Origin of the sequence: Methanobacterium subterraneum (assembly GCF_002813695.1) — an archaeon.
In the GTDB taxonomy this organism is placed as follows: domain Archaea; phylum Methanobacteriota; class Methanobacteria; order Methanobacteriales; family Methanobacteriaceae; genus Methanobacterium; species Methanobacterium subterraneum.
Genome location: NZ_CP017768.1, coordinates 2,138,528 through 2,253,870 on the forward strand (window position 1 = coordinate 2,138,528; position 115,343 = coordinate 2,253,870).

The following is a 115,343-nucleotide window of genomic DNA, read 5'->3' on the forward strand; positions in this document are numbered from 1 at the left end:
AGGGTGGTTATTGGTGAAAACACTACCTTAATTGGTCCTGAAAACTTGTTAAGAGAAAATGGGGTGGAAGTTGAAATCATGGGGATGGGGGAATGCCGTGAACTTCTGGAACAGTACATTGAAGAAAATCCCAATGTATGGGGAGCAGAATTGGAAAGAGTGGGCTTTTCTACGGATTAAAACATCAGAAACTATAATGAATATGGATTAATTAGGATAAAACCCATGTGCCTGTATTTAAATATCATAGATATCAAGAAATGGATGGTTATAAAATTAGGAACTGGTCAAGATTAGGTCAAAAAGACTTGGAATTTAGGTCAAAAAGACTTGGAATAAAATCCCAAGTGAGATTTAGAAAAGTTATTAGAAATAATATCCCAAGTGAATTTACCTTTTATTGAAATCTTCCACAGAATGTGATAATGATCCATCTTTGAGGGTTATGGGCAGCGTTACTGAAAGAGATCCATTACCAAAACCATGACAAATCATGGTATGCCTCCCGGGTCCTCCGGCAACCATTAAAAGCACATCAGATGGGGAACGGGTTATATGGACATCCCCTCCTATTATCCATTCATCATCCAGTTTTCGACCACCACGATCACCTAAACTGGCAGGTAACACTGAGTTTTCATGAATATAATTTTTAACATCCACTTTTTCCCAGCCATCTGTGTGGATGGTTTTTGCGTGCTCAGGGCTCATGATCACCAGAAGTTCACCGGGTACGTGGCTATTGTTACAACCAGCAGTGGCTGCAGTGTGAACGATGGTGTCCAATAGGTCCTCAGCTTTTTGACTGCGATGATCATTAACATTATGGGGAGCTTCAGCAGCCATCACCGTGACGGTACTGGCCTCTTTTCTGCAGCCCATCTCTACTTGAAAAGGTTCCCATGGGCTTTCATCTTCATTTTCGGTGAAACAGTAACTATACTTAGCTGGAGAACCATGGGTGGCATGATCACCAATCCCGGGAACTGCCCCCGCAATGTTGATGAGACACAAGCGAAGAGAACGGCCAATAGTGGCACTGGCCATGTTACAGGGCCCTAAACATCCTGCACCTGAATTTAAACCTAATTCGTTTGATAATGGTCCGTTGATGATAGTGCAGATTGATATGGGGTGGGTGGTAGCGTTGACCCCTGCCAAGTTGAATTTATCCTGGTAAATGGCTTTGATGACATGTTCCATCACCGGCTGAAATCTGGGTTGGCAACCAGCCATCACCGAGTTAATGGCAATTTTTTCCGAGGTGGCCTGACCCATTTTTGGGGGTAAGACCGCTAGAACATCCCCTGGATCGTATTCACTGTAGTTTAGTAAACGATCTACCCTTTCTCTGGTGGGGGGGATAATGGGAAGGCCATCAGTCAGGCGTCGCTGGTAAAAATCAACACTGATCTTCTCTGGATCAGGGTCAATAAAGAATTCCATATCTGATTCACTGGCACTGCAGAGACGATCTCTCGTATCATCCTTTTTTTCCAGGATATCGTCAATTAAACAGCCACAGGCATTATTACTGATGGCTGGAGTGTTTTTTTTAGCCATATGATCATTTAACATTTTCAAGTACTTTAAACAGATAACTATTAAATCTATTTAAGCATTCTAATTATTTGGGACTGTAAAGTTATTGGGTGTTGATATTTTTTCCATGTTTAGCTGTCCATTTTTTCATTTTTTGGTTTAGGTAGCTGAGTATTCCTTTTATTGTTTTGTAAATTTTCTTTATTTGGTTGGGGTCTGTTTGTCTGTAGTAATTTTCTACTTTGTTGGATGTTCGTTGTATGAATGGGCTTCTCATGAAGTGTGTGAGTCTTTGAAAGTTTGGAAGTATCTTTTTAGTGAGGTATCGTTGTAAAACTTTTGGAATATCTTTGAATTTGTCCAGTAGTGTTTCTAGTCTGTTTATTGATGTTTCTTCGTTGTATGTGCGGAATATGTTTTTTATGTCGGTGAAATAAAGGCATAATGTTATTTTTTCACGTTTGGAGACATTTTTGGACTTTAATATTTTGTGTACACTGTTTCCTATCATTTTAAATAGGTGAAATATGCATAATTGGTGTTTCACACCAATTTTGTCCATTATTCTTTTGTATCTTCGGAAATGATCGGTTGTAATTGCTATCAGTGGTTGATTTTTTGTGGATTCTTCAATAAATCTTTTTATGGTTTCTGTAGTTCTTTTAGGAGCTATTTCTTCTGCTATTGGTATGTTGAGTATGGTGTCGTATAATGTTAAACGGTAGTGTCTTTTACCGTTAAGTCGAATATACTGCTCATCATACGCGTAGTAACCTGAATAAAGTGTTATTGTGTTGGTTATTCGTTTTTCAACTTCTATGGTTTGCCATTTTTTAATGGTTGTGTGTGATGGTGAGTTTCCAAAGAACGTTTGAAAGTCTTCCCCCAATTTACGCAGCGAACGATAGCCTGTTTGAATCAAAGACTCTAATTTATCACTGTAAATATTAACGTATCTGTGATGAGGTTTTATAACTGAATCTAAGCTTGTTGTGAACTTTTTACTGCAACTTTTACATTTATATCGTCGCAAATAAATTTTTTGAGGTCCTGAATCAGCCAATATGGGGTTTCTTTCATGATATTCCTGTTTAATCACATGATTTGAATTACAATTAGGACAAATTGGGTTTAAATATTCGAAATGATTGTTTGAAAGTAAATTCAGGTTTTTATTCACGTTTCGAGTGATTTCAGACCTTTGAAATCTTCGTGTTAAAACTTCATCAAATTTTGGTTTTTCCACAACAAAATCGAAAAGATTAAGTTGCATGGACGCAATACTAGAACTGAGAGTAGTTATAATTTCATTAGGCATGTTATTATATCTATTCTCACTTTATACTTAATTTTAACGGTTTATAACTGGAATTTGATTTAAATCTGAAGTTTTTTAAATTTTTGTGAAATTTGCTTCAACACCCAAAAACTTTACAGCCACAATTATTTAAACAATATCTTTAAGCAATCCATTAAATAATCCCTTTAATCAATCAATTTTTAAACCCGTTAGGGTATTTGTAGTAAATATAGAAATGATGGGACGATTTTACTTGCTTTATCATCCAATTCATCAATTGAAAGCCCAGCTACGGGGTGTTCAACCTCTAGAATTCTCAGATCTCCTAATCCATGTGATTTAGCCAGTTCCCGAGCAAAGGGAGTGAAATGATCCGAACAAATAGATATGGTTGGAATTCCTCTTTCCTCCAGACGGATGGCATCCAGAACCACCCAACTGGTGCAGGAACCACAATCGCCCAGGGCCAGAATAGCTAAATCTGCCGATGCTGCCATTTGAATCTGAAAATCTGTAGCTGGTGCTCCTGCTGGCTTATGAACCCACAGAAGTTCCCGGTTACCCAGTGACTCTGAAAGAACTCTCAGGATAATGTCTGCCCCGGGTTTAGTGTTGTCCACCATGGAAACCCTATCAAAGTCGTAGGGTAAAGGATTTAAAGCGATATTTTTTCCATTAAATTCGCCTAATGGATTAAGAACATCTTTTTCTGTGAGTTTCACCCTCAAAAACAGTTCCTCCAATTAATTTCTTCCGGATATCCATTTCATATTTATAAAGGACATATTGGTATTGGTGGGGTATTTTTTTATACTTAAAGAAGGTGCCCTTTAAAAAATATTAATATAAGGTTTTCATGCCTCTTTACGGAATCTTTTAATTATAAAATCCTTGTCCAGGGATAGCACAAATGAAGCAGCCCTTGGGCCCTGTTTTTTCCCAATTATGACCTTGTAAATTGCCTGGAATGCCTTCTGTGGTTTTAATCCCAATTCCTTTAGGATGAGATACATCTGGTCGTGGAGTTCCTGGGAATTGTAATCATTTTTCTCCAGCAGATCTGCCACTTGAAGCAGGAATACTTCCTGCATTTCGTTCAACTGGACTTCTGGTAATGTTTCCTGGACATTGAACTTCACAAATTCCGGGGCATACTTATCCAACCAGTTTTCCACATTTTCTAAACGTGACCCTAAACGGATCTTAGCATCCTCATCTAAGTCAGTGTATTCCATACCTTCCATATCTTCACTCAGTTGAGAGTTTCTTTTAAGAATCTGGAAGATCTTCTCCAGGTCGTCAGTTATCTGTCTGGCCACTGTAAGGAAACGATAGGATGTCTGGAAGGGTGCAGAATCGGCCATGTTGATCTGCGACACTTCATAGATTTTCTTGAGTTTCTCCATCTCCTTCTCTGAAGCTGCTTCCTCAATATCATAATAGATCCTCTCCACACGGTCATACTGGTCGATGAAGTCCAGGAAAGACATTCCCGGGTCAAAATCCTTATGTTTCAAGGGTTTGCTGCGGAACAAGAAATAATTCAGGGTCTCAGGTGTCCCTATCTCTAACCATTGTCCAGGGGTGAAGAAAACTCCCTTGGATTTGCTCATGGCATCTCCTTTAAGGGTGATCCACTCATAAGGAACGGGATAGGGTGCCCTGTAATTGAATATCTCCTTGGAAATAACTTTACTTACATCATAGGACCCGCCACTGGCCGCATGATCCTTTCCAAAGGGTTCACAGGTCACACCAAATATCTTCCAACGGGCAGCCCACTCCACACGCCAGGTGAGTTTTCCATTGCCAGATTTGATGTCCATTTCACCTTCATGACCGCACTGGCACCGGTAATATACGGTGTTACCCTGGTAGTTATAGGCAGTGGTGGTATTCACCCGGCCGCACTCGTTACAGATGGGGTTGTAGGGTAACCAGTCCTCAGCTAGGGGATGTTCCCGGTACTGGTTGAATATTTCCCTGATCTTAGGAGCTCTTTCTAGTGACTTTTTAATGTAATCATTGTAGATCCCATCCTGGTACATTTTAAACCCGGAATAGGTTTCCAAATCTATCCCGAATACAGGTAGGGTTTCCAGGAATGGTTTCTGGAAGTGTTCCACAAAGTTTTCGCAGCAACCCTCAGGGCAAGGGATCTGGGAGTAAGGAATTCCCAAGTACTTCTCGTAGGATTCAGGGAGGGGATAGGGTACTTTCCTCAGAGGATCGTGGTCATCGGCAATCCAGATGGTCTTAGAGTCTTCTCCAAGTTTTTGCAGAGATTTACCTACCGCATTAGCTATAAAAACGTCACAGGAATTCCCAATATGTATGGAGCCAGATATGGATGTTCCACTGGCTACGACGTGTTTTTCAACGTCCCAGTTAGTTAGATCAGATGCAATTCGTTCAGTCCAGTGTTTCAAGTAATTCACCTTCTTATAAAAATAAAAAAATCATGATGGTATATTATAAAATAAAAAGGAATGTAATGGGGATGAATTTTATTCGAAAACTTCAGTTGAAGCCTCATCCAGCCATTCATTCACGATTTTGATGGCACAGTAACTTCCGCACATGGTACATGTATCAGGATCTTCTGGTGGCCGTTCATCTCTGATTGCCCTGGCATCACCTGGACATATGGCTGCGTTGTACTGGGCTTCCCAGTTAAGTTTTTTACGGGCATTGGCCATTTCAAGATCCTTTTCCCCGTTGTGTATTCCCTTGGCCATGTCACCAACGTAGGCTCCGATCCGGCTGGCTATAACTCCCATCTTCACGTCTTCAGGTCCAGGGAGTGCCAGGTGCTCAGCAGGGGTAACGTAACATATGAAGTCTGCTCCCGCAGCAGCTGACTGGGATGCACCAATAGATGAAACTATGTGATCGTAGGCAGGGGCAATGTCAGTTACTATGGGTCCTAACATGTAGAATGGGGCTTCACGGCACAGTTTTTTCTGTATAACAACGTTAGCTTTTATCTCGTTTAGAGGGATGTGTCCAGGACCTTCCACAATGGTCTGCACTCCCACTTCCCTTGCCCGGTCTATTAATTCACCCAGGATAATGAGTTCCTGAACTCCGGCACGGTCAGTAGCATCTGCAATGGCTCCGGCTCTCATGGCGTTGGCCATGGACATCACAAAGTCGTATTCCTTTGCAATTTCAAGGATGTAATCGAAATTCTTATAGAGGGGGTTTTCAATTTCATTTTCCACCATCCAGGCAGATACTAGGGCTCCGCCACGGCTCACCAGTCCGCCTTCTCTTCCCTGTCTTTTTAGGCGCTTGAGGGTTTCCATGTTCACACTACAGTGAATAGCCATGAAGTCAATACCATCTTTGGCCTGTTTTTCAATGGCCTTGAACATCACATCTTCGTCCATGTAAATGGCAGCACCCTTTTCCCTGATGGTCTCAAAAGCTGCCTGGTATACAGGCACACTTCCTACTGGTATGTCAGATATCTTTAGAATTCTTTTACGGATCTCATCCAGGTCTCCACCCACAGATAGTTCCATTAAAGTGTCAGCGTTATTGGCCATTGCAACTCTGGCCTTTTCTTCTTCCATATCAAAGTCACATATGTCGGTTGAAGTTCCGATGGTGGCGTTAACTTTGGTTCTGAGTCCTGCCCCAATACCAACTGCTTTTACTTCCCTTCCTTTGTTACTGGGAATGGCAATGGTACCTTTGGCTACAGATTTTCTGATGAATTCAACGTCAACATTTTCATTTTCTGCGACGGATTTCATTTCGTCAGTTATTATCCCTTTTCGTGCGTCGTCCATTTGTGTCATAGAATCACCGTGTTAGGTTCAACTTTGTAAACGTACATTAGCTATGGGGATTCACAAATTACGAGAAGCCCCTAGCCATTGATTAATACTAATACTATTTTGATTTCTATATTTTACCCATAAAAATAGATATGGTTTTTATATCATAATCTGGGATCATTAAATTTTGAAAATTATTAGTTAATAATGAATCAGAATATGGAATGAAATCATCATTGTAAACGAAATCCTTAGTATTTGTGTTGTTATATTAATTCCCATTGAACCTATTCAAATTTTTTTATTCTTAATATGCTATAGAATTGATTGATTTTTTTTTATTGTAATCCCTATAGAATCTATTGAATACTATATAGTATGTTGGCATGATTTAAATGATTCATTTCTTCTCTTATGTTTCAGATAGTTAACATCCGGCCAATGGCCATATCCGGGGTTGGAACGTTAGTCTGACACCCTTCTGCTTCCACAATGAATGAAGATACAGCGGAAGCTAGCTTACCACAATATTCAAGAGATTCACCTTCCAAGTATGACTTCAGAAACCCTGCCCGGTACGAATCACCAGCACCAGTGGGATCAGTGGGGTAACGCTCCACAGCATCGATGTTGATCTTCTCATCTGCATAAATAACACTCCCATTCCTTCCTCTGGTTTCCACCACAATTGATGGACCATACTCCCTTAACTGGTCAATGTCCATATTGATGCTTTCCAGAATACGCCCAATTTCATGGTGATTTCCAAATAGAATATCACATATTTTGAGAACATTTAAAAGATCAGGGGATGAATACATGTGCAGGTCCTGCCCTGGATCGAAGGATATGATTTTACCCTCTTTTCTGGCGAATTCACCACACTTGCTGTTGAAGGTGGGATCTCCAGTTGCCAAATGTACTGCCTGAACATTACTAATGGCATCAGCAGGAACAGGAGCCTCTTTAAAACGGGTGGCAGCTCCCCAGTAAAAGTAAAATATCTGATCATGGTTTGAATCGGTTAAAACGAATGCAGTAGGTGTTTTATCCTCATCCACAATTATCATGTCTTCAATATTAATATTGAGATTTTCTAAATGATTTTGATATTCTGATCCTAAAAAATCGCCCCCCACTGCCGACACCAGGGAAGATTCGAGACCCAGTGAGGATGCAACCACAGCCACATTGGCAGCAGCACCCCCCTGGAAGGTGCGCATATTATTGATGGTAGTGGAAGAATTTGGTAATGGAAACTCGTTGACCTGAATTATATAATCAAGTGCAGTATGCCCAATGGCCAGTAAATCTCTTTTTTCACTCAATTAATCACCTGCCTTATTTCTATTTTCAGTTTATTTAACATTAACTATAACGCTATATTTTTAAAAATGAACTAATCTCTGCAACTTAAATCCATCCTAAAATCATTGATCTCCCCAAAAATAGATGATTTAAAAGATAATAAGCCTTTTTTATCCAAAATCATGATCAATTTCCTTTAAATAATTAAGATTCAGTTGATTTTCCTAAAACCCAGCTGAGGGATTATTTTCTGACCCTTGCCTTGTAAAAAATCGGAAAAATCTTCCAGTTCTGGGTTCTTAGCAGGGATGACCATACTGATTATGTGGCTGGTATCCTCAGCTAAAATATCAGAAACAGTGAAAGAATTGGATAAAGGTGACATGAAACTTCGGTTTATGAAGGTTAGAAAATCTTCATTATTACTAATCAGTTTAAGGGCGGTTTGAGGAGAACTGCACCAGTCAACAATTTCATAATCTACACGTAAATGATCTAAGGTGTTCCATGCCAGTCTTTGGGCAGAATGGATAACTTCCACGAACATTCTACCCTGAAGATCATGGATACTCATCAATTGTTCATCAGAAGGGGAGACTAATACCAGTTCATCCCGGGCTATGGGTACAAAATCCAGACCATGCATAAAGGCATGGACCGGATCATCCAAAAGTAGAATATCCACCAGATCCATCTCCGCCATCTTGAGGGCACTCAGATCATCAGTAGTATGGATTACTGCCTCCAGACCATAATGACGTGATAGAACATCCACTAAACCGGTGGAAATAGGCCCTCCGCATATAACTGGGGTGTCTCTTTCCTCTAATCGTTTTAAATATCGCTGATATTTTTTCAGGACCATTACACCCTGGGGGGTGAGGCCTGATCCGGCTCCAGTTGTTTCCACCAATTTAAATCCCATTTTTTCTTCAGCATCACGAATTCGCCTATTTAACACGGCATGTGATATCCCTAACCTTTTGGCAGCTGCTCTCTGGGACCATGTGCTGGTGATCTCCAGCAATGCATCGAAAAGACGGTAACTAAATGTTTCTCCATTCAGTGATAGATTTAAACGGGGATGAAACTTCATAATTTCTCCTTTGACCTTAACTTGGAAAAGTGGTAGTATTGATTTGTATAAGATTTGTATGAAATAGGACTTATATATATCAGATTGTATAGAAAATCATATTGTTTTACGATAATTAAAAAAAATATAATAATGGTGCTAATATTGAAACAATTGATTCTCAACGATGCTATAGAAGAAATAGTGGATAATGTACGCTCTGTTTCTGCAGAACTTGACCCTAAAAACATTAAAGACATGACCAGTCTTTTACAAACATCCCAACATGTTTTTGTCATGGGACTTGGTCGTTCTGGCTTAGTAGCCAGGGCTTTTGCCATGCGTCTCATGCACCTAGGAATTAGTGTATACGTGGTAGGAGAAACAACCACCCCTGCTTTGACCAGTGATGATTGTTTACTGGCGATTTCAGGTTCCGGTGAGACTTTCAGCATTATCAGCGCCGCGAATATTGCCCATAAAAGGGGGACCAAAATCATTGCGGTAACTTCTTATGTGGATTCCACCTTGGGTGAGATGGCGGATCTGGTGGTGCATATAAAGGGACGTACCAAAATTGATTCTGAAAAAAATTACATAACCCGGCAGATGAATGGAAAACACCAGTCCCTATCTCCTATGGGAACCCTTTTTGAAGTAACCAGCCTCATATTTTTGGACGGCCTCATAGCCCAGTTAATGGTTGAAATGGGAAAAACAGAAGAGGATATGAAGGCCAGGCACACGGTTATTGAATAGTCCGGGTATTGAATTAAATTAACTGATTTTTTTCCTTTTTTTATTATTTTCGTTACATATCATTCCCTATTAGTTAGATGATTTGATTTTCCTGACTTCCCTAATCAGAGTATGATACGATGGGGGTGAGTGTAAATGTTGAATCTTCCATCTCTAAGGAAACCTATTAGGGTAATGCCTGCTTCTTCACCTATTCTCAAACCTTCCACTGTAGGTGCAGCTTTGGTAACCATGATAGATATGCCTACATTGGCCAGTTTAACCACCCGATCCGGAGGTATACGTCCACTGCACACAATGAAACTTTCTGAAAAATCAATACCCGCTTTTAAGCCAGCTCCAATAACTTTATCCACCGCCACGTGGCGACTGACATCCTCACGGACAATGAACTGATCTTCACTAACCAGGGCAGCCACGTGTGTCCCTCCAGTTTTGGACCAAACTTCAGCTTTTTCAATTAGTAACTGGTATGAATCAATAATTTTATCTTTTTCAACCTTCAAATCAGAGATAACATGGGATAAGGGCTGGTCTTGATGCACCCACCCATCGTAACAGGAAAGATCATCGGTTTTAAAGTTATCATTTTCACTTAAACTGACTTTTATTGTATCTGAGTTTATGATGATTTCTTTCACATCACTCAGGGCATTGATGTATCTTTCATCCAGCAGGTAACCAATGGTGAAGTCTTCCAGGTCTTCGGGACTTAAATAAAATTTTCCCAAAAGTTTCCCATTAACCAGCAATTCCATTTTAGCATCAATGGCTACCAGGTCTTCAGTGGGCTGGGCTTTTTCTTTTACCTTGATTATGTTGGTTTTGCGGAACATTTTGTTCATATAATATCCCTTTCTTAACACTCTCTAAGGAAATTCCTTTAAATCCATCAATTCTTATATGACAAGGTTATATTATATATTTATAAAAATAAAATGGGCATGAATATTATCTGAAAACTTTCTTCACTTATACTAAACCTTCCAGGGACAATGCCCTGAAATCGTAGTCATTCCCTTAATCGGCTTAGAAACTTGAATTGGTAAAAAATTTACAATTTAACCACTGCAATGGCTGCAGCTTTAAATCCTATGAATACGTCTTTACCCAGATCTAGTTTTAATTCATCCCGGGCATACTGGGTTATGTCGGCAAATAAGCTCACTTTACCCAAATCTATATTTAAACGCACCACCTGATTTTTAAGTTCCATACGGGTAATGGTTCCTTTGAAAACGTTTCTTACACTGGATTTTTGTGGTTGTAGTGTTAGAAATATGTCTTCAGGATTGATTAAAATTAAAACTTTTTCTCCAACGCTAAAATTACCTCTAAGTGGTAAAATAACTCTTTTATCCCCAAAATAGATGTTAATGATTTTTTTTTCTTCATCTATTTCTGCGATCTCGCACTCTATTTCATTCACATCAGTGTGCATTTTTATTACACTATCTACTTTCCTGTATTCCCTTAATATGAGTTTACCTTTCTTGGTTAGCTCACTACCCCCACCTCCTCCTTTACCGCCCCTTTTGGTTAAAACTAGTAAATCATTCAAGTCATGTTCGAGGTTTTCAATGTATTTAAGGGCACTTCGGTAGGGTATATCTGCTTTTTGGGATGCCCTGGTAATTGAACCACACTCATCAATGAATTTTAAAAGATTGAATTTCTTCTTATCCAGTAATATGAGTTTTTCACCAACTTCTAACCTATATTCCGGTTCATCTTTAGATTTAGTCATTGAAACCCCCATTAATTCCTGATTTTGATTAAAGGTTATATTTTTTATATGCTGGATAATGATCATTACTTTATAATGTAGTCATTCATATTTTTTTGTTTGAACCAATTTAGTGACACTGGTCGTAAAATGGTTCCCTATTTGCAATGGCTTCTAAAAATAGTTTTTTGAGTTCTTCATCGGATTTACCCTGGCGCATTGGCTCTATAAAATCAACTAAATTATCGTTCCGGAGTAAACAAGGCTTTAACTTACCTTCAGGAGTTATACGTATTCTGGTGCAGTTTTTGCAGAACTGAGTATTGTCCATGGGCTTAACAATCTCGATCTCCCCGCCATCCACGAAGTACTTCTTCCGGTCCTGCATGAAACGCCTGGTTTTTACTTTATCAGCCCTATCTGCCAATTCAATTTCTAGATCATTCATTTCATAATGGTAATCATCAATAAAACCGTTATCTGGGCAATTATCAGTTTTTAAGAGTTCTATAAGTTGTAGTATGGCTCCTGTTTCCTTGCAGAAGTTGAACATGTCCCAGATTTCGTTGTGGTTAATTCCCTTCATCACTACCATGTTAAGTTTTACTGGGTAAAGGTCAGATTCAGTAGCACGGATTATGCCCTGTTTGGCCTTTTCAAGGTAGTCTTTTTTGGTAATGAACTGGTAAGTTTCAGGGTTTAGAGTGTCCAGGCTCACATTCACCCGATTAAGCCCAGCTTCCAATAAATCATCAGCATACTTATCTAAATAGGTACCATTGGTGGTTATGGAAACGTCTTTAAATCCTATTGATGATATTTTGGACACAATTTCCACTATATCATCACGAATCAATGGCTCCCCACCGGAAAGTCTGATCTTTTGAACTCCAATACCACGGGCGACCTGGGCAATACGATGTATTTCATCAGGGGTCATCTCGTATTTTTGAGGTAATATGCCGTCGTGGTGGCAGTAAAAACAGTTTACGTTGCAGCGGTTGGTTATGGATATTCGTAAGGATATTATGGGGCGCTGGTAAGTATCAGTGACTGTCATGAATTTGTTACCTGTTTGTTTTATTTATCGTGTTGTATTTGGAGTTCGATTTTTTTGGGTTCACCATGTTCTTTGATTTTAAGGGTGCTGATCATGCCCAGGAACGTGTTTTCAATGAATTTATTAACAAAAGGATTTAGGGGAACACGGTTTCCATTAACTTTAAGAATAACATCTTCCATTTGTTTCATGACACAGAGATCTTCTTTAGCCTCTCCTTTTACCATGGCCAGTGCCAGATCATGGCAGTTTTCATAGCCACAGTCACCACAGTTCATGTTTGGCAGTTTACCAAAACTCCTCTCTTCAACGAGATCTACCAGTTTCCCGGTTGATTCATCATCCAGTTCACGGACATCTACTTGGGCCAGACTGAAAGGATCATCCAGTGGGGAGGTGGATATTTTAGCATAGCTAGCAGGTTTATATCCTTCTAGCACGAGAAAATCCACTTCATCCAGCTGTTCTACGCTGTTTATTATCTTTTCAAGGCCCATGTCCTTATTTACGATGAAAAAGGTTTCTTCTCCTCCAGCCCCAACCACTATTTCCGCACCAGCTTCGCGGTGTTTCCAAGTGTCTTTCCCTTCCACGTCTAATTTAACATGAGTATGTTTCACAGTACCTACTTTATTCCCTCTTTTAACCAGTTCACTCACCAGTAAGGTGACCAGAGTGGTTTTTCCAGTGTTTTTGGTTCCTGCCACTGATACTATTTTCATGATTACACCTCAAAGTGTACATTGCTTTTACATTAGTACCCATTTTGTGATAATATTAATTACAGCTAATTACTTACCAACTCTCATATTATTTTCTACACTAACCTCTTAAAACCTCATTTAAAAACATTTAGGTAAATGAACATAATGAACCAATAGATGGAATTATGTATAATAACAGTGTTTGTGGTGATGAATTATAATCCTCATGATCTTATATAATTATATTAGATATTGCTTGGTGGGAAAGACAGATATAGTTGGGTAGAACACTAAAAATTCGTCAAAGAACCACAATTAGAATACTTCCATCTGGTAAGATTCAAGTGTTTTTAACATTTTTATCCTGATTATAAATGTCTGGAAATTTGGATTATCACCTTTTATTCCTTGGTCATAACAAATTCATATTAATATTATTTAACTTGGATATTTGGGTATTTTCAAAAAATTTAATTAATTTTAAGTTTATTAACGGCTAATTAAATTATAAAAACACCTTATTTGTTATTTGTTGAATTATTAGGGATGCTTCAGGTTGATTTCAACAACATATGTGGTGTGTTTAGTACACATCCATATATATTAATTTCTATATAATTTTTTGGGGAAATTATATATATTAACGCGGTTTAATGTGTTATCAACACACATGATGTCTTGCTCTTAAACCATGACTTAGATGAACGTTAATCAAAGATTTTCTACGTTTTTGGGCTGATAATGGGCACAATACTGATTGTAATTGAATTATAATTGTGCTGTTGATGTCTGTGCTGTTTTGAAGGTATAACCGATTCATAGAATATAAAGGAGGTTGATGTAATGGATACAACAGAAATTATTGAAGGTAAAGATATTTCTGTGGAGAGAACAGGCGAAGAGGAGCGAAAACTACTCTTTAAAGATGACCTTTGTGCTGCCTGTGGTCTCTGTGAAAAGATCTGTCCAGTGAACGCCATAGAGGTACAACCTACCGGTGCTATGGTACGAACAGAGCAAGATGTAAGCTCTCTAGACATTGATGAGAATAAGTGTGTTCTCTGTGGAATGTGCAGTTGCATTTGCCCATTCAACGCATTGGATATGGAAATAGGTGGAGAATCCATAAAAACAATGGATGCTTATCCTCAGTTAATGAAATCTGCAGAAATCCAGGACGATGCCTGTATATACTGCAAAGCATGTGAAACAGCATGCCCTGCAGAAGCCATCACCATTGACCGGAAACTCCCAGACCGATCAAAACTGGTAACCGGTGAAATTGAAATAGACAAAGAAACCTGTGTAGACTGTGGTATATGCGAAGAAATGTGTCCAGCCGATGCAATCACACTAGGCCACAAATTACCAACATCTGACGACCCAACAGTATCCTCAGACATAGAGGTTGACACAGATAAATGTGTTTACTGTCTGGTATGTAAGAAAGCCTGCCCAGTCGACGCCATAAAGGCAGTGTGTAGAATTTGTTCATACGGAGACTACGACATAAAAGCCGAAGACTCTGAAATAACTGGAAATTCCAACATCGACGATGAACTATGTGTGAACTGCGGATGGTGCCAGGATATCTGCCCAGTAGATGCAGCAACAGTAACCAAACCATTCGAAGGAACCCTGGAACTTAACCAGGATCTCTGCCAGGGATGTGAAACCTGTGTAATGGTCTGCCCCTGCAATGTTCTGTCATTCCCACAGTCAACCGACGGTGGTATGAAACCTGAAAAATTACACAAAGATGAAAAATACTGCATATACTGTGGAGCTTGTGAAAAATCATGCCCAGTGGACGCAATTCAGGTTACCAGAACCAGTATCAACAGCACACCAATAAAATCTAAATCATGGCAAAAAGCCTTCGATTCCGTGAAAAACTAATTGTGAGGTAAAAACATGGCAATAGGACTTAAAGTATACCCCGAACTTTGCCACGGATGTGGTAACTGTGTTATCGCCTGCCCAGTGAATGCTTCCAGGAGTCCTGAGATAGCCGGTGGAAAAGGACCAACCGATGATGTGGAAATCATCATGATCGTGGAAGACGGCGAAATACAGATCAAAAATGCAGACCTATGTGGTAAATGCGGAACCTGCGTGGAAAGCTGCCCCGTAGATGCAATAACACTGGAGGATTTATAATGAACGTTATATTAAACACCGGAAGGACCGTATGGCAGGGACAAGCCATTGAGTCTGGTAAGGACCTTCAGATGTACGTAGACGCTGCTGCCATCTGTCACATGAACCGTGAAATGATGGATCAGATTGGATTAGAAGAAGGAGACAACATCGAAGTAGTATCCAATTTTGGAGATGTTGTGGTTAAGGTAGTAGAAACCAGAGAAACCCTACCCCCAGGAATGGTCTACATTCCCATGGGTCCCTGGGCCAACCGGGTAATTGACCCTGATACAGACTCCACAGCCACACCCCGATTCAAAAACATACCAGTAGAAATCGCTCCAACTGCAGAAGAAGTACTGGATATGCCAACTTTGATGAAAGTCTACAAGAAATATAACTAAACCATCATAAACCAATAATAAGGAGGATTTTCCTTGGAACACATAATCAAAAATGGATTTGTTTACTGTCCACAAAACGGCGTTGATGGAGAAAAAATGGATATCTGCATCAAAGACGGAAAAATTGTGGAACAGGTAAGTTCAGATGCAAATGTGATAGATGCATCAGGCCAAATTGTAATGCCTGGTGGAATCGATCCTCACACTCACATTGCCGGTGCAAAGGTCAACGTAGGCCGAATGTACCGTCCTGAGGATAGTAAAAAAGATGTTGAAGCCGGACAATCTGGAGGAAGAGCAGGAAGTGGATTCTCAGTTCCATCAACCTTCATGACCGGTCAAAGATACGCACAAATGGGTTACACCACCGCAATGGAAGCAGCAATGCCACCATTACTAGCCAGACACACCCACGAAGAATTCCATGACACACCCATCATTGACCACGCAGCCTACCCATTATTCGGGAACAACTGGTTCGTAATGCAATACTTAAAAGACGGGGACATCGATGGATGTGCAGCCTACACCTCATGGCTCTTAAAAGCCACCAAAGGTTACACCATAAAAATCGTAAACCCTGGAGGAACCGAAGCCTGGGCTTGGGGAGGAAACGTACACGGAATACACGACCCAACACCATACTTCGACATCGAATCATTCGATATAATCAGAGGTCTGGCAGAAGTTAACGAAATGCTGGGACTACCCCACGCCATACACCTCCACTGTAACGACCTGGGGCACCCTGGAAACTTCGAAACCACCCTGGCATCATTTGACGTGCCAAAGGGAATCAAAGCCAACCCACAAACCGGAAGCCGTGACGCAGTACTCTACGCAACTCACGTGCAGTTCCACAGTTACGGAGGAACTAGCTGGAGAGATGTGGTATCTGAGGCGCCAACCATCGCTGACTACATCAACAAAAATGACCACATAGTATTCGATGTAGGGCAGGTCACCCTGGATGAAACTACCACCATGACCGCAGACGGGCCAATGGAATTCGATCTGCACAGCTTAAACGGTTTAAAATGGGCTAACTGTGATGTAGAACTTGAAACTGGTTCAGGACTTGTACCATTCATCTACGCAGCACGGGCACCAGTACCAGCCCTACAATGGGCTGTAGGTATGGAACTATTCCTGTTAACCAAAGATGCTGGAAAAGTCTGCCTAACCACTGACAGTCCAAACGCAGGACCATTCACCAGATACCCAAGAGTAATCAGCTGGTTAATGAGTAACAAAGCAAGAAAAGACCTCATTGATGGAGAACTCCACAAATGGGCTCAGAGGAAAAGTAGCGTAGCTACTCTTGACCGTGAATACAGCTTCCTGGAAATCGCACAGATAACCAGATCCACACCAGCCAAAGTCCTGGGTCTATCAGATACCAAAGGACACCTTGGAGTAGGAGCTGATGCTGACGTATCTATCTACAACTACAACCCAGAAACACAGGACCCATCTGTGGACTACCGTACACTGGAATCTGCAATGCAACACGCAGCATACACTTTGAAAGACGGTCAAATCGTGGTCAAAGACGGAACTGTGACCAACCCAACACTACGCGGACGTAGCTACTGGGTAGACACCAGTGTGGATGAAACCATCTACAACGAAGTAGTGGCCAACGTGGAAAAAACATTTAAACAGTACTACTCTGTAAACTTCGCAAACTACCCGGTGCAGGACGACTATCTGCCACACTCCGCTCCAATTAAGGGGGTGATGCAATGATCACATTGACACCAAAAGAACAGCCAGAAGTACCTATAGAAATTGATACAATAACCCCAGATTCATTAGCTGGTAAAACCATTGATGAAATCAAAAACATCCCTATTTTGCATGGTAACGGCCAAGTACCATTAGCTGACTTCTTCGAAGTGGAAGGAGAAGCAGGTGCCACAGCCGCTGAAACCAAAATCCTCATTGATGGTGATGTTTCCCAGACCAAACGCATAGGGCAGGGAATGACCGCCGGTGAAATTACCGTCAAAGGCAACGTCAACATGTATGTTGGTGCTGAGATGGAAGGTGGATTAATCACTGTGGAAGGAAATGCCAATGGATGGGCCGGACAGAACATGAGAGGCGGAGAACTGGAGATCCTGGGAGATGCAGGTGACTATGTAGGTGCATCATACAGGGGAGACTGGAGAGGTATGAGTGGGGGTAAAATCACCATCCACGGAAACGCCAAAAGTGAAATCGCTGAATACATGAACGGCGGTAAACTAATTGTCAAAGGTGACGTTAGTATCATGCCCGGAATCCATATGAACAACGGAGTCCTGATCATTGAAGGGAACGTCATAGCCCGAGCCGGAGGGGAGATGGCAGGCGGAACAATAGTGATCAAAGGAATAATCGACGAATTCCTGGCTGGCTTCGAATACCTTGGTGTTGAAAAGGACATCGAAGTTGAAGGGGAAGTCATACCCGGAGCATTCTACAAATTTAAAGGAGACTACGCAATCAAAGGAGCTAGTGGAATTATTTACGCTGCAGTAGCAGGTAATGCCCACATAGCTCCCTAGAATGGAGGGATAATTTTGGAACTCGTAAAAAACGTGGTGTGCCCCTTCTGTGGAACACTATGTGACGATATCATCTGTAAAGTGGAAGGCGACGAAATCGTCGGAACCATAAACGCCTGCCGGATCGGACACAGTAAATTTGTCCATGCCGAAGGTGCAATGCGCTGGAAACAACCCCAAGTAAGGGATGAAAACGGCGAACTCGTGGCAACAACCTACGAAGAAGCCATTGAAAGGGCTGCTCAAGTCCTGGCTAAATCAAAACGACCATTAATGTACGGCTGGAGCTGTACTGACTGTGACGCTCAGGCAGCAGGTATGGCACTAGCTGAAAATACCAAGGCTGTTGTGGACAACACCGCATCTGTATGCCACGGACCATCAGTACTTGCTCTGCAGGACGTAGGATACCCTATCTGTACTTTTGGAGAAGTTAAAAACCGTGCCGATGTGGTAGTATATTGGGGATGCAACCCCATGCACGCCCACCCCCGCCACCTCTCCCGGCATGTATTTGCCAGGGGATTCTTCAGAGAAAGGGGCCGATCCGACAGAAAATTAATCGTAGTGGACCCCCGAGAAAGTGATTCATCAAAACTGGCTGACATTCACATTCAGGTAGGGTACAACCAGGATTACGAACTACTGGATGCAATGAGAGCAGCCATGATGGGCCATGAAATCCTCTACGACGAAGTAGCAGGAGTACCCAGAGAAGACATTGAAGCAGTAGTGGAACTCCTTAAAAAAGCCCAGTTTGGTATTCTCTTCTTTGGAATGGGAATCACCCACAGCCGGGGAAAACACAGGAACATTGACACTGCCATTATGATGGTCCAGGACCTGAACAACTTTGGTAAATTCACTCTCATACCCATGAGGGGACACTACAATGTAACTGGATTTAACCAGGTTGCTACCTGGGAAAGCGGATACCCATACTGTATTGACTTTGCCACTGGAATACCAAGGTACAACCCTGGAGAAACAGGATCAAACGACCTACTCCAGAGCAAGGAAACCGATGCCATGATGGTTATCGCATCCGACCCTGGAGCACACTTCCCACAGAAGTCCCTGCGACGTATGGCTGAAATTCCAGTTATAGCCATTGAACCACACCGAACCCCAACCACTGAACTGGCTGATGTCATCCTACCTCCTGCTATTGTGGGAATGGAAACCGCTGGAACAGCCTATCGTATGGAAGGTGTACCCATCAGGATGAGGAAAGTGGTAAACTCAGATCTTCTCTCTGACCGGGAAATACTGGAAAAACTCATGGAACGGGTAATGGAAATAAAAACCGCATCTAAATAAGCCCACGTGGCTTATTTTTTTTATTTTTTCATTTTTTTTTACTGATGTTTGAAGTGGGTTAATTGCTCTAGTGTGCTTTTTTTATTAAACTGTATATCTCGGGAACTGTACATCTTTCAAGTTCTAAAAATAGAAACAGAATCTTTTATCAAGCCCAAAAAAATCCAAGAGGCTTAAAATTTTATCAATTCACATTCAACATCGGGATAAACTGGTTTAAAAAATCACCCAAAACCATAATATAAAAATTAAAAATATACACTCACCGGTGAATGAGTGTTGCATTTTGAAAAGTAGTTGAAATTCTAGTAATAATTTCTTTAAAACTTTTATTAATTTTTAAAGAGCTCACTTTCTTCGGCCTGATTTTCCTTGGCCGTTATATCTTCAGGAGTTAATTTAAATACTGAAGTTGTGTTGTTATCCATTGAAGATTTGTAATTTTCAATGAAACTAGCAGTCAATGGTTTTTTGTAGTAGTTTGGCAGGTACTTTTCCACCAGTTTCCAAAGAGCTGTGGCTGCTATGTCAAAATCAACAACTTTTTCTATTTTTCCAAAAAGCATGACGCTCATGTAAGAAGTATCAGCATGGCAGGGCATAGGATCAGTTACTGTTCCAATTTCTTCATAAACTGTGAAAGACACTGGTGGTTCTTCACAGAGGATGTCCACCTTTTTACCAGAACCCATTCCATGGAAAAAAATGTAACCTTCATACCACACGAAGTTCACTGGAACTGCGTAGGGGTAATCATCACCATTCATTGCGATCACACCGGTTCTACTCTCTTTTAGGAATTTTTCAATTTTTTCCTGGTCTTTACAATCTCTCTGTGAGTATTTAACTTTATTCATGTTTACACCTATTTTTTTTAGTAGTTGAGAATTAACGTTAGTTTTTTTAGTGGTCATGGGGCTGTTGGAACTTTATTTTTTTTAAAAAAATTTCACCTTTTTTTCTTCATCTTAACAAATGTTTCGTAGTATGGAGCGCCATTTCCACAATCACTTATTAAATCCGGTGTTAAGATGTTCACACATTTATTGTACTTATTCCACCCTCCCCTGTTGGTGAGAACATAGTCAGTTCTCAGGGTAGCGTTCTTTTCAGCTTTAACTAAAAGTTTTCCTTGCTGAGATTCTAACCAAATTTCTTCATTTTCTTCAATATTTCTTTCTTTTAGAATTTTAGGATGCACCTGTACTGATAAAACACCATTTTTGTGTTCATTTTCAGGTATCTCTGAGCCTATCCATTCTCGGGGGCTGACTGATAATAAACGAAGGTTAAATTCATCATTTTGTCTGAAATTTATGTTCAATGTCATGTTTCCATTTTTAATGTTCAGTTTTCCTGGGAATTCATATTTTCCTGATTCAGTTTTGAACTTGCCATCTGTAAATGGGGTAATTGGGGCTGAAGGGAATCTATGGGGCTTTCTTAGGAGTTCTTCCAAAGGTATTCCAGCATCGATTATAGGGTTTGCCAGTTTACTCAGCCAGTCACGTGGTGATCCACCCATTTCATCTTTAAAACCTAATTTTGTTGATAATTCTTGTAATATCCTTAACTCCGATCTAGATTCACCAAGAGGCTCAATCACAGGATTCAAGGGTGATATCCAGTTATGACCATAACTTCCCACCAGATCTTCATCTTCCAAAAAAGTGGTTGCAGGTAAAAAGAGGTTTGCTACATCTGCAGTGTCATTTAGGAAATGATCTACCATTATAACATCATCAACACTTTGAAACGCTTTTTTCACGAGGGATGAGTTTGCCAACATGGCCAATGGATTTCCTGCAGTGATGAAGATAAGTTTAATAGGCGGATCTTTCATTTGGAGAATAGATTTACCGGCGATGGGTATGGTAATTTTCCTTTGATTAGGTGCCTGGGCATCAAGGGCATACCGATGGTCAAAATATCCATATTCATCAAAACCATGGCTTACACCCCCACCACTTTTACCTATATTTCCAGTAATGGCTGCCAGTGCATCGATGAAACGGAAAGTTAGATGGCTTTGCTGGTAACGCTGCAATCCCCAACCTAAAATTATACTGCTGGGATTACCTGTTGCGTACCATCTTGTGATCTCATATAATTCATTTAAGGGAACATCAGTTATCTTGGAAAGTTCATTCAGGCTGTACTCATTCAAAAACTCAATGTAATCCTTGAAATATTTAGTATGGCTGGTTATGAATTCTTTATCGGAAGATCCATCTTTTAATAGTATTATTGCCATGGCCATTGCTAAAAATCCATCAGATCCTGGGGCAGGTTGTAGGTGCATGTCTGATCTTTTAGCTGTTTCGCTGGTGACGGGGTCAATTGTTACTAGCTTAGCACCTTTTTTTCGTGCTTGAAGAAGGATTTTCCACAAGTGAATATCAGTAACCGCTGGATTCCTTCCCCATATCAATATAACATTGCTGTTAAGGTGATCGGTAGGGTCGTGTGAAATTCTCACCCCCATATCCATTTCTTGACCTGCCTGACCTGTTCCTCCACAAATTGATCCGTAAAGGGTAGAGACACCACCTAACAGGTTAAAAAAACGGCGATTTATGATTCTGAGGGCAGTTCTGGCCCCATATCCTTGATAGTAAAGAATGGACTGGCTCCCGTAATTATTACAAGCATTTCTTATTTTGTCGGCAGTTACATCCAGGGCTTCATCCCAGCTTATCCTGATCCATTCTCCATCTTCCTTCTTCAGTGGGTGCAATATTCTTCTCTTACTGTAAAAACTTTTTTTTAAATAACTTCTGGTGTTTCCACAAATAAAACCACGCGTAATTTCATGTTCAGAGTTCCCTTGGAGTTTAGTTACCCTTCCATTTTCTACTTGTGCAATTATACTGCACGTTCCAGGACAGTCAGCTGTACATGTGGTTAAAACTTCCCTCATAATATCTATTCTCTTGTTATCTTCGAATTTTTAAATATTAATATTCAAATTTAATAATTCAATTTTTTTTAAAGATTTTTCCAAAAGAATCATTTTTTCTTTTTTTGTAATCTAAATATCCACGTTGCGCTTTGTAAGGTGAGATTATTTAAAAATATTAAAAAATAAAGATAAATCAGGTATTCAAAGGTTCATTCGCTTATATTTATGGCTGAAGAAGGACACAAGTCCTGGCACAGTTCACATAGAGTACATTCGGCTCCTGATCCAACAGCTATTCCATCATTTTCCAGCTTAAAAATGGACATCGGGCAGGAATCCACACATTCTGCACATTCTTTTCCATCACATTTTGTATGATCAATCTCTATTTTGGGCATTTTATTCCTCCACATTACTATTCGATTTTATTTCCCGGATAACTGAAGTAAGATAACTTGTTATTGCATTATTTATGGTCTTATTTTTAGATTCTACTACTTCAATTCCAATTTCCTGTAATTTTTGACGGGGTTCGTTACCAATTCTTCTGCAAAATATTACTTTACAATCTTTCAGGATTTCTAAACCTCTTTTCCAGCGATATTCATGATCGTAAATGGGGTTTTTATTTTTTTCCCTTAATTCTACAAATTCAAGACCACTTTTTCCCATCTGGAAGATGAGGAAGTGCTCGGCCTGTCCAAAGTGCTGGTCTACTTTTTCACCATCGCTAGAGGCAACTGCAATCTTCATTTAATCCTCCAGGGCATTGGTTTTTTTAACATTAATCCACTATGTTTCCCCTTATTTTTTTATTCACTTTATTCAGCCTCATCTTTCTATATATTTATCGTAATTGCTGTTTTGGGACATATTTCTAAACATTCCTTACACATTTTACAGTAAAGAGGGGATGTTACTTTTACACCATCATCTCTGGTGGTGAAAACATTACTGGGACATACATACGCACATTTAGAACACTTTGAACCAATGCAAAGTTTTTCATCCAATATGATATTGATCATGCCTTTTTATCCCTCTGTTAGGTTTCTTAGCCCATTATTTCCATTTAATCTATTCCATTTAATTTAATAATTCGTAACCCGTTTCATCATAATAATGCTGGATTATAGTGTTTGTTAACTGATCTAAAAGACTTAAACCACCTTTATAACCTAAAATACAGATTCTCTGAGCACCCACTCGATCAAATATAGGGAATCCTACTCTAAAGAGGGGTATATTTTCAGCAACAGCTATACGGCCTCCGTAAGAGTTTCCCATTAACAGATCTGCTCCTGTTTTTTTAACCTGTTGGTGCAGATCATAGAGATCCCCACCATTGACCACCACGGGGTCATGACTTGTTTTTGAGGTGATCTTGCTGATATCTTCCTGGAACTGGTTACTTTTAGTCCCGGTAGCAATAATGGATGGCTCCATACCCATTTCAACCACAAAACTAACCAAACCTGAGACCAGGTCAGGGTCTCCATAGATGGCTACTTTCCGTCCATGAGTATAGGTCTGTGAATCAACCATTCCATCCAACAATCTCCCACGATCGCGTTCCAGTATGGATGGGATGGTCTCAACATATTTAAGGGAGGAAAGAGTTTCAATGAACCTATCGGTGTTTTTCAGCCCCACTGGGAGGGATAATATGGTATGGGGTACACCAAATCTTTTGTTCAATAACTTTCCTCCCGAATCTGCATGTTTGGAGAGGGTTAAGGTAATTTTTGAATTAGCAGCCCGTCTGATTTCATCTAAAGTTGTTCCTCTGGAAGGTAAAAATTCTACAGAACCAGTAAGAGGTGCATTAAGTGACTCGGAAGTGTCAGTAAGGATAATGCTATTTAATTCCATTAATTTGATGATTTCTTTAACTTCTTCCACATCTGCAGGGGACAAATTCCCGGGGATAATGTTAATCACGTTATGTTTTTCTTCACTTTTAGGGGGTAAGGTGAGATTCCTTAGGAGTGAAACAATGGTTTTATCATAACCTTCCACATGAGAACCACTGTAACTGGGAGTGGAAATGGACACTATGGGCGGGAATTCCTCGCCCTGATTTTTGAGATAAGATTCACGGAATTTCTTTATTATTCCTTCAACATCATCGCCAATGGTTTCAGTAAGGCAACTGGAAGTAACGCCAATCAAAGCGGGATTGTACTGTATTTTAATGGTCTCCAATGCTTTTATAAGGTTTTTTTCACCACCATAAACTACTGTGCCTTCACTTAAAGAAGTTGATGACACGTTAATTGGTTCCCTGAAATGACGGCATAGCTGAAAGCGCATGTAAGTACTGCATCCTTGTGAACCATGAATGAGGGGCATGGCACCTTCAATACCCAGAAGTGCTTGAACTGCACCCATAGGCTGGCACATCGTGCAGGGATTAACCACTGCAAATTTTTTCTGATAAGGGGGTTCAGACTTTTTTTCACATCCAGATTCATCATGAAATGAATCGTTATTGTGGTTATCATGAGCCTTGTACAATCTCAGTCACCTCCTTTCTGGGTTTCTTCCCTATAGATTTGGCAGTTAAAATGTCAGGTTTAGCTGGTGGTTTAATTTGAGGGGAGTGATTCCATACTGGACTGGAAACTGCACGATCCACTTCACGGGCGAAGTTTAAAAACCCTTTAAAACCAGCAAAAGCGCTGATACGGTCATGATTGAAGTCACAAAAGGCAATTCTCATTTTCAGTGATAGGTACTTTTCTTTGGCTCCAGAAACCAGTAAATCGGGTTTATATTTGCCTAGGAGTCGGGCTAGTTCCATGGCATTGGCATCATCCACAACTAGTGTTCCATCCCGTACAGTTTCTTTGATACGTTGATAATCTTCAGGAAGGCCGTTCTGAGTTCCAGTCAGTAAAACTTCCATTCCCAGTTCCTCAAATGCACGTATAAGGGACCAGGCCTTATTACCACCCACGTATACTGCTACTTTTTTACCACTTAAACGTTGACGATATGGGGCAATAGACTCTTCCACAGTTTCTGTTTCTGTTTCAATAATTTTTTCAACTGTTTCTATCATTTGGGGGTCATTGAAAAATTTAGCAATGGCCATTAATGATGATGAGGTTTCTTCCACTCCGAAAAAGTTCACTCTTATCTGGGGAATGTTGTAGAGTTCTTCCATGGCATCTGCCAGGTAACGAGATGATTTTTGGCACTGTACCAGGTTTAACTGGGCTAAATTGGCCTGGGCTATTTCTTCAACTGTAGAATCTCCAGTTACCACAGCCTGTATGGAAACACCTATTTTTTCCAGAAGTGGTTTAATTGCCCAGAAATCTCCAGCAACATTGAATTCTCCCAGGATATTCAGGCAATGATCTGAGTTATGGTCTTTTACTTCCTTTCTGTTTACATTTCCTTTATTTTGAGGAGGTTCTGTTCCAATAAGATACTCAAGGAGGGCGTCACATGCCAGTTGATGGCCCAAAGATTTGTTAACACTCCGGAAACCTTCTGATTGAACAGGTATAACTCTTGAACCTGTGATTTTTCCTGCCTCACCGCAAACCCTTTTAAGATCATCTCCAATTAATCCTACCACACAAGTGGCATAGACGAAAATGGCAGCAGGCTCAAAAATCTGGTTCAACTCTATTATAGTCTCCAAAAGTTTTTTCTCCCCTCCAAATACAATATCTCTTTCTTGTAGATCAGTGGAGAACCCATTACGGTAAAGTTCACAACCAGAAGAACGGGTTCCCCGAATATCCCATGTACAGGAGGCACATCCCAGTGGGCCGTGTACCAAGTGAATGGCGTCAGTAATGGGCATTAAAACCACTCTGGCCCCACCATAGACGCAGGATCGTTGGGTGACCATTCCTGGAACGCTAGCCTCATTACAGGAAGGAATTGAATTTGTTCCATCTTTTTTAACACACATGTGTTTTTTACGAGATTTAAGAGTCTTTATAATCTCCGATGGAATTTCAGGAACCTTGATATTCATCTCAGATTCCTTCAAAACTTTAATATTCGTCAAATCATTGGATGAAATCTTTCCGTCCTCTGTTACATAATCCTGTTGGTTTGAGTTATTTTTATTTTGCATTAGATGACCATTAATTTGCATTTATCATTTCTAAGACATTTATCCTTTTTTTTAAAATTTAAAAAAATATAATGATTTTTCACTGTTGTAATTTCCAGTGTTCTTGGTCATAATATTTTTCAAACACGGTATTGGTTATCCTGTCTATCAGGTTTACTGAACCATTGTATCCAACAATAGGAATTCTATGATAACCTACTCGGTCATATACTGGATACCCAACTCTTATCAATGGAATATCTAGTTGTTTGGCAAATAATCTACCATCAGAGTGTCCAATCATTAAGTCCACAGAATCTTCCTCCAATCGAACTTCTAAAGCTCTCAGATCGCTTCCGATCATTACATCAACTGGTTCATCAGATTCTTTGGCCACTATTTCCATTTCGCTGATAAATTCTGGGTTTTCAACACCAGTACAAACCACTGAGGGGATCATACCCAGTTCACATACAAAACGGGCAATACCCGCACTTATGGCTGGGTCTCCGAATATGGCCACTTTTCTCCCGAAAAGATACCTTGATGAGAGATCAGCCATTGAATCAATTAACAGTCCTCTTTCATCTAGTATAGAATCAGGGACCTCTAAGCTGGTGAATTTCTTTAAATTCCGAATGAACTGGTCTGTATTCTGAACTCCTATGGGTATAGGACCCACTGCAGCCGGGATATTGTATTTTTTCTCCAGTGACTGTGCACCTGAACCTGCATATCCACACAATGATATTGTTCCCAGACTGTTTGAAGAATCAAATATTTCATCAACAGTGGTCCCTCCTTTGGGATAAAATGGTTTTGTTTCAGTTACGGAAGGTCGCAGTGGTGAATCAAATGGGTCCGAGATATCGGTAAGTACAATGCCTTCAACTCCCATTAAGCTTAAAATATGTTTTATTTCTCGGATATCTCCAGGGTTCACTATCCCGGGGATTATATTAATTTTTTCATTGGGATGGGTAGGATCTTCAGCTAAGTTATTGACTAAAGCTTTAATTGCATTATCATAACCTTTAAAATGGGTTTCAACAAAACTAGGGGTGCTTATGGGCACGATTTTTATTTTTTCTGCTTCTGTTGTCCCCATTTTTTGTTTCAGTTCTTCCCGGGCTATTTTTATGAAACCCTCCATGTCATCCCCAATAATTTCACTGGAACAGGTACTTATGGCACCTATCACGCTGGGTTTGAACCTGCTTGCCAGATTTATGATACCTGATATCAGGTTTTTCCTTCCTCCGAAGACAGCAGCGTCTTCGTGCAGTGATGTTACCGCAATTTCTGATGGTTCACGAAAATGGCGTGAGAATGAATACCGGACGAATGTGGAGCATCCTTGAGAACCGTGGACTAATGGAAGGCCATGTGTTATCCCTGAAATCGCATACATGGCCCCCATGGGCTGACAGGTAACCAGGGGATTGATCACCGCAGTTCGATCCCTTTTCATTACATTGACACAGCTCATTAGACGACCTCCTTTCCTGTTTTTTCTGAGCTTATTTTTTGTTCACTTGATACTCCTGATTCTGTTTTTAATTTTCCATCTTCTGGGGTTTCTTCAAATTCCAGCATATTCCACACTGGATTATAAATTGATGCGTATATATCTTGAGCCAGGTTGATGAATCCTTCAAACCCAATGTAAGGTCCATTTTCATAGGAATGGATTAATACACATGGTACTCCAAATTTATGGGCTATGTATTTCTCTTTTATTCCTGAGAGTATGATGTCTGGTTTGTAGACTTTGATGATTTCTTCCAGTTCCAGTGAGTTGGGATCGTCTAATATTACGGTTCCTTCACCCACACGTTCTTTGATCTTTTCATATCCATCTTCGTGTTCAAACATGGTTGAAACGGCAACAGTTTCCATTCCTAGGTGTTCTTTTAATGGTTCGGGAAGGTGCCAATTTTTAGGTCCTCCTGAAAAGACCCAGACTTTTTTGCCTTGAAGTTTTTCCTTGTAGAAATCTAATTTTGGCTGTATTTCTGCCATTTCCTGTTGGATTAACTTTTCAGCCTTTTCTTCAAGTCCAAAATGTTTAGCCACAGTCATCAGGTTCTCTGCACAGTATCTTGGTCCAAAAAAGTCCACTTTAATGTAGGGGATACCATATTTTTCTTCGATTAAGTCTGCAATGTAGGTGGCTGATCTCTGGCATCTCACCAGACTTAATTTAGCCTGGTGCATCCAACAAATTTCGTCATGACTGCAGTCCCCAGTGAATTTGGAGAGCAATTTAATTCCAATTTCGTCAAAATACTTCTCGAGGACCCATAAGTCTCCGTCGATGTTGTATTCGCCTATGAGGTTAATATCGTAGGGTGTTGTTTCAGGAGGTTCTTTGGTTCCAACTAATTTGTTGAAGAGGGTTAAGTTACCCACATGGTGCCCTTTAGACTGGGTAGGCCCTGAAAACCCTGGAGCATTGAAGGCAATTACGTCTTTTCCAATTTCTTCCGATAGTTCTTTGGCCACTGCATCCATATCATCCCCTATAAGTCCTGTGGTACATGTGGCGTAGGTGTATATAGCGTTGACGAATGGGAATTCTTTAGCAGCTTCCAGAATAGATTGTCTGAGTTTTTTCATCCCTCCGAAAACCACATCTGATTCTTTAAGATCAGTTCCCATGATGTATTTCAGGTTAAACTGGTCAATGGGAACTTTATCTCCATTGGGAAGATCCGGTGAAGTGGGATATCTTTTACTTCCGCAACCGTATGTGGTACATCCTACTGGGGAATGGACTACATGGATCACATCCTTTACAGCTCCGGTTATAACACCTTTAACTCCTGCAAATGCACATCCACGTTCTGTCATACATCCAGGGATGGTGGTTGTATTACATTTTGGGATTTCATCGGTTGGATCAGCTGAGTCTTTCACATAGGTATGTTTTTTTCTATCTGGAATTTCTTTATCCACTTCAAAAAGTTCATAGGGCATTTTTACTCTCCTAAAATGCTAAATTCTCCGTTATTTTTTTAATTGAATAATTTTATCTTATTATCTCCTGTTAAGCAATAATCTAATATGAACCTAAATCAGGGCTTTAGTCCCTCGTTCATTCGTTCTTACCCTCACTGCCTCATCTAAAGGGCATACAAATAATTTACCATCACCGTTTTGTCCGGTCTGGTTAACTCTCATAATGGCTTCAACAATTAAAGAAACATCTTCATCGGGTACAATTAGCGATATAAGTCGTTTAGGTATGTATCGCATGGTACCTTCCTCTTTTAGAAGGGTTTCGTTCTGTATGTCGAAGGATACCTCTCCAATTATTGCTTTTTGTTTTCCTCGTCCCATTACCCTCTGTGCGGTCATTGCCGGAAATCCAAGGGCGTTTAGAACGTCCTTAGTTTGAGTCATTTTGTTGGGGCGGATGATTGCGATTATTTCTTTCATTAAATGCACCGACTTTTATTTCCATAAATTAAGTTAAAGTTCACTACTGCGCGTTCGCACGGTGTAAGCTTCATCTACGGGGCTTACGAATATTTTACCGTCACCAAAACTCCCGGTGAATGCAGATTCATTTATTAATTCAACAATTTGGGGGGTGGCATCGTCTTCTGCAACCAGTAGAATCATGGTTTTGGGTAGTTCATCGTAGTAGATTTTATCCACCTGAATACCCTTCTGTTTTCCACGTCCAATGACATCCATTTTGGTTAAAGCCACATAACCAGCTTCGGATAATGAATCAACAACTTCTTCAGTTTTATCTGGACGTACAATTGCTCTAATCATTTTCATTTTCTTAATCACCATTAAATTATTGAATTTTAAATTCTATGATTATTTATTACCATTCCAACTTACTTCTGGGGTCTTTTTTAGTCTAATAGGCTTTTTAGTCTACTAGGCCATATTTCATAACCATTTCTTCCAGTTCTTCCATACTCATTGGATTGGGAATTACGAAATTTTTGTTTTCAATAATTTTCCTACCCAGTTCCTCGTACTCATGGGCCTGGTTACATTCTTCATCAAAGTCCACTACAGTTCTTTTGTTGAACTCTGCTTTCTGCACTATGTTGTCCCTGGGGACGAAATATATTAGTTGAGTTCCAATACGTTTACAGAATTCTTCCAGGAGTTCTTTTTCACCATCCACGTTTCGACTGTTACAGATTATTCCGCCTAGTCTTACTCCGCTTTGTTCTGCGTATTTTACCATACCTTTACACAGGTTGTTGGCGGCGTACAGTGCCATCATTTCTCCGGAGGCTACCACGTAGATTTCTTCTGCTTTCCCGTCTCTGATGGGCATTGCGAATCCTCCACACACAACATCCCCGAGAACATCGAAGAAAACAAAGTCATTGTCTTCATATACTTTCAACTGTTCCATTATGGTTATGGCAGTTATAACTCCCCTACCTGCACATCCAACACCAGGTTCAGGTCCTCCTGATTCAACACATTTTATTCCTTCGTAACCTACGGACATAATTTTGTCCAGGTCCATACAGGCTTCTTCTCCCTCTTCCCGGAGGGTGTCCATCATGGTTGTCTGCATTTTTCCCCCAAGGATCATTCTTGTACTATCCGCTTTGGGGTCACAGCCGTGTATCATCACTTTCTGATCGTGAAAGTGTGCCATGGCTGATGCTGTGTTTTGAGTCGTTGTTGACTTTCCAATTCCACCTTTACCGTATATAGCTATTTTTCTTACCATTTTGACCTCTCTTGTTTGGTTTTCCAATAAAGTTAAACCGGAAGAAGGAAACATACTTCCGATGACTTAGTGTTGGAAAACATATTATATAAATGTTGGGGTGGGAAGAAGTTTTTCTAAAAACTTTTTAGTAACAATCAGAAAAAGTAGTTGAATATTTACCCATTTTTTTAGGGGTACTAAATTTTTTCCAGGGGTCATTCAATAAATTAACATTATTTTAAGCGATTATTGATTTTACGGAATACAAGCCATTCTTTTCCCAATATCCATTACTTTGACATCTATGCCATAGATCCGTTTCATATTGTCAGTGGTTATCACATCTTCCGGTTTACCAATGGCCATGAATTTCTTCCCATCCATAAGTGCCACTTTATTGGCGGAAATAAAGGCATGATCCGGAAAATGGGAGGACATTATCACCGAAAGTCCATTGCTGGCCAACTGTTTTATAATATTAAGGGTTCTAATCTGATTACCAAAATCAAGGTGTGATGTGGGTTCATCCAGAATAAGAATACTCGGTTCCTGGGTCAAAACCCTGGCAATGAAAACCAGCTGCTGTTCACCCCCGCTTATCTCGGTGTAGGGTTTATCCTTCATATGCTCTATATTGAGAGATTTAAGGGATTTAAGAGCAATCTCATAGTCTTTTTCTGAGGGGGATTCAAACATATCCAAGTGGGGGGACCTACCCATTAACACCACATCCAGGACAGTAAATGGAAATGTGGAGTTATGAATCTGTGGGATGTAACCAATCTTCTTGGCCAGATCTGCACGGGAAAAAGAATTCATATCCTGGCCATCAATATTGATCTCTCCAGAATGGGGACTCATCAAACCGGTTAAACATTTGATCAGGGTAGTTTTACCGGTACCATTGGCACCTAAAATACAGAAAATATCTCCACTGGAAACACTAAAATTTATATCCTCAAAAATATTTTCGTTATTATCATAAGCAAATGAACAACCTTTTATCTCCATAATGGGCTTCATACCCATACCTCTTTACTTTTCCGGAGAAGATACAAAAAGAACGGAACTCCAATAAGTGCGGTGAGTATTCCTATTGGGATTTCAACTGTGGTGACTGTCCGGGTAACATCATCAATTAGCAGGAGGAAAAATGCGCCGGTAACCACACTGGCCGGCAGGAGAATTTTATGATCAGGCCCCACAATCATCCGGGTAACATGGGGTATAACCAGACCTATCCAACCAATAATTCCGCAGATACTAACTGATGAAGCGGTTACCACTGTACAGCATAAGATTATAATGGCCTGTAACTTTTTGGTATCCACCCCCATGGTCTGGGCTTCCTCTTCACCCATGGAAATAACGTTAATCCTCCAGCGGATAAGGAGAAGAATCACTATTCCTATGATCACCGGTATCCCCATCATGACCAGTTTTTCCAGGGTCACTGCTGAAAAACTCCCTAAAAGCCAGAAAACAATGGTGGGGAGTTGTTGGTAGGGGTCAGCAACGTATTTTGAAAGGGCAATCATGGCTCCGAAGAATGATTCAATGGCAATACCACATAAAATAAGGGTGAGAATGGAGGTTCCTTTAAAAGTCCGACTTATAAAGTAGGTGAGTCCCACTGCAAGTAAACCACCAAAAAAAGAGAAAACCTGGATTAAAATCGTCCCCAAGGAGAATAGTATGGCTAAAGCAGCAGCAAAACCGGCACCTGCAGAAACACCAAGTTTATCCGGTGCAACCAGTGGATTTTTAAATAATCCCTGGAAGGATGCTCCGGCAATGGACAAAGCGGCTCCCACTAACATGGCAGCCAGTATACGGGGTAATCTAACTTGGAATATTACCGTTTCCATTGATGGTGGGACTGTGGAGTTAATGGGTATTATCTTGGAAATCATGGTAATTACCACATCATAGGGTGCAATGGGGTACCTTCCAACTAAAAAGGAGAGAAAAAATAGGATAATTAGAGGTATGCACAGTATCATAGTTACGGATATGTTGTGGGCGGCGATATGCTCCTTGATTTTTGTTTTGAACATTCAGTATCACTCTGATATTTATTGTCCTGTTAAAATGCTTAGTTCTATCTTATTTTTTTTAATAGTACGGTAGTTATCATTGTAGTCCTTAATAATCAATGTATTCAAACTGGTTGATTCACAAGCATCACTTATCATGTTTTCAAGCCTGATGAAGTGATTATAGAGTTTAATTCTTCATCAGTCAGGTTATAATGGTAGAAATTGGAGTAAAATTCCCGGGTAATGCTCTTTAAGTCCATGTCACTGAATCGGTCGGGGTAGAGTACTTTGGCGGTCCAGGGAATTCCTAGAATGGTGTTAGCTCCGGGGGGGTTTTCAAACCAGTTAAATGGTGAATTCGGCACTAAATAAACCTGTTTATCCTTAACTGCTTTCACATTTTGCCAGAGGGGGTCTGAATAGATTTTCTGGTAGAATGTCTCATCACTGGCAATTATAACATCTGGATTCCATTTCAAGACCTGTTCAATGGAAACCCCAACACTACCCTTGGTTATGGGTACCTGGGCAACATTTATACCCCCACACATGTCTATGAGCTGGGTGTGGGAGGATCCAGAGGGGTTGGTCATAAGACCGGTACTGTCCCGGGAGTAATAAACACGTTTTTTCTCACCTTCAGGTATGGAAGCAGTTTTGCTTTTTACTTCACTTAGCATTTTCTGATGGAAGGACACCAGTTCACTGGCTTTTTTTGACTCACCCACTGTTTTTCCAACGAAATTTATTGACGAGTCAATGTTGGTTAGATTGTTATCTCCCTCCACATCCAGAAGGGGAATAACTCCCAACTTCTGTTGCATGTCATTCACATCCTCCACGGTAATTCCGTGGCCCACAAAAACCAGATCAGGGTTCATGGATATGAAACTTTCATAATTAGCATCTTTTTTACTGCCCCCTAATACTGGGAGTGTCTGATACTGGTGGGGCATGAACCTGTTTTGTGCTGCACTTCGATTAGAATCCCATCCAATTAGCTTATCAGGGGCCAGCATGTATATCTGAACCGTGGTTGAGTAAGAAAAAGATGCCACTCGACTAACATTGGTGGGAACTTGCACATTACGGCCCAGCATATCAGTGATCTGAGTCTGATTACCAGAACCCGTATTCAAAGTACTGGTATTCAAAGTTAGACCAACAACAGTGATTAACAATATCACTATAACTATCATTATTTTTTTATTCATAAAAACCTCTCAAACAGGATATTAAAGGTTATTTCTCCCCTTTAAGGCATAAAATTTTTAATTGAATTTTTGTTGTTCTTTGAAAACCTAATGGTGTACGCTGATTAAAATTTGACTAATTGATCATAGTATTCATTGATATGCATATATACTCATATCACTATCGTAAATAAAAATTTTCCTAAAAAAAAATCTTCAAAACTCTGGTACCATCAAAACTGGTTGGTAAAGGATAACACTCAATAAGGACTGTTTGGGTATAAATGGTAGTTATAGTTAGCTTTAGCTAAGATATGCATGGATTTTCCCTCTCATATTGGTAATAAATCCAATTAATGCTGTTAATAAATACTGTTATGTCAACATGCCGATAATCCTTTGGCACTAATGATTGGGGGTATTGATCATTTTAATCATTCTCATTGTTGGATGATACTTTTCACGCTCTAAATAATGATAAAAATCTTTATTTTCTATATTTTATCTATTATTTTTTTATCTATATACTTTAATAATTTAAAATTAACTAATATGATTGTTGGAGTGTTTTAAGTGTCCCACTGCCAACTTAATCAGATACGTATATATGTACATATCGTTAAAACTATTTCTGTCAGTTGACGACTTTCCAATCCAAATCATGGAATTAGTTTGAGTATTATATACTGAAAAAATGGGTCTATTAAATCATTATTTTCCATTCATTGGTTAAAAAGGAAGACAAATGTTAATGAGGGATTTTATATGAATATGGGTAAGTTAACGTTGGCCATTTTAATGAGTTTTATACTGATCGCATCAACGGCAGGATGTGCTTTTGCCGGTGCAAACATTGCTGTTTCTTTTAACACAGCATCCGCAGAGGTAGGTGAACAGATAAGCTTGACAGTTGCCATCACTAATACTGGTCCTGGTGATTTGAGCGATATAACTATTTCAGCACCTCTACCATCAGGTTTGAAGTTCATGAGCAGTGCCACTGGGACCACTAAAAATCTCTACGATGTAAGCACTGGGGTGTGGCAAGTGGATAACCTGAGAATGACTTCCAAGGACGGTGGGAAAAAAACATTAACCGTGACTGCTGAAGTTCTACCTGAAGCAGCTGGTAGAACACTCACTGCTAATGGGGCATTTTTAAGCGTCACTAATAGTTCTGGACAATTACCACTGAAATCTGCTCAATCCCAGATAAAGATTAAAAGCACCACTGTGGAAATTGAAAATGGGGAAAATAATACTGAAACAACAGGGAGTACTGTCACTAAAGTTCCAATCACTACTGTAAACCCATCAAAAACAAGTTTGGTTGTGGATAAACTTAAAGAGAACAATACCAGTGGCAACAATCCCCTGAATTTACCACAGCAAACCCCTCCAAAATCTTATGAAGTTTTCAATTCCACCAAAGACTCTGAAAACAATGACGTCCCCACGAGTACCTATGCTGTTGTTGCTCTAGTAGGGATCGGAGTTCTGATTGTTGTTGGATATTCACTGGGAAAAAAGAAGATAATATAATCCCTTTTTTCAATTTATTTATTAGATAATGGGTTTCTCAAAAATTCCTTATTTTTTTTAATTATTTCATTTTTTTGATTATTTCTCAAAATTAGCAATAAATCTTGATGATTACTGAAATTTAAGATAATGTTTCTAAAAAAAGAAAGTAAAAAAAAGAAAGTTGTGGAAATTATTTTTTTCTACTTAGGGTTATACCACTTCCAATACAGAGAATACCAAGAACTAGTCCAGCTAGGGGTATTCCAGTACTTTGCATAGGCACGGTTCCTGCTTGAACATTGGATGTAGTCTGAATACTGGTGGTAGTTGCTGCATTAATGGTATTAGATTTTTTTGATGCAGTAACCAGTAGAGATCCAATGTTGTTGATTAATCCTGGGTTGTAACTGCCTACAGTAACGGTGGGCAGTATGTTGTAAGCCCCAGTGCTTAGTATGTTCAGGTCAAGCCATAGGTAAGGGTCAACATTTGCTGCTACATCTCCAACGGTCCAGGTTATGGTTCTTGTTGTTTCATCGTAGTTCACTGTACCCTGGTCCACGTTTGCGCCTGAGTATTCTAGTCCTTCTGGGATCACGTAGGTGAATAATATATTACTGGCGTCTCCTGGTCCGTTGTTACCTAATTTGAAGGTATAGGTTACTTTGTCACCAATTTGGGGGTTGTTGATGGATGGAGTGATCTGCACGTAGACATCAGATTTGATGTTGTAGGTCTCAGATTGGATATTTCCCTGATTTCCAGCGGTATCAACTGCCATGAATTTCAAGGTGGTTGTGGTTGAAATAGGGATTGCTCCGTTGTATTGGGTACTGGCAGGTGTTGGATCAGAACCATTAGTAGTGTAGTAGATGGTTGCTGGTTCGTTGGCGGTTAAAGCCACATTTTGGGGAGTGTTGTAATTTCCACCAGTAGGGTTAGCAGTCACGGTCGGGGGAGTTGTGTCTGGAGTTGGTTCGGTAACCGTAATGTAATTACTTTTAACATCGCTAGCACTGCCCCCTGGGCCTGTTACTGTTAGTTTGACGGTGTAGGTGCCGGCAGTATTGAAAACCCAACTAGGATTCTGTTGGGTGCTGTCGGTTGTTCCGTCGTTGTTGAAGTCCCAGGCGTAGTTGGTGATGGTTCCGGTTGATGTGTCTGTGAATTGTACGTTGAGTGGTGTGTTCCCGTTTGTTGGGTTGGCATTGAAGCTAGCTACTGGTTGTACCGGTGGTTCTGTGGTTCCAGTCACGAAGTATCCAGAAACACCAGTGGCAGTTTGAGTTGCTTTATTTAACTTGTTAGTCCACTGTACACTACCAGTCACCTGACCTGATTCTGGTGTGGTTGAAAAACCATAGGCATTAAAAGCTGCTAATGTGCCCACAGGTAGATCCTGGAAAGTATATTGGATTTTTATAGCTCCATTATCTATTAAAGAAGCATAATTGGATCCAACCAGAATTCCGGAGTAGAGGTCAATTAGCATGATGTGGAATGTATTGGCACTATCGGTCATGTCCTGTTTTTCGAATATGGGATAATTAGACTGGTAATATGGTCTCCATATCTGTGAGTCGTAAAGGAAATCAGATTTGTAAAAAGTTTCATCCAGAGTTGATGGCTTGTAGGTAAGATCTCCTTGTTCTGGAACAAAACCTGATGCGGGTGTCCATGTGTAGCCACTGGCTTTGATTTGAACCTGGAAATTGTCGGGTATGGTTCCGTTAACTGCCAACATCAGAATACCATTATCCACACGGCCCTGTCCCCCGGTAGTGACTATATAGAATGTTCCGGACTGTTCTGATGTAGTTGTAATTTCTGCAGTAGTACTGCCAGAGATATTGTTTATTTTCAGTGAATTAAGCCCTCCTGAACCTTCACCACAAAAGTAGTCGTATGTTTCATTTCCATAAGTATCAATTCTAGCACCTTGGTCATTAGAAACCTCTAGGTTAGCGTAGTTGTTATCTGGCATCTCAGCAGCAACAACAGTTCCACATAAGATAAGAGTCAATAGACAACTAAGTGCCAGAAAAATATATCTTTTCAAATTGTATCACCTCCATTTTTTCTACAAAATTTCTTTCATAGATATGCATAAATTTGCATCTCATATATTTATAGTTTCATATTCATTGGAATTAATTGCTAATTACGTATTTTTTTAAATTTTTGCCAGTTATATAATTTAAAAAATTGAGAATTAGATTTAATAATATCTTAAAATACTTTAAATTGTTTTTTAAACTAATTTTTCAATTTTAAAATTTTTTTTAGCTGATATGCATCTTTAGTAATAATGGCTGTTTATAATATAATTTAATCTTTTTATTTCCCAATTATCCTTATCTTCTTGAAAAATTATCATAATGATTAATTTGCATCAAATCGGGTGAAATTTAGTTTATAGTAGTACTTGAGTAAATCAGTTAAAGCTATGTTTAGAATTTTTTAGAAAATCTTTAAGAATATGAAATGTATAAGTTATCATGTCGAAGTAGTGCAATTTAGGAGTTTTAATATAATGACAATATTCGTATGCATGGATGACACAGACAATTTAAACTCACGTGGGACTGGTAGGCTGGCTCGGGCTGTTGCAGCTGAACTGGCCAAAACTTATCCGGTTAGGGGAGTTACCAGACACCAGTTATACGTCCACCCGGACATTCCCTACACTTCCCACAATAGCTGTGGGGTTATTCACATTATTGCAGATGGTTACCAACATCTGGACGAAATTTTTGAAATAGCCCGGGAAGAGATGCTCAACGACTTCATTGAGGGCAGTGACCCTGGACTATCAGTGGCCAACCATGAACAGATAAAACCATCCCTGATTGCCTATGGAAAAGATGCACAGTCTACGGTCTTAACCCAGGAAAAAGCCCGCACCCTGGCCAAAAATTTAGGCATACGTTTAGAAGGGCTGGGAGGGACTGAAGATGGTGTGATTGGTTCCATGGCAGGATTGGGACTTGCATTAACCTCAAATGATGGTCGTTTTTTAAAGATCGGGACCATAAGGGAATTAGTTGGGCCACAAACTGCTCAGACCTTGCTGGATGCGGGGATTGATGATATTTACACCACAGATGGTCGGAGGGTGACCACTGGGATCATCTGGAATGATGAAAATAAATCAGTAAAACCATGCCCGGTAAAGGACCAAGTGATCCTTTTTGTGGAAGAAGTAGATGGGGAACTGAAGGCAGTTAAAAGAAATTAACATTTACCCTCATTTAAATCAATTCCTAACTTCCTTTATTATTTTTAATCACATCCACATTGATCTTACCCACTCAACTTAATGCCCTGATTTCATTAAACTCCTCAGGGATACACTGACACTACTTGATTCTATTAAAACAATAAAACTTCCTGTATTAAATCAATATACCATCATTAAAAACTATTTAATATTATAAAAACATTTAAAATAAAAAAAATTAGATTTCAGGTTTTAAACTTGGAAAACATTCACTGCTGAGGCTTTAAATTGTAACCATACCTTGGAACCTATGGTCAGCCCCATATCAGCAAAGGATTTTCGAGTCATAAAAACTGAGAAAACTTCACCCACATCAATTTTAAGATCCAGAATACCTCCAGAATCCTTTATTTCTTTTATTTCTCCATTAAATTCGTTAAGAGCGCTGGTTTCGACTTTTAATTGGGAAATGGTTATGTCTTCTGGTCTTATGCTCATGTAAACATCTCCTTCCAGTGATGCTGATGAATAAACATGTAAGGTTCCAGTATTGATCAAGGCCAGGCCCTCTTCCACCCTACGGGAACTTCCCTTCTTCACATTCTTCACCCCCACAAAATCAGCCACAAATCTACTTTTGGGTTTTCTGAAAACCTCTTCTGGCTTACCAATCTGGAATATCTTCTTATTAAGTATGGCAATTTCATCAGACAGGTGCTGACCCTGTATCAGGTTATGGGTGGCTATGATAATCGTGGTTTCCCCTTCATCCCGTAGGTTTTCCATGAAATTCTCAATTTTCTCAGTGGACTGGGGATCCAGGTTGGCAGTGGGTTCATCTAAAAGTAAAAGCTCAGGATCAGTAACTAGAGCCCTTGCCAGGGCCATTCTCTGAGTTTCACCCCCAGAAAGGGTGGATGCATACCGATCTTCATAACCAGAAAGACCCAATGATTCTAAAAGGTATTTAATTTTTTCCTGGTAAGAATCCTTGTTTTCCCCCCTGATCTTCAAACCATAACCTATGTTCTCATAAACAGTTCCCTTAAATACAATTGGTTTCTGGAAGACCATTCCAATCTTTCTTCTAACATCAATACGTTCCTTTTTTGTTTTAGGAATTTCCTGACCATTGAAGATAATCTTTCCAGAAGATGGGGTTTCAATAAGGTCAATTATACGTAAAAGGGTGGTTTTACCACACCCTGTGGGGCCGATAAGTCCCAGGGTACTCCCTTTTTCTAAATAAAGATTAATATCTTCTAATATATTTTTTCCGTCGTATTTTTTTGATAGATTTTGAATTTCCAGCAGATTCATTTTATTTCTCCTGGACGTAGTTTAGTACTAGATTTATGATTAGGGCCAGAATGAGCAGAATGATTCCTAGGGCTATGGATAGCTCTACGTTTCCTTTTGATGTTTCCAGAGACATGGTGGTGGTTATAACTCTGGTGTAGCCTCTTATGTTTCCTCCTATCATCATTGCCACTCCTACTTCAGATAGGGCCCTGCCAAATCCCAGGATAAGGGCTCCTAATAGGGCGTATTTGGCTTCGTGCATAATGGTTTGAATAGCCTGAAATTCGCTGGCCCCTAAAGATAATGACAGGTCCCTGATTTCATCTTTAACCCCACTTAATGCCAGGATTGTGAAACCAGCTATAATGGGAAGTACAAGTATGGTTTGGCCCATTATCATCCCTCCGGGCGTAAAAAGTAGGTGCAGGTCGCCTAATGGTCCCTGGTTGGATATTAACAGGAAAACCAGGAGGCCTACCAGAACAGTGGGCATGCTGTAAAGGGTCTGTATGATGTTAATCAGGGTTCTTTTCCCCCGAAACTTACGAAAGTGTATGTATCCTCCTACGGGAACTGCAATTAAAGCAGCGATAATCGTGGAGGTTAGGGAAATGTAGAGTGTTCGCAGGGTTATTTCAATAACTTCTGGATCCAGAGTTACCAGCAAGTGTATTGCTTCGAAAAATGCATTTATGATCTCGTTCACTTAACCACCAAAAAAAGAATCATATGGGGAATTAGATTCCCCCTAAATAAAAAACTAACTATTCAACAGTAGGGTTATTTGGTTGGTTCGGCTTGTCCGGCCAGTGGTATGAATAACTGTTGACCGTACTTTTCTTTACCGTACTCACCAACAATGTTTTGACCTTCGGTTGAAAGCACAAAGTCTACCCATTTCATTGATGCGTTGTAGTTAACATTGGAGAACTTCTCCGGGTTCACTGGTATCATGGAGTAAATGTTCAGCAGATCTTTACCCTGGGTAACGAATGGTACCAGAGTGATGTTACCTTTGTATGCCAGGTATGTGCCTGAATCGGATAAGGTGTAGGCTGTTTTCTCATTGGCCAGGTTTAATGTGTCTCCCATTCCTTTACCGGATTCAATGTACCATTTTTGCCCCTGTATGGTGGTGTTGTAGTCGGCACCGGTTTTATTCCAGATCTGAATTTCTCGGTTGTGGGTTCCTGAATTATCTCCACGGGACACGAATTTCACCTGATCCGGATTTGCTGAACCAGTGGTGTTGATTTGTTTGAATGCTTCTGTAGCGTTGGTTCCATTGATCTGGGCAGGGTCGCTTGCAGGTCCTACGATGTAGAAGTAGTTGTAGGCGAACACATTACGTTGGGTACCATAACTTTCATTTATGAACTTTTGTTCCTGAGTTTTGGAGTGAACCATTACCAAATCCACGTCACCTTTTTTACCATATTCCAGGGACTGCCCTGTACCTGCGGCAATAAACTGTACATCAATGTTGGGGTTCTGTTTTTCGAAAGCTGCTTCTAATACTGTTAACAGACCAGTATCTTCCAGACTGGTGGTGGTAGCAATCTTAAGGGTTTGTTTACCTCCGAATCCGCTGAAAGCAAGGCCTGCTACAGCAACAATTGCAATAACTATAACTGCTAGCAATGCTATTTTTGTATTTCTTTCCATTACAATCTCCTCTAATGATATGTATTAATTGGTATATTCGATCTGCATATATAACCATATCGAATTTTATGATAATCAAAGTTTCAAAATTCAGGCTTTAATAGCTCCATGGTAACAATTTTATCATAAAAGTTGATGAAATTTGATTTTAGACATTTTACTTAGTTAGTAGTAACAATATAATGATAATAGGGATAATACAGGGCTGAAAATTTGAAAATCAAAAAATATATTTCATGGTTTTAACAAATAATAACACGTTGAGAATAGATATTTTAAGGGGTAAAAACATGAAAATAAGCGCTAGAAATGGTATTAAAGGAAAAGTAGAGAAAGTAGAGGAAGGACCAATCACTGCCAATGTTAAAATAAAAATAGAGGCTCCAGATGAGATTACTGCGGTAATAACTAAAGAATCAGTGAAAGATCTTAACATTAAAGTTGGGGATGAAGTGGTGGCAATTATTAAAGCCACTGAAGTGATGATTGGCAAAGAATAACCAGTTGATTCAGGGTACACTTCGAACAATGATTCATCCATTTCTATTCTTTTTTTTAATATGTCATACACGATTAAAATTTTGACGTCTTCTATAGGCTTCTCTAGCACTTTTTGCTATAAAATCAGATATATTCCTAATTTTGGTCTCTGAAGATTTTTCATAAGACTTCAAGAACCAGTCAACCATTTCCAGCCTGAGGGATGTTAATGGTGGGGAGTTGGTAAGAAGAAAAAAACAGATCTCACCTAAATCTTCACGGGGATCTCCTATTTTGGTTTCCTCAAAATCCAAACCACAGATCTCAGAACCGGTCCAGATGAAATTGCGCAAATTACAGTCACCCTTCAAAAAACTACCCGTATTATCTTGAATTCCATGTAAAGAGGCTACCCAACATCCTAAGTCTTTCAAATATTTTTTAAATTCAATATCTATGCAGTGGTCACCATGACCATTTTGTTCTTCCAGTAAATGGGAAATGGTTACTCCTGGTACATATTCCAGCAAAAGGTAATCCTCTGAATCATCTGGTGAGGATCTGTACACTACCTTCGGAACCCTAACACCTTTAAACTCTAATCTTTTTAAATTAATAGCTTCAACAAATGAATTAGATTTTTTTGAATCTTTATTATATATTTTGAGGACATAAAAATTATTAGAAGCTGTTTTAACCTTGTAAGCCTGGTTTTTAAAACTTTTAAATTTTTCCAGAATTTTAAGGCACCCTTTTTGACAGTGAAAAGCCATTTTTTTCTCCAAGTTTAGGTGAGTTATTGTAGATTGGTCTTTCAGTTGGGGGGATGTTTAATTAAAGTAAGTCCATCGATTAGTTATTTAAAAAAATAGGGAATGAGGAGATAAAACTCCTCCAATTTGGTAATTTTATTTTCCTAACCGCTCTGATCCCCAGACTGCGGCAGCAATGCTGTCACGTGCCAGGTACAATATGGTTGCGGCAACAGCCACCATTAAAGCTCCTAAAATCCAGAATAATATTCCAGAATCTGAGGAAGCAGATTCGGTTCCAGGTACAGTAGTAGCAGTGCTGGCTGCTGGTATTGGTAAACCTGGAGCAATATTGGCTGCAGATGATCCCTGATCTTGTAGGGTGCTGGTGGATGTGAATCCGCCAATAAATCCAGATAACTGCTGTCCCAGGCTGCTTCCCTGCCCATTTCCACCAGGAATTACTGGGGTTGGTGTGGGGGTAGGTGTAGGGGTGGGTATCACGAAGTTTTTGATGAAATCTGCTGGATCTCCACCGGCAGCAACCATGTTGCTCAGATCACTCTGAGTTAGGGGTATGGTTCGGACCACGCTAAATGCGGTCTGAACTGTACTGTATAATGCTTTACCAGGGAAAGCCTGGTCAAGGTACCAGATAGCCCAGTACATGGTTTTGTAGTAGTTGCTGTTGCCTGGTTGTAACTGGTTGATAACCGCAGTGTTCAGGTCCAGGAGCATTGCTTCACCAGTGTTGGTTGCAGTATTCCATCGTACAAATATACCTGCCGCACTGTTTTCAGTGGAGTATCTAAGCCCAGTGGTGTAGTAGGTTCCCTGTGCAGCGGATAATCCCAGACTGTCAATTAGAACCTGTTCTTTGCAGTGTGCGGTTATTGCCAGGTAGGTGTAGATATCGTTTGCACTTAATGGTAAGTTGTTTTTGACGTAGTCGGCAATGATATAACCTTGGGTAAGTCCTGAACCAGGACAACCTCCGCTAATTGCTGATTTTAAGAAGGCGTAAGGCATTCCATAGGACCACTGGTTAGCCAAGCTCACCAGGTAATAATCCTGCTGCGCAGAGTCTGGTATACTGTATGTGTAGGCATTGTATACTGCTACAGATTTATCCCAACCTTCTGATCCTGATCCACCTGCCAGATTAGCCCCGCTGATGTCGAAAACATCATAGGAAACACCATTGTAAACCACAGGTAATACTTCCAGAGTTTGGGTATTCTCATTGTACTGAAGCAATACTGAATTCAGCTCCCCATTAGCACCTTTTTGAGTGAATAAGAACCATAAAGGTGTCCATATTCCTCTTTTGAGGCTGAACAGGTTATTTATAGTACTACCAGTCATGCTGATAATTCCATCTAAGGCTCCCAGTGTCCCCTGGTTGTCCAGAAGACTGTACCCTGCTGAGGTTATAACCAGTAGGTTGGAATCTCCGTTGTTGAATCCCAGTAATCCCTGGGCTATTTGGGCTGCTTGAGAACCGATAGCTTCCATTGTTGCGTAATTGTTACGGGGTAGAATGTTCTGGTATTGGTAGTTGTGGGCGTAGTTAGGGAGATTGTTGATGTATGCCTTGTCAAACCCATGTCCGGGGTTGAAGATCACGTTGGTCCTGGTAGGGTCATTGGGGTCCATTACCGCTGTACCCCACAGGTAATCGAAATCGGCTTTGTTGATGGTGGCTAGCTTATCCACGGTAACCAGTGAACCTGGATCAGTTTTCATCTTGGCAAAGAGCCAGGTCATGTATTTGAGCTCACTTAAACTGCCACTTACCACGTTTATACCGGTTTGTGCTTTGAACTGGTTTAACAGGTTGGTGTTGTGTTTCATTAGTGCCAGAATACCGGTTTTGGTGTCCATATTCCATATGATGTAGACGTTTTCGTTGGGATCACCATTATTGAGTGCTTGGTAGTTGTAAACCTGTGATGATCCGCTTCCAACCCATTTTAAAGGTACCACATCCAATATGGTCATGGGGATGTCATCGTCTCCAGCACCAGGACTAACCATTACATGGTAGGATTGCTGGCTGTTGGCCAGTGGGAAATTTTCATAAAAGCTCTTTGAGGATACATAACCTGTTAAGAGCCCTTCAGAAACTCCACTGGTACCTGCAACTTTCAGAAGATCACTGGGCGCTCCATTTGCCCACAAATTGGCAATGGCTGTTATATCAAATGCGTTGTTGCCCAGAGCGGCTTTTATGGTGTTCCAGTTGGATTCAGCCATGTTCTCTGCGATGTAAACTGTTGCGCCTGAAGTTAGTGTGCCATCAGAGTTAACCAGGAACCGTTTGGCTAAAAGTACGTTGTTTTCTTTGGTTACAAATGTATATTCCAGGGGGTCGTTAGGTTTGTTTAGTATTACCAAGTTTCCTTTACCATAGGTTACCTGCTGGTCTGGGTTTAGGGGTGCGGTGGTATCAACCACTGCTTGTTGTCCACCTTCGGTACTGTCACCGTTTAGTTCTGCTGCACCGGCATTGGTTATTACTAGTGTTCCATCGGCAGAAGTGAATCCTAATTGTGCGTCTGCAATTGCATTCTGCGTTGCCTCTTGTCCTAAGTTATAACTTTCATTTTCAGCAGCTGTTGCTGCTCCACAAATGGTCAAAGTGAATACAAATGCTAGCGTTAGTAATATAGCTGTGTTTTTCACTTTTTCACCTCCATTTAATTTTTGTTATGTAAAACAAGATTTAACGAATTATATATAAATACATATCGATAATATAAAATTTTGAATAAATCTTGTTTTGATCTTTTAATTTAAAATAAAGATCAAAAAATCAATTTTAACGAACTGTACTAAAATACAGTTCATTAATGAGAAGGGTTTATTATAATACAAACTGGATTTAAAGCCGAAAAACTTTATTAGAAGAAAATAATATTATTTTTTGGCAGTGATCCGCTGATTTAGAGTTTAATCCAAAATAAGAAAAAATACTTTCACGGTTAATTTTTTTCAGAATTATCTTTTTTATGATAAATTTTACCTGTTGGTTAAATTTGGATAAACTTAATTTAGAGGATTTTTTATAGTTCTTGTTATTTAAGTACTTGATAAAAATGGAATTTGGCGAAACTATTTTTTAAAGGAGCTAAAAAAAGAAAAAAAAGAAAGGAGGAAGAAAATAAATTTTGGAACACTGTAAATTATTTGATATTTTTTTTAAGGTTAATCCTCCAGAAGATCTGCCAATCTACTGGTCCATGCCTTGGATTTAACATTCTCCAGGTTCATGTTTTTCCTTTTGAGTGTAATGCCCTGTTGTGGGCAGGCTTTGGCACAGGCGCCGCAAAGGATGCAGAAACTGGGATTGATGGTTGATTTACCTTCCACAATGCTAATGGCGTTACAGGGACATACATCAGCACAGGCATGGCAGGATTCACCCTTACAGGTGAAATCATCCCGGAGGAAGATTTCTCCTTCAAAGGGCTTGGTAACTTCTGCAGCATCAACTGGGCACACTTCCTGACACCATCCACATTTTACGCAAGTGTCCTCATCCAGAATTATGTCTCCTTCAATTTCAGGATTGACGATTTCATCTCGCTCCATACAGGTGGTACAAACGATTTTAATGGCATTAACCGGACAGACACGCTTACATATACTACAGAAGATACACTTGGATTCATCAATATCAACTGAAGTGGCAATGGAGGGATTACTGGAGTTGATATCATTTCGATCCATGTTAATTGCATCAGCAGGACACATTTCCTCACATACTCCACAATGGATACATTTTTCCTGGTCAACTTCAGTTTCACCACGAACCAGTTCCTTCACCTCCGGCAGGGATCGGTGGAGGAAAATAGCATCCTGGGGACATGCAGTACTACATCTTCCACAGTAGATACAGGTTTCAGAATCGATGGAAGCATCATGAGTCCAGCGGGGATAATTAATCATATCTTTGGTGTTTGTCCCATCAATATCCAATTCTAAGGCATCAAAAGGGCATGATGATGCACATAAACCGCAAAGACAGCAACTGTTTTCATCGATAGTTATGAAATCTGTTTTGAGCAGCCCTCGGGCTATGGGGAGTATTGGTCCCAGTTTGATTGCAGTGGTGGGGCAGATATCTGAACATATCCCACATCCTACGCATTTTTCATTTTTATGGGTGAGGGAACGGTTTTCCTTTCCCTCCCTTACCACAAAGCTCATGTTATCATCCTTTGCTTATGGCCTGATTTGGGCAGTTCTGAATGCATAAATCACAGTCATCACAGTTTTCTGGAACTAAAACCAGTTCACCGTCAACTTCTTTAAGTGCACCCTGTTCACAGAGTTTTATACATAATCCTTCACCGGGACAGTCTTTAATTTGACCACATTTTTCCATGTCAATGACTACAACCATAAACTTCACTTCCCTTGCTTTACTATAATCAGATTAACGATATGTATATATAAACATATCGATTTTGTTTTGGATTATTGTGGGATTGGAATATTGGCAAAATTGAAAAATGGAATATAAATGTGGAAATAAATGAATAAAAAGGAATAAAAATAGTAAAAAATTAGAGTTTCGGATTATTTTCCCAATTTAAAATACTCTTAAAGTCCAGTTGGATTGGATACATGAAAGCTAAAAAATTTAAAGAAAATAAAGTTATTCATCCTTTGCTTCCAGGGTGCAGCACATACCATCGGGACATTCATGCTCCAGCTCCACCAGATGTTCTTTCAGTTTAGAAACATCAATAGTGCTTAAACCCTTGATCATTTCGCTATCGATTTCTATTTGGATGACTCCATCATTATTGTTAACAACTTTTCCTGGAATGTAACATCTTCCCAGGGATAATCTAACAGTATCGCCTGGTTTAACTTCTTCTTCAATGTAATGGCAGATTTCATCGCAGGTAGCACAAACATTTTTATTTTTTTTCATCACATCACCTATTCAATTATTTTTATATTGATCTTTTATAACATCAAATTTGTGTTGTTGGGGTTAGTGTATTACATCTTGATATAGATGGATGAACCTTCCCCCTATTAAATGAATTTCACCTATCAAAATGAACCTTCATCAATTAATGAGCCTTCCCTTTTAAAAGTTGGACTAAAAATTTCAGATAAAAACAATTGGAGAAATTATTTGGTAATGGATTTAATAATGGATAACTTGGTTTAATATGGTGAAAATTATAAAACACTATTAAATTCACCAATTAAAACTCTTCCATCTGTGATATGTCCATTAACATCTCCACTGCTTTGGCTTCAACAGATATCCCTGCTTCTTTAATGGCTGCTATTGGATTTAAGCCACCGGGTGCAACTATCCCCACATGATAACGATCTACCTTGGCATTGTAGACCAGTTCACTTGGTTTACCAACTTTTAAGATGGAAAAACCAGCTTCTTCTGCATCATCCAGGACATCCAATGTTTCTGGTCTGGCAACATATGGAATCTCTCTTAAACTAGCCAGTATTCTTCCACTCTTCTTTAGAGAATTATTCACTGAGGTCAATCCCTTGGATAGGTATATTTCGTGGGGATCCAGTGATGATCCATTGTAAGCAGTGAGTTCAATAAATCGAGGGGATTTGCCTCCAGTTTCCAGTATGCCACCGTATTGGGGTGTGGAGGCAATACCGTGCTTGGTGAGTATGCCGTCGATGGTAAGGCTGCAAACTGTGGCCAGGCCTTTTTTACCATCTGGTCCTGGGAGTATCTGGAAATATTTACTGGTACAGTACTCTGGGCGGGAGGCCATGACCTGATCAAAGATTTTAAGACCTTCATCCAAGTCTTCGTTTTTAAGGTAAGACACATTTACTATTACCTGTCCTTTAAGAGTTTCCGGGTCAAAATCAACATTGTTTATAAGATTCCATGCCTTGGAAAGGAGGAATTTAACCTTTTCACCCGGTTCAGAACTGGCCTTTTTTATAACATTTTTGGGGGTAGTTACAGGTTCCATTTCTGAGAATTCAACAATATTCTCGGCCATTTTAATGTCAACATCATAACCTGCTTCTTTAGCAGCACATAAAGGTGAAATACCACCAATTACCGCAATACCTACCATATCTTTATCCACGGGAATGCCTAGAACAGATTCACCAGGTTTACCAATCTTCAAAAGCCCGGACACACCTATCTTCTTGAGTTTCTCAAATAATTTACTGGCATCTTCACGGGCATTGGCTGGTATCAGTCTGAAATTGGCGGGAATATCTCCGTTACCCGAATCTGCTAATTCTAAAACTGAAGTCATTTCCCGGTCGGTAAAGGCTTCCAGGGGTGTCATGGAAGTCTTTTTATATGCAATGAGTTCGGTGAAAGTTCGGGGAACATAATCGGATATTTCCACCAGTCCTCCGAACTTGGGAACTACAGGGATCCCTGATTTAAGTAGCATACCATCTATGGTAGTGCCGCAGATGGTTTCCATCACCATAGGTTCATCCTCAGTTTGGGTGGTAGTTTTAACGTAGGGACTCACTGATAATCCCTTATTGAAGATGTTTTTAATGATATCCATTACTTCAGAATCATAACTGAAGGTGGAGGAGTTCACCACTACTTTTCCCAATCCGGTGGTGGGATTCAAGGTGGTTTGGTACATCATGTCCTCAAATTTAGCGAAAATAAAATCAACCTGATCATAAATAAGGCCTTTTTCGAGTTCTTTCACACCTTCGGGCGTTATACGTCTTCCAGCATAGCCTATTCGCTCTGTGAATCCTTTCTCATCTAAGATGCGCATATGGTAGCGTACTGCTCTTTCCCCAAGATCATATCCTTTCTTGCGGAGCTCTTCAGCTATGGTTTTTGCTCCTAAGACCTCGCTTCTGTCTGCCAGGATCCTCAGGATCTCCATCATCTTACGATCAGTTTCCTGTGGCATCGATTCACCATTCTCCCTAATTTTAATTTCAAGTAAACGTTTCCATTTTAAGGAAAATCAATTGACTTCTTTTATAAGAATTATAGTTTCCTTTATGAATAGTAGTAATTTAATCCAGTTATTAATTTAAGAATGTTAGTTCTAATTATTGGGATTGATTTTAAATACTTATGGTTAAAATCGGATGGGAAACTTCTAAATATCAATGTAAGTATGAGGAGAAAATAAAAGGAATAAAAGAAATAATGGGGGGGTTTTAGATCTGCAAGTATTTTTCCAGTTCGTACTGGAATACCTGGATCCGGTAGTCATCCCATTCTTTTCTTTTTAAAGCCATGAACTGGTTGTAGACATGGTCTCCCAGTGATGCTTTAACTACTTCATCCTTTTCCAGGGCGTGGTATGCTTCCCATAGGCTGGATGGGAGGGTGTCGATGCCCAGTGGTGCCAGTTCTTCTGGGCTTAATTCAAATACATCGATTTCAGTTGGTTCTCCAGGGTGGATCTTGTTGTCAATACCATCCATACCTGCTTCTAACATGGCTGCGAAGGCCAGGTAGGGGTTACAGGATGGGTCGGGGCATCTGAATTCCACACGGGTACCGTTGCCACGGGATGCAGGGATCCTGACCAGGGTGGATCTGTTTCTGAGTCCGTAGGCAATATACACTGGGGCTTCGTATCCCGGTACTAGTCGTTTGTAGGAGTTAACTGAAGGGGCCACAATGGCAGACAGAGCTTTGGAATGTTTGAGTAAACCTCCAGTGAAGTACAATGCTTCATCTGAAAGCTGGGTTTCGGTGTCAGCATCAAAAAACACGTTTTTACCATCTTTGAATAGGCTCTGGTGGCAGTGCATTCCGCTACCGTTCACTCCGAAGAATGGTTTGGGCATGAAGGTGACCATTGAACCAAGTTTGTCTGCTATTGCTTTGATTGCCTGTTTAAAGGTGATAACAGCATCAGCAGTTTTTAAAGCGTGGTCGAATTTGAAGTCGATTTCGTGCTGTCCGGGGCCGACTTCGTGGTGGCTTACTTCCACGTCGAAGTTCAGTTCTTCCAGTCCCAGGACCAGTTCCCTTCTCATGTCAGTTCCCTGGTCTACGGGTTCCACATCGAAATAAACACCCTCATCATGGGGGTATACGGTTCCTTCTTCATCAACATCCACTATAAAGAACTCTGGTTCAGGGCCCACGTTGTATTCGTAACCCATTTTTTGGGCTTTTTCCAGGGTCTTTTTCAGTATGTATCTTGGATCTCCTTCGAAGGGTGTTCCATCCGGCCAGTAGATGTCACATATGAACCGGCATACTCCCTTTTCTTCTGGTCTCCATGGTAGGGCTGAGAATGTGTCAGGGTCTGGTTTGATTACCAGGTCACTATCGTTAATGTCCACAAATCCTTCAACAGATGAACCGTCAAATAATAGTCCATCTTTGATAATGTCTTCAATGTCGTCTGGTTTTACCAGGGGAATAGCCATGTTTTTAGGAGTTCCGTGTATGTCCACGAATTGCATCCTAACGAATTTAGTCCCGCATCTTTCAATATCTTCAATTACTTTTCCAATTTTGTCTTGCAATTTTAGTAACCTCCGTGATCTTCACCGGAAGAATGTTTCCTTTTACTGGTATATAAATGTTTTTGGAAGGGGGTATTGATATTACGTTCATTAAAATTACAATTTTTAAGATATTTTCATCATGAAATAGGAAATAAATGAACTAAAATTTAAAAAAAATCTATGTTATCAAAAACGAACCACTGAAAATGATTCTTCCTTCATCAAATCAAACATTAATACACATGGGGCCATTATGGGACTTCCTTTACCTGTAATAATTTTCACAACTTCAAAGGCCTGAAGGCATCCCACGATGTTGGGTACCGGCCCAATGACTGGTGGAACCTCTTTAGAAAGATTTGATACTTGTTCAACGATTTCATCAGTTAATTCTTTCCCGTGTGATGGTAATTTAAATAAATCTTCATATTTAGGTGTGGAACGGTTGAAAACAGTAATCTGACCCATTGTGCCGTGTATGGCTCCGTGGACGAAGGGAATATCTAATTTTTCAGTGCATCTGCTGATTATTATACGGGTTAAAAGGTTGTCCAGGGCATCAACCACGATTTGACTGCCCTTTAATATTTCCAAAACGTTTTTATCAGTTAACTCCTCATTGAATACTTCAACCTCTACCGAAGGATTTAAAGATTCAAGTCTTTCTTTAGTTACATGTGTTTTTTGCATTCCCACACTTTCTAAACTGCTCATGAGCTGCCGGTTGATGTTGGAAATTTCAAAAACATCTTTATCAACGATTTTAAGTTTTCCAAATCCCATTCTGGCCAGCATCTCAGTGGTGGCTCCACCAATTCCCCCACAACCAACAACAGTAATCAGAGAGTTTAAAAGCTTGACCTGGTCCTCTTTAGTGATGATTCCCTTCTGCCGGTCTAATATTTCCCAGTAAGTTTCTTTATTGTATTCAGTGGCCATAAATACACCAGATTGCTCATAACCTTAATATAATCATTAATTATTTCCAGTTATATATTTTTAGTCTGGTGTTGTTTTATTTTAATGTTTTTGTAGTTCTGTGGGGATTATTTTTTTAAGAAGAGAATTAAAGTTAGTTGAATCCCCACAAAAAACTACAAAATATTAAATTCAATAAATTAATACTTGTTTCAATAAAAACGTTTACGCTCATATCCCCATATTAGTGCAAAGGTTTATGTGAGGTTAGTGCCATATTATAATGTATGAAATCCGAAAATTTAGTTCCAAAATTGTTTGTTCCAGATGAAGAAAAGGCCATGGATTTTTTACGACATGTGAGGTGGTCTAGTGGAGTTTATTGTCCGGTGTGCAAATCTTTTGAAGTTTATAATCGGGGTGTTCAGGGTAAATCACGGCGCTATTCTTGCAATAGTTGTGGATTGAATTTTAGTGACCTTACTGGAACGGTATTTGCCAATAAAAAGCTTCCTGTGGGTGAGATATTTTATATCATTATGAATTTGGATAAAAAAAGTGTTCAAAGGCTTTCAGATGAGTTAGGTCATAAGTGGGATAGTGTTTATCGTGTAGCGCATGAATTTAGAGAAAGTTTGATGGATAAATCCACGGATCCTGTTTTGAAGGGTGATGTGGAAATAGATGAGATGTATCAATCTGCAGGTGAAAAGGGTTTAAAAAAACTATCCAAGGACTAGAGGACTTAAATTAAGGGGAAGGGGAACTTGGAAAAAAGATAAACCGCCAATTATTACTGTAGTGGAAAGAGGAACGCGAAATACAATATTAATGGTAGAAAAGAATCTTTCTAAGGATTTAATTCGGGAAAAAATAGATAAGCATTGTAATGAACCTATAAGGTTATTTACTGATGATTATACTATATACTTTGGTTTAGAAGGCCATTCAAAGGTTAAAGAACATCACATAATCAAACATTCAGAAAAAGAATATGCTGATGGTGAAAATCACGTTAATAATTGTGAAAACAGACATTCGCTCTTAAGGCAATATTTAAGAATATTTAGAGGGGTTTCAAAGAAAAAACTGAATACTTATGTTAAATTCTTCCAATTTACTTTCAATAAAGGGGTAAATTGGTTTGGAAATGCAATCCAATTAATATTAAATAATTGCACTAATACCGGGAGATGAGCGAACGTTTAAAATAATTAATTACCAATTGGATTAATATTATTCAACAAATACCTTTTTAAAAGTTAAAATAAGTGCCGGGGGCGGGATTCGAACCCGCGACCTCGCGGTATCCCAGGAAAAAGTCAGAGCACTTGCTTAATACCCTATGAGCCGCGCGCTCTAACCAGCTGAGCCACCCCGGCATGGCTTATATGCTGTTCATTCTCATCTAATTTAAAGTTTTCTATAGCAGGAGTATTATAATTATCCATAACACTTTTCTTGGAAATTTTATTCAAAATATATGTGGTCATAAATGGTAAAACTTTTAGACATGATTACCAATGGTAAAGTATGTAGTTGTGAAATATTAGAGGTGTTGAAGGTGGATGAACATGTTATGGAGGCTCTTGGAAAGGCAAAAGTGATTATAAAGGGAGGTAAAGTGGTCGACATTGGAGAACCCCTGATTGATTACTGTCCTTTGTTCCATAAATACAGGGGAATAGAAAAACTCACTCCTCAAGTAATTAAAGAGAACATGGAGTTTCGTATTGATGATTTTGGTATGTGCACCGGTCAAAGGAAAATGAAGATGGCTGATTTCCTTTCCTTCGGTATATCAGAAACATTAGGCACATTGCTGGATGAAAAAGTCATCCAGTGTGCAGTGATAGTATGTGAAGGATGTGGCACAGTAATTGTGGAGGACCCAGAACTGGTGCAGGGAATAGGTGGCAGAATTTCTGGAATAATTAGCACCAGCCCCATAAATGAAGTAATCAATGTTGTGGGTAGTAATAAAGTACTAAACCCGGAAAATGCCCAAATTAATCAAGTTAAAGGGGTTATTAAAGCTATTAGGGATGGTTACACTAAAATTGGCGTGACTGTGGCTTCTGCAGAGGATGCGGGTAAGATTCGGGAAATTGAAAGTGAGAATAAAGATGTAGAAATATATATATTCACAGTTCACACCACTGGTCTTTCATTTAAGGATGCCGAATCCCTCTTTGAAGATGCGGATGTGATCACTGCCTGTGCATCACTGCAGTTAAGAAAAATTGCGGAAAAAAAGGATGTATTCTCTGTTGGAGCGTCAATACCTATTTACGCAGCCAGTGAGGATGGTGAAAAGTTCCTTAAAATGAGAATAGAAAAAATTGGTGGATTAAAGGATAAAAAAGATGCTAAAATTCCGAATCCTTTAATTTAAGGTTATGATAATCATTTATATGTCCATCAGGATTGGTGGTACGATTTATCACAGAATATTACAAGATAAAGAGATAATTAATTCAAGGAACAATTTCAGGATGTCATTGAATCATTCTCCGGAATCTGCCAGTGCACGGATCAGTGAGCTCTGGGTTATGAGCCCTACTAAATTACCATCTTCCACTACTGGGATTCTCTGGTAACCCTTATCAGCCATTATTCGGGTAATAACCATTATAGGAGTTTCTTTATCCACTACCTCTAGATTTTTGCTCATTAAATCCCCCACTTTCAGGCCGAGAGATTCTCCCCCTGCTAATAAAACATCTCGGTGGGTTATTATTCCCACCAACTGTTTTTCATCCACTACTGGCAGGCCTCCCACATTGCAGCGCATCATCTTCAGTTTGGCAGCCGCTACCAAGTCATTGGGGGAGGTAACATGCACTTCCTGAATCATGATATCCTGAGCATGCAGTTTTTTTATCATAATATTTAATTCAGAACTACTTCCTAATATAAACATGAGGGATGAAAAGTGACTCAGTTGTACCAGGCTGGCAAGGGCCAGATCACAGACGAAATACGAAAAGTAGCAGAATATGAAGGAATAGATGTTCAAAAACTCACACGTAGAGTTGCTAAAGGTCATGTGGTGATTCCTACCAATAAAAATAGGAACACCAAACCCTGTGGAGTGGGTAGAGGACTCCGTACCAAAATCAACGCCAATCTAGGATCTTCCCCTGAACTGGAAAATGTTCAGTTGGAGGTAAACAAGGCCAAAGTTGCAGTAGAATACGGTGCTGATGCACTGATGGATCTTTCCACCGGACCAAAATTCCGTGCAGTGCGCCAAGCAATAATGGAATCTACTGATCTTCCCATAGGTACTGTGCCCATATACCAAGCAGGAATCACGGCTTCCCAGGAAAAAGAAGCAGTGGTTAACATGGATGAAGATGACATGTTCCAGGCTATTGAAAACCAGGCCCGGGAAGGTGTGGACTTCATGACTGTGCACAGTGGCATCACCCTGGATACAGTGGAGAAAGTCAAAAGATCAGAAAGAATTATGGGAGTAGTAAGCCGTGGAGGGGCGTTTTTAACTGCATGGATACTCCATAACCAGGAAGAAAACCCATTATACAAAAATTATGATTACCTCCTGGAAATTGCCCGGGAACATGATATTACCATTTCATTAGGTGATGGCCTCCGACCCGGATGTCTGGCTGATGCTTCAGACATACCGCAAATTGGTGAGCTCCTTATACTGGGAGATCTGGTTAAACGTGCCAGAGAGGCCGATGTACAGGTCATGGTAGAAGGACCAGGACACGTACCCCTAAACCAGGTGGAAGCCAACATGCAAATCCAGAAAACAGTCTGTAAAGGTGCTCCTTTTTATGTTTTAGGGCCAATTGTAACTGATCTAGCACCAGGATATGATCACATAACATCTGCCATTGGTGGTGCTCTGGCAGCCCGTGCCGGTGCTGATTTCTTATGTTACGTAACCCCTGCTGAACACCTCTCCATACCTGGCCTTCAAGATGTGAAAGAAGGTGTTATAGCATCAAAAATAGCTGCACAAGCTGCTGATGTTGCCATTGGGCTTAAAAGTGCATGGGATAAGGAGATGGGAATGGCCAGAGCTAGGAAAAATTTCCAGTGGGAAAAACAGTACCAGCTTGCATTTGACCCTGAAAAGGCTAGAAAATGCAGGGAAAGAAAACCTACTCCTGAAAGTGATATGTGTACAATGTGCGGTGAGTTCTGTGCCTTGAGGATGGTGAAGGACAACCTATAACATTTAATAAAATATTATATTTTAGTGGTTTGGTCAGTTTATTAATACATCATGAAACATAATTAAAGATGGAATTACAATGAATTTGGGCCTGATCCAGATGGATAACTTTAATGATATCTAAAGGAGGAAATCAAATGTTAATGCAACATGTTGATGGTGAAAACAAAGGTAAAATAGTCCTTTTTGCTTTAAGTACTTGCGGCTGGTGTAAAAAGACCCGAATGCTTCTGGAAGATGTGGGAGCTGAATATGACTATGTCTATCTTGACCTCCTCCAAGGAGATGAAAAACAGGAAGTAATCCAACAAGTGGAAAAATGGAACCCCCAACTTTCATTCCCCACAATGGTGATAAATGATAAAGAAACCATTGTGGGATTCAATGAAGATAAAGTGAGGGAGATATTGGGATGAACCCTGAGGATATCACTGCAAATGATGTGAATACTTATTATGAAAAGTTAAAAGAAGATGCAAAGGCTTCTGGTTATCATCTGAATCCTGATGAATCATTCACCAAGGAACTTCTGGAAAGCATCCTCATAAATCAGGATCGTTATGGCTACGGAGCATGTCCCTGTCGACTGGCATCTGGAGTCAAAGAAGAAGACCTGGATATCATATGTCCCTGTGATTATCGTGATACTGACCTGGATGAATTCGGAGCATGTTACTGTGGGTTATACATCTCCAATGAAATACTCCAAGGTAAAAAAAAGTTAACTTCAATACCCGAAAGAAGACCAGGACCTGGAGAACGCAAATCAACCAAAAAAATCACTCAAAAAAGATCTTTAGGTTCTCTATATCTTCCAGTGTGGAGATGTAAGGTTTGTGGGTATTTGTGTGCTCGTGAAGAACCTCCTGAAATATGTCCCATATGTAAAGTGGAAAAAGAAAGGTTTGAAAGGTTCATTTAAGATAAATGTTTTTAATAAACATTTAATCACTATTTATTAATAATAAAATTCTGCGTTATCCCACAATTTTAGGGTATAGCTGTTAATAATCAATTTTACTACTTATTAACCATATTTATATAGTGGCCACTAAGGGAATATTTATTAATCTCCACTAATCATATGATCATGCAACTAAAATTAAGGTCACAAAAGTCAATAATGAAAATCATTACATAAACTCTATATAATAATTAAAATCCCCTTATCCAAATCAAAGGTGGAAGTGAAATGGACTATATGTTTGAACTCTACGAGCAAGTTAAAGATGATATGAAGTTTTTTATAGCCTCTGATGTGCGGGCTAAAATATTAATAAGTTTAAGAAGTGGATCCAAGAATCTGGCTGATTTACGTAAGGAAATCCATTTAAGTTCATCCACCATTCTACATGGGATGAATCAACTGGAACAGAAAAATTTCATTTTCCGAGAATCAGGAAACTACTCCCTATCCCAAACCGGAGAAGTGGTAGCCAACAAACTAATCGATGTAATGAGATCCTTCTACTCCCTAAACCTATGTGAAGGACTGTTCTTAAACCATGACATCAGCTGCATACCCCCAGAACTCTTCAAAGATATAGGTTGTCTGGAAAAATCATTCATTGTCAAATCCACCAGCACCAATATCATGAGACCACAAGAGGTTTTATCCGAATTCCAATCAAAGAGCAAAAATTTCAAACAATTAACATCAGTTTATAACCCCTCAAGCATTCAGATTTTCCTGGAAACCCTTGAAAAAGATGGAAACGTTCAGTTAATCATGACTGAAGGAATTATTGACAAACTGATTGAAAATGCAGGGAAAGACAAACTGGAAAAATGGATCAATGATGGTCAGTTACAGTTAATGAAAATCGATGAAGATGTGAAGATCTCACTGACCACAGGAGATAACTTCATTGCTTTGGGCCTATTTTCAGCTGACGGAGCATATGATCTGAATATTTCCCTAATTAGTCATGGTGAAGAGGCTATTTCATGGGGGAACCGGTTATTTGATCATTATTTCCAACAAGCCACACAGGTTAAGATGGATGCACTGGAAATTCATGATGAAATCCTGGCCTGAAATTAATTTTGAAAAAATTAAATCTTGTGAATATACAATCAAAACCGATCCTATCGAGTTATCGGTTTAACATACTATTTTTTTATTTAACTGACTTTAAGATGTTATTTTTCAAGTTTTATTTTTTTTATATTATTTTTCCAATTTTTTTCCTGTATATATGTTCAGATCTGAATCGTTTAGCTTATTCTTTTGTTATATTGTGTTTCCAAAAGCTTCACTGGATGTTCAGCCTGAAAAACCTTACAGATTATAAGTATAAAAAGAAGTTATTGGGAAATAATAATAAGTATAAATGTTAATGATCCATACCAATAAATATCTGAAATCTTAATGAATAACACTCTGTGGGATGTTATGGCTGAAGAAATAAGAGTTCTAATACTAGAGGATGTGCCATTGGACGCTGAACTTATAGAAACTCAGCTTAAGCGAGAAGGTCTCCAATTCACATCTAAAATCGTGGAAAAAGAAGATGATTACCGGAGAGAACTGGTGGAGTTCCAGCCGAGCATCATCCTGGCAGATCATTCCTTACCTCAATTTGATGGAATCACGGCCATGAACCTGGCCAGGGAAATCACTCCCAACACGCCCTTCATCTTTGTAAGTGGAAAAATAGGTGAAGATTTCGCGGTAGAAATGTTAAAAGAGGGCGCAACAGACTATGTTCTTAAAAATAACCTCTCAAAATTACCTCATTCTGTTTTAAGGGCTTTGAAAGAGGCTAAAGAAAAACTTGAAAAATCAGTTGCGGAACAGGCTCTTAAAGAACGTGAAGAAAAATACCGGACTCTTTTTGAATACTTCCCTAATTACGTGGTTGTCCTAGGATTGGATGGTAAAATAATCGATCTCAACCATGCTGCGGCAAAGTTCAGCCCACTCTCCCGCGATGACACTATTGGTATGTACTTCACTGATCTCCAGTCCATTACTGGGGAAGATTCTACCTACTATCAGGAATTATTTTCCAAGTATCTAAAAGGAGAAGATGTGGGTCCATTTGAGTCACGTTTAATTACCCGGGAAGGCGAAATACGCTTAATGGAAATTTATCCGGCTCCTTTACTTAAAAATGGGGAATTATTTGCAGTTCAAGTCATAGCACAAGATATCACCGATCGTAAAAAGGCAGAAACAGAAATAAATGCATCTTTAAAGGAAAAAGAGATGCTTTTGGGTGAAATCAATGGAAGGGTTAGAAATTATATGAACATGATCTCCAGCCTGCTGGAACTACAATCAGTGTACATGAAAGATGAGGAAAACCGGGAAGTTCTGAAGGATAATAAAAACCGGGTTAAATCAATGCTACTCATCCACGATGGATTCTCCCAATCTGAAGATTTTGCTCTAATAGATTTTTCCCAGTACATTAAGAAAATTATAGAACTCATTATCAGTTCTTACCACGTTGACACAAACCGGATAAAGATGAAAACACGGACAGATGGTTTAATGTTGGACATTGATGCCGCTATACCCTGTGGACTGATCATCAACGAACTCCTGACCAATGCGGTGAAACATGCCTTCCCTGGAACCAGTGAAGGAGAAATATCCGTGGAGTTCGGTCTGGATAACCATGAAAACAATGTTTTGATTGTTAACGATAATGGTGTGGGGCTTTCTCCAGATATTGGATTTAAGGATAGTGGAACCATGGGATTCCAGCTGGTGAATACCTTGGTAAACCAGTTAGACGGGAGTATAATACTTTCCAGAGATAAGGGAACCACTTTCCAGATTATCTGGTCTGAATCTGAATATTAACATTGATGGTATTGTTTTAGGTTCCAAAAGTTCTGATTCATTTTCGGAAATTTGTGAATCTAGGGTACTTAATATTTTTTTAAATGGAAACAAAAGCTTAAACCTATTTAAAACAGCTAATTAATTGTAGTGGTGATAATTCAATGCTTTACAAGGATTTAGTGGAAGTTTACCAGGATCTGGACTCCACCACCAAGCGTCTGGAAAAGACTGATATTTTGGCCAAATTTTTGTCTAAAGTAGGGGATGAAGAACCTGAACTCCTACCTATAGTAACCCTACTATGTCTGGGTCGAATTTTTCCCACTTGGAGTGAGGAAGAACTGGGAATCGGATCAAAATTACTGATGAAAGCCATTTCACAGGCAGTTGGAGTTTCTCCTGAGGATGTGGAGAATCGTATGCGGGACACGGGGGATATTGGTGAGGCTGCAGAGGAATTATATCTCAAAAAAAGCCAGGTAACCCTGTTCAGCCGACCAATAACCATAGGAAAAGTACACCGTAATCTGGTGAAGATGGCTGAAATTTCAGGTAACCGGGCCCAATACAAAAAAATAGACTATTTAATGGAGCTATTGTCATCAGCATCCCCTGCAGAGGCCAAGTACATCACCCGAACCGTACTGGAAGAACTACGTGTTGGTGTGGGGGAAGGAACCATCCGTGATGCAATTTCACAGGCATTTAACATACCCAAAGAAGTTACAGAACGAGCACATATGTTAACTAACGACATGGGATTGGTAGCGGAGGTGGCCCGGATGGAAGGTGGAGAAGGGCTGCGTAAACTAACTCTTAAACCTGGAAAACCAGTAAAACCCATGCTGGCACAGTTATCTCCAAGCATAACTGAGAGTGTGGGGGAAATGGGCTGGGCCATCTGCGAAACTAAATATGATGGGATAAGGGTTCAAATTCACCGGCATGGTGATAAAATAGATATTTTCACCAGAAGGCTGGAAAATATCAGCCTGGCACTTCCTGAAATCTCTGACTACATTGAAAAATCCCTTCCACACGAGGATTTCATTGTGGAGGGTGAAATAATCGCCAGTCGGGATGGTAAACCCATATCATTCCAGTACATGCTGCAAAGAGTGCGTAGGAAATATGAAATCGATAAAATGGTTTCTAAAATCCCTTTAACTGTTTATCTATTTGATGTGCTCTATTATCATAGGCCCGTTCTTGATGAACCTCTCCAAGAACGGAGAAAAACCTTAGAATCAATAGTAAAAGTGTTGGAAGGTAAACTAGAGCTTTCTGCCCAGGTTAAAGTCACTCTCGAGGAGATAGGGAAGGCTCAGGACCTCTTTGAAACATCAATTAAGGGTGGTCATGAGGGTATAATGATCAAAGACCCTCATGCACCATACATGCCAGGTATAAGGGGTAAGAAGATGCTAAAATTGAAGGCAGAACCGGAAACCCTGGATCTGGTGGTGGTGGGTGGAACCTACGGAAATGGCAAGCGAGCTCATCTCATTGGATCCTATCTTATGGCTCTTCAGGATGAGGACAACCAGCTCAAGCCCCTGGCTTACGCTGCAACTGGTTTGGATGATCAAACATTGTTGGAGCTTTCTGAAATGGTAGAACCTCTAATAATCAGTAAAAAAGGTAGGCAAGTGAAGATCGAACCATCCATAATCATGGAAATTGCCTTCAGTGAAATAGTGGAAAGCCCGGAATCCGAAACAGGATATTCACTACGGTTCCCGGTGGTTAAAAGGATTCGTAACGACTTAGGGTTGGATGAGATTGATACTCTGGAGAGAATTGAATCAATCTTCAGGAACTCAGAGAAAACTTGAATGAAGTGAATGAGTTTAAATAACAATCTCAATTCACCCATATCCATGGCTTTTTTAGGAAGTTTTCAGGCGGAAAAAAGTTTAATTTAACCAATTTTTTTAATTCTTTATTTTTCATTTTTTTTTATATAACATCCCATTGGTGTGCACACTACCATAATTTATTAATAATATCATTACTAGTAATAATGGTGGTTGTAATGGAAGACAAGAAAATCTTCAGACTGGCTTTATTCACTACTATTTTGGGGTTGGTGGGGATGATATTCTCAGCCAACTATATAACACCCCAGGAAGTTCAAATTAAAGATATGGACCGTGGAATGCTTGATAAAGAGGTTTCAGTTGAGGGATTGGTCACTGGAGTTAGCCAATCCCAGAAGGGTGGAACCTACTTCCTGGAGTTAATGGATGGCACTGGGAAAACCAAGGTGGTTATATTTGAAAGCGCGGCATCCGAAATCCAGAAAACCAGTGTAAACATTGAAAACTTTAATAAAAGACGTGTAAGGATTGTAGGGAAGGTCACTGAGTATCAGGGTAGTCTGGAAGTGGTACTCAAGGATGCTAGTTCACTAAAAATAATAACGTAATCAATGGTTTATTTGTCTTGATGCTACCCTAATTCAATTTTATCACCATTCTTCACTTTTATGGAACCATTTTTCAATATGAACAATAAATTCCCACATCTCATCTCCCCATACATGGGCACTAAACTTCTGATTTATTCAAGTTTCCAATTGAATTTAAAGCCCTTTATCTCATTATAAAAAATGTGTAAAGTGAGAATCTTTTCCTGCAATGTAGAGTGCGGGTGGATACTAATTGGCTAAATAATTTATTAAATCTGCTCATAATTCATTTTTTTGATAGTTCATCTTTATGTAGCCGAATACCACAATATGCAGTAATATTGAAAAAAATATTGATATAATGGAGGTTATTGGAGAAACAGCGTTGTAAGAATAATATATTATCAAAGCATAGACTCCTACGGGAATTCCCAATATTAAACTCACAATAAGCCCTGGATTATATTCCTGATTTTTTATGGAAAAAAACACATGGCTTAAACTATTAAATACAGCAAAATAGGGGATCCATAGGCCAAACATTATGTTAACTGAGGATAAACCTGCAAAGATGGGCATCAATATCCAGATAATAGGAATATTTATCCAAAAAATGTTTTTTTCATTTAAAGGATATTCTCCTTCTTGAACCTGGAATACCTTTTTATTAATGTAATTTTTAAACCCATTTCGCGCATGTTCCTCAAACTGATGTAACAAATAAATAGGTATCTGTATCCAAATCAAAAATAGAATTGTATTTTCAAGTTTTATAAAATAGATCACAAGCAGTGTAATTGCTATTGCAAGTAAAACACTTAACTTTGCCCAATTTTTATAGAGCCAATTTGTCATCATGGCCACCAGAATAAATCAAAATATATAATATTGTTCATGTGAGTCATTATTATATATTTGGTATGTTTAAGGTAGAATTTTTAAGGATTAAATAAATTTTTGAAGATATTTTCCAAAAAAAATCAAGTTTTTATTCTCGAATAGAATTAGTAATGTGGATACCTTTGTCAGCAGTGTAGTGTACAATGAGACCTATCATGTATTAATAGTGTACTATCTTGCAGAATAACCATATTACTAATTCAAAAATCGTATGTCAAAATCGTGAAAAAGGAATCGTTAACAATTACACCCAATCTGAAAATAGTGAGTGTATTGACTATTACATCAATCCTAACGGTTATATCATCCTTGAATGTTTCGGTCAATCTTTTTTGGAAGACTTCAAACCAAGGGTGTATTCTTTAATCTCTTCCAGGATATCCTGGGCATAATATGAGCAAAATATTATTCCCAGGGCAGTTACCACCCAGAATGATGCTAAACGGTCTACCAGAGCTATGCTTCCACCCAATGCACTGGAAATTCCGAAAAGCACGAATAATCCAGTGAGTGATAGTTCGATGGAACCAATACCTCCTGGAAGGGCGGATACTATTCCAATGATGTTGGCTAGGAGGAAGATGATGATGATGGCCACGAAGTTGATTTCAACGTTGAAAGCAACAAAAACAACGTATAACCGCACACATTCCAGAAGCCAGGAAACAGCTGTAAATAAGAATACAACCAGCAGATTCTTGAAGCTGCTGAATGTTTTGGTGTATTCGATCATGCTGCGCAGTCCTTCAGTGAACTTTAGGTAGAAATTCTCCACCACCTCTTCAGAGATAGGTAAAAATCGTAGTATGGAATGAATACGATGATAAATCCATAAACTGGTATCTTCTCTCCAGTTGATTAGATAAATGACTACTAAAAGTCCTAAAGAAGCTAAAACTCCCATAATTGCTATTAATCTCACTTTTGGGAGTAAGAATGCGCATAATATTAATAAAACAGCCACGATAACTCCGTCAAAGAATCTTTCGGTTAATCCTGCAGATAAACCTTCTGAAAGTGTTATTCCATTGATTTTTTTACCGGCCACAGCGTTTAAAACTTCCCCTGCAGTACGCATGGGACTGAAATTTCCTGCAAAAAGTCCAATGGTTTTGACAATGAAATTCTTCTTAAATTCCCAAGGTTGATTAATGATATAACCCCAGCGTAATGAACGTATCCAAACTACAAATAGGTGTATGCCAACTGCCAGTAATATTAACCAGGGATTAGCAGTTTTTATCACATCCCACATTTTTTGGGGGCCGATCCAGATTATCAGGAGTGCCAGTAGCAGAATGCTCACCAGGAAAACATAGTATCTTTTCAAATTCAGATCCTCCGCAGTAATTTACGCACCAGTAGGCGCAGGGTGAACATCAAATAATGCAACACGTGTCTGGCACGAACATAGGATTTTTCATTACCATAAATACACTGTATGGGTCGTTCCCCAACCACCAAGTCGTTTTCAGATGCCTTACACAGGACTTCTGATTCATAAACATAGTCATTGTAGGATATTCCAGTAAAAAAGGGAGCTGCCTTCTTAGATATTACTCTAAAACCGCACTGGCTGTCGGTGATATGATAACCAGTCATGAATCTTATCAACCAGGTGGTTATTCCGTTGGAAAGCCGGCGCTGGAGGGGCATGTTCTGGGGGGTCATGTTCAGGAAGCGGGAACCGATCAACAGGTCAACACCATCCATTCCCCCAGTAAAAAGGGTATGCATTGGGGGTCATGTTGTCCATCTCCATCCAAAAGAACCATAAAATCATAATCATCTTCAATGGCACTTTTTAACCCGGTTTTAATGGCAGCACCCTTACCAATGTTTTTCCAATGTTTAATAACTGTGGCACCAACATTCTTTGCCAGGATTGCGGTTTTATCAGTGGACCCATCATCCACAACTAACACGTCTGAGTATTTTTTAACACCCTTAACCACGTTTAATATGGCCGTTTCTTCGTTGTAAGCGGGAATAATAGTTATGATTCTCATTTAAATCCTGAATCTTAATGATAGTTAACAAGATGTAACAAAGTAAGCAATAATATTTATTATAAATTAGATATTTTCATTTGATATATAAGTCATGGTGTTCCAATGAACTATTTCCCAGTCTTGCGAGAAAAGCCAGTTTTTACTGGCACTGATCCTGTTAAATATTTGAATCAATAACTTCCAATTAGAATATTCTTTAACTTTTAGGCTCTAATACATTTTTCATACAAGACATTAGGTGTGTAAATGGAATATGGAAAAATAACCGAAAATAGGTTTCTTTTGTTGATGATCCCTGCTATTCTGGCGTTTATTATTGCTTTAATCCCCACTTTAAAGTATCCATGGCCATTAAGCTGGGATATTCACTATCATGTGCACCTGGCCAAACTCTACCTGGAACAGGGAATCATATTTTGGGATCCATTGACATACGCACCATTCGGAAGACCAATATTTTACCCACCACTTTTCCACTATATTCTGGCAGCATCTGCCGCTGTTTTTAAAGTTGATCCTTTCCAGATATCCCGTTATCTCCAACCTATTTTTGCATTTTTCATGGTTTTATCATTCACTTTCGTGACCAGTAAATTATACAACTTGAGGGTGGCCTTACTGGCCGGATTTTTCCTATTTTTCTCAGTATTATTTCACCGTGCCATACTACCATTACCAGAAACCATGGCCTTAATATTATTCCCAATGGCAATATATCTTTATTACCTTGCGCTGAGGGGAAATAGGGCTAAATTTGCCATTTTAGGAGGCATTCTAAGTGGTTTAATGATGTTAACCCACAATTTAACTGGATTAATAATGCTGGGGGTGGTCCTGCTTTTCACACTGGCACTTAAACTCCGGAATGAAAGGGTTGATTACAAGGTATTGGGTTTTTTCATGGGATTCACTCTCATGGTAGCTGCCATTTGGTGGCTGCCCCTAATCATCCACTACGGGTTCATCTTCCACAATCCTCAGATGGTTATCCTAGGACCGGTGGGGTATTTGGGCATCTTGAATAAGACCATGGGGGTACCGGCCCTTATATTCGTATTTCTATGGGTAGTTTCCATGATAAATGATGAACTTAATAAGGATTATGTGGAAAAATGGCATAATAGATTATCCCGTGGAGATATTCTGATTATCATCTGGGCTTTATTCCCTTTAATCTTAAGTAATGCCTATTTACTGGGATTTTCCATACTTATAGATCGGATCTTGAATTTCGCAGTATTTCCAGTGATGATTATTGCTGCATTGGGGCTGGAATACATCTATTCAAATAAAAAACCAGCATATCAAAAGGCATATAAGGTAATAATTGCCCTTTTAATCATTTCATCTTTATTTTCCGCAGTATTTTGTGCATTATCATTAAAACCCATGGTAACTGACTCTCAAAGAGATTTAGCCCAATGGTTTGCAGATAATGGGGATGGTAAGGGGGTAGTAATGTCACTCACCGAAGGCCTTGATCCGGTTATTGTTTCCATATCCCGTCAACCAGTTTCCACAGGGGGTTATCAGCCTGGAATGGTCAAAGTTCTGGATCGAAACCTTTACTACAGTGGAAATTTCACCAAAGAAGATTGTATGAGGGATAACATAGAATACTTTGTGGTACAGTCGCCAATTGTCCATCATAGTTATTTCACCATGGTTTACCAGAACAAAGATTATAAAGTCTGGCAGGTAAATATCTAGTGAAGTGGATATTAACGTGACAAACCATGCCATTACTGGTGGAATTGAACACGGTTTTATTGAAAATATGGTTCAAATACTAGATCAGTAAAAAAATCAAGGGTCATTAGATCAGTAAAATCTAAATAATTCATAATTAACAGATTTATGAATGTTTTCAAGATTTATAATGAAATTTTAGGAAGTGCATTTATGAAAAAGTTATTCGGAACATTTGGGGTCAGAAGAATCGCTAATCAAGTCTTAACACCGGAATTTGCATCAAAATTGGCGGCAGCATACGGAACACTGGTCAAAGGATGGGTGGCTGTGGGAGGGGACCCTCGAACATCCACTCCTCTCATAAAACACGCCGTGATATCTGGATTATTATCATCAGGTTGTCAAGTGGTTGATCTGGGAATACTACCCACACCAGCAGTGCAATATGCCGTAAGAAATTATTACGATGGGGGGGTTATAATCACAGCATCCCACAACCCTCCGCAGTACAATGGAATTAAATTTGTGGACGAAGATGGAATTGGCATAGCTGAAGACATGGAACTCAAGATAGAGGACATGTACTTTAATGAAAACCCTGACCGGGTGGCTTGGGATGGGATTGGTGAGGTAATCACCAACCAGGGACTGGTTGATGAGTACATTGATGAAGTTATCCAACGCGTGGACCATGATGCCATCAAAAACGCTAAATTCAAGGTAATAGTGGATTGTGGTAGTGGAGCAGCCTGTTCCACCACTCCTTATATTCTCCGCAAACTGGGATGTGAAGTCACCACCTTAAACTGTCAGCCTGATGGCTTCTTCCCTGGAAGGAACCCTGAACCAACTGAAGATAACCTCCAGGAGCTCATTAAAACAGTGAAAGCCACTGGGGCGGATCTGGGAATTGCCCATGATGGGGATGCTGATCGTACCATCTGTATAGATGAAGCGGGGAACTTTGTAATGGGAGATAAAACTTTCGCCCTGGTAGAAAAACAGTTACTGATTGAAAATCAGGGAGGACTCATTGTAACCACCGTGGCCACCTCCACGGCTATCTATGACATTGCTGAGGAATACGGGGGAACAGTTAAGGCAACCAGAGTGGGTGACCTTCTAGTGGCCCGAGAACTCAAAGAAAGCGATGGATTATTTGGCGGGGAAGAAAACGGAGGTCTCATATTTCCGGACTTTGTTTTAGGAAGAGATGCCGCACTATCCACGGCTAAAATCGTGGAAATCATGGCCCTCACCAAAAAATCATTATCACAATTGGTGGCGGAACTTCCTGCCTACCAGTCAGTAAAGATGAAAGTGGAATGTCCGGATGAACGTAAACAGGAGATCATGGATAAAATAGCCGTAGACACTCAAGAATATGAGATCGACACCACTGATGGGGTTAAAATATTCCGGGAAGAAGGTTGGATCATAATCAGGCCATCAGGGACAGAACCTATCTTCCGTTGCTTCGCAGAAGCTAAAAACACTGATGATGCTACTAAAATGGCAGAATGGGGTATATCTCTGGTTAAAAAGCATTTGGGGGACTAATAATTATTCAATCAATTATTACTCTCCTTATTTTTCCCTAAAGTATTTTTAACATCATTCTCCTTATTTTTAAGGTGATTATCAAATTTTAAAACTATTTATACTGCTCTGTATAAGTTAATCTTTAAAAAAAGTTCTGGATATCAGGGTGTATCAAAAATAAGTTTGGATTATAAATTTGAATCATTTTTCCCTTCTTTTTTGTTCAGGGTCATCAAAGTAAAAACCATAAAATTCGGCACAGTATGCGCATAAAGGATATTTCTGGTAACGGTAGCGGGCCCCTTCTTCTTTATTCATGTCGAACTTTTTACCACAAGTGTAACAGGTTTCAATTTTTTCGTTATCTTGATTTTCAGTGGCTTTCTTTTTTTCTTCACTTAAGTGTGAATCAGAAATTTTAACCGGGGAATCTTTGATAATTTTGTTATCTGTAATGTTAAACACCACCTTAAATGATTATCCATTATATTTAGTCTATTATCCTTTTAATTATTGAAATTTCTGTAGTTTATTATTTTTTTATTTAATTTAAAGTCAAAGGATTGATTTAGATTTTTTCCAGGATTTATTCAAAATATTATGTGACATGTTCTTTTGATTTATTCAATGGTTTAACTTAAAGATTTACATTGAGAACTGGATCATAGGAATATCGAAAAATAAATTATGAACCCTAAATAGAATATGACCATGAACAAAAAAAGAAAAATCGCCTGGGGGATTACGGGAAGTGGTGAAAAACTGGTGGAAACCGTGGAGATCATGCAACAGATGAGGGATGAATACCATAAACAATTTGACATAAGGGTGTTTATTTCCAAGGCAGGAGACCAGGTCTTAAAATATTATAATCTTTCCAACACTTTGGAGACAAAGTTTGACAAAACCTGGACTGAGATCAACTCCAACGCTCCTTTCCTGGCCGGTCAGATACAACTAGGGAGGTATGCATTCCTCTTGGTGGCCCCGGCAACATCCAATACTGTGGCCAAGATCTCACTGCGCATAGCCGACACCCTGCTCACCAATGCCGCAATAATGGGACAAAAAACAAACACCCCACTTTACATTATGCCCACCGATTTCAGGGAGGGTATTGTTACTACCAAACTTCCCAATGGTAAAGATCTGGAGTTAACCATAACTCGTGAAGATGCAGAACACGTGGAAAGGCTTTCAATTATGGATAGCACCAATGTATTTGAAAATCCTGACGAGATATCAACTATATTCCAGAAACATGCTGAAATGCTTTGAGGGCATTGAAGCTGTGAGGGCATTGAATATTCAGTTCAACAAGTTAGGATATAGGTCTGAACATTCGGAGCATATTGTATTCTGGGTTTAGCTGAATATTCTCCAGTATAATCTCTTTAAATGTTTAAAGGTGTTCTCTTCGTAGTTGTAGTGTGGTACTGAACTTTTTAATGGGAATGCCTTCATCCTCCTCATCACTGAATGGTGAGATCCCCCTGAAATAGTACTCCACTGGCCCGGTACTATCAATGTCAATAGGTACAGTTTCCATATCCTCCAGTGCATCAAAAAAGTCATGTATTTCCATTAATTTATCTTCAGGACCTCTAAAAATAATAATTAAAGCTCCTTCTCTCCTATTTTGGAGTGATATGTATTTATCATCCACATCTATAGTTGTATCTTTCTTTTTACTCCCACTAACTCTGTGAAACACGATATTTGCCATTTTTTAACCCCATAACTTGTTTTATTCATTATTAAATTGTTGTTTATGGAATATAAAATTTGAGATAATTAATGGATTTCGAATTCATCTAGATTCGGGATTATTTTTATGGGATGGAAAATCATAGGTGAATAAAAATTAAGAATATTCCTTTGAATCAATATTGAAATTTATTAAAAACGAAATTATCTGTATTTCGCACGACAATGCCTGATTTGTGCTTGAATATCTGAAATTTATCGGGAATATTCGAAATAAAATAAGGAAATAAAAGGATAGTTTATCAGTTAAAGATGGTAATGGTTTAACTGGATTCTTATTTATAGTTTGTAACCTATATCCCTGAGAAATTTCTTCCTCCATGCCACATCATCTTCTGTTTCAATACCTTGGGGTTTAAAACCATCCACAACTCCTATAATTCCCCTTCCCTGTTCAGTTTCTACAATCAGAACCTGGACTGGATTGGCAGTGGCGCAGAAAAGATTAACCACCTCGGGTACATCCTTGATTCTTTGGGTGAGATTAATGGGGAATGCATTGCACAGGAAGATAAGGAAACTATGACCACAGCCCATCTCCAGCATTTTTTCCCCTGCCAATTTCTCCAGATCTTCATTGTTACCAGCAGTTCTCACCAGACAGTTTCCAGAAGCCTCTCCAAATGCAAGACCAAACTCTGCATGAGGCACAGTATTTACAATTGCTTCGTAAAGGTCTTCAACCGTCTTGATGAAATGGCTCTGCCCTAAAATAAGGTTACAATCTGCTGGTGCTTCTAATTTAACAATTTTAATATCAATATCCATATTTTAATCCCCCCTCTTTTTCATCTAAGTCTCTTCCATTTCAATCTACTCAATTATCAGTTAATCACACATATTATTCGTTATATGATTATTTGACTCTTTATTCAATATTTAGTTTAAGCCCGTATCAGGGTTATTGGTAATTTATTTATAGTAGCAAAATTAAATTGTCATTAACAATCATTATAAAATGTGTGTAAAATTTATAATACAAAGTGGAACAAAGATCAAGAAAGGTCTTTCAAACTATCTTGATGGATCACAATTAGAATAAAAATCCTATTAGTTTTTATAAACCATTGGCAAACTAGCCAAGGGCTTGATTAAAAAGACTTAACTCTAATTATTGTGAGGTTTTTAGTTATGAAAGAGAAGATGAAGGAAATCGGGCTAAGAATTACAGAACTTCGAGAGCTCTCAGACATCAGTATTCAGGACATGGCAGATTACCTGAAAATCCCCTTGGAAACCTACCAGGAATATGAGGACGGTAAAAAAGACATCCCTGCCAGTATTCTCTTCGAAATCGCCCATAAAATGGAAGTAGACATGGGATTACTGTTAACTGGTGAAGAAACCAGGATGCACATTTTCAGTGTAACCAGAAAGGGAAAAGGAGTTGAAGTTGGTCGCAGAAAACAGTACCAGTACGAAAATCTGGCTGAAAAATTCATACACAAAAAAGCGGAACCATTCATCGTAACAGTGGAACCCAAAGGTGAAGGATACAAACCATCAACCAACACCCATCCTGGGCAGGAATTCAACTACATCCTGGAGGGGACCTTAAAGATTTACATCCACGATAATGGAATCATACTCCATGAAGGAGATTCCATCTTCTTCGACTCATCCTATGGACACGCCATGGAAGCCCTGGAGAATAAACCCGCCAAATTCCTGGCAATTGTAATGTGAAGTGGGACATAATTTAAATACCCTCATTATAAACTAATTTAAGGATGAAAAACCGATAATTAACGTATTAGAGCTTAAAATAGAGATTTATTGAAAATTTAACTGGTGATAAAGAATGTCATCTTTACTTGAAAAATTTGTTTCACAGGTTGATTTTGAGTCATATCAGGATTTCAAGGATAACTTCCGTATAAAAATACCTGAAAACTTCAACTTCGCCTATGATGTGGTGGATGAATATGCACGTCTGTACCCTGAAAAAGTGGCCATGGTCTGGTGCAATGATGACACTGACCGAACATTCACCTTCAAAGACATGAAGGAATACTCAGACCGGGCAGCCAATTTCTTCGCCCAGCAGGGCATAAAAAAGGGAGACCGGGTAATGCTCACCCTCAAGAGCCGATATGAATTCTGGTTCTGTATACTGGCCCTCCACAAATTGGGAGCCATAACCATCCCCGCCACCCATATGCTCAAAACCAAGGACATAGTGTACCGTATAGAAAATGCCGGTATCAAAATGGTGGTATGCATAGCTGAAGACGGCGTACCTGATTACTTTGATGAAGCCCACCAGAAAATAGGAAACAACCCCTTTATAAGAACAATGGTGGGTGATACAGGTAGGGAGGGATGGTTTAACTTCCGCAAAGAAATTGAAAAGGCATCCCCAGAATTCCAGCGCCCTCATGGGGAAGGAACACTAAACGAGGATACAGTGCTGATTTACTTTTCATCAGGAACCACAGGCATGCCCAAAATGATCATGCACGACCACACCTACTCTCTGGGACACATAATAACTGCCAGGTACTGGCAAAACGTGATGGATGATGGATTGCACTACACTGTGGCAGATACTGGTTGGGCCAAGGCCATGTGGGGTCAGATATATGGACAGTGGATTTCCGGGACCGCAATCTTCGTATATGATTATGAAAGATTTGACGCAGCAAAAATGCTGGAAAAGGCATCCCATCATGGAGTCACCACCTTCTGCGCACCACCTACCATATACCATTTCCTTATCAAGGAAGACCTCTCCCATTACGACTTTTCTACCCTAAAATACGCAGTAACTGCTGGAGAACCATTGAATCCTGAGGTTTACAATAAGTTCCATGAATTCACTGGTTTACGGTTAAGGGAAGGTTTCGGACAAACTGAATGTGTGGTTTGCATTGCCAACTTCCCCTGGGTAACACCCCGTCCGGGATCCATGGGAAAACCCGCCCCGGAATACGATATTCAGATCATGAATAGGGAAGGTCAAGAGAGCGATGTGGGTGAAGAAGGCGAAATAGTGATAAAAACCGCCGATGGCAAACCACCAGGATTATTCTGCGGATATTACAAGGAAGAAAATAAAACAGAAGCTGCCTGGCACGATGGATTTTACCACACCGGAGACACTGCCTGGAAGGATGAAGATGGCTACCTCTGGTTCGTGGGACGTAATGATGATATGATAAAAAGTTCAGGATACCGTATAGGTCCCTTCGAAGTGGAAAGCGCAGTAATATCCCACCCATCTGTTCTGGAATGCGCCATAACTGGAGTACCACATCCAGTAAGGGGACAGGTCATAAAAGCCACCATAGTACTGGCAGGTGACCATGAACCATCACCGGAACTGGCCAAAGAAATCCAAAACCATGTTAAACAGGTTACTGCCCCATATAAGTATCCTAGAGTAGTGGAATTTGTGGATGAACTGCCTAAAACCATCAGTGGGAAAATCCGCAGGGTAGAAATCCGGGAAAAGGATGAAAAACAATAAAAAAAAATTAGCTATGCTTAAAAGGTTATTTAAGCAGGTAATACTAAGGATTGCAGTAATCAAAACAATTTAATTAAGTTACAAACCTATTCCTGCTGTTAATTATCCTGAATTTAAATTATCACATGTGAAAAAATAATAATATTCAAAGATTTTTACAGGATGATATGAATCATGACAAGTCGCAAGAAAGAACCCTATCCAGTTTTCAATGAACTGGAATGTAAGGCATGTGAACGTTGCATATTAGCCTGCCGTCCAAGTGTCCTTAAGATGAGTGAAGACATCAATGAACGAGGTTACCATTACGCAGTTTATCAGGGAGAAGGATGCACTGGTTGCGGGGACTGTTACTACACCTGCCCCGAACCCCTAGCAGTTGAAGTTCACATACCCCAAAAAATTAGAAACAAAGACCAGAATAAACCAACCAACGATAAAGGGAATAAGGAGGATATTAAATGACTATCCAGCTAATCAAGGGCAATACTGCAGTTATCATCGGAGCAATGTATGCCGGCTGTGACTGTTTCTTTGGGTACCCAATCACACCCGCCTCCGAAATCTTGCACGAAGCCTCACTCTACTTCCCCAAAGTAGGTCGAAAATTTGTACAAGCCGAATCAGAAGAAGCAGCCATAAACATGGTTTATGGTGCAGCGGCCGCTGGGCACCGGGTTATAACTGCCTCATCTGGCCCGGGTATCAGCCTCAAACAGGAAGGAATATCCTTCATGGCCGGGGCAGAACTCCCCTGCGTTATAGTGGACATAATGAGGGCCGGACCCGGGCTGGGGAACATCGGACCAGAACAGGCCGATTACACCCAGCTGGTTAAAGGAGGAGGTCATGGAAACTACCGTAACATCGTCCTGGCGCCGAACTCTGTCCAGGAAATGTGTGACTTCACCATGAAAGCCTTCCAGTTAGCAGAAAAATACCGTAACCCCGCAGTGGTATTGGCAGACGGAGTACTGGGACAGATGGTGGAAAGACTCCAATTCCCATCCCAGGCCCTGGAACCAACCTACGATGAGTCATGGGCAGTCAGAGGCAACCGCGAAACTAGGGGAAACCTGGTAACCAGTATATTCCTGGACTTCGACCAGCTGGAAGACTTCAACTACCGTTTACAGGAAAAATACCAGATTATCCGGGAAAACGAGGTGGACTATGAGGAATACATGATGGATGATGCGGAGATCATCCTGGTGGCCTACGGAATAAGCAGCCGTGTGGCACGCTCCGTAGTGGACCTGGTAAGAATGGAAGGTATAAAAGCCGGATTATTCCGTCCTAAAACATTATTCCCATTCCCTGAAGAAAGATTAAGGGAAATAGCCACTAACCGGGATTGTAAATTTCTATCAGTGGAAATGAGTAATGGTCAGATGAAAGAAGACATCACCCTGGCAATTGCCTGCCAGTATCCAGTGGAACTGGTGAACCGAATGGGTGGAAACCTCATAGACCAGAAAAGCATCATAGACAAGATCCATGAAATGGCAGGTGAGAGGTGATGACCATGAATAAAGTCACTGGAAAAGGTTCCGAAAATGGGGGTGATGGGGATGGGAATCTAGAGAATGAAACCATCCTCACTGAGAAGATCATCAAAAAACCAGACTCCATGCTGGATGAATATCTCCGTAAAGGAGGAAGCGCACCCACCGCCACTCATTACTGCCCGGGATGTGGTCATGGGATACTCCACAAACTCATAGGGGAAGCAATTGACGAACTGAAAATACAGGACCGCACGGTCATGACCAGTCCAGTGGGATGCGCAGTTTTCGCCTACTACTACTTTGACTGCGGACATGTACAGGTAGCACACGGACGTGCACCAGCAGTGGGAACCGGCATATCTCGTGCAGAAGAAGATGCAGTGGTAATATTATACCAGGGAGACGGAGATCTAGCATCCATTGGATTAAATGAAACCATCCAGGCCGCCAACCGTGGGGAGAAAATGGCAGTATTTTTTGTAAACAACACAGTCTACGGCATGACCGGGGGACAGATGGCACCCACCACCCTGGTAGGTGAAGTCACTGTCACCTGCCCCACTGGACGGGACCCCCGTTACATGGGTTACCCCATGCACATGGCAGAGTTACTGGATAATCTGGAGGCACCAGTCTTCATTGAACGAGTCTCTGTTTCTGACCCTCGAAACATCCGCAGAGCTAAAAGGGCAGTGAAAAAAGCCCTTGAAGTTCAAAGGGATGGTAAAGGATATGCATTTGTGGAGGTTCTCTCCCCCTGTCCCACCAACCTCAGAATGGATGCCCAGGCAACCGAGGATTTCGTAAACAACGAAATGACCAAAGAATTCCCCCTCAAAAACTTCCGTGATCTAAGAAGAGAAACAGAAACCCTTTGCCGGGCAAAGAGTGATTTTTCACAGGGCTCACTGGAGGAGATCTTCGAAGTCCAGGATGACACTTCCTGGGCAGCCAGAGATGACCCATCCTTCCCACGAAAGGTGGTCCGGATTGCAGGATTCGGAGGTCAGGGAGTTTTAAGCATGGGACTTACCCTGGCTCAGGCAGCCTGTAATGATCAGCGACACGTATCCTGGTATCCTTCCTACGGCCCAGAACAGCGTGGTGGAACATCTGACTGTACCGTGGTCATATCAGGCGAAACCATCGGATCTCCTGTACTGCAAAGTTCGGATGGTTTGGTGGCCCTGAACCGACCTTCACTGGAAAAATTCGCATCCAGAGTAAAGGAAGGTGGTCTCATTATCTACGAAAACAGTATTGGCGAGTTCGAATCCCCTGAGGGTATCAGAACCCTCCCCGTACCGGCCCGTAAGATAGCCAAGGAACATGGTGTTAAAAGAGCAGCTAACACTGCTATGCTGGGAGTAATAATGGAATTGGGATTAACAGGCCTCCCTAAACATGTTTTTACTGAAGCAGTAGAGCATACCTTCCGCAGGAAACCTAAACTGGTACCAGCCAATCTTGAGATACTGGAAGCCGGTGAACAATGGGCACGGGAGAACCTAAAAAAATGAGAAACATATTGGGGGGGTAACATAGTAATGGCTCAGGATGCACAACAACCCCAAAAGAAGTTGTTGTCACAGAACTGGATGTTGGAGGTTCGGGTATAACAACGAAATATGTTAGTGTGCCTTCTGATGCTAAGATTAGGGTTGAAATATCCAATGTTACAACACAGGATAATCCATATCTTAAACCAACCCAATGATAGCTTAATATGGACTGACTATAGAAGGACAGGATAACCAACCTGCAAGCAACTATGGAGATGATATTGTTCAAAGTCCTTTAGTAACTTAACAAATGGATCTTCTGGCAATATACATTAAAAATCCATTGCAATTGTTACTAACGCTCTAAAAGCACATATAAAGATTATTGCAATTAAATAATGAATGTTGGGATTGTTATATGGTTAAATGCAGTAATTGTGGAGCTGAACTGAGAGAATACTACGAATACTGTTTAAAATGTAATGCATATAATTCCCTCAGTGAAAGCGAAGTTGTTAAATTTTGTATACAGTGCGGGATGGAGAATCTTGAAATCAGGCCATTTACTGCAGAAGATGTGGATTTTATAATTTATGGTCAACTAGAATTATATGAAAAGGAGTACGGTTTTACCTCCGATATATGGAAAGGTTATATTAAGGATGGAGTACATGAGCTTGTAAATAAATTTGATAACGAAAAAGATTGTATATATATTCTTGAACATCATGGAGTTCCATCAGGATGTTCTGCTATTAAACACGTTGATGAAATGACAGCACAATTCAGATTCCTTTTCTTGGATTCTAAAATAAGAGGATTAGGTCTAGGGCGTAAACTTCTCGACATGTCCATTGATTTTTGTAAAGAAAATGAATATAAACGTGTGTTTTTATGGACTTTTAGCACCCTACAAGCTGCAAGATATTTGTATAAAAACAAAGGGTTTACGATAACAGAAACTAAAGAAAATAATGAGTGGGGAACACCAATTTTAGAGGAATTAGGGGAGATCGATTTATAGGCTATCTCTCACCACCAATCATACTGCTTTTCCCTTTAATTATTCCTGAAAGTTTCAATGTTGTTGCACAGGCGACAAGCAGTGAATATTTTGTATTGATGAAAAAATAAAGATGGGGATGGAATGACTAAAGATAGATGGAAACCACAGGTAGGAAATCTCGAAAGGAAGATGGATAGGTTAATTTATTTGTTACATATAGCAAACCAGCCCAATACTCCTAAGGAAATTAGAAAAGTTATAGATGAGGTAGTGGAAGATTATTTGATAGAATATAACACAACCCTGGATAAAATACGAGAGAACCTGGAAAAATTCTAGATTTACGGGAATTTAAGGTTGAAAAAGTATTGGATATTTTTTTTGCAATTGTTATAATTCTCGTTATTTTTAATTCTCCGCTTAGTAATTTTTATTCTACAGGGATTTCTTCAAGTTTGGGTGAAAATCTAATACAAACCACACTTTAAACAACTCACACCACCAGAACACAACTATAATCCCCAACCTTATTTAATCCAAGGCTGTTAACTTAAACAACACCCTGCCAGAACAACACCCAATAAGTCTTCAGATTACATCAACCCATTAAATAAGCCATGAATGGGATATTAACCATATCATAGAACATCAGATAAGAAAAATGGATTTTTTCCCTAATGTTCACAAGTTATTTTAGAAAATTTAAATACATGTGAATAAAATAATATTATATTATTCATAACTAGTAATATTGATTATATAAAACAGTACAGGGGTAATTTGGTGGGGCATTATGGATGAATTTATTCAATAAAGAATGAATCATCAGCTATATCAACTTTAAGATTTTTTTCTCAGTTCACACGCCATCGCATACCGGAAAGGACATTTAAAATCAGAGGACATTATTTCCCTGTTTGTTCTAGATGTACGGGAGTATATATGGGTGCATTTTCCTATTTTATGTATGTATATCTTTTTTACGTTGATTACACGCTATTATTAATTTTTCTAGATTTTTAATGATTATTCCGGCTATTATTGATGGATTAACTCAGTTAATGGGTTTGAGAGAAAGTAATAATTTTTTAAGGTTATTCTGGGATTATGAGTGGTTTAGGTGCAGCAATTTTAAGTAAATTGTGGAACATATTTTTAACCATAAAAAAAATTTAACCTAAAATTTTGTGGAATAATATTTGGGGATAATTTATCTGAGGGGTGAACTATAATGCCTGTTTTTCAAATAAAAGAAGATATTTCTGTGGTTCTCTGTGGTGAAGCAGGGCAGGGAATCCAGACAGTAGAGACAATACTGGCCCAAGCAGTAAAGCAGAGCGGATACAACATTTTCTCAACTAAAGAATACATGTCACGAGTTAGGGGAGGTCAAAACTCCACAGAAATAAGAGTTTCATCCCACAGGGTTGCTTCCTACGTAGACCGAATAGACCTGTTACTGGCCCTGAGTTCAGGAGCAATAAATCACCTTAGAAATAGAATTTCCTCTGACACTCTGATTATGGGAGACACCGAACATATTAACTCAGTCAAAAATGATAAAACTGGGGGTAATATTCCCGATTCTAATTTTATTGAAATTCCACTTATGGAAACTGCTCAGGAAATAGGAGGACCAATATTTGCCAATGTAATAGCTGCCGGGGCACTTTCCTGCCTCCTGAATATTCCAAAGGAAATCTTCGACGGTCTGATCAGTGACATGTTCACCAGAAAAGGTTCCGAAATACTTGAAAAGGATTTAAAAGCAGGAGAAGCAGGATATAAAATTGGTATAAGGCTGATGGAATCTGAAGGAAACCAGATCCAGCTTTCCCTACAGGGCCAATCATCGGTAAGGGATGAACTTCTGATAAACGGCACCGATGCAGTGGGCCTGGGATGTTTAGCTAGTGAATGTCGATTTATTTCATCCTATCCAATGACTCCTTCCACCCCCCTCCAGAACTTCCTGGCCAGTAATGCCCATGAATTTGAATTGATATACGAACAGGCAGAGGATGAAATAGCAGCCATCAACATGGCACTGGGAGCATCCTACGCCGGTGCCCGTAGCATAGTAGCCACATCAGGAAGCGGATTTGCCCTGATGGAGGAAGGGGTGGGCTTAGCCGGGATGATAGAAACACCCATAGTTATTTATATCGGTCAAAGACCAGGGCCGGCAGTGGGACTGCCCACCCGCACCAGTCAGGAAGATCTGAACCTGGCACTCTACTCAGGACCCGGTGAATTTCCACGGATCATATTCTCCCCAGGGAACTTGGAAGATGCTTTCACCCTCACTCATAAAGCATTTGATCTGGCTGAAAAATACCAGATCCCGGTTTTTATTCTTTCTGATCAGTATTTCGCTGATTGTTACTACAACATTCCCTCCCTACCCCTGGAAGATGTGGAAAATGAGAATTATCTGGTTAAAACCACTCCTGAATATAAAAGATACCTGATCACCCATGACGGCATCACCCCCAGGGGAATACCCGGTTATGGGGATGGACTGGTAATTGTGGATTCTGATGAACATGATGAAGAAGGCCATATCACCGAGGACCTGGAAATAAGGACTCATATGGTGAATAAAAGACTGATTAAGATGGAACAGATAAGGAAAGAGGTGGTAGCTCCTGAACTGGGCGGATCTGAAGATTACCAGAGCTTGGTTATTGGGTGGGGTTCCACTTACTGGCCTATCAGGGAGGGTGTGGAGAGTTTCAATAAGAAATATCCTGACCAAAAATTAGGTTTCCTCCACTTCAAACAAGTCTACCCACTACACCAATCAGTGGCGGAATATCTTGAAAAAGCCGAAGATGTCATCATTTTAGAGAACAATGCCCAGGGACAACTGGCCAACATCATAAAACTTGAAACAGGATTCGAAATACAGGAAAAATTACTGAAATACAATGGAATGCCCTTTTCAGTAGAGGAAGTGGAAGAAAGAATCATAAAATTCATGGGAATAGCTAATGAGGGTACTGGTGGATATGATGAAACTATGGATGCAGGGGAGGTGTTAAAATGAAACCAAAGGACTTTGACATACCTGGGGCAGATGTGGCATGGTGTCCGGGATGTGGAAATCTGTCCATACTGCGCAGCCTTAAAACTGCCCTAGCTGAACTGGAAATACAACCTGAAGACCTGGTATTTGTCTCAGGCATTGGTCAGGCCGGCAAACTCCCTCATTACATAAGGGGTAATGTATTTAATGGACTCCATGGTAGGTCTTTATCTCCCGCAACCGGTATAAAAGCAGCTAACCCTGAATTAACGGTCATTGATGTCAGTGGGGATGGTTGTATGTATGGGGAGGGGGGAAATCATTTCATGCACACCATCAGACGGAACCCGGACATCACCAATCTGGTGCACAACAACATGGTCTACGGCCTAACCAAGGGACAAGCATCACCCACTAGCCAGAGGGAATTCAACACACCCTTACAAGTGGATGGGGTATTCCTGGAACCATTCAACCCATTGGCCGTAGCAATAGCACTGGATGCATCATTCGTGGCCAGAGCATTCAGTGGGGATCGTAAACAAACCATTGAAATTTTCAAAGCTGCCATAAAACATAAAGGATATGCATTGGTGGACATATTCCAGCCCTGTGTAACTTTCAACAAGGTGAACACCCGGAACTGGTTCCGGGAACACACCTACTACTTGAAAGATGATCATGACCCTGAAAATAGGAACCTGGCATTCCAACGAGCCACTGAAACCGGTGAGTACCCTCTGGGAATATTTTACCAAAACCCAACTAAGAGTACCTTTGAAGAAAACCTGAGTGTATATGGAGAGGTTAAAAAACCCCTTTACCAGCGGAAATTTGACAAAGAAAAACTCCGGGCATTGGTGGAAACTAAAAGATAGTTATGCCATGGTAAATTTACTAATTACTAAACTACATCTTGCAATATTAATCAAAATTAATCAACAAATAATAAATTAGAGAAATATGGTGTTTAATAAGTTATGAGGTGGGAATTTGAGAAAAATCAGGATTTTATCATGGAATGTCAACGGAATCAGAGCCGTGCACAGAAAAGGATTCAGAGAATGGTTCATGAAAGATAAACCTGATATATTATGTATACAGGAAACAAAGGCAGTTCGTAAACAGTTTCCTGCAGATATTAGGGGTATTGATGGATATAATCTATACCTCTCCGAAGCAGAACGCAAAGGATACAGTGGAGTGGCCACTTACACCAGTATAAAACCTGAAAAAGTGCAAAATGGGTTTGGAATCCCCAAATTTGACAGTGAAGGCCGTACCCTCATCACGGATTTTGGGGATTTTGTTCTCTTTAACATCTACTTTCCCAATGGTAAAATGTCACCGGAGAGATTACAGTACAAGCTGGACTTCTATGATTCCTTCCTGGACTATGCTGATGCCCTTAAAGAAGAGGGTCGTAACATCGTAGTTTGCGGGGATGTGAACACCGCACACCATGAAATCGACCTGGCCCGCCCCAAGGAAAACGAGAAAATATCAGGATTCCTGCCTATTGAAAGGGAATGGATGGACCGGTTTTTAAGTCATGGCTATGTAGATACCTTCCGGGAATTCAACCAGGAACCCGATAATTACAGCTGGTGGAGTTACCGAACCCGAGCCCGTGAAAGAAATGTTGGCTGGAGGCTGGACTACTTCTTCGTGAACCAGGAATTCATGAAAAATGTGGAATCAGCCTACATTCTTACCGATGTTATGGGTTCTGACCACTGTCCAGTGGGAATCGACATAAAACTGGATGGTTAATTCCTCTAGATATTATTATTGGCTATAAATTGGATTTAATTAACAGTTCATGTACCATAGATTTTGTTTGAATGGTTAGGTTTCAAGTGCTTACATGTTCCAATCCTCTGATTGAATTTGGTTTGATTAAACATATTATTGCAGATTAAAATATATCGGGAATGATAAAATGGACAAATTCAAGGAAAAAATGGATAAAATGGCTTCAGAAGGTTTTTCTGACTCGGAAATTGGGGAGAAATTTTTGGATGAAATGGGAGATTTCTGTATCTGTCCAGACTGTCCCATGTTCAACCAGTGCGCCCAGGAAAAATACGAAGGATTGTACTGTATGTTAGGTGAATCCACCTGTAATCTGGAAGAAGATGACTGTATATGTCCGGAATGTGAAGTAGCAGAAAATTTGGAACTTAAAAATGATTTATTCTGCATCAAAGGGTCAGAAAAAGAACTGAGAGGACTTTAAGGGATATATTTTCTCCCAATTTATTATTTGTTTTCATAGCATCTTCAAAATTCTTTATTTTAGATTTTTTTTATTTTTAAGTGTAGTTTATAGATTTTTATCCTAGAATTAACAACCATTAATTAAGGATTTTTTTAAAAAATATGATGGATAAGTTATTGATTATAAGTTGATGGGAATTAGGAAATGAGAATGAATATTTTGAGTAAAAATGGAAAATGGATTAGAATAATAGATTAAAGTAAGTTTGATTCGTCAAATTTAATTTTTCATTAAAAAAAATTTAGAGGGATGCTATGAGTTATCGTGGAAGAGCTAAACAATTTTTAGAGTCACAGAATATTTCCATTGGAGATATGATCTCCATAAAAAAAGAGACTGTCAAGTACAGGGGCATGCTCCTGGACCGGGCAGAAGATGCTGACCAACTGCACATCGTACTCAAGATGGACAGTGGCTACAATGTGGGAATTGCCATAGACGGAGCTGAAGTTGAACTCATAGATAAGGGAGAAAAACCAGAAATTAACCTTCCCCCACTGGATATTCAGCGGGATCCTGAAAAAAAGGATGTATCAATTATATCCACAGGGGGGACAGTGGCTTCTGTTATCGATTATAAAACTGGGGCAGTTCACCCTGCATTCACCGCTGACGACCTTCTAAGGGCCACCCCGGAACTACTGGATGAGGCCAACATTAGTGGAAAGGCCATCATGAACATATTAAGTGAGAACATGAAACCAGAGTTCTGGGTGCAGGCGGCTCAGTCTGTGGCTGATGAAATAAGTGGGGGAGCTGATGGGGTGGTAGTGGCCCATGGAACCGACACCATGCACTACACTGCAGCAGCTTTAAGTTTCATCCTGGAAACTCCGGTGCCCATTGTCCTCACCGGTGCCCAGAGAAGTTCCGACCGGCCGTCTTCTGATGCATTCTTAAACCTCATGAGTTCAGTGGCCATTGCCAAGTCAGACATAGCCGAAGTCACAGTCTGCATGCACTCCACAGAAAACGATAACCAGGCACACATCCACCGGGGGACCCGAGTTCGGAAAATGCACACCAGCCGCCGGGACACCTTCAACAGTATCAATAGCCCACCACTGGCCCGGGTAAAGGAAGGCAAGGTAAAAATCATTGATAAAAACTTCCATTACCATAAACGTGGTGAATGTCAACTGGAGGTAAATGATTCACTGGAAGAAAAAGTGGGTTTCATCAAAAGTTATCCTGGAATAACTACTGAACTACTGGATTATCACATTGATAAGGGTTACAAAGGACTTTTAATAGAGGGAACCGGTTTGGGTCACTGCCCAGACCATCTGATCCCCTCTTTACAGAGGGCAGCTGATGAAAAGATCCCGGTGGTGATGACTTCTCAATGCCTCTACGGCCGAACCAACCTCAACGTTTACAGTACAGGTCGTAAACTATTAACTGCAGGTGTCATACCTGCCGGTGACATGCTACCGGAAGTAGCATATGTTAAACTGGTATGGGCACTGGGACAGACCAGCCAACGGGAAGAAGTTAAAAAAATCATGCAAACTAACCTCAAAGGAGAAATAAATGAAAAATCCTCTTCAAAATACTTCTTAAGAGATTACGGGGAATAAGATGGATCGTGGTGATTAAGATGGATGAAAATATTGATTACGATAAACTGGGCTTGATGATGGGTTTGGAAATACACCAGCAGCTCAACACAACTAAAAAACTCTTCTGTCCCTGTGAATGTGAATTAACCGATAAAAAACCAAAGTACCGTGTTTTAAGGTATCTGAGGCCCACCCAGAGTGAACTGGGAAAAATCGATAGGGCGGCCTTTGAAGAATCACGCCGTGAACTCACCTTCCTCTATGATGCCTATCCTCATCACACCTGTCTGGTGGAAACAGATGATGAACCACCACATCCCCTGAATCAGGAAGCACTGGAGATCGGACTTATAATTGCCACCCTCCTGGACATGCAAGTGGTGGATGAATTCCACACTATGAGAAAACAGGTAATCGATGGAAGTAACACTGGAGGATTCCAGAGAACAGGACTCCTGGCTATCCAGGGACATATGGAAACACCCTACGGTAAGGTTACCATTGAGAACCTTTGTCTGGAGGAAGACGCAGCCCGGCGTATGGGACAAAGAAAGGGGAAAGTAGAATTCCGCCTGGATCGTCTGGGAATCCCTCTCCTGGAGATAACCACAGATCCATCCATGAAACGCCCGGAACAGGTACGGGAAGTAGCCTACCAGATCGGTCAGGTTCTGCGCAGCACCAAGGTAAAAAGGGGCTTGGGAACCATACGTCAGGACTTGAACATATCCATCCGCGAAGGAGCCAGGGTTGAGGTGAAAGGTGTCCAGGACCTGGATTCCATGGAACAACTGGTGAAAAATGAAGTTCTACGCCAACTTAAACTGCTGGAAATTAAGGATGAGCTACAAAAAAGAGATGCCCAAGTTGAAGACAAGATCCACGATCTTGGGGAACAGTTAAAGGACACTGAGTCAAAAATCATCCATAAAGCCATTAAAACGGGTGGAAAAGTATTAGCAATTAAACTCAAGGGTTACCGGGGATTAATTGGTAAAGAAGTGCAACCCGGCAGGAGATTCGGAACTGAACTGGCAGGGTATGCCAAAAAGATGGGTGTAGCAGGTATATTCCACACTGATGAATTACCGGCCTACGGAATAACTTCCCTGGAAGTGGAGATCATTAACCAGTTCCTGGAAATCGGGGAAGAGGATGCTTTTATTCTAGTTGCCGATGAAAAGGATAAAGCCAGAAATGCCCTGGAAGAAGTGCAGAGAAGGGCTGAAATGGCCATGGAAGGCGTTCCTGAAGAGACCCGGAAGGCCCTGGATGATGCCAACACTGAGTACCTCCGGCCGCTACCCACTGCCAGCAGAATGTATGTGGAAACTGATATTCCCACCCAAGTGGTCTCTAAAGAACTCCTAGGGTACGTCCAGGCCAATCTTCCGGAACTTCCCAAAGAAAAAGAGGCCCGTATAATAGATGGATATAACTTAAGTGAAGATCTAGCACATCAATTAGTGCGACAGAACAGAGTGGAACAGTTCGAAGAAATTGTTGCAGAATGTGGGGTTGAACCGACGACTGTGGCTTCACTACTGGCTTACACTCTCAAAGAACTAAGAAGGGAAGGTCTGGATGTGGAAAATCTCTCTGATAGTCTGAAGGGAACATTCAAGTTACTGAAACAGGGCAAAATATCCAAAGATGCTGTTTCGGAGGTGTTAGTGGGAGTTTTGAAGGAAAACTGGACTCCTGAAGAGGCTGCTGGAAATTTAAATTTATTAATGCTTTCAGAAGAAAATGTCAGCACCATAATTGTGGAGATAGTATCTGCCAATGAAAACTTGATAACAGAAAGAAAAATGGGAGCTATGGGGTCTTTAATGGGAATGGCTATGAAAGAACTCAAGGGAAAAGCAGATGGGAAACTGGTAAATAAACTTCTAAAAGAAGAAATACAAAAATATTTACAGTAAGTGGAGATGTTTTTATGGAAGAATATGATCTGATTATCATTGGCGGAGGACCTGCCGGATTAACTGCAGGGATATATGCTGGAAGGCAGGGAATGAAAACGGTGATACTGGAGATGATGACTGGGGCTGGTTCTGGTTACATGGTGCCCAGTATGGAGAATTACCCTGGGTTTGATGAGATTTCAGGAAAAGAACTGTTGGAGAAGATGAGGAAACAGGTGGAAAAACATATTCCAGTGAACAACATGGAGGAAGTTAAGGAAATTGAAACAAATGATTCTTCTGGTATTCTCTTAACCACATCAAAAGGTGAATATAAAACCAAGTCACTGATAATATCCACTGGAAGTCGTCACAGAAGGCTGAAGGTACCTGGTGAGATCGAATATATTGGACGTGGAGTTTGTTATTGTGCCACTTGTGACGGACCTTTGTATCCAGGTAAGGATGTGATCGTGGTAGGGGGAGGAAATGCTGCAGTTCAGGAAGCAATCTACCTGAAAGGACTGGGATGTAATGTAACCATAATACACCGCCGAGACCAGTTAAGGGCTGAAAAGTATCTTCAGAAAAAATTAGAAGAGAATGAGATCCCGGTAATATGGGATTCAGTGGTGGAAAAGATAAATGGAAACATGGTTGTGGACAGTGTAACTTTGTTCAACCGTAAAACCGAGGAGAAAACTGAACTACCTCTTCATGGAATTTTCATAGCAGTGGGGAGGAACCCCTTAGTAAAGTAGCCAGTGAGGCTGGTGTGGAAGTAGATAATGTCGGATACATCCAGACTGACAAGTACCAGCGAACCAACATTCCTGGAATCTATGCTGCTGGAGATATAACTGGTGGAATTAAACAATGGGTGGTGGCCTGTGCTGAAGGAGCAGTGGCAGCCTTATCCGCATTTGAAGATGTGATGGGGTAGACATCTGCGTATTTAGTCTTATGGGATACAGAAAATCCATTAAATTTATTTTTTCAAAGTAAATTTTATAATTAAAGAATAAATTAGATAAATCGAACCTGATATTCATGAAAAATAAGATTAAATTCGGTCCAGCGGGCAATCCCCTGGGTTTCAATGGCCAAACAGTCGAAGTTTGTGACTACATCCGTGGAATAGGTTTGGATGCCTACGAATATCAAGCCACATATGGGGTGAGAATCCAGAAACAATCTGGCCTTAAACTGGCTGAAAATGCCCTTGATAATGATGTAAGGGTTTCCATGCATGCACCTTATTACATTAACCTATCTGCGCAAAAGGAGGATGTACTGGAAAGATCGATTGAAAGGCTGGTTCAATCAGCCAGGGCAGCGGAGTGGATAGGTGCCTACCGTATAGTTTTTCATCCGGGATTTTATACAAAATACACTCCATCTCAAGCATTGGATATGTGTAAAGGAGCTATTAACGAACTTCTGGAGAAATTAGACTCCCGGGGAATAAAAAAATTCACTTTCGCACCTGAGACCACAGGCAAACGATCACAACTAGGTAGTCTGGATGAAATCATTGATATTTGCCAGTCTTTTGATCATTTCAACCCCACCATTGACTTTGCCCATGTTCACGCCAGGGGGAGAGGTTGTATTAAAGGGGCTGATGATTATCACCGGATAATGGTTAAATTAGAGGATGGATTGGATGGAATTGGGGGTAAGAAGGAAGTATTGCACTGTCATTTTACTAGGATTGAATACACTGATGCTGGTGAAAGGAAACACCACATCCTTACGGAAACAGAATACGGCCCTCCACTGGAGCCATTACTGGAAGCACTGGTAGAATGTGGGTGGGATGCTACCATTATATGCGAAACTCCCTTTTTAGAGAAAGATGCTCTGGTAATGAAGCAGAATTATCAGGATATCCTGGAAAAATAACACGTTAACACTGAATAGGAGAGAAAATTGGACCCTATTAAATTTTAGATACCCTGTAATCCATTTAATATATCCAGTAGTAAGGAGTGGGAATGTTGATATTTAAGTAAAATATATATTCGCAATATGGATAATGTTTACCAGGGATAATAATGGTGGGTTAATGAAAGAACCAATCATGGTTAAAAACTTCATTGATGGGAATCAAATCAGAGAAGATGATTTGCTGGCGATAATCCATGATTTTATTGAGGAAAGTGTCCTAAAAAGTGTAATCAATGAGTTTATAGATGAAGATGTGAATTATTTAAAGGTGAAGAATCGTGAGTTGCGATGGTTGGCTACTAAAGCCAGATTCCGGGCGAAAGATTCTGAAATGTAAAAATAATAGATGAAATTAGATAATATATTTTCTGGGAATTTTTTCCCTTTTGGGTCCATTGATTCAGGCATTCAATTATAACTTTATTCAATTACAAAACGGCAGGAATTATCTCCCAGAGCGTAGCATTTGGTTTCCCTAACACGGATCTTTTCTTTATTGTACTTGCTGAATAATGATTCAAGGATGCCACTGTCAAAGGCACATGCCGGTCTACCCAGGTAGGGCAGGCCACTGCATTCAAAGCAATCCTGTACACTGATGGTTAATGGTTGGAAATTTTTAATCTCAACTGATCCCAGACTGTGTGTTTCCCAAAAATTGGCAATATTTCCCAGAAATTTATCCATATCAGGGTCTTTAACTTTTTCATAGAGGGCTTCCCCTACCTTTAAACCGGCTTCATGGAGTATGGGATCTATATCCACGCCCTGGGTTAGTAAAGAAATTCTTATAGTATGGAATATCAGTCTAAAGAATTCGAATGGATCATTTTCACTTGCAATGTATCTCTTGATGTAGGCGGAAATATCTTCCTGAAGTTGCTGGCGCTGTAATTTACCTATATACTCTGATTGAATGAAAAATATCTTTTTTCTGGCATCATTAGGGTCGATACGGGAGTTGATGATCTCTTCCCTGGTCATTGATTTCAGATGACTGGATACAGTTGATTTAGCACGCCCAGAAAACTTAACTATCTCATCGAAACTGAGATCACCCTCACGTAGCATGGATAAAATTTTTACCCGTACCGGGTTTTTAATAGCCTTCACCCCTTTAGGTGTGGCAAAAAGTTCGATCTGTATATTTTCAGATCCATAAACGGGATTATTGTCGTTAATCCTATTATCAATAATATTTCTATCCTGTATTGTATTGTTTTTTTCCATTTTTCATCCTAGATTATCTTTTTTTCTTATATTTGCGGTGCAATATTAAATAGTATTTAGGATGGTGTTGGTTATTGGCCTCTTTCACAACGGAAGCATGTGTCAGTATTCCGATCAGTTTTGAAGGTTATGCCACACTTTTTACAAGTCACATCATGCAGGGAAGTTTTTTTGTCAATAACTTCCAGGGCACATGAGCATTTCCAACCCATTTTACCTTTTAATGCTTGTTCGAATGCTTTATCTTCATCAACTTCTTTTTTAGGCATATTATCCCCATTTATATATTATATTTTATAATAATCTTGTATTCTCAGTGGGTCTGGGTACTTTAACCACCAAAAACCGGAGTGTTTTATCACTTTCATTGTACCAGCAATGAGGTATACGGGCAGGACTGTCTATTAATGAATCTTTAGCAACCTCTTTCTTCTCTTCACCAATTTCAACTATGCCAACACCTTCTAAAACATAGAAAAATACATCTACAGGAGTTATATGCTTTTTAAGTGATTCACCGGGCTCGAGTTTTATGTGCACTGCCACTGCATTTTCAGTATCGTACATTTTCCGGACATCCACTTTATGTGGTGTATCATCAATAGGTAATTTTTCCATTTCAACAATTTTCATTTCCAACACCCTTTGTCAAAATTTAATTATTCATCTTTTAATAATGGAACCCTACCACTTATCTTAATAACGGAATCTTCGTTTAATCTCAATAATGAAAAGTCCTCAAAATAATTCCTAAAAAAGGGAGGGAATGGGATTATTCATCCCATTATGGCTTTTATGTCCTCTTCCGGATCTCCAATTGGTTTTAGATCATAGTTTTCTACTAAAACATTGATAATGTCTTCATTGGCCCATCCAGGTAGTATTGGTCCGATGTACATTCCTTTAATGTCAAGAGCCAGTAAACTCCAAAGAATTGCCGCAGCTTTTTGTTCCATCCAGCTCAGAACAATGGTCAATGGTAGTTCATTGAGTTCCACACCGAATAATTCAGTCAGAGCGACGGCAATGTCCACGGCCACTATGGCATCGTTACACTGCCCCAGGTCTATCAGTCGGGGCACTCCTTCAATATCCCCTAAATCCATGTCGTTGAAACGGTATTTTCCACAGGCCAGTGTCAGCACCACTACTTCTTTAGGGAGTTTTTCCACAAATTCGGTGTAGTATTTAGCCTGAGGTTTGGGGGAATCACATCCGCCCACCAGGATGAACTGTTTTATTTTCCCAGCTTCCACCAATTCTTTGATTTTAGGGGCGAGGGACAGTACAGTTGAAGCTCCGAATCCCGTGGTTAATACGGTGTCTCGTGCTTCATCTTCCAGTTCTGGTAGTTCCAGGGCCTTTTCAATTACTGGTGTGAAATCATTGTCATCTATATGTTGCACTCCAGGTAGTTGAGCCACACCACTGGTGAACATTCTTTCTTTGTATTCATCCCGTGGTAAAAGTACACAGTTTGAAGTTCCCAGGATGGCTACTGGATATTTGGAGAAGGTCTGTTTCTGGTCAAACCAGGGTCCTCCCAGCTGTCCCACTAAGTGTTTGTATTTTTTAAGTCCTGGGTATCCATGGGCTGGTAGCATTTCCGAGTGGGTGTATATGTTAATTCCTTTTCCTTCGGTTTGTTTTAGGAGTTCTTCCAGGTTTTTAAGGCTGTGACCAGTGACTATGATACCTGGGCCTTTAACTGATCCAACTGGAACTTCAGTTGGCACGGGTTCGCCGTAGGTTTCATTATGGGCCTTTTTAAGTAGCTGCATGGTTTTGATGTTCATCTGACCAGCCTCAAGGGCCAGTTCCACCAGGTCTGCGGCGTCGAAGTTGACGTTGGTCAGGGTGGAGAAGAAACCCTTTTCCAGGAAGGCATCCACATCATCATCAGTGTATCCCAGTTCACGGGCATGGTAAAGGTAGGCTGATATTCCTTTTATAGCGAATAGCAGGTTGTCCTGCAGCCTAGCAACGGTGGGCTGTTTTCCACACACTCCTACAACGGTACAACCAGTTTCACGGGCAGTTTGTGAGCACTGGTAACAGAACATATCTAATGCTTCTTTTTTCTCCATTATATCTCCTCCTTTATTACTTTCAACCGTTTATGGTTTTCTTAAATAAGTCAATGAATCCTTTTTCTTTCTTCTGTACTTATTACTTTTTTATCATTCTTTAATTGTTCTAATTTAAACGAATAGTTCTAAATATAACGAATGTTCTATACTTGTAGAACAAACTATTTATATTTTTTGTCCATTAGTGGGAAAAAAATTTATGACTTTTGAATGGAAAAAAATGAGATTAGAACGTTTTTTCACATAATCAAATCGGAATAGTGGGTAATAATTGAAATCATCAAATATATTGGTTTAAAAGGGATAATGGGAATATTTATCATTAAAATTTAAAAAAGACTTTAAATAAAAAATTAGCAGGTTAATAGTCTAACTCGGGCTGTTCTTCATACAACAGGATCAGTTCTTTGATAAAAGTCTCTTCATTTATTTCTCGTTTTGCAAAACTTATTTGTAAGTTCTCTATTTTCTGAATATACTCCAATTCGTTATCGTAATTCTTTTTTGCCTCTTCTAGAAATGTTGGATTATTATCTGATTGCCCTCCAGAAACAATAGCATCATATCCTGCCTTAGAACCCTGCCTATTGATTTGGGAGTGTTCCTTTATTTTGATTATAATGTTTTCAGGGGATTCATCATTTTTAACTGAGTTAATCAGTGATTGGTCAAATTTAGAAACTTGAGGCCCGCTGGTAACAATAAATATGGCACCCAAAAGCACTATAAACCCAAATACTCCTATTAAAATTAAAATAACTTTGTTCCTTCCTTTACTGGTCTTTTTAGATGGAATTTTCTCCCCACAATTTTGACAAATAACACTATTTTCATCATTTTCGGTGTTGCAGTATCTACATTTAACCATATTAGTTCCTTCCTACAGAATGTGAAATAGATTTGTTGAGTATAATTAATGAAAATTTATTTGGATTTGTAAGTTTCCAATCAGATTCTGCTATACTAAATGTAAAAATATTATAATAAAACGATTTTGAGTAGATTTCCATAATTAATATTATGATACTCTTAACCGATTGGTGAAATGGATAATATCTACAGTTCAATATTTATATCATTTAATAAATTCATAATGATTATAGAAAATAAATTTTAACAAAAGTTCTTTATTTTCAATGTTTTTTAAGGGGGTTTCATGAGTAAAAAAAATAAAAACAAATCAAAAGGGGAAATCACTCCTAAATCACCAAATAAATTGCCCGTAGTTGCTATTGGGGCATCTGCCGGTGGTTTAGATGCTCTTAAAAAGTTTTTTACTGCTATGTCCCCTGATCCAGGAATGGCTTTTGTCCTGGTCCAACACCTGGATCCCACCCATGAAAGTACCCTGGCAGATCTCATGAGCAGGTACACCCCATTGAAAGTGGTTCAGGCTAAAGACGGGATGAAAGTGGAATCTGACTACCTGTACATTATACCTCCTAACAAGGATATGGGGCTGATGAACAGAACCATCCAACTAATGGAACCAGTAGAACCTCATGGAATGCGACTGCCAATTAATTTCTTTTTAAAGAACCTGGCTGAGGATCAAAAGGAACGCTCCATTGCCATAATCTTTTCCGGATTTGGAAGTGACGGTACCATTGGCATAAAATCCATCAAAGCCGCCGGGGGGATGGTCATGGCACAGGATCCCGCCACAGCTGATTCAAATAGTATGCCAGCCAGTGCCATCCAGACAGGGCTGGTGGATTTTATCTTACCTCCTGAAGAAATGCCTGAAAAACTGATGAACTATGTAGAATCTGCCCATAAAACCATTAAAAAAATTATCACCCCGAAAGAAGAAACTGAAAGGGCGTTACAGAAGATATTCATGCTAATTAGGAACCGAACTAGCCATGATTTTTCTTATTACAAAGAGAACACGGTTTATAGGCGAATTAGTCGGCGTATGAATATTCATCAAATAGAAAACATACAAACGTACCTCCGCTATTTACAGGAAAACCCACATGAAATAGATATTCTGTTCAAAGAACTTTTAATTAATGTAACCAGCTTTTTTAGAGACGAAAAGTCATTTGATTCTTTTAAAAATAGTTTAAAGGAACTTATAAAGCAAAAATTGGATGTTGACAACTTAAGAGTATGGGTTCCAGGATGTTCAAGTGGTGAGGAAGTTTACTCCATAGCTATTATTATCCATGAGCTGTTGGAAGAGTCTGGGAAAAACATAGATGTGCAGATTTTTGGCACAGATATAGATATTGATGCATTAACAACTGCCCGTTCTGGAACTTATCCCATCACAATTGCAGAAGATGTATCTCCAGAACTATTAAATAAATATTTTGTAAAAAAAGACAATGTTTTCACCATTAGAACAGATATACGGGAAATGGTAGTTTTTGCACCGCATGATGTCCTTATAGACCCCCCCTTCACCAAGCTGGATGTTCTATCCTGCCGAAACCTCCTAATCTACCTTAATGGTGAGGCACAGCAAAAGGTAATTTCTAATTTCAATTATGCTCTTAATAAAGATGGAATTCTATTTTTAGGCCCTTCAGAAAGTGTAGGGGAATTCGTTGATGCATTTAATGTGGTGGACAAGAAGTGGAAAATATTCAAATGTGTTAAATCCACTGAATTTATTCGCAGATTCGTGGAAGTTCATCCCATACCCCGAACCCTGCAACTCTCAAATTTTGAAACTGGAATAGGCCTAAAACAGTTAAACACATCCAAATCGGTTAACATTGTAAATTTAGCTGAAAAAGAGCTTTTGGATATTTACGTCCCGCCTTCAGCTATAATCACAGATTTTGGTGAAATTTTATATATTCATGGTCGTTTAGGGAATTATCTGGAGCCTGCCCAGGGGAAAGCCAAGCTTAATATTGTGGAGATGGCTCGGGAAGGTCTTAAGTTTGAATTAAACTCATCAATTCAAAATGCCATTTCCAAAAAAAGTGAAATAGTAGTTGAAGGTTTGAGAGTGAAAAACAATGGAGGGCATATTTTCATTAACCTCAATGTAAAACCACTGGAACTTGAAACCACTAAGGGATTGTTAATTGTCTCTTTTGAGGAGGTTTCGGTGGATAAAAATGGTAAAAAAGATAAAATGAAGCTGAACATGGTTACTAAAGGCGATGAGAGAATTCGTGAATTGGAAAGTGAGTTAAATCTAACAAAAGAACGCCTTAACGTTACCATTGAAGAGATGAAAAGTTCAAATGAAGAGCTCCGTTCAGCCAACGAAGAACTTCAATCAATGAACGAAGAATCCCAGAGTACCAATGAAGAACTGGAAACCTCCAAAGAGGAGTTACAGTCCATCAATGAAGAGATGGTTACAGTTAACAACGAACTGCAAATGAAGATCGACGAGCTAACCCAGGCCACGGATGATATGAACAATCTTTTCAACAGTACTGAAATAGCCATTATATTTTTAGATCGGGATCTAAATATCCGACGTTACACCAAAGAGGCAACTAATCTCATAAAAATGATAGAATCAGATGTGGGGCGCCCCTTCTCTGATATTGCCACCAATTTAAAATATGATAATTTTACAGATGACATTCAACAAGTCATGGATAGGGTGACCTTTAAAGAAACAGAAATAGAAACAGAGGATGGAAAATGGTTTCAAACCAGAATAATGCCCTATAAAACCTTTAAAAACGTAATTGATGGGGTTGTTATCACATTTAACAATATTACAGAGAGGAAAGAACAAATCACAGATGCTCTTGATGCTCTGGAACTGGCAGATAGTGTTGTTCAAACAGTACGTGAACCTCTGCTGGTGTTAGATAGCAAGATGAAAGTGGTTTCAGCCAACAGATCATTTTACCAGACATTTAAAGTTACCCCTGAAAATACAATTGGAAAAAACCTGTACATAATGGGTGACAGACAGTGGGATATAACATCATTAAGGAATTTATTAGAAGATATACTTCCAAAAAAAGCTGATTTGAAAGATTTCGTGGTGGAAGATGATTTTCCAAATATTGGTCATAAAAAAATTATTCTAAATGCTCGCCAGATTTACCAGAAAGGTAAAGGTACAAGCATGATTCTACTGGCCATGGAAGATGTTACCCCTTAAAGATCGGATTCATAATTTAAAATAATGAGACTTCAATATAAACTTATTTTATTAAATAAGTGGGGTGTTCTTATGGCGGAGAATGAATACGGGGGGAAGTTTGAAGAACTTCGTAATAAGGCAGAGGAAGTATTGAGAGATAAAAAGGAATCTGGAAAGGAACTTGGACTTGAAATTGATGAATTGATTCATGAGTTGGAAGTCCGCCAGATTGAATTAGAAATGCAAAATGAAGACCTTATTAGAATTCAAATTGAATTAGAAGATTCTAGAAGGGATTATCTCGAGTTATATGACTTCGCTCCAGTGGGATATTTCACTCTGGATGAAAACGGGATCATCAAAATAGCGAACCTAACTGGCTCTGATATTCTGGGAAAACCTCGTAAATTCATCCTTAACAGTGCATTCATCCTTTATGTGGCTCCAGATTATAGAAAAACGTTACATTCTCACTTTCACCAGGTTATGAAAACTCAACTTAAAAAAAAATGCGATATTGAATTAATATCTCCTGATAGAACTCCTCTTTTTGTTACTTTAGATACTATGGCTGTTTTAGATGAAGATGGAACATTTAAAGAGTTTAGGGTTGTAATTACCGACAACAGTGAGCGAAAGAAGGCAGAGGAAAAAATTGAAGAATTCAATAATCAGTTACAATCAACAATAAACGCAATTCCCGACTTAATGTTTGAAGTAGATATAGAAGGACGTTTCTATGATTATAATGCACCTTCTGCCGGCGATCTTTATGTTCAACCAGAAAGTTTCTTAGGTAAAACCGTTTTTGAGGTGTTACCTCCTGAAGCAGCGGCTAAGATCATGGAAGCATTGAAAGAAGCTTCAGAAAAAGGAAAACATAGGGGTATGATATATCAATTAACTTTACCCTATGGAGAAAAGTATTTTGAGCTTTCTATTGCTAAAAAACCAGTTCCTAAATCAAAATCTCATTTTATTGGGCTAGCACGCGATATAACCAAACGTAAAATAGCAGAAAAACAAATTAATGAAGTTCTAAAAGAAAAGGAAATGCTTATAAAAGAGATTTATCATCGGGTGAAGAATAATTTAATTGTAATGTCCAGTCTCCTAAATCTTCAAGCTGATTATGTCGAGGATAAAGCGTCATATGAAATGTTCATGGAAAGTAAGAATCGTGCACGTTCAATGGCCTTAATTCACGAACGCCTGTACCAGTCCACTGACCTCAGGGAAATTGATTTCGGTGAATACATCCGATCTCTTTCTATGGATTTATACCAAGCATATGTAAGTAACCCTGAACTTATCAATCTTGATATGGATCTAGAGCCAGTAAATGTGGATATTAATACTGCAATCCCTTGTGGGCTTATTATTAATGAACTGGTAACCAACGCCTTGAAACATGCCTTCCCCCAAAATAGAAATGGAACGGTGAATATCAAATTCCATTCAAAAGATGAAAATCTTATTTTAGAAGTTATTGATGATGGGATGGGTTTTTCTCCGGATATTGACTTTAAAAATACAGATTCACTTGGTTTAAAACTTATAAATGTACTCACAGGTCAGATTGATGGTGAAATAGATTTGAAGGTAGATGATGGAACTGAGTTTAGAATTAGTTTTCCCAAAGTGAAATTTAATGGTTGATATGTTACATGTTGTTTAGGGGGTGTTGTTATCAAAAATCCTGAAAACCGCAGAGAAAAGGCCGAGAAATTGTTAAACCAAAAAATTAAAGGCTTGAATATTCCTGATGATACCAGTGAACTAATCCATGAACTTCAGGTGCACCAGATAGAATTGGAAATGCAGAATGATGAGTTAAGAAAATCCCAACTCAAAGTTCAAACTTCACAAGATAAATATTTTGAGCTTTATAATTTCGCACCAACCAGTTATTTCACTTTAGGTGAGAATGAGCTCATAAAGGATGTTAATTTAGCAGCCGTCACTTTACTGGGGGTGGAGAAAACCAATTTAATAAACACTGCTTTCATCAGTTTCATCGCTCCTGAATCACGTCACAAATTTTTCAAACTGATTAAAAGTGTTAAAGACAATAAAGATAGGCAAAAATGCGAATTGAATCTCGTAAAGAATAAAAAACCGATTCCGGTTATCGCAGGAATTAACTATCTTCCGGATGAGATCGGGGGTTTTAAATCACTTTTAATAACCGTTGCTGATATTACTGACATTAAAAAAGCAGAAATTAAACTAAAAGAGACTTTAGAGAATCTTGAGGATCAGGTTAAAGAACGTACCAAAGAATTGTTATTAGCTAATAATTATAACCGTAATCTGATTGAAACATCATTAGATCCATTGGTAACCATAGGACAAGATGGTACCATCACCGACGTGAATGTAGCTACGGAAAAAGTAACTGGTTACAGGCGTGAGGAACTGATAGGTACTGATTTCGCAGATTACTTTACCAATCCCCAGGATGCTAAGGATGGATATCAACAAGTTTTCCAGAAAGGGGTGGTGAAGGATTATCCATTGGATATTAAAAATAAGGATGGTAGTTTAACTCCAGTTTTGTATAATGCTTCAGTATACAAGGATGAGATTGGTGAGGTTATTGGAGTTTTTGCTGCTGCACGCGACATTACCGAACAAAAAAAAGCAGAAAAAAAGCTCATGGAATATTGGGAAAGTCTGGAAGAACAAGTTAAACAACGCACAGAAGAACTTGCAAAATCTAATGCTGATCTAAAAGAATTTGCTTACATAGCTTCTCATGATCTAAGAGAACCTTTGAGAATGATAACTATCTTTTTACAATTATTAGAGCGTCGTTATGGGGATCAGTTAGATGATGATGCCCATGAATTCATAGGTTTTGCTGTGGATGGAGCCAAACGTTTGGATAAAATGATCATGGATTTATTGGAATATTCAAGCGTAGTCAACCAAGAATTAATTTTCAATGATACAAATTTAGAAGAAGTCCTAAATGAGGTTATTTTAAACCTTAACGTCGTTATTAATGAGAATAATGCTATTATAACCTATGAAAACTTACCCGTGATGAGAGCTGATGAAAATCTGATGATTTTATTATTCCAAAATCTTATCTCTAACTCTATCAAGTATCGCAGTAATAAAAATCCTGAAATCATTGTTTCTGCTTTTAAAGAAGGGGATCACCATGTTTTTCATGTTAAAGATAATGGAATAGGTATCGATCCTAAACAATTGGACCATATTTTCACCATTTTCAAGAGATTACACACCCATAATGAGTATGAAGGGTCCGGAATTGGCCTTTCTATTGTCCATAGGATTGTTCATCAACATGGTGGTGAAATCTGGGTAGAATCCGAACCAGAAAAAGGCAGCACATTCAAATTCACCATAAAAAATTAATAATTGATTCTATTAATTGCCATACTCATTCAAGCATATGAAACTATTTTCATCCATTTTAGGCGGTTTAAATTTTTTTATTTAATGTTTTAAAATGAATCAACAAATAAATTAAAAATTGGACTATAATCACTAAATAAAAAAAATTTATCTTACTCCTCTAAAATATAGGAATTTCATGTAATGAAAAAACTCTTAAATAACTAACATCTATATATAAATCTTACAAATAATCTATATATAAATTCAACATTAACCAATCAGTTTTATTTCTTAAATCCATTATTTAATAGAATAAAGAATTTATCATCCTAATTATTCGAAAAAAGGCGTAAAATGTGATATATTGAAACTCAACAACATAACTCCTGACCCAATTGTATCTGAAAAAAAGACCTCCACTGGTCTGGAAGAAATCAGGAAAGAAACCAAGATGGTGGTACTACAATCTATTGGTTACCCCTTCCTGTGCAACCTGGTGGAGAACCCTAAAATCGAAATATTCGACAATGAACTTTTCGAACTCTACGCCCGGGAACAATGGGTAGGTTCCACAGTAAAGGAAGGATCATTCCTTTTTGATCAAAAATTACTACCTGATTTTGCGTTTAAGGTTATTAAAGCCCACCCTGATGACTCCCGCATAACCCAAAACACTTCCATACTCTTGATGGAAGTGGAAGAGGTTCGTGAGATCAAAAAGGTGGAAAGCAACTTTAAAATGGATGATGTTATTGGCCAGGAACGGGCCAAAACCAAGTGCAAGATCATCACCAAGTACCTCCGGGAACCAGAAACCTTCCAGGAATGGGCACCCCGTAACGTTCTGTTCCACGGAACTCCCGGTACTGGGAAGACCATGCTGGCTAAATCACTATCCCATGAAATGCAAGTTCCCCTCTTCTTGGTTAAAGCCACCAGCCTAATAGGAGAACATGTGGGTGATGGAGCACGCCAGATCCACGACCTTTTCGATGCAGCTTCTGCCTGTGCCCCGGCAGTGATCTTCATTGACGAGATAGATGCCATAGGCCTGGACCGTAAATACCAGTCCCTTAGGGGTGATGTTTCCGAGGTGGTCAATGCCCTATTAACAGAACTGGACGGCATCAATCCCAACCTGGGGGTGGTAACCATTGGGGCCACCAACAATCCACAGTTACTGGATTACGCCCTTCGGAGTCGGTTTGAAGAAGAGATTGAATTTGTTCTCCCTGATGAGGATGAAAGAAAGCAGATCCTGGAATTGTACATAAATTCTATGCCTTTACCAGTTGAAACTGATGTAAAAAAACTAGCCCGCCTTTCCAAGGGTATGTCTGGCCGGGAAATAAAAGATCGTCTCTTAAAGGTGGCACTGCACAAGGCGATCTCGGAAGACCAGGGCAAAGTGACCTGGGAAAACTTCCAGTACGCACTGAAACACCATGAAAAAGAGAAAAACGAACCTAAAAATATGTTCGCTTAATCTTTTTTCATTTTTTTATTCTTTTTTTTAGGAACTGCAAACTACGGATTCATGAAATTATTTTCAAAAAAAAACAAATAATGATTAAACCATTAATCAACAATGGGGTAATATTCAGTATTCCATCAAATTAGCTGTTATCAATTATTCGCATAAATTGTAATGGAAAAACTCCCAGATTAAGTTAATGCCAAATAAAAGTATAGTAATATGTAATATGGTGTTTATATGAAATTAAAGGTTATTTTGAATGACGCAATGCGGTTTGCTGTTTCTGATTGGTATAATTTTCTAGTTCTGGGGGTAATACTGCTTTTAGTTGATCATCTCATTGATTTAAGCGCTCCTTCATTGATCGATGGGTTGTGGGATATCTTCCTAGTCTTGGTTATTATCTTTTTGTCCTTCATTGAGGTGGGATATGGTTTCCGTATTGTGGAAGAAACAGTGGAAGGATCTAGTCGGCCACCAGGTTTCCATAATTTAAGGAACTTGTTCTGGCACGGAATTAAAGAAAGTTTAGTCTTAATTGCTTACTTTATCATCCCCCTCATCCTGGCTGTTTTTGGCATTTCAGAGTTTGTAGAACTGATTAACTTAGATTTAAGCCCATTAATCACAGATTATGCATTAGTTCTTGCCATAATATTTTTCCTTTGTTTTAATATTATGTTGCAAGGGGCAATTCTAACCATGGCTCATCATGAGGGCAGCATTCGATCCGGATTCAACCTACCCCTGGTTTTTAGGAAGATAAGAAAAGTAGGATTGAAAAATATGCTCATAGTTTCAATAATCACCATCGTGGTGCTCTACATTGTAAAACAAATAATCTTTGACACCCTACATGGACTCCCCTACCCGGAGTCCATGGTGAGTGAAATTATCTCTACCCTTATAATTGCACCATTCCTGATGATATTCACCACCCGTTTGGTGGGATTAATGGATGTACCTGTTGATGAAGAATGATTGGAAAAAAATTGTATAAATAAACTTGTTGATGAGTATGGAGTTGGGTGGGTAAATAAGATCTAATTAAAACAGGTCACTCTAATCCGGATAAATAGTTGCCGTTAATTTAATCATAGTTTTGAATACACATTCATCATTTACTTTATTGTAACTTGATTTGTACTCCATAGAACCACCAATATTTTTTTCTTTTAATATTATAGTGAATGATAAAAGTTAAAGGTAGCCTATGTTTTTATAAAATAGAAGTTTTTTATTTTAAAAATAGACTCAAATTGAGGTAAATTGAAGATGGTGGATTGAAATTAATAAGATCGGCGTGTTTTTATTATAATCGGTTATTTTTAAAAATATACTTTGCAGTTTTTAAAACAGCTTTATCATCATGCTCTGCAGCTTCTTTAAGATTGTGGATTATGTTCAGAAACACCCGATCCACCACTACCTTGGTAAGATCATCAACCACCTTTTCCTTACCATCTATATCCCCCAACTTTCGAATTGCCTTCTCAGTTTCCCGCAGCCTGATGGCTTCAGCCTGGGAACGTATTTGGGCAATAACCGGCTCAACTTCCAAGTGTCTGAGAGATTTTTCCAGGAGTTCCAACTCTTCAGCAATGATTTTTTCAGCTTCTTCTGCCTCAGACTCCCTCATTTTTTTATTTTTATCGGCTATTCCACGTAAGTCATCAATGTTATAGAGTCTAACACCTAAATCACCAACATCTTCATCAATATCCCTTGGATTGGCGATGTCTATCATCACCATCTTCTCCAGATTCTCAGGGGGAACTGCAGCCTTTAATTTTTCAGCAGTAAGAATGGTGTGGGGTGCTCCAGTAGCACTAATAACCACGTCTGCATCCTCCATGGCCCTTGAAAGACGATCAAAATGGATGGCACTTCCTCCCAATTCTTTGGCCAGGCAAACTGCCCGGTCGTAAGTACGATTAGCCACTACAATGGCCTTGAGATGTTTTTCCACCAGTGCCTTGGCCACCAGGGTTCCCATTTTACCGGCCCCAATAACCAGTACTTTCTTACATTTAAGATCTCCCAGAACTGATTCTGCAAGATTAACAGCTGCCGAACCTATGGAAACCGAACCCTGATTGATTCGTGTTTTCTTCCGCACTGCCTGCCCCACATGAATGGCTTTGGTGAAGACTGTACCTAAAACCTGACCACAACAACTGGTTTTAACACTGGATTTATATGCTTCTTTCAACTGGCCCAGTATTTGATCCTCGCCAATGATCATGGATTCTAATCCGCAGGAAAGTTTTAGGACGTGTTCAAGTGCTTTTTCATTTTTTTCAACCACCAGACCGTTCCACTGATAGTCAAGGGAACATTCATCCATGACCAAATAGATTTCAGCACGATTACAGGTTTTTATCTGGATAAACTCCTGCACATGGTGTTCCTCCTGCATCTTCGCGAATATTTCATCCATCTTGCTGGTGGATTCCTCTATCTTGTTGATATCCGCGGTTTTATGGTCGATCCGGATGTTAAGAATCAATCTAACCCTCCTGAAATGGGGAAATATAATGTAGTTTGCTATATTTTGGTAATTTCTAAATAAAGATGTATTATTATTATTATTATTATTATATTTTGTAATAAGAACGGTCAATATGGGTTTACATTGCAGAGATAGGATTTACCAGGATATATCAGTCAGGGGTTTCCAGAAGAAAGCTGACGTAAGCTTGAGCTTCCTCCAGTTCACCCTTATCTAAAAGTTCATTAATCTTCTTATCATTTAAGATTTGGTATAGATAATCACGCCGGTTTTTCTGACCATGCATTTTTTCTTTCAGTAACTGGCGGGTGAAATGCTGTAATTCCATCTTTAGAATGTCTTCTTCATGAATCACGGCCTGTATACGTTTTCGCAGTTCTCGGGCCATGAGTGGACTTTTACCCTGTGTGAAAATGGAAAACTGCACATCTTTGATGGAAAAAGAGGAGGGAACAATGATGTTACCCTCTTCAGGATAGTCAGCACGGTTTATGAGTTTATCTTTAGCCAGTTCAGATACTTTCTGGTTTAACTGGGGATCGCCACTGGCCACCACCACTAGATCAGCCCATTTTATCCATTTTGGAAGTTCTGAACGTGGTTGGTAGATAGCTCCCAATTCTCTTAGTTCAGGGGGGATATGACCTCCACTTACAATCACATTGGCCCCGGAATCCAGGAAACGTCGTGCCCTTCTTTGGCCAACTTCCCCTGCTCCCACCACCAGAACATTTTTATCCTGCATCTCCAGGTAGAGGGGAGTCCAGCCCATGGGTAACACTCCAGTATCTATAACTCCAGATTTTTCATTCTAAGAACCTTCATGGCAGTTTTCAGGTCGTTACCGCATTCGGAAAGAACTTGAGATGCCTCTTCTTCAGGAACATCAAAGGCATCAGCAAGGGCTTTAATGCTCTCTTCATTGTCGGTTGGTTCATGACCTACCAGTTCCTGTGATAACTGGTGTTTTAAATCCATGTACTCTTCATGACTCATATCCATTCTGCGCAGTACCATGTCCCTTAGAGGGCAGGGTTTGGATGGTTTGCAACACCATACCAGGGATCCAAAACAGGTTCCATCTCCCTCACCAAGACGGGTTTTTGCTCCGAATTTTTCTTTAATCTCAATGTATTCTTGAGGTGTAATTCCTGCTTCCTCAAGAGCGAACACAATAGGACAAGGTTTAACAGGAGGGCAGCAGAATGTCAATGCTCTTTTGTCTCCCCCTCGACACACATGTGATGGTGAATCTTCCCAGACCATCTTATTCCTCCTTTAACATCTTTTCTTTTTCTGAAGGGGTTAAATCTTCCACAATATCTGCTGGTAAACCGGTTTTAAGGATTTTACCTCCTCTCATGAGAGCGGCCCGGTCACACACATCCAGTACAAAGTCCATGTCGTGACTGATAATGACGAAAGTTTGTTTAAGTTCATCCCGTGCTTTTCTAATGGAATCGGTAACCTGAACCCGTGTTATAGGGTCCATGGTACCGGTTGGCTCGTCAAGGATGACGATGTTAGGCTCTTTAATGAGTACCTGTGCCAGTGCAACTCGGTGTCTTTCTCCCCCACTCAGTTCATCAGGATATTTGGTGATTATTTTCTCAGCGTAGTTTTCATCAAAGCCCACTGCATGTAGAACATAGAGTGCTTTCATTTTAGCAAATTCTGCAGGTAATTCAAGACTTATAGCTTCAGTTAGGTTTCCTAAAACATTTCTGTGTGGATAAAGGCTGTATTCCTGGTGTAATATTCCCAGGTATGGTTTAACCCGGCCCCTGCCGAATATGCCCTTTTCTGTCATGTCTATCCAGTTATCCCCTAATTTAACCTCAATATCTCCACTACTGGGGTCTGTGAGGCCGTAAAGAATACGGGAAAGGGTTGTTTTCCCGGCTCCAGAGAGTCCAACCACTCCAAATATTTCTCCATCATTTATGATGAGATCTATACCATCTACGGCTTTTATCACTCCTCTTTCAATGGAGTAGTAGTGTTTTTTCACTCCACCCATTTTTATTATGGGGCCGCCGGTTTTGAATTCAGTTTTCTTTTCAGGCAGGGGGACTTGATCAAGGAAACTCTGTACTACAGTTTCTGGGTCTCCTTCTTTCACAACTTCTCCCTTTTCCAGCCAGATAACATAATCCGATAGTTGTCGCATTACTTCTGGCCAGTGGGAGGTGATTACCATGGTGGTTCCCTTTTCTTTTACTCCCTTAATCAATGCCTGGTGGATTAATTCCGCAGTTTGTGGATCAAGAGTACCGGTAGGTTCGTCAGCTAAAAACAGCATTGGTTCTTTGGCTATCTGACGTGCCAGAACCACTCTTTGTTTTTCCCCACCTGAGAGATCACGGGCAATATGGGTGATACGGTGGGTCATTTGGGCCATATCCAGAAGATCAATGGCCATGTAAGTACTCTCTTCCTCGTTATGTCCGGTTATTGACTTTATAACATTATCAATAACTGTGTCATCCTCGTAGAGGGCAAATGTCCTCTGTAACATAATGGAGATGCGACGTTTAATTGCTGCAAACAGTTTACGATCAGCATGCCAGAAGTCAACTTTCTGAACTTCAAGATTGCATCCGCATAGGCAGGGATTATCTGCCATTGAAGGCGGTTCTACTCTTAAACACTCAGGGCAAACCGCTACATTATATATGATTTTACCTTCAGTGGGGCGGTAGTCCTTCATTCCCCTTAACATGTTCATGAGGACGGACTTTCCAGAACCACTTCTTCCCAAGATACCCAGAACAGAGCCTTCATCTATGGTTATGTTCAAATTTTTCAGGATTTCTACACCATCAAAGGTTTTGGTGACGTTTTCCAATTGTATAAAATACATTTAACCACCTTTTCCAATAATAATCAACTAAATGAGTAATTTATTTATGAGCAGTAGGTTCTCTAATCTTTGACCTTTGTTTTTAATTTATATGATTACATATTAAAAATTTTATATAAAAAAATATTTCAATGCTATATTTGGGATAGATCAAAGGGTAGCGTTCCGGTAATGGCGGCACGGGCAATTGATATCCCATCAGCACCTGCAGCTAACATCTTCTGGGCGGAATCAACATTGGTGATGGAATTATTACCAATAATAAACAGAGAAGTTTCCTGACGGATTGATTTAATTGTTTCATGATCTGCTGAGTTATAACCTGGTTTCATTGCATCAACATGCAGGTAATCAGCACCAGCATGTTCAATGGCTCGGACAATTTCAAGGTCATCAACACATGGAACATTAGCCCGAATTTTCACTGATGTTTTGCTTTTTGCCTTATTAACCACTTCTCTGGTGAATTCTTCCAGATGGGATGGGTTTTCCAGGAGGGACTGACCACAGCCCAGTTCAGTTATCTCGGGCTGTCTGCAGTGGGCATTGATCTCCACTACATCCACGTTATTAAGCTTTGAAACTTCAATAATTGGATCGGGGGTAAGGGCACGGAGGTTTACAGAAATCAAACCATTCCATAAGTCCTGATCCTTAACTAGAACTGATTGTTCTTCAAGGTAAGCTAATAATTCCCCTGGTTTTAGGTCAAATTCGGGTCTTCCACGGGATAAGATTTTTTGCCCCGCATTCCAGGTGGCTTGATCAGCATTGTAACCTCCTAAGGTCACCATGTCAAACCCGAACGTTGAAATGTCCCTGCAAAAGGCACCATCCGTGATACCGGCCATGGGAGCTAGAACTTCAATAGATTCCTCTCCAATATTACGAGTAAAAAAACCTAGACTGGTTAGTTTATGACCAGAAAAGGTTCTTGAATTTTTTTTTAATTAATTTGAATTAATGAAATTTGATAATAAATCCTTTAAAAAAAATTTGTGAAATTTTTAAGGTTTAGGGTTTATTATTCAGAACATGGACTAAATTGTAGGTATTACCATCCCTTATTTCTTCCAAAGCCAAATCAGCCAGGTTGGCAGCTTTTTCGGCCGTAGATGCCTTCCCAACACCTGCTTTAAGGGCGATGTTGATTTCTTCTTCAATTTCTTCAATTACAGTAAGTATTCCTTCAGGGGTCATACCATTACAGGGAGACATGAAGTTATCCCCACCAATGAAGAAGAGTAAAGATCCCTTTTCTATTAATTTTTTCATGAGGAAATGTTGAACCCGATTAACTATAAAAGAAGTATCATATGCAGGGATAATGTCGGTTAGTGAGTCTGTGATTCCATTAATATCAATGTGGGCAATCTGAACGAAACTGTCATCAGGATTCACCAGTCCTTCAATGGCCAGTATTTCGCTTCGGTCCTCTGATTGAGCTCCACCATATTTTTGAAGTGCACTGGTGGCACTCCGCTGTGCTTCATAGGGGGTTTCAGCAGTTCCCACACCCATACTCAAAGTTATGGGATAACGGTTGCCTATAGATTTCTGGATATGCAGATGATGTTCCATGTCCACTCCGTTGGTAACCGCCAGCATATTGTCAAAGCGGGTGAAGAAGACCAATCCCCCTTTGGCTGCGAATTGCCTTTGCACATCTGCGTATAACTCTGCCTGCAGGATTTGCAGGTCTGCTTCGGCCCTTGGAGTGGGGGTAACAGTCCAGGGTCCGTAGTTGTCAATCTGAATTAAAGTCATTTGTATCATACATTTTCACCCAAAATACATCTGGCTAAATTTATTTTATCTTCAATATTGGTCATGATGGTCTGAGTTAACATGACATCTGATATTAGTTTTTCTATTTCTTCCTGATGATCTCCATCCACCAGGTCAATTATGAATCTGTCCAAAAAGTCATGATATACGCCAGCCACTCCCAGGGATGAAACTTCATAACCCATAGCCTGCATAAATTTAGCAGCAGGGCCACTAACTGCCTTATCACCAACTATTGGGGATACACCAATAACGTAAGCTTTTTTAAGGGCTTTCCTAACACCATGGGCTGAGATTATAGGTCCAATTGATGTTATGGGGTTTGATGGCCCAATAATTACCATCTCTGAATTTTCAATGGCATCTATTAAACCAGGGGCTGGATCAACCTCTTTGAAACTTATACCATGTACTTCTGGCTTTCCTTGGTTTTCCACCAGGAATTCATGGAATTCCATTTCACCAATATCAGTGGTTATGGTGATGTGAGATTCCTGATTACTCATGGGAATAATCCTGGACTTGATTCCCAGTTCCCTTCTTTGGATGTCAACGGCTTTGGAAAGGAGATGTTCCCTCATTAACAGGGTTTTCTGGATTTTCATGGCCCGATCACGATCTCCGATCTTGAGTGTTTCCGGACACCCAATCTCCTTTAACCGGTCATGGGTTATAAAACTATCATCCCTAACTCCATACCAAGTGTCTTCATTGATGATCCCGGCCAGGGTATAAAGTACAGTATCAACATCGGGGGCCACGTAAACTCCTGAAAAATAATCATTCTCCACGGTATTAACTATTACCGTGATATCTTCAGGGTTCACTAACTTTACCATACCCTGTAAGAGCTTGGGAGTCCCGGTTCCACCAGAAAGGATGCTAATCATTTTATCAATGTATACAAGTTAGATGATTGTAGTCAAATTTGATCTACAACGAGTTAGTTTTAAAACTTTTTTTATTTTTTTCTACCTTCAAAAAAATCATCAAAATATATAAGATTTATTCACCTTTGATGCACGTTGAGTTCCCTCAAAAGGCGATTTCTCTCTTTTTTAAGTTCTTCCAGTACCTCTGGATCGCAAGAATCCTTTTTTTCCAGGTAGGCAATAGTGGTAGTTATAGCTTCCAGTTGTGTTTCCATCTGATTAACCGGCATATAGATCAACTCATTATCAACCATTTCAACAAACATATCCTAAAACATTTTTTTTATTTATTATACTAGTCTTCAATTTTATCTCCCAAGTTCATGAATAAATTAATATCATTTGCTAATAGCAAACTAGTTACTCATTCACGGAAAACATCGAATTGTTTGGGCCTTATTAAGGGTTTTATGGTGGCAGATTCATTCCGGAGTTTCTGGAAGTAATTAACTCCACGGATAATAACTACTGGTATCCCTTCACTGGCTTGCCCCATCATAAGAGACGCTGCAGAGGATAATTCATCAGCTACAGCAATGCTGGTAGTTTTAAGTTCCCTTCCATACAAATCCAGTTCACCGCAACGATCCCATAGCGGTGACATTCCTGAAATACCTATGGCTGTTCCAATGGCTCCTTCACGAAATGCTCTACCTTGTGTGTCTGATATTATAACTGCAACGCTTTTTCCCGTATTATTTTCTAATTTTTCTCTTATTTCATGGGCACTAATATCAGGATTCACTGGAATGGGTGTTGCCAGACCTTCATCCACATTGGATTCATCGATACCTGCATTGGCACAGACAAAACCATGTTTAGTTTCCGAGATAATAAAGTCTGGTCCAACCTTAATGATTTCATTAGACTCCTGGATTATGGATTCAACCAGCTCAGCATCTTTACCTGTGTGTTTAGCAATTTCTTTGGCCTTTTCTCCAGGTTCTACATGTTCTAACTGGATCACATGACCTTCGGCCTTGGCCACTGCAGTTTCAGCAATAACCAGAATATCCTCGTTACTCAGTTGGATACCCTGCAGTACTGCAGCTTGAATGATAAGTTGGGATAAATCATCTCCCTTTTTAATGAGGGGAATACCTTTTAGTCCTATAATTTCGATCTCCATGGTTTCACCGGCTTAGTAAAAATTTCAATAGAAATGTGGGATGTTTAGTTATTCGGTGGTAGATTTAAGTTTTATTGCGGAGGTTTTTTTTATTTAACATGTTCCCAAGTTATGTTACTAGTCTTTTTTAATGGAGATGACCTATAGAAAGTTCTGATACCTAAATAGATTCTAGTTCCCATCCCTCTTTACCGAATGCAGCAGCAGAAGTAACTGGATTTGTAAATTCTGAGAATTTCCCTCCATCCATTATGAATTGGGCTGCTTCAGAAACATTACTTGCAGTGAAATCCACTTTGTTGGGTTGGACATGTTCGTAGGTGGATATGTAACTTGATTCTCCTTCAGGAACCATTTCCACTTGAACCTTTTCATGGGTGACAATGCCGATGTATGCATTTCCATCCAGGGTAACCGCCCCAGCGATCCGGGGAGTGTTAAAATCATCCTTCTCATAGTCCATGGTCATGAGTGAAAGTGCTAATGAATCACGGATGCTCATACCTGATGCGATTTTCTCAGCAATAACATCGGTGTGGGATCCATTGGAAACTACAGCCACATCATCCACCAGACGTATGCAATTGTAGGCTATGTAAGGACTTACAAAAACATCCTTTTCATAGCCTTCCTTAGGAACCACAGCCACCCTTTCAGGGAATGTACTGGTGATCCGATTGGGAAAAGAACGGCTGGACACCCTATACGCCACAAAGCTACCTGTTTCATTACTTCCAACTGCCAATATTCTTCCTAGATACATTATTTCACCTTTTAAAATTCTCCAGTTTTCAATTCAAAGTGAGTATGCAACCTAAATTGGGATTTAATCCAATGTAATTTTTTATGCCTGCAATTTCCCTGAGTAAGGTTAATTCAACGATAATATATTTGTTAGCTATAAAGCTCATAATTCTTAATTTAGTAACCTACATTTGATATTTGGGGTATGAATCAACCCTGGGGAATACTAACTGCTTTTTCAGGGCTCATCCCTGCCGGTGCGGTGATGGTGATGGTTCCGTCCTTTGGTTTGATGATGATTTCACCTTCGTCAATTACTCGGGTGTGAACAGCAATGGCACTGTTACGTATGTCACTGGACATGTCCACTCCATTGACGGTAACAGTTTTTAAACCGGCCACTGGGATCAGATAGTATTCTGAATTGCCGTTGCTTTGACTCACATCTGGCTTACCTGCACTGGAATCAGTGGCAACCTGGAAACTACTGGTAACCATGAGGAATATGAGAATAGTAAAAATAACGTCAATGAGGGGAACCAGGTTAACCCTGGCCTGCCTGTTTCGCAGTTTCATTCGGTAACTATTGGTGTCTATAGCCATTTCAATCCCATTTAAACCTATTGTTTCCTGATTTCAAGTTATCCTCTAAATTTTATAGATTAAATCTATTTTTACAAAATTTTAGTGAATTTAGAATCCATCACTGTTTTAATTTGCTTTCCACTATTTTGGCTTCAGTATTGCACTTTTCCTTTATAATATTGCCAATACTTTTTTCCAGCATATGGGGGTTCATTGAAATCCATATATTGGCATTTTTATCCAGATTTAGTTCCTTAGCCTCTAGAATACCATCAGATTCTTTTAAAGCCATAATTACATTTTCAATATCTGAATCAACTTTTATACGCATCTCAGCAGTACGCCAGTTGGTCATTTTTTTAGCGATCTCTATTTTATCCAGTTCATTCTCAATTTTGCTGTTGATATGGGTGTAAAGTGGAAGGATAATAATGGCCACGGCCAAACCAGCAATGGTGGTTATAAGGGCCACGTAAATACCCTCAGCCATACCAGTGGGACTGGCGTTCACTCCCATCGCTTTAAAGGTGAACCACATTCCCAGAACGGTTCCAATCAACCCTAAAAGTGGAGCTACTTCAATAATGGTTCGTATGGTGTCCATTCCTTTAGTCATACGTCCCATCTCCACAATGAAGACTCGTTCCATGGCATCTTCAACTTCCCTATTGTTACGGAAACCAATCTTAAGAGCCTCAGCAACTATCTTAGAGATAGGATTTTGGTAACGGCCTATGGAGCGTAATGCCTCCAGGGAACCACCTCTTTCCATAGCTTTATTAACTTCCCCCATAATCTGGGGTAATCCTGCTTTGGATATCTTTCGGAGGTAGTATATTTTCTCTGCAGAATAAAATATTCCATAAATTCCAATTATGGTAATGATATAAGTGATGACTCCTCCACTCTTGAACATCTCCAGAATGGTGTTGAAGGAGCCTGCGAAAAATTCGTAGATCATCTTATCCTCGTATTTGGCACTATAAGAATTTTATCTTGTATTTTTCAAGGGGTTAAAGAATTATATAAGTTTTTCAGTAATTATTCTATTTTTGAATATAACTTAAGAATTAATGATATATATGTTATTCATCCAATTATTCTTTCAACTGTAGCCCATGAACGACGTATGAAATCTGGCAGTTCTCCATTTGGTTCCTGAGAGAGGTTTTTCAAAAACTGGATGGTTTTGGGATCACTGGGATAACCGGATCCTACATTTGTGTATGTTTTCCGGATATTCTGAATGGCCCGGTCACGTTCCACTTTGGCTATGATGGATGCAGCAGAGACAATGGGGTAACGGTCATCTGCCTTGTGTTCAGCTACCACCCTAAGGTCAGAGTGCATGGTTTCCAGTTCCCTGGTCAATCTTTCCGGTTTAACATCCATAGAATCAATGAAACAGGTTGATGGATTAGAATCACCAATTATACGGTTAATGGCAATTTTTTCAATCTCATTTAGATTAACATCACGGGATCGTAGTGTGTCTATATCATGGGCAGTGATATTCACGGTATGGCACTCGGCGATTCGTTCTATCTTTCGTGATAAAGCTACTCTCCTTTTGGGTGAAATCTTTTTGGAATCTTTTAAACCGAGTCTTTCCAGATATTTAACCCGATCCTCTTCCACTGCAACACCGGAAACAACTAAAGGTCCTAAAACAGATCCTCGTCCTGCTTCGTCTATTCCTATAATTTTCATGGATTCCAATTTATATTTGGGTATGTTATTGTGGTTGAAAAAGGGGATAAATGTCACCTAATTTATGAAAAAAGGCAACTACCCTATAAAGTCACAATTATTCTTCATTTATTTCATGGCTTTAAGACGCACTTCAGGTTCCAGGGCACGTGGTTCAGCAGCCACAATTGCAGTTCCTTTGGCAACCACAGTCATGGGGTCGTCTGAGATCTCCACTGGCACACCGACTTCTTCGTAAATACGTTCTTTAAGTCCTTTGAGTTGGGAAGTTCCACCTACTACTACTGTTTTGTTGTAGACACCGGAAATGAGTTCAGGGGACATTCTTTCCAGTACTTTGGCCAGTGCTTCCACCAGTTTAACAATAATTGGTTCAGCAGCATCTGCCACCAGGGTGGAATTGATCTCCACTTTTTCTGGTTTGTTGGTTTCCATGGACTTACCTATAACTTCGGTTTTACCATTTTCACCATCGTTCTCGGAGTGAACCATTCCCACTTCTATTTTTGCTTTTTCAGCTTCGTGAATGCCGATTTCTACATTGTAGAGTTCCTTGACTTTTTCCACGATGTTGGAATCGATGTCGTCTCCACCACTGCGTATGGTTTCAATATCAGTTATCCCACCCAGGGATATAACCACCACATCACTGGATCCAGCACCTATATCAATGACCATGGTACCGGATGCTTCGGCTATTGGGAGGCCTGCGCCTATTGCTGCTGCCAGTCCTTCACTTATTACCAGAACATAATTAGCCCCAGCTTTTTTTCCAATATCTTCTACAGCTTTTTTTTCCACTTCAGAAGCGTCTCCAGGGATACCCACAACAATGCGGTCAATGCTGGCAGTATCATCACCGGAACCAAGATCCATGGAATACAATAGCAGTGACTCTGCCTGGGCAATACTTTCAATAACCCCTTGCCTTAGTGGTCTTACTGCAATGATATCCTCGGGAGTTCTTCCGAGCATTGCTTTGGCTTCTTCACCAACTGCTAGAACATAACCAGGGTCTTCTTTCTTAACAGCTACTACCGATGGTATTTTGAATAAGTCGAATTTATCTCCGGATGGCCGGGCCACCACTGTGTTAAGGGTTCCCAAGTCTATGCCCAAAGTGTTGGACAAAGCTTGTTTTTTTTCCTCTTCTACTTCCTCTTTTTTACCTAAAAAACTGAACATTTTAATCCTCCTATGGAGTTTAGTTTATTTACTTCTTTAAAATTTTATTAAATTCGATTAAGAATATTTTATTGGATTTGGCAATGGCTTTGATTTTTTCAATGTTTTCATTCTCAGCAGATATCAAAACAGTTGATAATGCAACATCAGCCATTTTGAATAACGGGTCTATGGTGTTGCGA

The 115,343-nt window shown here is 39.7% G+C and carries 111 protein-coding genes, 1 tRNA gene and 2 pseudogenes (2 of these 114 running past the window's edge); 47 read left to right on the top strand and 67 right to left on the bottom strand.

What is annotated here, in order from left to right; all coding sequences use genetic code 11:
• On the top strand, positions 1-180 hold the end of the coding sequence (locus BK009_RS10355; protein WP_100905097.1) for a nucleoside deaminase. The gene continues 300 nt to the left of window position 1, outside the view; the window shows 180 of its 480 coding nt (coding positions 301-480); the start codon falls outside the window, past its left edge; it ends in the stop codon at positions 178-180.
• A 210-nt stretch (positions 181-390) separates the two neighbouring features.
• On the opposite strand, the gene BK009_RS10360 is transcribed toward BK009_RS10355, so the two are convergent.
• From BK009_RS10360 to BK009_RS10390, 7 genes are all read right to left on the bottom strand, one after another.
• A complete protein-coding gene (locus BK009_RS10360) occupies positions 391-1,563 on the bottom strand; it encodes a hypothetical protein (RefSeq protein WP_100907948.1) in 1,173 nt (390 codons plus the stop codon).
• A gap of 82 nt (positions 1,564-1,645) precedes the next feature.
• Entirely contained in the window at positions 1,646-2,860 is a 1,215-nt protein-coding gene (locus tag BK009_RS12445; RefSeq protein ID WP_157809717.1) for a transposase, read from the bottom strand.
• Positions 2,861-3,051: 191 nt separating this feature from the next.
• Positions 3,052-3,585, bottom strand: coding sequence for a UGSC family (seleno)protein (locus tag BK009_RS10370; protein ID WP_236950978.1), 534 nt, complete (start codon positions 3,583-3,585; stop codon positions 3,052-3,054).
• Positions 3,586-3,696: 111 nt separating this feature from the next.
• Positions 3,697-5,271 (bottom strand): lysine--tRNA ligase, encoded by a 1,575-nt coding sequence (gene lysS / locus BK009_RS10375; RefSeq protein WP_100909543.1) that lies wholly within the window; start codon positions 5,269-5,271, stop codon positions 3,697-3,699.
• A 78-nt stretch (positions 5,272-5,349) separates the two neighbouring features.
• Entirely contained in the window at positions 5,350-6,648 is a 1,299-nt protein-coding gene (thiC, locus tag BK009_RS10380; RefSeq protein WP_100909544.1) for a phosphomethylpyrimidine synthase, read from the bottom strand.
• Between the two features lie 398 nt (positions 6,649-7,046).
• On the bottom strand, positions 7,047-7,955 hold the full coding sequence (locus BK009_RS10385; RefSeq protein ID WP_100907286.1) for a carbohydrate kinase family protein: 909 nt from the start codon (positions 7,953-7,955) through the stop codon (positions 7,047-7,049).
• Positions 7,956-8,146: 191 nt separating this feature from the next.
• The gene (locus tag BK009_RS10390; protein WP_100909545.1) at positions 8,147-9,031 is read right to left on the bottom strand and encodes a LysR family transcriptional regulator; all 885 of its coding nucleotides are present in this window, start codon (positions 9,029-9,031) and stop codon (positions 8,147-8,149) included.
• Between the two features lie 132 nt (positions 9,032-9,163).
• Between BK009_RS10390 and hxlB the strand changes: the two genes are divergently transcribed.
• Positions 9,164-9,769 (top strand): 6-phospho-3-hexuloisomerase, encoded by a 606-nt coding sequence (gene hxlB, locus BK009_RS10395; RefSeq protein ID WP_394340072.1) that lies wholly within the window; start codon positions 9,164-9,166, stop codon positions 9,767-9,769.
• 104 nt (positions 9,770-9,873) lie between these two features.
• Here hxlB and fdhD read toward each other — a convergent pair whose 3' ends face one another.
• The 4 genes from fdhD to mobB form a co-directional block, all read right to left on the bottom strand.
• Entirely contained in the window at positions 9,874-10,614 is a 741-nt protein-coding gene (gene fdhD, locus BK009_RS10400) for a formate dehydrogenase accessory sulfurtransferase FdhD (RefSeq protein ID WP_100907288.1), read from the bottom strand.
• A 209-nt stretch (positions 10,615-10,823) separates the two neighbouring features.
• Positions 10,824-11,516 carry a TOBE domain-containing protein gene (locus BK009_RS10405; RefSeq protein WP_100905090.1) on the bottom strand — a complete coding sequence of 231 codons (693 nt, stop codon included), beginning with the start codon at positions 11,514-11,516 and terminating at the stop codon, positions 10,824-10,826.
• 109 nt (positions 11,517-11,625) lie between these two features.
• Positions 11,626-12,555, bottom strand: coding sequence for a GTP 3',8-cyclase MoaA (gene moaA / locus BK009_RS10410; protein ID WP_100907289.1), 930 nt, complete (start codon positions 12,553-12,555; stop codon positions 11,626-11,628).
• 20 nt (positions 12,556-12,575) lie between these two features.
• Positions 12,576-13,277, bottom strand: coding sequence for a molybdopterin-guanine dinucleotide biosynthesis protein B (mobB, locus tag BK009_RS10415; RefSeq protein WP_100907290.1), 702 nt, complete (start codon positions 13,275-13,277; stop codon positions 12,576-12,578).
• Positions 13,278-14,102: 825 nt separating this feature from the next.
• On the opposite strand from mobB, the gene fwdF (BK009_RS10420) reads away from it, so the two are divergent.
• The 6 genes from fwdF (BK009_RS10420) to BK009_RS10445 are packed head-to-tail and all read left to right on the top strand — an operon-like array spanning position 14,103 to position 19,677.
• Positions 14,103-15,158, top strand: a complete 1,056-nt coding sequence (gene fwdF, locus BK009_RS10420) for a tungsten-dependent formylmethanofuran dehydrogenase subunit FwdF (RefSeq protein WP_100905087.1) — start codon at positions 14,103-14,105, stop codon at positions 15,156-15,158.
• Between the two features lie 15 nt (positions 15,159-15,173).
• Positions 15,174-15,419, top strand: a complete 246-nt coding sequence (locus BK009_RS10425; protein WP_100905086.1) for a 4Fe-4S binding protein — start codon at positions 15,174-15,176, stop codon at positions 15,417-15,419.
• Positions 15,419-15,805: a tungsten-dependent formylmethanofuran dehydrogenase subunit FwdD gene (gene fwdD / locus BK009_RS10430; protein ID WP_100905085.1), complete on the top strand. Its 387-nt coding sequence runs from the start codon at positions 15,419-15,421 to the stop codon at positions 15,803-15,805. Before BK009_RS10425 ends, fwdD begins: the two co-directional genes overlap by 1 nt.
• 33 nt (positions 15,806-15,838) lie before the next feature.
• Positions 15,839-17,554 (top strand): tungsten-dependent formylmethanofuran dehydrogenase subunit FwdA, encoded by a 1,716-nt coding sequence (gene fwdA / locus BK009_RS10435; RefSeq protein WP_100907291.1) that lies wholly within the window; start codon positions 15,839-15,841, stop codon positions 17,552-17,554.
• On the top strand, positions 17,551-18,357 hold the full coding sequence (locus tag BK009_RS10440; RefSeq protein WP_100907292.1) for a formylmethanofuran dehydrogenase subunit C: 807 nt from the start codon (positions 17,551-17,553) through the stop codon (positions 18,355-18,357). The genes fwdA and BK009_RS10440 overlap by 4 nt, the downstream gene beginning before the upstream one ends.
• Positions 18,358-18,369: 12 nt before the next feature.
• The gene (locus BK009_RS10445; RefSeq protein ID WP_249030932.1) at positions 18,370-19,677 is read left to right on the top strand and encodes a formylmethanofuran dehydrogenase subunit B; all 1,308 of its coding nucleotides are present in this window, start codon (positions 18,370-18,372) and stop codon (positions 19,675-19,677) included.
• Positions 19,678-20,009: 332 nt separating this feature from the next.
• Here BK009_RS10445 and BK009_RS10450 read toward each other — a convergent pair whose 3' ends face one another.
• The 15 genes from BK009_RS10450 to BK009_RS10520 all read right to left on the bottom strand — a co-directional run bounded on the left by BK009_RS10450 (position 20,010) and on the right by BK009_RS10520 (position 34,609).
• Positions 20,010-20,534 carry a pyridoxamine 5'-phosphate oxidase family protein gene (locus BK009_RS10450; protein ID WP_100907294.1) on the bottom strand — a complete coding sequence of 175 codons (525 nt, stop codon included), beginning with the start codon at positions 20,532-20,534 and terminating at the stop codon, positions 20,010-20,012.
• 92 nt (positions 20,535-20,626) lie between these two features.
• On the bottom strand, positions 20,627-22,597 hold the full coding sequence (locus BK009_RS10455) for a molybdopterin-dependent oxidoreductase (protein ID WP_100909546.1): 1,971 nt from the start codon (positions 22,595-22,597) through the stop codon (positions 20,627-20,629).
• Between the two features lie 191 nt (positions 22,598-22,788).
• The gene (locus BK009_RS10460; protein ID WP_100905079.1) at positions 22,789-22,977 is read right to left on the bottom strand and encodes a 4Fe-4S dicluster domain-containing protein; all 189 of its coding nucleotides are present in this window, start codon (positions 22,975-22,977) and stop codon (positions 22,789-22,791) included.
• Position 22,978: 1 nt separating this feature from the next.
• The gene (locus BK009_RS10465) at positions 22,979-23,332 is read right to left on the bottom strand and encodes a NifB/NifX family molybdenum-iron cluster-binding protein (protein WP_100905078.1); all 354 of its coding nucleotides are present in this window, start codon (positions 23,330-23,332) and stop codon (positions 22,979-22,981) included.
• Positions 23,333-23,418: 86 nt separating this feature from the next.
• Positions 23,419-23,607: a 4Fe-4S dicluster domain-containing protein gene (locus tag BK009_RS10470; protein WP_100907296.1), complete on the bottom strand. Its 189-nt coding sequence runs from the start codon at positions 23,605-23,607 to the stop codon at positions 23,419-23,421.
• 58 nt (positions 23,608-23,665) lie between these two features.
• Positions 23,666-25,096 carry a nitrogenase iron-molybdenum cofactor biosynthesis protein NifN gene (nifN, locus tag BK009_RS10475; RefSeq protein ID WP_232728094.1) on the bottom strand — a complete coding sequence of 477 codons (1,431 nt, stop codon included), beginning with the start codon at positions 25,094-25,096 and terminating at the stop codon, positions 23,666-23,668.
• Positions 25,080-26,678, bottom strand: coding sequence for a nitrogenase iron-molybdenum cofactor biosynthesis protein NifE (gene nifE / locus BK009_RS10480; protein ID WP_100907297.1), 1,599 nt, complete (start codon positions 26,676-26,678; stop codon positions 25,080-25,082). The genes nifN and nifE overlap by 17 nt, the downstream gene beginning before the upstream one ends.
• A gap of 79 nt (positions 26,679-26,757) precedes the next feature.
• Positions 26,758-28,146, bottom strand: a complete 1,389-nt coding sequence (locus BK009_RS10485; RefSeq protein ID WP_100907298.1) for a nitrogenase component 1 — start codon at positions 28,144-28,146, stop codon at positions 26,758-26,760.
• The gene (locus tag BK009_RS10490; RefSeq protein ID WP_100907299.1) at positions 28,146-29,636 is read right to left on the bottom strand and encodes a nitrogenase subunit alpha; all 1,491 of its coding nucleotides are present in this window, start codon (positions 29,634-29,636) and stop codon (positions 28,146-28,148) included. Before BK009_RS10490 ends, BK009_RS10485 begins: the two co-directional genes overlap by 1 nt.
• A gap of 93 nt (positions 29,637-29,729) precedes the next feature.
• Positions 29,730-30,098, bottom strand: a complete 369-nt coding sequence (locus tag BK009_RS10495; protein WP_100907300.1) for a P-II family nitrogen regulator — start codon at positions 30,096-30,098, stop codon at positions 29,730-29,732.
• 33 nt (positions 30,099-30,131) lie between these two features.
• Positions 30,132-30,449, bottom strand: coding sequence for a P-II family nitrogen regulator (locus BK009_RS10500; RefSeq protein WP_100905072.1), 318 nt, complete (start codon positions 30,447-30,449; stop codon positions 30,132-30,134).
• A gap of 97 nt (positions 30,450-30,546) precedes the next feature.
• Positions 30,547-31,374, bottom strand: a complete 828-nt coding sequence (gene nifH, locus BK009_RS10505) for a nitrogenase iron protein (RefSeq protein WP_100907301.1) — start codon at positions 31,372-31,374, stop codon at positions 30,547-30,549.
• A 237-nt stretch (positions 31,375-31,611) separates the two neighbouring features.
• Positions 31,612-32,379 (bottom strand): ABC transporter ATP-binding protein, encoded by a 768-nt coding sequence (locus BK009_RS10510; protein WP_100907302.1) that lies wholly within the window; start codon positions 32,377-32,379, stop codon positions 31,612-31,614.
• Positions 32,376-33,413, bottom strand: a complete 1,038-nt coding sequence (locus BK009_RS10515; protein WP_100905069.1) for a FecCD family ABC transporter permease — start codon at positions 33,411-33,413, stop codon at positions 32,376-32,378. Before BK009_RS10515 ends, BK009_RS10510 begins: the two co-directional genes overlap by 4 nt.
• Positions 33,414-33,547: 134 nt before the next feature.
• Entirely contained in the window at positions 33,548-34,609 is a 1,062-nt protein-coding gene (locus BK009_RS10520) for an ABC transporter substrate-binding protein (protein ID WP_100909547.1), read from the bottom strand.
• A 744-nt stretch (positions 34,610-35,353) separates the two neighbouring features.
• Between BK009_RS10520 and BK009_RS10525 the strand changes: the two genes are divergently transcribed.
• Positions 35,354-36,130: a DUF11 domain-containing protein gene (locus BK009_RS10525; RefSeq protein ID WP_100909548.1), complete on the top strand. Its 777-nt coding sequence runs from the start codon at positions 35,354-35,356 to the stop codon at positions 36,128-36,130.
• Between the two features lie 172 nt (positions 36,131-36,302).
• On the opposite strand, the gene BK009_RS10530 is transcribed toward BK009_RS10525, so the two are convergent.
• Positions 36,303-38,171 (bottom strand): chitobiase/beta-hexosaminidase C-terminal domain-containing protein, encoded by a 1,869-nt coding sequence (locus BK009_RS10530; protein ID WP_211290134.1) that lies wholly within the window; start codon positions 38,169-38,171, stop codon positions 36,303-36,305.
• A gap of 474 nt (positions 38,172-38,645) precedes the next feature.
• Here BK009_RS10530 and BK009_RS10535 point away from each other — a divergent pair, with 474 nt between their 5' ends.
• The gene (locus BK009_RS10535) at positions 38,646-39,350 is read left to right on the top strand and encodes an ABC transporter substrate-binding protein (protein ID WP_100909549.1); all 705 of its coding nucleotides are present in this window, start codon (positions 38,646-38,648) and stop codon (positions 39,348-39,350) included.
• 234 nt (positions 39,351-39,584) lie between these two features.
• On the opposite strand, the gene BK009_RS10540 is transcribed toward BK009_RS10535, so the two are convergent.
• From BK009_RS10540 to BK009_RS10550, 3 genes are all read right to left on the bottom strand, one after another.
• A complete protein-coding gene (locus BK009_RS10540; protein ID WP_100909550.1) occupies positions 39,585-40,652 on the bottom strand; it encodes an ABC transporter ATP-binding protein in 1,068 nt (355 codons plus the stop codon).
• A 1-nt stretch (position 40,653) separates the two neighbouring features.
• Entirely contained in the window at positions 40,654-41,340 is a 687-nt protein-coding gene (locus tag BK009_RS10545; protein WP_100909551.1) for an ABC transporter permease, read from the bottom strand.
• 74 nt (positions 41,341-41,414) lie between these two features.
• Entirely contained in the window at positions 41,415-42,299 is an 885-nt protein-coding gene (locus BK009_RS10550; RefSeq protein ID WP_100909552.1) for a substrate-binding domain-containing protein, read from the bottom strand.
• A gap of 290 nt (positions 42,300-42,589) precedes the next feature.
• On the opposite strand from BK009_RS10550, the gene BK009_RS10555 reads away from it, so the two are divergent.
• Positions 42,590-42,799, top strand: coding sequence for a TOBE domain-containing protein (locus BK009_RS10555; RefSeq protein ID WP_100905063.1), 210 nt, complete (start codon positions 42,590-42,592; stop codon positions 42,797-42,799).
• A gap of 63 nt (positions 42,800-42,862) precedes the next feature.
• On the opposite strand, the gene BK009_RS10560 is transcribed toward BK009_RS10555, so the two are convergent.
• The 8 genes from BK009_RS10560 to BK009_RS10595 form a co-directional block, all read right to left on the bottom strand.
• Complete coding sequence (locus BK009_RS10560; RefSeq protein WP_100909553.1) at positions 42,863-43,552, bottom strand: phosphotransferase; 690 nt, start codon at positions 43,550-43,552, stop codon at positions 42,863-42,865.
• A gap of 135 nt (positions 43,553-43,687) precedes the next feature.
• On the bottom strand, positions 43,688-46,216 hold the full coding sequence (locus BK009_RS10565; RefSeq protein ID WP_100905061.1) for a hypothetical protein: 2,529 nt from the start codon (positions 46,214-46,216) through the stop codon (positions 43,688-43,690).
• A gap of 522 nt (positions 46,217-46,738) precedes the next feature.
• Positions 46,739-47,743: a tungsten-dependent formylmethanofuran dehydrogenase subunit FwdF gene (gene fwdF / locus BK009_RS10570; RefSeq protein ID WP_100905060.1), complete on the bottom strand. Its 1,005-nt coding sequence runs from the start codon at positions 47,741-47,743 to the stop codon at positions 46,739-46,741.
• Between the two features lie 4 nt (positions 47,744-47,747).
• The gene (locus BK009_RS10575) at positions 47,748-47,939 is read right to left on the bottom strand and encodes a 4Fe-4S binding protein (protein ID WP_100905059.1); all 192 of its coding nucleotides are present in this window, start codon (positions 47,937-47,939) and stop codon (positions 47,748-47,750) included.
• Between the two features lie 255 nt (positions 47,940-48,194).
• Positions 48,195-48,476: a DUF2097 domain-containing protein gene (locus BK009_RS10580; RefSeq protein ID WP_100905058.1), complete on the bottom strand. Its 282-nt coding sequence runs from the start codon at positions 48,474-48,476 to the stop codon at positions 48,195-48,197.
• 283 nt (positions 48,477-48,759) lie between these two features.
• Complete coding sequence (locus BK009_RS10585) at positions 48,760-50,448, bottom strand: DUF128 domain-containing protein (RefSeq protein WP_100909554.1); 1,689 nt, start codon at positions 50,446-50,448, stop codon at positions 48,760-48,762.
• A gap of 256 nt (positions 50,449-50,704) precedes the next feature.
• Positions 50,705-52,033: a type I glutamate--ammonia ligase gene (gene glnA / locus BK009_RS10590; RefSeq protein ID WP_100909555.1), complete on the bottom strand. Its 1,329-nt coding sequence runs from the start codon at positions 52,031-52,033 to the stop codon at positions 50,705-50,707.
• Between the two features lie 168 nt (positions 52,034-52,201).
• Positions 52,202-52,954 carry a HesA/MoeB/ThiF family protein gene (locus BK009_RS10595; RefSeq protein WP_100909556.1) on the bottom strand — a complete coding sequence of 251 codons (753 nt, stop codon included), beginning with the start codon at positions 52,952-52,954 and terminating at the stop codon, positions 52,202-52,204.
• A gap of 266 nt (positions 52,955-53,220) precedes the next feature.
• Between BK009_RS10595 and BK009_RS10600 the strand changes: the two genes are divergently transcribed.
• Both BK009_RS10600 and BK009_RS10605 read left to right on the top strand, forming a co-directional pair.
• Positions 53,221-53,673, top strand: coding sequence for a transposase (locus tag BK009_RS10600; protein ID WP_100907644.1), 453 nt, complete (start codon positions 53,221-53,223; stop codon positions 53,671-53,673).
• A gap of 22 nt (positions 53,674-53,695) precedes the next feature.
• Positions 53,696-54,130 (top strand): annotated as a pseudogene (locus BK009_RS10605) (IS1595 family transposase); the annotation flags it as partial.
• Between the two features lie 75 nt (positions 54,131-54,205).
• Here BK009_RS10605 and BK009_RS10610 read toward each other — a convergent pair.
• Positions 54,206-54,315 (bottom strand) — tRNA-Met (locus tag BK009_RS10610).
• 182 nt (positions 54,316-54,497) lie between these two features.
• On the opposite strand from BK009_RS10610, the gene BK009_RS10615 reads away from it, so the two are divergent.
• Positions 54,498-55,328 (top strand): methanogenesis marker 8 protein, encoded by an 831-nt coding sequence (locus BK009_RS10615; protein ID WP_100906684.1) that lies wholly within the window; start codon positions 54,498-54,500, stop codon positions 55,326-55,328.
• Between the two features lie 111 nt (positions 55,329-55,439).
• Here the strand turns inward: BK009_RS10615 and BK009_RS10620 are convergent, their stop codons facing one another.
• Positions 55,440-55,820, bottom strand: a complete 381-nt coding sequence (locus BK009_RS10620; RefSeq protein ID WP_100909557.1) for a CBS domain-containing protein — start codon at positions 55,818-55,820, stop codon at positions 55,440-55,442.
• Positions 55,821-55,868: 48 nt separating this feature from the next.
• Between BK009_RS10620 and thiC (BK009_RS10625) the strand changes: the two genes are divergently transcribed.
• The 7 genes from thiC (BK009_RS10625) (at position 55,869) to BK009_RS10655 (ending at position 63,367) form a co-directional block, all read left to right on the top strand.
• A complete protein-coding gene (thiC, locus tag BK009_RS10625) occupies positions 55,869-57,143 on the top strand; it encodes a phosphomethylpyrimidine synthase (protein ID WP_100905053.1) in 1,275 nt (424 codons plus the stop codon).
• Positions 57,144-57,256: 113 nt separating this feature from the next.
• A complete protein-coding gene (locus BK009_RS10630) occupies positions 57,257-57,559 on the top strand; it encodes a glutaredoxin family protein (protein WP_236950979.1) in 303 nt (100 codons plus the stop codon).
• A complete protein-coding gene (locus BK009_RS10635; RefSeq protein ID WP_100909558.1) occupies positions 57,556-58,065 on the top strand; it encodes a ferredoxin-thioredoxin reductase catalytic domain-containing protein in 510 nt (169 codons plus the stop codon). The genes BK009_RS10630 and BK009_RS10635 overlap by 4 nt, the downstream gene beginning before the upstream one ends.
• 270 nt (positions 58,066-58,335) lie before the next feature.
• A complete protein-coding gene (locus BK009_RS10640) occupies positions 58,336-59,181 on the top strand; it encodes a helix-turn-helix transcriptional regulator (RefSeq protein ID WP_100909559.1) in 846 nt (281 codons plus the stop codon).
• A gap of 357 nt (positions 59,182-59,538) precedes the next feature.
• A complete protein-coding gene (locus tag BK009_RS10645) occupies positions 59,539-60,957 on the top strand; it encodes a PAS domain S-box protein (RefSeq protein WP_100909560.1) in 1,419 nt (472 codons plus the stop codon).
• 143 nt (positions 60,958-61,100) lie between these two features.
• A complete protein-coding gene (locus BK009_RS10650; protein ID WP_100905048.1) occupies positions 61,101-62,774 on the top strand; it encodes an ATP-dependent DNA ligase in 1,674 nt (557 codons plus the stop codon).
• Between the two features lie 200 nt (positions 62,775-62,974).
• Positions 62,975-63,367, top strand: a complete 393-nt coding sequence (locus tag BK009_RS10655) for an exodeoxyribonuclease VII large subunit (RefSeq protein WP_100905047.1) — start codon at positions 62,975-62,977, stop codon at positions 63,365-63,367.
• A 261-nt stretch (positions 63,368-63,628) separates the two neighbouring features.
• Here BK009_RS10655 and BK009_RS10660 read toward each other — a convergent pair whose 3' ends face one another.
• The 4 genes from BK009_RS10660 to BK009_RS12710 form a co-directional block, all read right to left on the bottom strand.
• Positions 63,629-64,204 (bottom strand): HXXEE domain-containing protein, encoded by a 576-nt coding sequence (locus BK009_RS10660; protein ID WP_157809728.1) that lies wholly within the window; start codon positions 64,202-64,204, stop codon positions 63,629-63,631.
• Positions 64,205-64,571: 367 nt separating this feature from the next.
• Positions 64,572-65,579, bottom strand: a complete 1,008-nt coding sequence (locus BK009_RS10665) for a UPF0104 family protein (RefSeq protein WP_100907312.1) — start codon at positions 65,577-65,579, stop codon at positions 64,572-64,574.
• 2 nt (positions 65,580-65,581) lie between these two features.
• Positions 65,582-65,962: a glycosyltransferase family protein gene (locus tag BK009_RS12705; protein ID WP_236950980.1), complete on the bottom strand. Its 381-nt coding sequence runs from the start codon at positions 65,960-65,962 to the stop codon at positions 65,582-65,584.
• Positions 65,941-66,258 (bottom strand): glycosyltransferase family 2 protein, encoded by a 318-nt coding sequence (locus BK009_RS12710; RefSeq protein ID WP_236950981.1) that lies wholly within the window; start codon positions 66,256-66,258, stop codon positions 65,941-65,943. Before BK009_RS12710 ends, BK009_RS12705 begins: the two co-directional genes overlap by 22 nt.
• Before the next feature lie 249 nt (positions 66,259-66,507).
• Here BK009_RS12710 and BK009_RS10675 point away from each other — a divergent pair, with 249 nt between their 5' ends.
• Both BK009_RS10675 and glmM read left to right on the top strand, forming a co-directional pair.
• Entirely contained in the window at positions 66,508-67,971 is a 1,464-nt protein-coding gene (locus BK009_RS10675; RefSeq protein ID WP_100907314.1) for a glycosyltransferase family 39 protein, read from the top strand.
• Positions 67,972-68,163: 192 nt separating this feature from the next.
• Positions 68,164-69,513, top strand: coding sequence for a phosphoglucosamine mutase (gene glmM / locus BK009_RS10680; RefSeq protein ID WP_100905042.1), 1,350 nt, complete (start codon positions 68,164-68,166; stop codon positions 69,511-69,513).
• 183 nt (positions 69,514-69,696) lie between these two features.
• Here the strand turns inward: glmM and BK009_RS10685 are convergent, their stop codons facing one another.
• Entirely contained in the window at positions 69,697-69,963 is a 267-nt protein-coding gene (locus BK009_RS10685; protein ID WP_205835918.1) for a hypothetical protein, read from the bottom strand.
• Positions 69,964-70,206: 243 nt separating this feature from the next.
• Between BK009_RS10685 and afpA the strand changes: the two genes are divergently transcribed.
• The gene (gene afpA, locus BK009_RS10690) at positions 70,207-70,773 is read left to right on the top strand and encodes an archaeoflavoprotein AfpA (protein WP_100906682.1); all 567 of its coding nucleotides are present in this window, start codon (positions 70,207-70,209) and stop codon (positions 70,771-70,773) included.
• Positions 70,774-70,897: 124 nt separating this feature from the next.
• Here afpA and BK009_RS10695 read toward each other — a convergent pair whose 3' ends face one another.
• Together BK009_RS10695 and BK009_RS10700 are read right to left on the bottom strand one after the other, a co-directional pair.
• A complete protein-coding gene (locus tag BK009_RS10695) occupies positions 70,898-71,221 on the bottom strand; it encodes a hypothetical protein (protein WP_100905041.1) in 324 nt (107 codons plus the stop codon).
• Between the two features lie 320 nt (positions 71,222-71,541).
• Positions 71,542-72,030 (bottom strand): adenosine-specific kinase, encoded by a 489-nt coding sequence (locus BK009_RS10700; protein ID WP_100905040.1) that lies wholly within the window; start codon positions 72,028-72,030, stop codon positions 71,542-71,544.
• 363 nt (positions 72,031-72,393) lie between these two features.
• On the opposite strand from BK009_RS10700, the gene BK009_RS10705 reads away from it, so the two are divergent.
• From BK009_RS10705 to BK009_RS10785, 18 genes and pseudogenes are all read left to right on the top strand, one after another.
• The gene (locus BK009_RS10705) at positions 72,394-72,948 is read left to right on the top strand and encodes a helix-turn-helix domain-containing protein (protein WP_100909562.1); all 555 of its coding nucleotides are present in this window, start codon (positions 72,394-72,396) and stop codon (positions 72,946-72,948) included.
• A 115-nt stretch (positions 72,949-73,063) separates the two neighbouring features.
• Positions 73,064-74,731 (top strand): AMP-binding protein, encoded by a 1,668-nt coding sequence (locus tag BK009_RS10710; protein WP_100909563.1) that lies wholly within the window; start codon positions 73,064-73,066, stop codon positions 74,729-74,731.
• Between the two features lie 174 nt (positions 74,732-74,905).
• Positions 74,906-75,196: a 4Fe-4S dicluster domain-containing protein gene (locus BK009_RS10715; RefSeq protein WP_100909564.1), complete on the top strand. Its 291-nt coding sequence runs from the start codon at positions 74,906-74,908 to the stop codon at positions 75,194-75,196.
• Positions 75,193-76,251, top strand: a complete 1,059-nt coding sequence (locus tag BK009_RS10720) for a 3-methyl-2-oxobutanoate dehydrogenase subunit VorB (RefSeq protein WP_100909565.1) — start codon at positions 75,193-75,195, stop codon at positions 76,249-76,251. The genes BK009_RS10715 and BK009_RS10720 overlap by 4 nt, the downstream gene beginning before the upstream one ends.
• Positions 76,251-77,759: a 2-oxoacid:acceptor oxidoreductase family protein gene (locus BK009_RS10725; protein ID WP_394340089.1), complete on the top strand. Its 1,509-nt coding sequence runs from the start codon at positions 76,251-76,253 to the stop codon at positions 77,757-77,759. The genes BK009_RS10720 and BK009_RS10725 overlap by 1 nt, the downstream gene beginning before the upstream one ends.
• Positions 77,760-78,159: 400 nt before the next feature.
• Complete coding sequence (locus tag BK009_RS10730) at positions 78,160-78,765, top strand: GNAT family N-acetyltransferase (protein ID WP_100907317.1); 606 nt, start codon at positions 78,160-78,162, stop codon at positions 78,763-78,765.
• A 123-nt stretch (positions 78,766-78,888) separates the two neighbouring features.
• Entirely contained in the window at positions 78,889-79,086 is a 198-nt protein-coding gene (locus tag BK009_RS10735) for a hypothetical protein (RefSeq protein WP_100907318.1), read from the top strand.
• Between the two features lie 534 nt (positions 79,087-79,620).
• Positions 79,621-79,770, top strand: a complete 150-nt coding sequence (locus tag BK009_RS12840) for a DUF2085 domain-containing protein (protein ID WP_335645275.1) — start codon at positions 79,621-79,623, stop codon at positions 79,768-79,770.
• Complete coding sequence (locus BK009_RS12845; RefSeq protein WP_335645296.1) at positions 79,770-79,886, top strand: DUF2085 domain-containing protein; 117 nt, start codon at positions 79,770-79,772, stop codon at positions 79,884-79,886. Before BK009_RS12840 ends, BK009_RS12845 begins: the two co-directional genes overlap by 1 nt.
• 92 nt (positions 79,887-79,978) lie before the next feature.
• Positions 79,979-81,796 carry a 2-oxoacid:acceptor oxidoreductase subunit alpha gene (locus BK009_RS10745; protein WP_100909566.1) on the top strand — a complete coding sequence of 606 codons (1,818 nt, stop codon included), beginning with the start codon at positions 79,979-79,981 and terminating at the stop codon, positions 81,794-81,796.
• Positions 81,793-82,653, top strand: coding sequence for a thiamine pyrophosphate-dependent enzyme (locus tag BK009_RS10750; protein ID WP_100909567.1), 861 nt, complete (start codon positions 81,793-81,795; stop codon positions 82,651-82,653). The genes BK009_RS10745 and BK009_RS10750 overlap by 4 nt, the downstream gene beginning before the upstream one ends.
• A gap of 115 nt (positions 82,654-82,768) precedes the next feature.
• Complete coding sequence (gene xth / locus BK009_RS10755; RefSeq protein WP_100909568.1) at positions 82,769-83,548, top strand: exodeoxyribonuclease III; 780 nt, start codon at positions 82,769-82,771, stop codon at positions 83,546-83,548.
• Positions 83,549-83,717: 169 nt separating this feature from the next.
• On the top strand, positions 83,718-84,014 hold the full coding sequence (locus BK009_RS10760; protein WP_100909569.1) for a DUF2769 domain-containing protein: 297 nt from the start codon (positions 83,718-83,720) through the stop codon (positions 84,012-84,014).
• 296 nt (positions 84,015-84,310) lie between these two features.
• Positions 84,311-85,636 (top strand): Glu-tRNA(Gln) amidotransferase subunit GatD, encoded by a 1,326-nt coding sequence (gatD, locus tag BK009_RS10765; RefSeq protein WP_100905029.1) that lies wholly within the window; start codon positions 84,311-84,313, stop codon positions 85,634-85,636.
• Between the two features lie 32 nt (positions 85,637-85,668).
• Positions 85,669-87,543 (top strand): Glu-tRNA(Gln) amidotransferase subunit GatE, encoded by a 1,875-nt coding sequence (gene gatE, locus BK009_RS10770; protein ID WP_100909751.1) that lies wholly within the window; start codon positions 85,669-85,671, stop codon positions 87,541-87,543.
• Positions 87,544-87,557: 14 nt separating this feature from the next.
• Positions 87,558-88,468, top strand: a pseudogene (gene trxB, locus BK009_RS10775) (thioredoxin-disulfide reductase).
• 107 nt (positions 88,469-88,575) lie between these two features.
• Positions 88,576-89,430: a TIM barrel protein gene (locus tag BK009_RS10780; protein WP_100909570.1), complete on the top strand. Its 855-nt coding sequence runs from the start codon at positions 88,576-88,578 to the stop codon at positions 89,428-89,430.
• A 163-nt stretch (positions 89,431-89,593) separates the two neighbouring features.
• Complete coding sequence (locus BK009_RS10785) at positions 89,594-89,812, top strand: hypothetical protein (protein WP_100909571.1); 219 nt, start codon at positions 89,594-89,596, stop codon at positions 89,810-89,812.
• Positions 89,813-89,895: 83 nt separating this feature from the next.
• Here BK009_RS10785 and BK009_RS10790 read toward each other — a convergent pair whose 3' ends face one another.
• The 5 genes from BK009_RS10790 to BK009_RS10810 form a co-directional block, all read right to left on the bottom strand.
• Entirely contained in the window at positions 89,896-90,705 is an 810-nt protein-coding gene (locus BK009_RS10790; RefSeq protein WP_100909572.1) for a V4R domain-containing protein, read from the bottom strand.
• 71 nt (positions 90,706-90,776) lie between these two features.
• On the bottom strand, positions 90,777-90,974 hold the full coding sequence (locus tag BK009_RS10795; protein WP_100909573.1) for a hypothetical protein: 198 nt from the start codon (positions 90,972-90,974) through the stop codon (positions 90,777-90,779).
• A gap of 25 nt (positions 90,975-90,999) precedes the next feature.
• A complete protein-coding gene (locus tag BK009_RS10800; protein ID WP_100909574.1) occupies positions 91,000-91,338 on the bottom strand; it encodes a cupin domain-containing protein in 339 nt (112 codons plus the stop codon).
• Positions 91,339-91,481: 143 nt separating this feature from the next.
• A complete protein-coding gene (gene hcp, locus BK009_RS10805) occupies positions 91,482-92,792 on the bottom strand; it encodes a hydroxylamine reductase (RefSeq protein ID WP_100909575.1) in 1,311 nt (436 codons plus the stop codon).
• Positions 92,793-93,156: 364 nt separating this feature from the next.
• Positions 93,157-93,663, bottom strand: coding sequence for a hypothetical protein (locus BK009_RS10810; RefSeq protein ID WP_100909576.1), 507 nt, complete (start codon positions 93,661-93,663; stop codon positions 93,157-93,159).
• Positions 93,664-93,951: 288 nt separating this feature from the next.
• Here BK009_RS10810 and BK009_RS10815 point away from each other — a divergent pair, with 288 nt between their 5' ends.
• From BK009_RS10815 to BK009_RS10835, 5 genes are all read left to right on the top strand, one after another.
• The gene (locus tag BK009_RS10815; protein ID WP_100909577.1) at positions 93,952-96,885 is read left to right on the top strand and encodes a chemotaxis protein CheB; all 2,934 of its coding nucleotides are present in this window, start codon (positions 93,952-93,954) and stop codon (positions 96,883-96,885) included.
• 72 nt (positions 96,886-96,957) lie between these two features.
• Complete coding sequence (locus BK009_RS10820; RefSeq protein ID WP_169923167.1) at positions 96,958-98,526, top strand: sensor histidine kinase; 1,569 nt, start codon at positions 96,958-96,960, stop codon at positions 98,524-98,526.
• A gap of 69 nt (positions 98,527-98,595) precedes the next feature.
• Entirely contained in the window at positions 98,596-100,254 is a 1,659-nt protein-coding gene (locus BK009_RS10825; RefSeq protein ID WP_236950982.1) for a PAS domain-containing sensor histidine kinase, read from the top strand.
• A gap of 346 nt (positions 100,255-100,600) precedes the next feature.
• Positions 100,601-101,722, top strand: coding sequence for an AAA family ATPase (locus tag BK009_RS10830; protein ID WP_100905018.1), 1,122 nt, complete (start codon positions 100,601-100,603; stop codon positions 101,720-101,722).
• A gap of 228 nt (positions 101,723-101,950) precedes the next feature.
• Positions 101,951-102,694: a DUF4013 domain-containing protein gene (locus BK009_RS10835; protein ID WP_100907321.1), complete on the top strand. Its 744-nt coding sequence runs from the start codon at positions 101,951-101,953 to the stop codon at positions 102,692-102,694.
• A gap of 331 nt (positions 102,695-103,025) precedes the next feature.
• Here the strand turns inward: BK009_RS10835 and hemA are convergent, their stop codons facing one another.
• From hemA to BK009_RS10910, 15 genes are all read right to left on the bottom strand, one after another.
• Positions 103,026-104,222 (bottom strand): glutamyl-tRNA reductase, encoded by a 1,197-nt coding sequence (hemA, locus tag BK009_RS10840; RefSeq protein WP_100907322.1) that lies wholly within the window; start codon positions 104,220-104,222, stop codon positions 103,026-103,028.
• Positions 104,223-104,376: 154 nt separating this feature from the next.
• Positions 104,377-104,997, bottom strand: coding sequence for a precorrin-2 dehydrogenase/sirohydrochlorin ferrochelatase family protein (locus BK009_RS10845; RefSeq protein ID WP_100907323.1), 621 nt, complete (start codon positions 104,995-104,997; stop codon positions 104,377-104,379).
• Between the two features lie 17 nt (positions 104,998-105,014).
• Complete coding sequence (locus tag BK009_RS10850; RefSeq protein ID WP_100905014.1) at positions 105,015-105,491, bottom strand: methanogenesis marker 9 domain-containing protein; 477 nt, start codon at positions 105,489-105,491, stop codon at positions 105,015-105,017.
• 1 nt (position 105,492) lies between these two features.
• Positions 105,493-107,088, bottom strand: a complete 1,596-nt coding sequence (atwA, locus tag BK009_RS10855; RefSeq protein WP_100907324.1) for a methyl coenzyme M reductase system, component A2 — start codon at positions 107,086-107,088, stop codon at positions 105,493-105,495.
• 134 nt (positions 107,089-107,222) lie between these two features.
• Complete coding sequence (locus BK009_RS10860) at positions 107,223-107,939, bottom strand: MJ0144 family RNA dihydrouridine synthase-like protein (RefSeq protein ID WP_100907325.1); 717 nt, start codon at positions 107,937-107,939, stop codon at positions 107,223-107,225.
• A 163-nt stretch (positions 107,940-108,102) separates the two neighbouring features.
• Positions 108,103-108,864 carry a GTP cyclohydrolase III gene (locus BK009_RS10865; RefSeq protein WP_100905011.1) on the bottom strand — a complete coding sequence of 254 codons (762 nt, stop codon included), beginning with the start codon at positions 108,862-108,864 and terminating at the stop codon, positions 108,103-108,105.
• Entirely contained in the window at positions 108,861-109,766 is a 906-nt protein-coding gene (gene cofD / locus BK009_RS10870) for a 2-phospho-L-lactate transferase (RefSeq protein ID WP_100909579.1), read from the bottom strand. The genes BK009_RS10865 and cofD overlap by 4 nt, the downstream gene beginning before the upstream one ends.
• Before the next feature lie 119 nt (positions 109,767-109,885).
• Complete coding sequence (locus BK009_RS10875; protein WP_100907327.1) at positions 109,886-110,074, bottom strand: hypothetical protein; 189 nt, start codon at positions 110,072-110,074, stop codon at positions 109,886-109,888.
• A gap of 98 nt (positions 110,075-110,172) precedes the next feature.
• On the bottom strand, positions 110,173-110,937 hold the full coding sequence (locus BK009_RS10880) for a coenzyme F420-0:L-glutamate ligase (protein WP_100907328.1): 765 nt from the start codon (positions 110,935-110,937) through the stop codon (positions 110,173-110,175).
• A 160-nt stretch (positions 110,938-111,097) separates the two neighbouring features.
• On the bottom strand, positions 111,098-111,700 hold the full coding sequence (locus BK009_RS10885; RefSeq protein WP_100907329.1) for an IMP cyclohydrolase: 603 nt from the start codon (positions 111,698-111,700) through the stop codon (positions 111,098-111,100).
• A 191-nt stretch (positions 111,701-111,891) separates the two neighbouring features.
• Positions 111,892-112,284, bottom strand: a complete 393-nt coding sequence (locus BK009_RS10890) for an ExbD/TolR family protein (protein WP_100905007.1) — start codon at positions 112,282-112,284, stop codon at positions 111,892-111,894.
• Positions 112,285-112,384: 100 nt separating this feature from the next.
• On the bottom strand, positions 112,385-113,227 hold the full coding sequence (locus BK009_RS10895; protein ID WP_100907330.1) for a MotA/TolQ/ExbB proton channel family protein: 843 nt from the start codon (positions 113,225-113,227) through the stop codon (positions 112,385-112,387).
• A gap of 128 nt (positions 113,228-113,355) precedes the next feature.
• Positions 113,356-113,976: a ribonuclease HII gene (rnhB, locus tag BK009_RS10900; protein ID WP_100906679.1), complete on the bottom strand. Its 621-nt coding sequence runs from the start codon at positions 113,974-113,976 to the stop codon at positions 113,356-113,358.
• Between the two features lie 108 nt (positions 113,977-114,084).
• Positions 114,085-115,161: a rod shape-determining protein gene (locus tag BK009_RS10905; protein ID WP_100905006.1), complete on the bottom strand. Its 1,077-nt coding sequence runs from the start codon at positions 115,159-115,161 to the stop codon at positions 114,085-114,087.
• 28 nt (positions 115,162-115,189) lie between these two features.
• A protein-coding gene (locus BK009_RS10910) for a hypothetical protein (protein WP_100905005.1) crosses the window boundary here: on the bottom strand, positions 115,190-115,343 show its 3' end. The gene runs 473 nt beyond the window's last position; the window shows 154 of its 627 coding nt (coding positions 474-627); the start codon falls outside the window, past its right edge — the gene reads right to left on this strand; the stop codon is at positions 115,190-115,192.

Excerpts from the sequence above, each read along its gene's own strand:
- moaA (WP_100907289.1), bottom strand. The coding sequence starts at position 12,555 with ATGACAGTCACTGATACTTACCAGCGCCCCATAATATCCTTACGAATA.
- rnhB (WP_100906679.1), bottom strand. The coding sequence starts at position 113,976 with ATGAAAATTATAGGAATAGACGAAGCAGGACGAGGATCTGTTTTAGGA.
- BK009_RS10795 (WP_100909573.1), bottom strand. The coding sequence starts at position 90,974 with ATGCCTAAAAAAGAAGTTGATGAAGATAAAGCATTCGAACAAGCATTA.
- afpA (WP_100906682.1), top strand. The coding sequence starts at position 70,207 with ATGAACAAAAAAAGAAAAATCGCCTGGGGGATTACGGGAAGTGGTGAA.
- BK009_RS10525 (WP_100909548.1), top strand. The coding sequence starts at position 35,354 with ATGAATATGGGTAAGTTAACGTTGGCCATTTTAATGAGTTTTATACTG.
- BK009_RS10535 (WP_100909549.1), top strand. The coding sequence starts at position 38,646 with ATGACAATATTCGTATGCATGGATGACACAGACAATTTAAACTCACGT.
- BK009_RS10510 (WP_100907302.1), bottom strand. The coding sequence starts at position 32,379 with ATGAAGCCCATTATGGAGATAAAAGGTTGTTCATTTGCTTATGATAAT.
- BK009_RS10705 (WP_100909562.1), top strand. The coding sequence starts at position 72,394 with ATGAAAGAGAAGATGAAGGAAATCGGGCTAAGAATTACAGAACTTCGA.
- fdhD (WP_100907288.1), bottom strand. The coding sequence starts at position 10,614 with ATGAACAAAATGTTCCGCAAAACCAACATAATCAAGGTAAAAGAAAAA.
- BK009_RS10750 (WP_100909567.1), top strand. The coding sequence starts at position 81,793 with ATGAAACCAAAGGACTTTGACATACCTGGGGCAGATGTGGCATGGTGT.
- BK009_RS10390 (WP_100909545.1), bottom strand. The coding sequence starts at position 9,031 with ATGAAGTTTCATCCCCGTTTAAATCTATCACTGAATGGAGAAACATTT.
- BK009_RS10850 (WP_100905014.1), bottom strand. The coding sequence starts at position 105,491 with ATGGTCTGGGAAGATTCACCATCACATGTGTGTCGAGGGGGAGACAAA.
- mobB (WP_100907290.1), bottom strand. The coding sequence starts at position 13,277 with ATGAAAATAGTATCAGTGGCAGGAACCAAAAACACTGGAAAAACCACT.
- BK009_RS10785 (WP_100909571.1), top strand. The coding sequence starts at position 89,594 with ATGAAAGAACCAATCATGGTTAAAAACTTCATTGATGGGAATCAAATC.
- BK009_RS10500 (WP_100905072.1), bottom strand. The coding sequence starts at position 30,449 with ATGAAAATGATTAGAGCAATTGTACGTCCAGATAAAACTGAAGAAGTT.
- glmM (WP_100905042.1), top strand. The coding sequence starts at position 68,164 with ATGAAAAAGTTATTCGGAACATTTGGGGTCAGAAGAATCGCTAATCAA.
- nifE (WP_100907297.1), bottom strand. The coding sequence starts at position 26,678 with ATGCAAAATAAAAATAACTCAAACCAACAGGATTATGTAACAGAGGAC.
- BK009_RS10890 (WP_100905007.1), bottom strand. The coding sequence starts at position 112,284 with ATGGCTATAGACACCAATAGTTACCGAATGAAACTGCGAAACAGGCAG.
- BK009_RS10600 (WP_100907644.1), top strand. The coding sequence starts at position 53,221 with ATGAAATCCGAAAATTTAGTTCCAAAATTGTTTGTTCCAGATGAAGAA.
- BK009_RS10595 (WP_100909556.1), bottom strand. The coding sequence starts at position 52,954 with ATGGCCACTGAATACAATAAAGAAACTTACTGGGAAATATTAGACCGG.
- BK009_RS10700 (WP_100905040.1), bottom strand. The coding sequence starts at position 72,030 with ATGGATATTGATATTAAAATTGTTAAATTAGAAGCACCAGCAGATTGT.
- BK009_RS12445 (WP_157809717.1), bottom strand. The coding sequence starts at position 2,860 with ATGCCTAATGAAATTATAACTACTCTCAGTTCTAGTATTGCGTCCATG.
- BK009_RS10485 (WP_100907298.1), bottom strand. The coding sequence starts at position 28,146 with ATGAGCTGTGTCAATGTAATGAAAAGGGATCGAACTGCGGTGATCAAT.
- BK009_RS10640 (WP_100909559.1), top strand. The coding sequence starts at position 58,336 with ATGGACTATATGTTTGAACTCTACGAGCAAGTTAAAGATGATATGAAG.
- BK009_RS10865 (WP_100905011.1), bottom strand. The coding sequence starts at position 108,864 with ATGATACAAATGACTTTAATTCAGATTGACAACTACGGACCCTGGACT.
- BK009_RS10780 (WP_100909570.1), top strand. The coding sequence starts at position 88,576 with ATGAAAAATAAGATTAAATTCGGTCCAGCGGGCAATCCCCTGGGTTTC.
- BK009_RS10860 (WP_100907325.1), bottom strand. The coding sequence starts at position 107,939 with ATGGCCGGTATCACGGATGGTGCCTTTTGCAGGGACATTTCAACGTTC.
- BK009_RS10710 (WP_100909563.1), top strand. The coding sequence starts at position 73,064 with ATGTCATCTTTACTTGAAAAATTTGTTTCACAGGTTGATTTTGAGTCA.
- BK009_RS10875 (WP_100907327.1), bottom strand. The coding sequence starts at position 110,074 with ATGTTTGTTGAAATGGTTGATAATGAGTTGATCTATATGCCGGTTAAT.
- BK009_RS12845 (WP_335645296.1), top strand. The coding sequence starts at position 79,770 with ATGATTATTCCGGCTATTATTGATGGATTAACTCAGTTAATGGGTTTG.
- BK009_RS10905 (WP_100905006.1), bottom strand. The coding sequence starts at position 115,161 with ATGTTCAGTTTTTTAGGTAAAAAAGAGGAAGTAGAAGAGGAAAAAAAA.
- BK009_RS10800 (WP_100909574.1), bottom strand. The coding sequence starts at position 91,338 with ATGAAAATTGTTGAAATGGAAAAATTACCTATTGATGATACACCACAT.
- BK009_RS10735 (WP_100907318.1), top strand. The coding sequence starts at position 78,889 with ATGACTAAAGATAGATGGAAACCACAGGTAGGAAATCTCGAAAGGAAG.
- BK009_RS10515 (WP_100905069.1), bottom strand. The coding sequence starts at position 33,413 with ATGTTCAAAACAAAAATCAAGGAGCATATCGCCGCCCACAACATATCC.
- BK009_RS10655 (WP_100905047.1), top strand. The coding sequence starts at position 62,975 with ATGGAAGACAAGAAAATCTTCAGACTGGCTTTATTCACTACTATTTTG.
- BK009_RS10835 (WP_100907321.1), top strand. The coding sequence starts at position 101,951 with ATGAAATTAAAGGTTATTTTGAATGACGCAATGCGGTTTGCTGTTTCT.
- BK009_RS10555 (WP_100905063.1), top strand. The coding sequence starts at position 42,590 with ATGAAAATAAGCGCTAGAAATGGTATTAAAGGAAAAGTAGAGAAAGTA.
- BK009_RS10560 (WP_100909553.1), bottom strand. The coding sequence starts at position 43,552 with ATGGCTTTTCACTGTCAAAAAGGGTGCCTTAAAATTCTGGAAAAATTT.
- BK009_RS10815 (WP_100909577.1), top strand. The coding sequence starts at position 93,952 with ATGAGTAAAAAAAATAAAAACAAATCAAAAGGGGAAATCACTCCTAAA.
- BK009_RS10630 (WP_236950979.1), top strand. The coding sequence starts at position 57,257 with ATGATATCTAAAGGAGGAAATCAAATGTTAATGCAACATGTTGATGGT.
- BK009_RS10580 (WP_100905058.1), bottom strand. The coding sequence starts at position 48,476 with ATGAAAAAAAATAAAAATGTTTGTGCTACCTGCGATGAAATCTGCCAT.
- BK009_RS10845 (WP_100907323.1), bottom strand. The coding sequence starts at position 104,997 with ATGGGCTGGACTCCCCTCTACCTGGAGATGCAGGATAAAAATGTTCTG.
- BK009_RS10715 (WP_100909564.1), top strand. The coding sequence starts at position 74,906 with ATGACAAGTCGCAAGAAAGAACCCTATCCAGTTTTCAATGAACTGGAA.
- BK009_RS10880 (WP_100907328.1), bottom strand. The coding sequence starts at position 110,937 with ATGGAGATCGAAATTATAGGACTAAAAGGTATTCCCCTCATTAAAAAG.
- BK009_RS10450 (WP_100907294.1), bottom strand. The coding sequence starts at position 20,534 with ATGAATAAAGTTAAATACTCACAGAGAGATTGTAAAGACCAGGAAAAA.
- BK009_RS10790 (WP_100909572.1), bottom strand. The coding sequence starts at position 90,705 with ATGGAAAAAAACAATACAATACAGGATAGAAATATTATTGATAATAGG.
- BK009_RS10885 (WP_100907329.1), bottom strand. The coding sequence starts at position 111,700 with ATGTATCTAGGAAGAATATTGGCAGTTGGAAGTAATGAAACAGGTAGC.
- BK009_RS10675 (WP_100907314.1), top strand. The coding sequence starts at position 66,508 with ATGGAATATGGAAAAATAACCGAAAATAGGTTTCTTTTGTTGATGATC.
- fwdF (WP_100905060.1), bottom strand. The coding sequence starts at position 47,743 with ATGAGCTTTGTGGTAAGGGAGGGAAAGGAAAACCGTTCCCTCACCCAT.
- BK009_RS10820 (WP_169923167.1), top strand. The coding sequence starts at position 96,958 with ATGGCGGAGAATGAATACGGGGGGAAGTTTGAAGAACTTCGTAATAAG.
- BK009_RS10730 (WP_100907317.1), top strand. The coding sequence starts at position 78,160 with ATGGTTAAATGCAGTAATTGTGGAGCTGAACTGAGAGAATACTACGAA.
- BK009_RS10540 (WP_100909550.1), bottom strand. The coding sequence starts at position 40,652 with ATGAATCTGCTGGAAATTCAAAATCTATCAAAAAAATACGACGGAAAA.
- BK009_RS10425 (WP_100905086.1), top strand. The coding sequence starts at position 15,174 with ATGGCAATAGGACTTAAAGTATACCCCGAACTTTGCCACGGATGTGGT.
- BK009_RS10440 (WP_100907292.1), top strand. The coding sequence starts at position 17,551 with ATGATCACATTGACACCAAAAGAACAGCCAGAAGTACCTATAGAAATT.
- BK009_RS12705 (WP_236950980.1), bottom strand. The coding sequence starts at position 65,962 with ATGGATGGTGTTGACCTGTTGATCGGTTCCCGCTTCCTGAACATGACC.
- BK009_RS10585 (WP_100909554.1), bottom strand. The coding sequence starts at position 50,448 with ATGCCACAGGAAACTGATCGTAAGATGATGGAGATCCTGAGGATCCTG.
- BK009_RS10895 (WP_100907330.1), bottom strand. The coding sequence starts at position 113,227 with ATGATCTACGAATTTTTCGCAGGCTCCTTCAACACCATTCTGGAGATG.
- fwdF (WP_100905087.1), top strand. The coding sequence starts at position 14,103 with ATGGATACAACAGAAATTATTGAAGGTAAAGATATTTCTGTGGAGAGA.
- cofD (WP_100909579.1), bottom strand. The coding sequence starts at position 109,766 with ATGATTAGCATCCTTTCTGGTGGAACCGGGACTCCCAAGCTCTTACAG.
- BK009_RS10725 (WP_394340089.1), top strand. The coding sequence starts at position 76,251 with ATGACCATGAATAAAGTCACTGGAAAAGGTTCCGAAAATGGGGGTGAT.
- BK009_RS10575 (WP_100905059.1), bottom strand. The coding sequence starts at position 47,939 with ATGGTTGTAGTCATTGACATGGAAAAATGTGGTCAAATTAAAGACTGT.
- hcp (WP_100909575.1), bottom strand. The coding sequence starts at position 92,792 with ATGGAGAAAAAAGAAGCATTAGATATGTTCTGTTACCAGTGCTCACAA.
- hxlB (WP_394340072.1), top strand. The coding sequence starts at position 9,164 with ATGGTGCTAATATTGAAACAATTGATTCTCAACGATGCTATAGAAGAA.
- BK009_RS10760 (WP_100909569.1), top strand. The coding sequence starts at position 83,718 with ATGGACAAATTCAAGGAAAAAATGGATAAAATGGCTTCAGAAGGTTTT.
- gatD (WP_100905029.1), top strand. The coding sequence starts at position 84,311 with ATGAGTTATCGTGGAAGAGCTAAACAATTTTTAGAGTCACAGAATATT.
- BK009_RS10520 (WP_100909547.1), bottom strand. The coding sequence starts at position 34,609 with ATGAATAAAAAAATAATGATAGTTATAGTGATATTGTTAATCACTGTT.
- BK009_RS10360 (WP_100907948.1), bottom strand. The coding sequence starts at position 1,563 with ATGGCTAAAAAAAACACTCCAGCCATCAGTAATAATGCCTGTGGCTGT.
- BK009_RS10810 (WP_100909576.1), bottom strand. The coding sequence starts at position 93,663 with ATGGTTAAATGTAGATACTGCAACACCGAAAATGATGAAAATAGTGTT.
- BK009_RS10695 (WP_100905041.1), bottom strand. The coding sequence starts at position 71,221 with ATGGCAAATATCGTGTTTCACAGAGTTAGTGGGAGTAAAAAGAAAGAT.
- BK009_RS10720 (WP_100909565.1), top strand. The coding sequence starts at position 75,193 with ATGACTATCCAGCTAATCAAGGGCAATACTGCAGTTATCATCGGAGCA.
- atwA (WP_100907324.1), bottom strand. The coding sequence starts at position 107,088 with ATGTATTTTATACAATTGGAAAACGTCACCAAAACCTTTGATGGTGTA.
- BK009_RS10745 (WP_100909566.1), top strand. The coding sequence starts at position 79,979 with ATGCCTGTTTTTCAAATAAAAGAAGATATTTCTGTGGTTCTCTGTGGT.
- BK009_RS10460 (WP_100905079.1), bottom strand. The coding sequence starts at position 22,977 with ATGCCCAAAATAGAGATTGATCATACAAAATGTGATGGAAAAGAATGT.
- BK009_RS10660 (WP_157809728.1), bottom strand. The coding sequence starts at position 64,204 with ATGACAAATTGGCTCTATAAAAATTGGGCAAAGTTAAGTGTTTTACTT.
- BK009_RS10650 (WP_100905048.1), top strand. The coding sequence starts at position 61,101 with ATGCTTTACAAGGATTTAGTGGAAGTTTACCAGGATCTGGACTCCACC.
- BK009_RS10645 (WP_100909560.1), top strand. The coding sequence starts at position 59,539 with ATGGCTGAAGAAATAAGAGTTCTAATACTAGAGGATGTGCCATTGGAC.
- fwdD (WP_100905085.1), top strand. The coding sequence starts at position 15,419 with ATGAACGTTATATTAAACACCGGAAGGACCGTATGGCAGGGACAAGCC.
- BK009_RS10405 (WP_100905090.1), bottom strand. The coding sequence starts at position 11,516 with ATGACTAAATCTAAAGATGAACCGGAATATAGGTTAGAAGTTGGTGAA.
- BK009_RS10620 (WP_100909557.1), bottom strand. The coding sequence starts at position 55,820 with ATGATAAAAAAACTGCATGCTCAGGATATCATGATTCAGGAAGTGCAT.
- BK009_RS10470 (WP_100907296.1), bottom strand. The coding sequence starts at position 23,607 with ATGATCAATATCATATTGGATGAAAAACTTTGCATTGGTTCAAAGTGT.
- BK009_RS10465 (WP_100905078.1), bottom strand. The coding sequence starts at position 23,332 with ATGAAGATTGCAGTTGCCTCTAGCGATGGTGAAAAAGTAGACCAGCAC.
- BK009_RS10635 (WP_100909558.1), top strand. The coding sequence starts at position 57,556 with ATGAACCCTGAGGATATCACTGCAAATGATGTGAATACTTATTATGAA.
- thiC (WP_100909544.1), bottom strand. The coding sequence starts at position 6,648 with ATGACACAAATGGACGACGCACGAAAAGGGATAATAACTGACGAAATG.
- BK009_RS10455 (WP_100909546.1), bottom strand. The coding sequence starts at position 22,597 with ATGAGGGAAGTTTTAACCACATGTACAGCTGACTGTCCTGGAACGTGC.
- BK009_RS10490 (WP_100907299.1), bottom strand. The coding sequence starts at position 29,636 with ATGCCCTATGAACTTTTTGAAGTGGATAAAGAAATTCCAGATAGAAAA.
- BK009_RS10550 (WP_100909552.1), bottom strand. The coding sequence starts at position 42,299 with ATGGAAAGAAATACAAAAATAGCATTGCTAGCAGTTATAGTTATTGCA.
- BK009_RS12710 (WP_236950981.1), bottom strand. The coding sequence starts at position 66,258 with ATGAGAATCATAACTATTATTCCCGCTTACAACGAAGAAACGGCCATA.
- nifH (WP_100907301.1), bottom strand. The coding sequence starts at position 31,374 with ATGGTAAGAAAAATAGCTATATACGGTAAAGGTGGAATTGGAAAGTCA.
- BK009_RS10495 (WP_100907300.1), bottom strand. The coding sequence starts at position 30,098 with ATGAAAGAAATAATCGCAATCATCCGCCCCAACAAAATGACTCAAACT.